The sequence below is a fragment of the Alteromonas sp. AWQ4_252 genome (genome assembly GCF_056158205.1).
The window spans coordinates 2,940,563-3,055,905 of sequence record NZ_JBSWSV010000001.1 but is presented as its reverse complement, the minus strand read 5'-3'; the positions used below and the strand labels follow the sequence as shown (position 1 = coordinate 3,055,905).

The window sequence follows — 115,343 nt, the reverse complement described above, 5'->3', positions numbered from 1 at the left end:
GCAATGCTTGCTGAGGTCGTTACGCAGCAAATCAACAATCATAAGATTTTCAGCACGGTCCTTTTCTGCAGATAGCAGCGTATTGGCACTATTTTCGTCATCCCGTTTATCGGCGTACCGTGGCCGGGTCCCTTTAATCGGTTTGGTCTCTACGACACCGTTTCTCACCGACAAAAAGCGCTCGGGAGAAATACTCATCACGGTGGCTTCGGGAAAGTGCATAAATGCAGAAAAAGGGGCGCGATTTGCCTCACGCAAGTCTAGGTAAATTGAAAATTCAGAGCCTTCATATGCTGCGGTAAACCGTTGCGCAAGATTAACCTGGTAGCAATCTCCCGCTTGTAAATAGTGCTGAATGCGCGCCAGTGAAGACAGATAATTCTGCTGACTCAAATTCGATTGCCAGGGACTGAGTAAACGAAAAGCTCCGGCGTCCTTATCTATTTCAGGTATTTGTACAGCCGGTAGATGAGTAAGGCGGCAGGCGTAAATCACGCCGGTTTTATTATCTTCAATAAGTGATTGTTCAAATATGCCCACGGCAAAGTCCGGGCATTGATATTCATTGTGCGCTTTGCTTGGTAACGTTTCGTAATAGCGTCCGGTATCATAGCCGGCAAGACCAGCAGCTCCGATGAGAAACGGCAACCCATCTATCGTTTCTTGTGGTAGCGAATGATCTATCTCTATTTCACCAAACTGAGTAGCGACCTGCTGATCTACTGCAGCGAACGGATCTGTTTTAACTTCATTGACTTCACCTGATGCGCACTGGGTAATTGTCACATTACCGTGTTTTGCTTGAATCACAGTTACGGGGTTCCATACGGCGATGCTGAAACGTCCAGCCTCTGACCCGGCAGAATCAAAAAGCGTTGCATAAGGTTGCGATGACAGACGGGAAAATATATCTGCCAGGGATAAGGTCGTTGGCAATACTGTTATTTCGAGTATCGCTGAACGGGATAAGGGCATAAACTAACTCTGATTTAGCTAAAATTTTTCACTGGGCGCACCACCATAGTCGCAGTTTGAAATCGTGGTGTGCGATGCAAAGATGCGCTAGTATACGCTTTTTCCATTCCCTAACACCACAAAGGCTATAAGAAAAGAGGACGCCATGACCGTTATCCGTCAACAAGATTTCATTGATAGCATTGAAGATGCTTTGCAATTCATTTCTTACTATCACCCGCTAGACTATGTTAAAGCGGTTGAACAAGCTTATTTGAAAGAGCAAAGTCAGGCTGCAAAAGACGCGATGGCACAAATTCTGATTAATTCCAGAATGTCCGCCGAAGGTAAACGGCCCTTGTGTCAGGACACGGGAATTGTCACTTGTTTTGTGAAAATTGGTATGGGGGTATCCTGGGATAAAACAGATCTCACTGTTCAACAAATGGTCGATGAAGGTACCCGTCGCGCATACACCAACCCTGATAATCCGTTGCGGGCATCGATTGTGGCTGACCCAGCCGGAGCGAGAAAGAACACTAAAGACAATACCCCATCGGTTGTGCATATTGATATGGTACCTGGTGATAAAATCGAAGTGATGATCGCAGCTAAGGGCGGCGGCTCTGAAAATAAATCAAAAATGGTTATGCTTAATCCTTCTGACGACATCGTTGAGTGGGTTGTGAAAACCTTGCCAACTATGGGCGCGGGTTGGTGCCCGCCAGGTATGTTGGGTCTCGGTATCGGCGGTACAGCGGAGAAAGCCGCAGTACTTGCCAAAGAGAGCTTGATGGACCCGGTAGATATTCAGGAGTTGATTGAGCGTGGCCCGCAAACCACAGATGAAAAACTTCGCCTGGATATTTTCAATGCAGTTAACAAACTCGGTATTGGTGCACAAGGCTTGGGTGGGCTGACAACTGTTGTTGACGTTAAAATTAAGTCTGTTGCCACCCATGCGGCGTCTAAACCTGTGGCAATGATCCCCAACTGTGCTGCTACCCGTCACGCCCACTTCTATCTGGATGGTTCAGGCCCTGCAGATCTAAAAGCGCCAAAATTAGAAGAATGGCCGGAAGTTACCTGGGAAGTTGGTGAGAATACCCGCCGAGTGAACATGGATGAGGTAACAGCAGAAGAAATTCAAACGTGGAAAGTGGGCGAAACCGTTTTGTTGTCAGGTAAGATGCTTACCGGTCGTGATGCTGCGCACAAGCGTATTCAAACCATGCTTGAAAACGGAGAAGGTTTACCGGAGGGCGTCGACCTTTCTGGTAAATTTATTTACTACGTTGGTCCTGTTGATGCAGTAGGTGACGAAGTGGTAGGTCCGGCTGGCCCAACAACTGCTACGCGTATGGATAAGTTTACTGACATGATGCTCGAAAAGACGGGTATTGCTGGCATGATTGGTAAAGCAGAGCGCGGCCCTGCTACGGTTGAATCTATTGCCAAACACAAGTCTGTTTATCTGATGGCTGTGGGTGGAGCGGCTTACCTCGTTTCAAAAGCAATTAAAAAGGCCAGGGTTGTGGCTTTCGAAGACTTGGGAATGGAAGCAATTTACGAATTTGAAGTTGAAGATATGCCGGTCACCGTGGCTGTAGATAGCACAGGGGCAAATGCGCATAAAACTGGTCCTGCGATTTGGAAAGCCAAAATAGCCGAGTTAGACGCTGAATTGTCTAAATAATGGTAGTTTAAACCGCTAATCGTGAAAAACGGGTACATAACAGTACCCGTTTTTTTATGCCTTTGGCACAATGGGTTTATAACTACAAAGAGATGAATCCATGACGGCGCTTTTTTCTTCCCCCATTGGCTTAGGGCTATTAGCCACTGCATTATTTTCAATGATAAGTGCTTTACTCTGCTTCTTTAAATACAAACAACTTAACGATCAGAATACCTTCATCCGTGAACAGCACGATTTGGCAATACAAAACAGTCACCGAGATTTATCAGCGGCTCGGGATGAACTTGAAGATTACCGTCAAAGGTTGCTACACAATCAAGGACAGTTAGGAGAGCTAAGTCAAAAAGCAAACCAGTTAAATTATTTGCAGCGCGATTACAATGAGTTAAAGCAGGAGCTTCGAGAGCAACAACTCGCTTATTCTGCTCTCATGGCGAATCACGAAGCGCTGAATGTTCAGCTCAGTGAAGTTACAAAAGCCAGTGAAGAAAAAATCTCACTGCTAGAAGACGCTGAAAAACGCCTGCAAGAACAATTTGAGAATTTAGCTAACCGAATCTTCGAGCAAAAAAGCGAAACGTTCAATAAACTGAACCAGAGCGGAATGTCTGCCGTGCTAGAGCCGCTCAAATTGCAAATCGACACCTTCAGAAAGCAGATCAGTGAACAGCACAGCAGAGAAGGCCAGGAGAGGGCGTCTCTAAAAACTGAAATATTGTCGCTAAAAGAACTCAATAAGCAAATCACGGAGGAAGCTGCAGCCCTAACCCGAGCCCTGAAGGGGGATAATAAGCAGCAAGGAAATTGGGGTGAAGTTGTCTTAGACCGTATTTTACAGCAATCGGGTTTACGGGAAGGACATGAATACGACACCCAGACTGCAGTGAAGGACGATAACGGTAAACGTCAAATGCCAGACGTTGTTGTTCATTTGCCTAACAATAAGGACGTGATCATAGACGCCAAGGTGAGTTTGCGTGCCTATGAGCAATTTTTTAACACCGCGGATGATAGCGAACGGGAACGATTGCTTAAAGAGCATGTCTTATCTCTTAAGCAGCATATAAAAGGCCTTGGACAAAAGCGCTATCAGGATTTAAAAGACTTACAAACCCTTGATTATGTTTTAATGTTTGTGCCCGTTGAACCTGCATTTTTGTTAGCAGTACAAGAAGCGCCAGAATTGGTTTCGTTAGCTCTGGACAATAATATCATGCTGGTAAGTCCAACGAATCTATTGGTGGCTTTAAAAACTATCAATAATATATGGCAATATGAATACCAACACCAAAATGCCCAGCATATTGCTGAACACGCTGCAAAGTTATACGATAAGTTTGTCGGATTCGTAACCGATTTAGATAAGGTAGGCAAGAGTTTAACGTCTACACAAAAACAATACGATCAGGCAATGAATAAACTCACTGCCGGCCGTGGGAACCTGGTTCGACAGGTAGAGCACTTTAAAACCCTGGGCGTACAACCTGGGAAAAAAATGCCAGTTAATGTCAACGAAAACCTTTCTGATGAAAGCGATGAGAATGTCTGAGTTAGCGTCAGAAAATGGTAATAGTATCAATGATTTTCACGAAGGTAGGATATCAATGAGCAATATCAATAAAAGTAAATTCTATTTAGCGACAGCTTTAGTGTTATTAGGCTTGGGGTTAACTGGCTGTACTTCCCATTATGAGCCAGGCGAAAGAGAACAACTTGTGGGGCGTTGTATTGGTGTGCTTTCTCCCCAGCAAAAATGTGAGAACGAAGCTTTGTTTTTCCCGGGACATCGCACCAATGACGAATTTGCTCAACAACTGTTACCCCTTGAGCAACGGGAATCGATGTTGCGTACGGAACGTGAAGATAACCAATAATAAAAAACAAATTTATGTCTATCTATTTATGCTCTCCTAATCGTAAACGCCGTATAGACTAAAGTATAATTTTTGCAGAAAGTGTCACAATATTGACATATATTACTGGCCTTTTCGTAAAGCCCTCATTATTATGCCCGCCCAGTCTGATAAGCCGTATACATGACGCGCACAATGAAGGCTGGTTACATGTTTTTAAGCACATTTCGTTGAATTTACCTACAAATTGCCGTATTTATTCATAGTGCTTTCACATTAAAATTCCCAGGCTTCTTTTACGTTCATTATACAAATTATCGTAATCTTCATATTAAAACGTACAAAGAGGTGACTCATGCCTATGTCGGCAATCGATCTTAAACCATTCTCCAAAATGTTTTCGCCTGTTGCACTTGCTGTTTCGCTGGGATGCACGCTTTCTGCTGCTGCTCAACAAGTCGATAGCGAGGAGATGTCACCGGATGACGCAAAATTTGAAGCTATTACGGTCACCGCAACTAAGCGTCCCCAGGTGATTTACGAAGTACCTATGGCCCTTAGTGCATTTGATGGAGACAAGCTGGCGGCTCAAGGGATTACTGACCTTACAGATGTGGGTAAATTCGTTCCCAACCTGAATATCACCGGATTCTCTGCAGGTCACACATCTTCAGTTAACCCATTCATTCGCGGTATCGGTTTACAGGATCACCTTATTACCACAGATCCCGGTGTGAGTATTTACGTGGATGGCGTCTACCTAGGGCGCCAGGTCGGCCAAAACTGGAGCCTGAATAATATCAAGCGTATTGAGGTGTTAAGAGGGCCACAGGGAACCTTATATGGACGCAACTCTATCGGTGGCGCCATTAATATCATTACAAAAGAACCGGATGAAATTGACGTTACCAAAGTTAACCTTGAAGCCGGATCCCGTGGCAGACTAAAAGCAGATGTTTTCGTCAATCACGGGCTTTCCGATAAGCTGGCATTCAACATGAACATTGCTTTTAATACCCGTGACGGATTAGGTGAATTTATTAATGTGCCAGATGCCGAGTATGATGTTGGCGAAACAGAAGATCTCTCTGGCCGATTGTCAGTAAAGTTCACGCCTTCTGACGATTTTCGAATGGTTTTAACGGCCGACGCCAACAATGGTGACGGTGGTTTGCGTCCCTATACAGTATTGATTGACGAAGTGCCAAACGGACGTTTGTCTTCTGGTGTAGGTAGCGGCCTGGACTTCGGACTCACCAATGCAGATGTGACTCCCGAAGGCTATGATATTTATGATAATGCCACAGGCACAGCTGCTGTGACCAGTGTATCAAATAAGGCTCGTGGCGTGTCATTAACCACTGAATGGGACGTAAGTGACGATTACACGCTTAAGGTTGTTGCCAGCACCCGCTCATCTGAGTATAAGGCCGGCCTCGATGACGACGGTACAGTTTATTCTCTTGATCAATATCCTGAGCGTGGTGAAGCTGATCAACAATCCATTGAGTTTCAGCTCAATGGTTACGTAGGTGACAATACTGATTTTGTCACAGGCTTATACTACTTCAATGAAGAAGGTAAAAACCGTCAGGGTGATGATTCTAACTACAACGGTGGTCCAAATTTATTGCAACTCGACCAGGAAACCACCAGTAAAGCTGCGTACGTGAATGTGCGTCATAACCTGACCGACGATTTGACCATCTCCGGTGGCTTGCGGTATACACAGGATGAGAAAAACGCATCAGCCAATGTTTTCGACGCCTTGGGCACAATTTACGCTAGCAATGACTGGAACGAGCTCACGTGGGAATTTGCTACCAATTACACTTTCGAAAATGGTATGACTGGATATGCCACTGTTCAATCCGGATATCAGTCTGGTCAATATCCGGCACGCCCCTTTTGTTTAATCGGCGAGTTCTTTACCGCAGGTGGTTTTGACGATATTGAAGCGGCTCAGCGCAGTGTTCGCAACAGTAATTGCTTTGTCGCGTCAGATAATATTACCGCGGTAAACTATGAGGTGGGAATTAAAGGTCGTATCAATAACTATGTTGATATGAGTGTGGCGGTATTTAATACGGAGTTTGAAGACTTACCGTACCAGGTAAGTAAAGTTGGTGTTGGCGGATTTGAAACGGCAAATCTGGTGGTTGAGCAAACTTCTCGCGGGATTGAGCTGGATACAACGTTCAATTATGGCAACTTCACAATGATGACCAGCGTCGGCTATATGGATGTGGATGTAGAAGAACAGGATGGCTTCAGCCCTGTAGCGCCCCTTACGCCTGATCTTACATTGGCGATTGGTCCCCAGTATACCTTTGAGCTAGGCAGCGGTGACGAGATCCGGGTACGAGCTGATTATTCCTACCGCTCTGAAATGTACGGTGAGCCGACTTCGGTATCTGAAAGAATGACTTCTCTTGACAGTCGTCAACTGGTGAATATGGATATTGCGTACACGCCTTCGGATGAAGCTTATACCGTAGCTCTGTACGGCAGAAACATTTTTGACGAGCGCTATGATAACGCAAGGTTGTACACAGGAGATTATATCCTTCAAATTCTTAGCAATGACGCCAGTGAGTTTGGTGTGAGATTTTCTACCGAGTTTTAACTTGTTTTGTGAGCCCCCAAAAGTGAAATTATCAACTATTGGGGGCTCACACTTAGCGCAAGAAAATTTATCTTTACACTAACCACTTCCAGTAAATAAACACACCGAGAAAACCAAACAAGTAGACCAGCCCAAAATAACTTAGCAGTTTGAGAATCGGGCTTGGGGAAAAGGTATCTTGTAGCCTAACCGTATTGACCAGCTTGTGATTTAGAAAAGCAAACACCGGGGTAGTCACAAAGGCAAGGGTCATGGCAAAGGCCAGCATAGCCAGTAAAGCGGTTTTAAAGAATAAAACTATAATAAAGCTGGTGCAGGCGACAATGAGTAAAGTGAAAACGAAAAGTTTTTCAGGTACGTCGCGACGCCCCTTAAGTAACATCAACGCTTCCGCTATTGCGCGCGAATAGCCATCGTAAACGGTTAGTGCAGAACCAAAAATACACAAAAAAGCAATAACAGCAATAAGCCAACGGGCCCACTCGCCAATGGTACTGGCATACATATTAACCAGTTGCTTTGAAAAGCCGATACCGCCAGATGCAAGTGCTTCCCCATTGCCATGTAACACCAATGCGCCCAAAGCTAAAAATACTAATGCCAGAAACAGGGTGACAAAATAGCCCAGATTAAAATCAAATAAGGCGGATTGGGTTGTTACGAGTTTTTCTTCCCGTTGCTGTTTTAACCAAAGTGATGTTATTCCTGAAATTTCGATGGGAGCGGGCATCCAGCCCATGGTAACCACTAAAAAGCCTACGGTTGCCATTGTCCACGGAGAAGGAGAAACATAATTTTGTGGCGCAACGGCACCGTTTTGCCACGCCACGAAAACCGCTGAAACTGTGGCTAAGACTAACGTTGCCATTATAACTTTGGCAACTTTATCAAGGGCAGTGTAGTGACCTGCAATAATAATAAATAAAATTGCTCCTAATACTAGGGTGCTTAATACAGGAATGGCCAGTTGAAATGGGAAAAAATATCCAAGCAGACTGGCAGCAAACATCAGCAGCGCCGCTGCGTTAACCACAGACGCTAGCATATTGAGTACCAGTGCTAACAGAAGATAACCTTTTCCCAGTTGAAGATAACCATGCTGTAGCGTTTCTCCAGTGCTCATAGTGTAGGAAACACCTGCACGGAAAAATGGATACTTCAAAATGTTAACCAGGAAAACGAGAAGTACGAGTTGCCAACCAAATTGTGCGCCTGCTTGGGTAGATGCGACGAGGTGGCTCCCGCCGATAGCCGCAGTCGCCATCAGTATTCCCGGGCCAAGTTTTTTAAGTAATGTACGAAGAGAGGCTTCTTTTATGGACAAATCCGACGTCAATTTTTTTCCAAAATACAGGTGTGTTTTAACAATGGAAGACAAGTTAACATTATTCTGGCTATGAGCACAGTGACTGCGATAAAAAGCACACCGCGAACTAGCAGTCGTTACCCAGCGTTGCAAAAGGTAACGACCACCAAAGCTAACATTTAGTTTTTCAATCGTCTTAGCCATATCGCGGGTACAAGCAATAGTATATATAACCCCATGCTACCACCGCCACCACCAGAACTGCTTGCGGCAGGCGCAGTAACCGATACTGAAACTGTGTCGGTTACTGTGTTTATGCCGTCCGTTACTGATACATCAAATGACACATTACTTCCCGCACTAACGCTTTGTGCCTGAGTGCTATATATAGAACCGGCAACACCATTAATTGTAAAGCTAAGTGTATCACCGTCAGGGTCTGTTGCTGATGCCCGTATTGTTATCGTATTGCCTGCTACTACAGATGCAGGAGAGGATACCGTCAACGTAGGAGGTTGGTTCTCAGCCAGCGTTATTACCACGTCCGCTGAATCCGTATTCCCCCCAGGGTCTGATACGGTAACAGTCACAGTGGCTTGTGTACCGGCAGAACCGGAAGGCGCAGTAATAACTACGGTTTGAGTTTGCGCGTTCACAAGACTTAAATTATTCCCGCCACTCTGCGACCATTGATAAGTAACATTGTCATTGTTAGGGTCTTCTACCTCAGCAGTGATAGAAATTCGCCCACCTAGTGCCAGAGTCGCTGTGGCTGATTTTGTGCCGGCAATGGTCACCGTGGGCGCACCATCTACTTCAACACCAGTAAATACTGTACTGAATTCTTCCCGTGAGCCAGGAATATTGGTGACATCACTGGCAGCCTGTAAAACCAATGGACCCACACTGGCAGAATCTTCCACGATAGCGCTAAATGATACAATAGTATCGGCGTCTGGGCTTGCATCCACGGTATCCTGATTAGGTACTTCTATCTGCCATGTAATAGTATTCCCTTGTAACGTACCACCATTGGTAATTGAACTGGCTAAAACGGATAGTGTATCGGGAACAGGCAGGGTGATGTCGTAAATTCTATCTTCACCGGTAAGGTTATCGATTATATTCACTTCAAACGTATGACTTTCACCCTTGTTCACCCGGGCACTTCCCGGTGACGACAAATAAACATCGTTGTCTTCTCTGGTTATAATCACGTGGGTTACCCCAATGTTATTATCAGATGAAGCATCACTACCTAGTGCAAAGGCGCCAAAGAAGCGTTCGCCTTCATTGGCAGATCCTAAATCCCATATAACACGCAGGTCATAGGCCGTCATCGCATCACTGCTTTGTGGCCCATCAACAAAAAGATTACCTTCATCGTCTTCATCCACAACAACATATTCAAGTGTATAGTTGTCGGCTGACGTTGCTGACCCCTCGAAGTTATGTACGATAACAAACCATGTTCCGGCCAGTGGCTCGAGTTGATCGACTTCTTCATCGGCATAAACTGATATGCTTTCCTGACGTATCTCGCTTTCCTGAGGCACGCCATCACCATTAGTATCATAAGCAAGATAAAGGTCGATATCGTCTGCTTCCGAAAGACTGGTCTGCGCATACAATCGCAAGGCATTATCCGGAACTTCTATAGTCGTGATTGCCAGGGCTGACAAATTATCAAACACATCATTTGGTGTGCTATCAGCCAAAAGAGAAGGGCGCACCACCGTTGATTTTGTCAGACCATAGGATGCGTAGTTAAAGGCTTCAATTTCCACCGATAGTAAATCTTTAAGCAAGCGACTGTCACCGTCACGGTGTGCGTCGAATTCTACAAATTGTGGAATCGTTCCGTTGGAGGCATAAACGGCGATAGGTATGTGCAAATCAGGAGAACTCGCACTTGTTAGATGTGCATCACCATAGGCCCATTGATAATTTTGTAACCCAGAAACATCCAGGGTAAAGGTAAGTTGCTGTGATTGTCCTTCTGAGAGGGAAAATCTCGAAGGCGACACAGTAATACCCAGGTTTGCTGTTATCGCAGCAGAAGAAACGTCCCAGGTTCCGGATTTAGTGGCGGTGACGGTTCTAGTCCATGAACAGGAGCGCATACAGTTTTCATCAACAACAGCTGGAATATTTAAGTCTCTCGGTTCGCCACCGTTTCGTGGGTTGGCAGCTTCGTAATTTGCATAAGACTCATCCATTACAAGCCCGGATTGCGTGGCCAGATTAACCTGGATCCTGCCGGCTCCCATGTCAAACCAGTTCGCATCTGTCTGTCCATCGTCCAGTTGCACATCTGTAACAGCCGTCATCATTAAGGCTGATCGAATGTTGTCAGGTGTCCAGCTTGGGTGATCTTGTTTTAAAAGTAAGGCCGCTCCCGCCACATGAGGGCTAGCCATAGATGTGCCAGAAGAGTAGGCATAATCAGCGGGTGCAGGGCCGGTTTCATCATGGCCGTAATGTTCATCTGCCCATGCTGAATAGATATCAACGCCCGGTGCAGAAAGCATAGGACTAAGTGTACTTATTGACGCATTTGGACCTCGGGATGAAAAATCAGCCACGTTGTCAGCTTGTTCCTCATCAATTTCCACTAACAACGTGCCAGCAGATATAGTTGCAGTATGGTTACTTCCCTCACTTAACCATTGCTTAAGTGTGTCGCCGTCGTCAGCACTAATATGGATGCCCGGAACAACATAGGCATCATTTGCAAGAAAAGTTTCCCCACTCTGAACGTTGGCCAGAATATAACCACCTGCACCACCTTCAGCTACATTTACGGCCTTTTGGATGCGCGCGATGTCACCACGGTCACAAAGCACAATTTCGCCGCGAAATGTGTTAGCAGGAAAAGGCTCTAAGCACTGACCAGGATCTCCATTAGGGTCGTTGCTGTTTACATAATCACCCGCGTATACAACAGGCGCAGAAATTGCTCCGGAATTACTGTTTCCATTGATGACTGAGGGGGTAAAGGTACCGCCTGAAAAACCGCTTATAGATTTCTCATAAACAATATTTGTACCATGAGTAGTGGCTGCTACTGATGTTAACCAAGGCGCATGTTTGTCCGTTGTGCCCTCTGTGGGGCCATCGTTTCCTGCAGAATGGGCAAGTAAAATGCCCGCATTATGAGCATTCAGCCAAGCCCGGTTCAATGCTGTATCCCAGGGGAAGTCACCACCAGAGATAGAAAAGTTCACCACATCAACGATATTCGAGTCGATAATGTCTTCCACAGCCTGAAGCATTACTGATTCGAGACATCCGCTATAGGTGTCCTCGTCTTCCCCTGGCTGACAGACCTGATAACTGATGATGTTTGCATGGGGCGCAACGCCAGAAAACTCTTCGAAGATGTAACCAGTTTCTACGCCATCGCTAACTGTTTCATCGTAATCAGGAATAACTTCGGCGACATTATATAACACGTTACCTGCTGCCGTGGCGGCAACATGGGAGCCATGACCATTGTAGTCCTCGCCGTTTCTTGGCAGATCTGCAGGGAATATATCAGTATCTGAATAAGCACTTAGAATGGCCGGATAACTGTATACGCCAATGAGCTTATCATTGCATAATTCGGCGAAGCCGCTTGCACAATCTCCTAAATAGCGACCAGTACCCAACGGATTGGTATGGTCATAGCCATCATCACCTACATCAGCAAACGAAGGGTGGTCAGTATTAATACCCGTATCAAGAACGGCAATAACCGTGCCTTCCCCCTGTATTTGACTACCAGTGCTCGATTCACTGCCATTCCAAACAAACGGTGCTCCTACTGTAGCTGGCCCTACATAGGTATCAAGGTAATAACGTTTATCTCTTTTAACTGCTTTGACACCTTCGGTAGTAAGCAGGGATTTTGCCTGCTCAGTAGATAATTTTACTGCGAAGCCGTTAAATGCAAGTTGGTAGTCTGCAATAGGCTGGTCTATGGGTTCGCCAGTCACGTTGTCACGTACCCATTGCTGACGCGTGCGAAGATAATCGCGATATTTCACAACAGCAGGACTCTTTGTATTCAGACGCTTTTTGCTGTTTGACGACATGGTTTCAACGTACCCGGTAATGTCGCCGCGATAGTTAGCTACAGGTTGTTCCTCAAGTTCAACGATATACACATCAGTAGTGTTATCAGAAAACTTTGTATCGTCGGCGGCGTTTGCGGGGGCAAAGGGTGTTGCTGTGGTTAATACACTCAGGCCAAGCGCACAAGAAATCGCAAAGGCGATTGCTTTTTTCATTCTATTCTCCCGTTCATGTGCGAGGTCGCGTCAATCAATAGCTTATATCAAATTGTGAGATGGACAGCGAACACTTACCACCTTTTTATCGTAGTGGGTTTTATTCTCCAGTATAGAATATGCAGCTGAATAGATTGTGAACGTCACAAATTCCCCACATGTCTAATCAGACCTCAAGACCCCAAAGAAACTTTCAAATTTACACAAAGTAAATTTTAGGATTAATTAACTTTAATATAATGTTAAATACCAGTGATAAAAGTTTCGCTAAACGTAAAATATTGTAATAACTGTCCTCTTCAATCGCATCCCGGTGTCGTATTAAGCAAGGTCTTTTCGAGTGGAAAGCTATAGCATGGATTTAACATTTATCGCGTCTGTGGTTACGACCACTGAGGGTTAAAACGTGAAAGACAGAAATCACCTGGCACAAGTGAGCGTGACTCATACAACTAATATCATTGAGAATGGGCTTATCGACATACCCATGTTGCAAATCCTTTCACCGGAAGGCGTAGTCCACGGAGACAGTACCGTGCCTGATCTTGATAAAGAGAAGGCAGTTCGCATCCTTGAGGTAATGCATTTTACCCGAGTTCTTGATGAGCGCATGGTGGCAGCACAGCGCCAAGGGCGCATTAGTTTCTATCTGGCCTCTACAGGAGAGGAGGCTGCTACTGTAGCCAGTGCCGCTGCGTTATCTGAACAAGATATGATCATGTCCCAATACAGGGAACAAGGTGCATTAGCGTGGCGAGGATATAGCACTGAGCAATTTATGAATCAAATGTTCAGTAACAAGCTTGATCCAAACAAGGGGCGGCAGATGCCCATTCACTATGGTGATAAAACGCTGCGTTTTATGACAATTTCATCGCCTTTGGGCACACAAATTCCCCAGGCAGCCGGGTTTGCTTACGGACAAAAAATGGCCAACGAACCTGCCGTTACCATGTGCTATTTTGGTGAAGGCGCAGCGTCTGAAGGCGATTTTCATGCAGGGCTAAATATGGCTGCAGTCCTTTCTTGCCCGGTCATATTCTTTTGCCGCAACAATGGCTACGCTATATCTACCCCTGCAGAAGAGCAGTTTGCTGGAGATGGGATCGCCTCACGAGGGATCGGCTATGGTGTTAAGACCATTCGCGTAGATGGAAACGATCCACTTGCTGTATACGCAGCAACAGAGAAAGCCAGAGAACTTGCCCTTGAAAGTGCCCAGCCAGTATTAATCGAAGCTATGACCTACAGGCTTGCTGCTCACTCAACGTCAGATGATCCCAGTGGATACCGTTCCAAAAAAGAAGAAGAAACATGGCAACAACGGGATCCCATTGTACGTTTCACCCGTTGGCTGGATAGCAAGGGGTGGTTAGACAAACAAAGTCTTGCGAAGATGCAGCAGAACATGCGCGAGAGTGTGCTTGCGTCATTGAAGGCGGCAGAAAAAGTAGACATAAACCCTGTAGATGACTTAGTTACCGACGTATTTGACCACGTACCCTGGCACCTCAAAGAGCAACTTGACAGTCTTAAACAACATATTAAGAAGTACCCAAAGACATACCCCAAAACATCAGGGAGCATAAAGTAATGGCAAAAATGAACCTACTTCAAGCCGTGAATAATGCTTTAGTCACCGCTATGACAGACAACGAAAGAGTAATGGTGATGGGTGAAGATGTTGGTCACTTTGGCGGTGTATTTCGGGCAACTAGTCATTTACAAGAAAAGTTTGGTAAAGGCCGGTGTTTCAATACGCCTCTGACAGAACAAGGGATAATAGGTTTTGCCAATGGCCTTGCTGCTCAAGGGGCGGTGCCTGTGGCAGAAATCCAATTTGCCGATTACATTTTTCCTGCATTTGACCAAATCGTCAACGAAACAGCTAAATTTCGCTATCGCTCCGGGGGGCAGTTTAGTTGTGGCACTTTAACAATTCGCACTCCTTACGGCGGTGGAATTGCTGGTGGTCATTACCACAGTCAATCACCCGAGGCCTTCTTCGCACACTGCCCAGGCCTTCGCATAGTAGTACCGCGTAACCCTTATCAGGCTAAAGGTTTGTTGCTAGCGTCTATAAGGGATGATAACCCAGTGTTGTTTATGGAACCTAAACGCTTGTACCGCGCCTCAGTGTGCGATGTGCCAGAAGACGACTATGAACTACCTCTCGGCAAGGCTGACATCGTGCAGGAAGGCAACGACATAACCTTGGTTGGCTGGGGCGCGCAAGTAGAAATTCTCCAACGGGCCTCTGAGCGCGCCCTGGAAGATGGAATAACCTGTGAAATTATTGATTTGCGAAGCATTGCCCCCTGGGATGCACAAACTGTCGTTAATTCTGTTGTGAAAACAAACAGATTGCTGATAAATCACGAAGCGCCCCTTACTGGTGGGTTTGCGTCCGAAATCGCCACGACTATTCAGGACAAGTGCTTTTTGTACCTCGAAGCTCCTATCGCCAGAGTCTGTGGTCTTGATACGCCGTTTCCACTGTCTCATGAAAAAGAATACATGCCAGATGAAACCAAAACCTATGAAGCGATAGTTCGCACAATGCATTATTAAGGGAAAGGTTATGAGCACAGATTTTATTTTACCCGATATTGGCGAAGGCATTGTTGAGTGCGAGCTCTTAGAATGGCTCGTTGATGAAGGCGAGCATATAGAAGAAGATCAGCCCGTTGCAGAAGTGATGACTGATAAAGCGACGGTACAAATACCGGCAATGCACAGTGGTGTAGTTAAAAAGCTGTATTACCGACCTGGCGATATCGCGAAGGTCCATGCACCACTTTTTGCGGTTGAGTTACCTTCTTTGAACGCGCATTCAGAGGAACAACTGGCAGATGGTGGAGATAATCAAGTCGACCATATCGACACACCAAATGAAAATGCCCCCCGTGATGAGATGTCCAAAGGCGAAGATTTTCTGCTACCCGACATTGGTGAAGGCATTGTTGAGTGTGAAATTGTCAAATGGCACGTAAACGAGGGTGATCAGATAGAAGAAGATGCAGTCGTTGTGGAAGTCATGACAGATAAAGCGGTGGTTGAAATACCCGCAAAACACGCAGGTACTGTGGTAAAGCGATATTACCAGCAAGGTGAAATTGCTAAAGTTCATCAGCCTTTATTTTCAATTCGTGATGATGTGAGCAACAACTGTGTTGCTGAAGTAAATCAAACAAAAAATGACGTTCAAGGTTTAGACCGAACGTTAGAAGATTCAAATTCCGTTGATTTTGCAAGAGAAAATCACGAAGGGCATTTTGATCCTGTGTATATAAATCCCGATAAAGTCATGGCAAGTCCTGCCGTTCGCAGGATGGCCAGGGAGAGAGGACTCTCGTTATCTGATATATCGGGAACCGGAAAAAAAGGCCGGGTTCTAAAAGAGGACATTAATGCAGTGCTGCAATCAAAGGTTGAATGTGACGCTAATGAGAGTGCTAATAATAGCAGACAACACAATCGACCTAACGATCAACAGCGGGTTGAGGGCGCAATTCGGACTGAAAAAGTGAAAGGTATTCAAGCTGCTATGGCTCGCCAAATGGTAGCTTCCGTGAGTACTATTCCTCATTTTACCGTGAGCGATGAGTTGCAGATGGATGCGCTGATTAAACTACGGGAAAAGTTAAAGCCACAATGTGAACAGCGCAATGTAAAACTTAGCTTTATGCCGTTTTTTATTAAATCCCTCTCTCTTGCCTTAAGTGAATTTCCCATTCTCAATGCCCAGCTTAGCGAGGATGGCAGTGAACTACATTACTATGAAGATCACAACATTGGTGTTGCTGTTGACAGTAAATTAGGTTTGCTCGTACCCAACATAAAACGTGTACAAGCGTTATCAATTTTTGAAATCGCCAACGAACTGCAGACAATAATTGATTTGGCCCGAGCAGGGCAGTTAACAGGAGACAGGTTAAAGAGGGGAACCATTTCCATTTCGAATATTGGTGTATTGGGCGGTATAACAGCTACACCGGTTATAAACAAACCTGAGGCAGCAATTGTCGCTTTGGGTAAAACCCAAAAGCTTCCCCGTTTTGATGATAACGGAAATGTCATCGGCCAACACATCATGCAAGTAAACTGGTCTGCTGATCATCGTTTTATCGACGGGGCCACCATGGTGAAGTTTAATAATTTGTGGTGTGACTACCTGCAAGATCCAGAAAAAATGCTGCTATTTCTGAAATAACCACGGGGTAGAGGTTTCTCCGCCTCTGTTCGTTATCTTGCTATCACGTTACAATGACATCATAAATCTTTCTTTTCACGAGGTTTGTGTGCTCAGTTATCAACACGGGTTTCACGCAGGAAATCATGCCGATGTTATTAAACATTTATGTTGGCTTGGTGTTATTAATTATCTGAAGAAAAAGGAAAAACCCTTTACTCTTTACGATACCCATGGCGGTTCAGGCTGTTATCCGCTTACGGGAGAAGAAATGCAGAAGAACCGGGAGTTTGAAACGGGTTTTGTTCTCCTGGCTGGTATCACAGCGCAGTCACCTCTTCTCAGTGCTTACCTTAGCGCGATGACCCCACACTGGGAAAACTTGCAATACGCAGGGTCTCCGCTTCTGGCCGCTAACGCGCTGCGCGCTCAGGACACGGCGCATTTTATGGAGCTTCACCCTGGTGAATGTGAAACGCTCACTCACGTTATACGTGGGGTGGGAAAAGGAAACGCACACGTTCATTACAGGGATGGTTTGGAAGGGATTGTTGCTCTTACGCCACCTAGCCCAAATCGAGGCGCAATTTTAATAGACCCTCCTTATGAAAGACTCGAAGAGTACACGGCAATTCCCGAAACCATTCGAAAAGTGCTGCAGCGATGGAGCGGGGCGCAAATTGTGTTGTGGTACCCGTTACTTTCAGAGCGAGCAGGGAGTAAAGCCGGGGCGAGTGAAGTGATGATTGATGGCTTGTCAGAAATAGGCAAAGCGTCGTTTACCGCAGAGTTACGTGTATCGGATAAGGCCCTTGATAATGGCATGTATGGCTCAGGCGTTATGGTTATAAATCCTCCATGGCAACTTGATGAGCACTTGCGTAGCACTCTTGATGAAGTGTGTAACTATCTGGGCAAGGATGTAAACAGCACAGTCAATTGGGTTAAGCAAGAGCAAGGGTGATGAGCAATCCCAGCGGGTTACAGCATTTTTATATACCTGATGACCAGTCGGTATATTTGCTTTCACATAGCGATGCTCAAAAGCTGCGAGACTGGGTAGAATTATGTCAAAGACAACTTGAATCACTTGGTTTTAGTGCCATTACGCTTATAGGAAAAGGTGCTTTTGGCTTTGTTTTTGGTGGTGTTTCACCGCAAAATGAACCCCTGGTTTTCAAATTTTCCCGCGCGAATTTACCTCAACACGTTCAGGACCGGCTTGAAGATGAAGCCTATATGCTTTCTCAGGTTCGTCATCCTTTTGTTCCTGGACTGCAAGAATTCCAACGGGTGGGAAAGCAAGCTATTTTAGTTATGAAACGGGCCAGAGGTAAGGATCTCGAGCAAGTCAGTCTTGATAGCGGCCCCTTATCACCCAGGGTAATTGTTAAAATAGCTGTACAGGTTGGTGAGATTTTACTGAGTTTACGCCGACAGGAGGGGGGGCAAAGTAAGCCTGTTGTTCACGGTGACATAAAACCTTCGAATCTCGTCTGGGATCCCGCCTTGGAGCAAGTTGCACTCATTGATTGGGGGTCTTCGGTTTTTGCGCAGCTAGATTGCCAAGGTCAGAGTGTTGAAAATAACGTGATGGACTTGATGTCCGGTGATATGCAACAGACTAATGCACGGCTTGGCGATGTGTATTTCATTGGGGACGAGCAACTTAACGGTGCATTGTCATCCCCGCGCTTTGACGAGCAGGGTCTGGCAAGCACCCTTTATGCACTCGCTTCAGGCCAGTCCAGCCGATTTGGCAGGAAAGTCATTACGCCGTTCTCCCTCGGTTTACCGAAGATGCTTGCCAGTATACTTTCCTATATGCTGGATGATGATCCATCACGACAGCGCATGGGAGGGGATTATTTTTTCAATCACCTTCACGTACTTAAACAAATGGTTTTCACGCCAGACCAACCCCCTCGTTATACCGCGATGATCCCTACATGGGTAGCCAGTGAAGCAAAAGATATTGAAACGGTGGTTTACAGTTCCAGAAAGTCCTTTTTAAGGGAAATATCTACACAAGCGCTAGCTGCACTTAAGTATGTCAACGACGCCCAGTTCGATCGCTACTATAAGAATTTTCTTCAGGGAATGGGGGAGACAGAAAAGGGGTTTATCGCAGCAGTTTCACGATTGGGCAAGTACCCGGTTGTCGGCGGTATCGCTATTCGCTGGATGCCAGATGGAATCTATGTTGACTCCAGTCTAAACTTGCACGACAAATCAAAAAAAATCGCTTTCGAACAGGCGGTGAATAATGTCATCAACCTTGCAAGAGCCATTCATCGCAAAGGTGTATTTAAGTGCTGCTTGTTCAATGCTAAAGATACTTTGCATCTGGAAAGGCATGATCCTGACGCACCTTTTGTTCCTTCGGCGAGTTGTACTATCCCTTTTGAATTGTCCAAGCTGCCTTTATCGTCTGAAAGTAGCCGCTTACACTCTTATTTTGAGGATGGTGATGATCCCGATGAGCTATTAAAGCTACCAGGCAATATAATGGCTATTCTGGAGCAACTAAACACAATCCATCACACAGGTTGTGTTATTTTCGAAGCCTTGCCTCATCATCTGAAAATTCATAGCTACTATAAGTTGTTAGATCACGAAAAAGAGGGTGAATTCGAAGCACTGCTGGCAGAACTTGTTGCAGCCGTGCCAACCATCGAGGGGCTGGGTATTTCCGGGTTTATGAAATTGCCCTATAAAGATACTCGTTATTTTGAACACCGTGCACATCTTCCGGAAAAATATTATCCTCGCAACCCTAAACTAGCATTATTGGAGTCGACAAACGAATTATGAGTGAAGTTAAACTTGCCTCACTGATGGAACTTGAAACCATCGAACACGGGATTTATCGCGCCCAGAGCTGGGATCTGGGCTTTCGCGCACTATTTGGTGGCCAGGTCTTGGGGCAGGCATTGTCAGCCGCATATAAAACGGTCGAACCTGAGCTTTTCGCCCATTCGTTCCATTCGTATTTTTTATTGCCTGGAAATGCGAAAAAACCGGTTGTTTACGATGTTGAGGTGGTGCGGGACGGCAAGAGTTTTTGTACTCGTCGCATTAAAGCCGTACAGGATGGCCGTACCATTTTCTATATGACCGCATCCTTTCAACGGGAAGAGCGGGGTATGGAACATCAATTTGCAACCATGCCTGATGTATTACCGCCGGAGAAAGTTACGTCTGATATTGAGTTCTACGAAGCAAATTATGAAAAACTAGCTCGGCCTATGCGGGAAGCACTCAGTTACCACAGACCTATAGATATAAGAACTATCGATGCAGTGAATGCCTTTTCGGCGAAAAAGCGGGATCCACAGCGTTATATTTGGTTACAAGCCCGAGAGGTAATGACCGGTAGCGAAAGGTTGAACCAGGCAGCGCTTGCTTATGCATCTGATTACCACTTCCTTAGCACATCCTTGCAACCACACGGTGTGTCGGTGGCAGATAAAGATTTGAGAATTGCCACCATCGACCATGCGATGTGGTTTCACCGACCAGTGAATTTTAATGAATGGCTATTGTATGTCACGGAAAGCCCGTTTAGTGGTAATGCCAGGGGCATTGTAAAAGGGCAGCTTTTCAACCAGCAGGGTCAATTGGTAGCATCAACCATGCAAGAAGGTCTAATGCGAAAAGTTTAAATTAAAAACCGAGTAGCCAATAAAAAATGCCCAGAACTTTCGTTCCGGGCTTAGGGGAATGGCTCATTGCTGAGCCGTGCGCTAACTTTTACAAGGGAGAGGTTACCTGTGAATTTTTTCACCGGGATTGTAACTATAGATCAAAACCGCTCACTTTATAAACAAATTTTGCAAGAAAATTTGTATTTCTTCCAAATAGAGCGTTATTTTACCACCCCATAGTAAAATTCATAGGGTTAATTCTATTCAAAAAGTGGGTTGTTATCCGTCGCTTATAAACTTAATGATTTATGCTTAGGCATTTGTTCATTCATGTTATTTATACTTATCATGGCGGATTGTGCCCATTGATCCAGAATGTCACAATGCATTTACCGTAAATTGGTAGACAGGAACCCAATATGACATTACCCACTTCTTTCATTCCCCCTGAGCGCACCCTAATGGGCCCTGGACCTTCAGATGTTTCACCACGGGTGCTTAATGCTTTGGGACGCTCCACCTTAGGGCATCTTGATCCATTATTCATAGACCTTATGGATGAAACCAAATCTCTTCTTCAATACGCATTTAAAACCGACAATCCTCTAACAATGCCGGTGTCTGCCCCGGGTTCTGCGGGAATGGAGGCCTGCTTTGTAAATCTCATTGAGCCGGGTGACAAGGTCGTGGTGTGCATCAATGGCGTATTTGGTCAGCGAATGGTTGAAAATGTGAACCGTTGTGGCGGTCAGGCCTTGGTGGTGGAGAATGCATGGGGAACGCAAACTGACCTCAACGCGGTTGAAGATGTCTTGAAAGCGAATCCTGATGCGAAAATTCTTGCATTTGTTCATGCCGAAACATCTACCGGCGTTCGCAATGATGCGGCTTCATTATGCGCTCTTGCTAAACAATTTGACTGTCTTACCATCGTGGATGCTGTCACATCACTTGGTGGCATAGAGGTTGATGTTGATGGTTGGGGAGTTGATGCAATTTATTCTGGCTCGCAAAAATGCTTGAGCTGTGTTCCCGGGTTGTCTCCCGTCTCATTTAGTGAGCGGGCAGTATCTGTCATTCAGAACCGAACGCACCCTGTTCAGAGCTGGTTTCTTGATATGAACCTGATAGTGGGGTACTGGGGCAAAGGCGGTAAACGAGCGTATCACCACACCGCTCCTGTAAACAGTATTTATGCCTTGCATGAATCGCTGGTTATGCTCAAAGAAGAGGGACTGGAAAATGCCTGGCAACGTCACCAAGCTGGTCATGAAAAGTTGCGCGATGGGCTAGGTTCATTAGGTCTCGAAATGGCTGTAGATGCAGCTTATCGCCTGCCTCAATTAAATTCGGTGCTCATCCCTGAAGGTGTGGATGACGCCCATGTTCGCTCCCAGTTATTGCGTGATTTCAACCTTGAAATCGGTGCTGGCCTAGGTGCGCTTGCTGGAAAAGTGTGGCGTATTGGTTTGATGGGTTACGCCTGTAAAGACCGGAATATTGATCATTGTCTTGCCAGTTTGGCAAAGGTACTCGGGTAACTACCATTCATCTGAATAACCGGTGGGCCAGCAATAGCTGGCCTTTATTTATTTATGGATATGATAAGCCAGCCTACCACTAGTGCACTGGCAAAACTCATTAGCGTGCCTAACATCATATATTCCGTCAACCTCATGTCCTTTTGCCGCGATAAATCGCCTACCCTGAATACTGTTTTCGTGGCTACAAGAAAACCTAAACCTGTGTATTCGTCTACTAAAATAAAAGACAGTGCGAGTAACCGCTCAACATAGCCGATGTAACGTCCGGCTTTTCCAAGGCTTTCGTTATCTGCCGCTTTTAATTGTGCGGTGTGCTGAGAGAGCAGTTGCGCTATGAGTATGCTGGCAGGTCGAAAAATAATGAGATAACCAACTAAGTAAAGTAAGTGCTCATGGGTGATGCTGTTTTTATAGGACTGTAGAAGTTGCCATATTGATTCAGTCTGAAAAGACAAGGATACGAACACGATCACGACGATATGGGCGCATTGATCGACAACAAATGCCAGAGGGCTGTGCTTACCCGCTTTGGCCCAGTCGATAAGTAAATGGGTTGCTGTTATCACCCCTGCTGCAGCCAAGCCATGAAATAATCCTGCGCCCGCTAACCACAGTGCAATAATAGCCAGGATACTATGAACTCCCGCATGTAGGAACAGGGCGGGTGACTGGATACCGTTTGCGTGTCGGCACGTTACCCATTTAGCCGGTTGAAGGTAAAAATCGCCGACAAAATGCGCAGCCAATAACAGCAAGAATAACGTCATTGTTGTGTTTCATCCTTCTGGTTCAATTGTGCATTTGTATAATTTATAAAGGGTTGCAGTAAGTCGCCACCAGCTGCCTTTAATCGTTCACTGATGTTTTGTCGTGAAGTACCGGCCCAAATAGCCAGTGCTTTGTGTGCTGGAAATCCCTCTTTTATATAGTGGTATAGCAATCCTGCTTGCTTCACACTTAATTTATTCAGTACATAGCTCATTTGTTGACATATTAAGTCAGTCGCTGGCTGTAACAGTGGTAAATGACTCATAATGCGCACCTCGCCAGGTCTGGTTTTTTCAAGGCCTCGGCCTGAAGTTACAAACACACCACCGCTGGAGCGGCCGGGTTTGCCCACATTATAGTTCCCCGAACCATAAGCTAAGCACTGCGTACAATCTATTGCGTGCCCGTTTATCTGGCTGTTCAGGAAAAGCTTTGTCTGAAGCAACACGGTAACGGCAAGTTCAGCTTTGGTGAATACGAGCTGAAATCCATCTCCCCGAAATATTTCATAGTCTACACCGTGCTGCTGATGCAGGGCTTCAAAATACTCTTCCAGTACCGTTACAACCAGGCTGTATGTCTTTGCATCCAGTTTAGTAGAGTGCACTAGATCGCCTGTGAGAACTGCAAGCATTATTTCTCCTTTACACATATATAATGCACTTTAGGCAAGCTTAAAAGCTTGCTTATGTAAATGCAAGCCTTGGGGCTTGCTTTTTATTTTGCAGGCACTGAACCTTGCAAAAAGATTTCTTAGCAATTTGATGGAAACCAGCAACAAAAAACAGGAATTAATGTACACTGCATCCATCACTAATTAGAAATAAAGTATTATGCTTCATCGAATTTGGCTCTCTTTTATTGTATTCGCATTTTTTGCAACTGTATGGCAAGGTTTTTTTGGCGATAATCCTGGCGGTTTCCAATCAGTAATGCAATCTGTCACTAGTATGGCTCAACTAAGTGTGGATATTGCTATAGGGTTAATTGGTGTGCTGGCGTTCTGGCTAGGCATCTTTGAAGTCGCTGAAAAATCTGGGTTAATCGAAAAATTTTCTAAAGTACTCGCACCGTTTTTATGTCGGATAATGCCTGATATCCCACGCAATCATCCTGCACTGGGCAGCATAACAATGAACATGTCAGCAAACGTGCTGGGCCTTGATAATGCCGCTACGCCCTTCGGTATAAAAGCGATGCAAGATATGCAAAGTCTGGCACCAAAGAAAGATACGCTAACCAACAGCCAGATTTTGTTTCTGGTTATGAACACGTCGTCAGTTACTCTATTTCCCATCGCTGTATTTTTATATCGTGCGGAACAGGGCGCTGCCCAGCCTACAGATGTTTTTATTCCTATTCTCCTCGCAACAAGTGCATCTACGCTGGCGGGATTGCTTATCACTTGCTTGGTACAAAAAGTAAACCTGTTAAATCGCGTAGTGGTGTTTTACCTGGTCGGTATATTTAGCTTGCTAGGGGCTGTAATAGTTTATTTTTCATCTCTGGCAGCCAACGAACTGGCGGCACAGTCAGCCATAGTGGCAAACTTTTTGTTGTTCTTGTTTATCGTGGTGGTACTGGTAACCGGATGGCGTAAACACTTAAATACGTACGAACTATTCATTGATGGTGCTAAAAAAGGCTTTGACGTAGCGATCTCACTAATTCCTTTCCTGCTTGCTATGCTTATTGCCATCGGTATGCTCAGAGCGAGCGGCATTCTCGATATGGTCGTCAACGGCATCGCCTATCTAGTTACAGCATTAGGTGGCGACCCTCGCTTTGTAGAAGGGTTGCCAACAGCAATAATGAAGCCTTTAAGCGGAAGCGGTGCTCGCGCACTAATGATAGAAACCATGCAGCATCATGGCGCCGATTCGTTTGCTGGTAGACTGGCATCTGTGCTGCAAGGATCAACTGAGACAACGTTTTATGTCTTGGCTGTCTATCTGGGAGCTGTTGGGATAAAACATTCGCGATACGCCGTAGCTTGTTGCCTGGCGGCTGATCTCGCTGGTATTGTGGCAGCTATTCTGGTGAGTTATTGGTTCTTTGGGTGAAACTTTATCTGAGTAGTTGAAGTGCTGAACGCATGTTCGTTAAGTCAATATTCATCTTTGATTCAGACAGTTCATGCACAATCAAACGCTGATAACACATATGGGTATCTCAATAAATTGTAAGAGACCGGTACCCACCACAAGGAGATATCATGATAAAACGTTTTTCCACCGCCATACTTCTCTTTAGCGTTCTGGCAATAAGCCATGTTGAAGCAGCGGAGCCAGCAATTCAGGTTTCAGGTGAGGGACACATTGCCGTCGTGCCTGATGCCTATACAATGACGTTCGTACTTGAAGAACGGGGGGAGTTAGTTGCTAAACTAAACGGCCAGCTGCAAAGAGATATGTCAGCTATTCTAAAGTTTTTATTAAAAAATGGCATTGAAGAAAAGAACGTTCAGTCCATGCAAATAAATTTGAACCCTTATTACGAATCAACTCCGCAAGGAAGAAAACAAAATGGATTTATTCTGAGTCGTGAAGTACGAATTACCGATACTAATATCGACAACTATGATGACATCATTGACGGTGCCTTGTCTCGAGGAGTCGATCGGGTACAAAACTTCAGCTTTATTGCCAGTGGCCAACAAAACGCTTATCAAAAAGCCTTGATAAACGCGGTTAAAGACGCCAGATTACGAGCAACACTGCTGGCAGAAGAACTGGGCGTTTCTTTGGGTAATGTATTATCAGTATCTGAAAACAGCCAGGGCTATCCAATGCCTGTGATGCGTATGGAAATGGCGAAAGCAGACAGTTTCTCTACCGCCATGCCTGGAGAACAGCAAGTGAGTGCTCGGGTTAACGTAACCTTTGCCATCAATAATTAGCAACAGAGGTTTTTTTGAAAAGTACATTTTATGCTGAGATTTTAGCTCAGGCCAAAGGGCTCATGAGCGGTGAAACCGACCTAATCGCGAATATGGCTAACTTGAGTGCGGTTATGTTTAACAGTATGGAAAGGGTGAATTGGGCTGGATTTTACTTATATAAAGAAAATCAATTAGTCCTCGGCCCCTTTCAGGGCAAACCTGCATGCATTCGAATTCCAATGGGGAAGGGGGTGTGCGGCACTGCAGCTGAAAAACAAGAGACGCTGGTCGTAGAAGATGTACACGCCTTTTCCGGGCATATCGCCTGTGATGCTGCATCAAATTCAGAAATAGTGGTTCCCTTGGTCCACGAGGGAACCCTGATAGGCGTGCTGGATATAGACAGCCCGGATATTGCTCGCTTCGACGCTGACGATAAGATTGGCGTGGAAGCACTTGCTCAGGCCCTGATGGATACCCTCTGATGAAGGAATATGTAGATATTCATGTGGTGCTGGCAACCCCCCAAGACATGGAAGATAAGTTTGAAGAGCCAGAAGAGGCTGCTGAGCGTATAAATTTTATTCTTCACTGTATCTATGACAGGGCAGATGAAGACGTTGAAACCATATGGCTTGAGCGTTTATTGCACTACACTTGGGAAACATGGCATCAAACTGACAATTTATTAGACATTGATGACGATGAATTGCTTGATTGGGTTGACCACACGCTGGCAACTTGGGATGATGAGAGCAATGAAGAAGATTATTAACCTGCACGTAAAAAATTAATGGAACAACCAGAGAAGTTTTCAAACAGTAAAGAAGTCATCGCGTTTTTAGCTGAATCGTTTCCGAACTGTTTCTCCACAGAAGGCGACGCCCGTCCTTTAAAAATAGGTATTTTTCAGGATTTGGCAGCTCGTTTGGAGCAAGAACCGCGCGTAAGTAAAACCTTATTGCGTTCCACACTCAGACACTACACCAACAGCTGGCGATATTTGCACAGCATTAAGGAAGGCGCATATCGTGTCGACCTCGATGGCAATCAGGATGCTCAAATTGAAAAAGAGCACGCTGACCATGCAAAACAACAGTTAGACGAAAGCAAAGCTAAAGCCGCTGAAAAGCGCAAAGCTAAGCAAAAGGCTTCAGGTGAAAAGCGTCAGCCTCCCAGAAAACCACGACAAAACAGCGCCGATGGTGCGGAAGGTCGTGCTAAAAAGGGAACTAAATCCAAATCTGACAGACCAAGTAAGACACCGCCGGCTAAACTCACAGACGCTGATATGAAGTCAGGTACCTCGGTAACAGTAAAGTTGGGCAAAGCACCTATGCATGCCGTAATTACTGAAGTTGCCAAAGATGGTATTCATGTTCAGCTTGACTCCGGCATGGTTGTTAAAGTCAACGCTGATGCCTTACGTTTGGCACATCCCAAGAGGTCGTAATATGAAAGAACTCCTTCGCATTTCCATTGCCAGTGCTTTTTTATCCGTCAGTATTGGCGCCGGAGCAACGACAGCAACTGACTCGGAAGAGCTATTGCCCTTACTGCAACAGGAAACTCAACACAGTGTCGCGGCTAAGCGTGTCAGTGCTTTGTTTACCCGGGCGCACTACAAGGAAATTGCGTTGGATGACGAGTTGTCTGAGAAAATTTATGACCGTTTTTTGCGGTCGCTGGACAACAATAAACAAGTCTTGCTGAAATCTGACGTAGCAGATTTTAATCAGTTTAAAGATGCATTCGACGATGCGTTGAGTCGCGGAAATTTAAAAGTCGCGTATGACATGTATAACAAAAGTGCTCAGCGCCGTGTTGAACGCTATGAATACGCCTTAACGCTTTTAGACAAGCCCTTCGATTTTGAGAAGGCAGAGGATAAATTCTACTACGATCGGGAAGACGCTGCCTGGCCTGAAACTGAAGCAGAATTAAATGAACTTTGGCGTCAGCGCGTTAAATACGATGCGCTAAACCTCATTTTGGCAGATAAAACCTGGGAAGAAGCTAAAGAGTTGCTGACCAAGCGCTACACCCGGGCAATAAAACGTTTGAAACAAGCCGAAAGCGAAGATGTATTTCAAACCGTTATGAACTCCTTTGCCCGAAGTGTTGAAGCGCACACCAGTTATCTTTCTCCACGCAATGCAGATCGCTTTCAGATGGAAATGAATCTCTCATTTGAAGGAATTGGCGCGGTATTGCAAAGTGAAGATGACTTTACTGTTATAAAAAGTGTGGTACCAGGCGGTCCTGCCGACAAATCAAAGGCACTCAAGCCAGAAGATAAAATTATTGGTGTTGCTCAGGACGACGAAGAATTTGTCGACGTTGTGGGTTGGCGGCTAGATGAGGTCGTAGATCTCATCAAAGGTCCGAAAGGCAGTACTGTTCGCTTACAGGTGCAAAAAGGGACATCCGATAGTAAAGCCATGTCAGTGGTAAGTTTGACCCGTGATAAAATCAAACTTGAAGACCGGGCCGCAAAATCTGAAGTTTATGAGCCAAAAACAGGTCCTCACGCAGGAGAAAAATTAGGGGTCATTACTATCCCCAGTTTTTACAATAACCTGCATGCTGATGTGAAAAAAGAGCTTGATGCGCTCAATGCCCAGGACGTGAAAGGTATTATTGTTGATCTTCGTGGTAACGGTGGTGGTTCGCTAACAGAAGCGACCATGTTGACGGGCCTATTCATTGAAAAAGGGCCTGTTGTTCAAATTCGTTACGGTGAAGGTAAAGTCAGTGTCAATCGCGATACGGATGGTCAGGTAACCTACAATGGCCCACTTACCGTGCTCGTTGACCGTTACAGTGCATCAGCATCTGAGATTTTTGCTGCTGCCATGCAAGATTACAGTCGCGCGCTAATCGTTGGCGAGCAGACTTTTGGCAAGGGAACAGTGCAACAACACAGAGGGTTAGGGCGGATTTACGATCTGTACGACAATCCGCTGGGCAGTGTTCAATTTACAATTGCAAAATTTTATCGAATCGACGGGGGTAGTACCCAGCACAAGGGCGTAGTACCAGACATTAAATATCCTTCTCCCATCGACCCCGCTGACTGGGGAGAGAGCCAGGAAGAAAATGCTTTACCCTGGGACAGTATTGACCGGGCAAATTACACTACTTTTGGTGACAGCCAGAGTGCCCTGGATGTATTGGCCGCGAAGCACAACGCCAGGGTATTGAAAGATCCTGAATTTATTTATCTCGGTGAAGATATTATCGAATATCAGAAAAACAAAGACAGAGATTTCATCTCTCTGGTTAAATCAGAACGTGAAGCCAAGAAGAAAGAGGCATTAGATAATGACTTAGCGCGTGCGAATGAGCGCTTGGCACGACTGGGCAAAGAGCCGGTAGAGTCACTTGACGATTTACCTGAAGAATTAGAAGAGTTAGATCCATTCCTGGACGAAGCTGCAAATATTACATACGACATGCTGGATACTGGGAAATACGCAATTAACCATCATTAGCGTTACACATACAGGGGCTGGTACCAACGCCAGCCCCTTTTTTGTGTCTACTAAAAAATAAAATAAAACAATAATAAAGGACGACATCTATGGCAATGCGAGGTGAATTTTCATCCCGGATTGGTTTTATTCTCGCCGCAGCGGGTTCTGCTGTAGGCCTGGGTAATATCTGGGGGTTTCCAACACAAGTCGCGACCAACGGCGGCGCAGCATTTGTACTTGTTTATCTACTACTCGCTTTCGTGCTGGCTTACCCGGTACTCATGGCGGAACTAATTATCGGCCGAGCCAATCGGGCTAATATGGTAGATGCACTCAGTCAAATTTCAGGGAGCAAGCTCGGTGTTGCTACGGGGTTGTGGGGCTGTGTAACGGTTTCCATGATCCTCGCTTTTTACGGCATTGTCGGTGGTTGGATGCTGGCCTATTTTTCAGAATCTGTCACTACAGTTGCCGGTTTAGACGAGGCGTCAGCCTGGTTGTTAGGCTTTTCCGGCAGCAGAAATTTATTGTTTACCGCTATATTTATGGCGCTTACGGCGAGCATCGTGCTAGGTGGAGTTAAGTCCGGAATTGAGAAATGGTCGGTCAGATTAATGCCGACACTGGTAATAATTATTTTGGCTCTGATCGTATACGTCGGTTTTCAACCTGGTGCAATTGAAGGGTGGGCGGCATTCCTGGTTCCGGATTTTTACCGGATCCTGGACCCAGATTTACTTATTAGTGCTATGGGACAAGCCTTTTTCTCTATGTCTCTTGGTGTCGGTACTATGCTGGTTTACGGTTCTTATCTTTCTAAGCATGAGAATTTACCGTCTATTGGTGCTTCTGTCGCACTGGTTGATATTGGCGTTGCTATCATTGCTGGTATGCTGATCATTCCCGCCATGTACGTCGCATTGAATAACGGCGTAGAAATCTTCACGGAAACCGGGGCGCTTATCGAAGGCGATCAGTTAATCTTTAATGTGCTACCAGCGCTCTTCGATTCAATTGAAGGAATCGGCGTATACATTGCTGTTGCATTCTTCGCGCTCATGGTGATAGCCGCAGTAACCTCGTCAATTTCTATGCTGGAAGTACCCGTCGCATTTCTGGTCGAGAATAAAAAGCAAAAACGCACCCATGCTGTCTGGATTATGGCAACGGTGATTTTTTGCTGTAGTGCAGTGATTATTTTCAATTTTGAAATGCTGTTCGGCCTGGTGATTGCGGCTACTACTCAATACAGTCAGCCTTTGTTGGGTCTTGCTCTTTGTATTTTTGCCGGATGGGTATGGCGTCGTGATAACATATTAAAAGAGCTTAAATCTGGTTATGAAGGCGCTGAACATGGCCTTTTCTGGAAAATATGGCCGTGGTATGTCAGGTTTGTTTGTCCAGTCATCATTCTTATCATGTTTATTCGTTCAGTATTCTAAGAGAAATAACAATAATGAAAAAAACTATTAGAGAACCCTCACTAGCAGATGCGCTTATTCCGATCATCGCACTTATTGTCATGATGAGTGGCGCGGTATATCTATTTTCCGATAACTCGTCTTTTGGTCCTAATCAAATCGCGTTACTCATCGGTACTGGTCTCGCCGCAATCATCGGCATGAAAAATGGCCATCGCTGGAAGGAAATTGAAGCGGGTATTGTTAAAGGCATTTCCATGTCTTTAGGGGCGTGTTTAATATTACTCGCTGTGGGCTCGTTAATTGGAACCTGGATGCTGTCCGGTACTGTTCCCACTCTCATCTACTATGGGCTTGAGCTGTTAAATCCTTCTTTTTTCTATGCGGCAACCTGTTTGATTTGCGCTGTCGTGGCCATGAGTATCGGTAGTTCCTGGACTACTGCTGCAACTGTAGGTGTTGCCCTTATGGGTGTTGCATCTGGCATGGATATGTCCGCTGCTATTACGGCAGGTGCTGTAGTGTCAGGGGCTTACTTCGGTGATAAAATTTCTCCGTTGTCAGAAACCACAAATCTTGCTCCCGCTGTAGCCGGAACAGACCTTTTTGAGCACATCCGCTATATGCTGTGGACAACCATTCCCAGTTTTGTCATTGCAATTATTTTGTTCATCATTTTGGGTTTCAGTGAGTCCAACGTTGCATCGCTACAACGCATTGAAGACATGCAAAATTTATTAGGCTCATCATTTACGCTGGGTTGGCATCTACTGGTTCCACTGGTTGTGTTATTAACCCTGGCAGTGAAAAAAATGCCAGCGTTTCCCGCCGTTTCAATAGGAGCATTACTTGGGGGGCTCTGGGCTGTGCTTTTCCAGGGCGATGTCGTGACATCTATGGCAAATCCCGACGACAGCTCAGCAATTGGTACATTGAAAGTAGTCTGGACCGCGTTATTTGATGGTGTGAGTTTTTCTACACCGGATGAAAATCTCAATGCATTACTTAGCCGCGGTGGCATGTCTTCCATGCTGAACACCATTTGGTTAATCATTTGTGCTATGTCCTTTGGCGCTGTGTTAGAACGTGTTGGCTTACTCAAACGTGCTGTTAGTGCCATTCTATACGGAGCAAAGTCCGCCGGAGACATGGTAAGTCGTACTATTTTAACCTGTATCGGTACCAATCTTGTCACTGCAGATCAATACATGGCTATAGTGATGCCTGGAAGGATGTACAAGGAAGAGTTTGAAAAACGTGGGTTAGACCAATTAAACCTATCCAGAAGTTTGGAAGACGGCGGAACACTCTCGTCGCCGCTTATTCCTTGGAACACGTGTGGCGCATACATGCAGGGCGTGTTAATGGTGCATCCTTTTGAGTATATCTTCTATACTTTTTTCAACCTTATCAACCCGATCCTCGCCGTCATTTACGCTTATCTGGGGATCAAAATCTTGCGGTTAACGCCACCTTTCAGTCAGGACGAGCAGGAAGAGCGCACCTAGTATCATTTTTGGGGGATATCATGAGCATTGTTGCTAAACGCCGTTTGGACTATCTACCACCGGCCTTCACCATCTCGTCAGTTGAAATGAATCTGGTGCTGCATCCATCCAGCAGCATCGTTACCGTTATTACTGAAGTAGAGCGCCAGGGCAGTCACAATGAAGCATTACATCTTGATGGAGATAAACTAATTCTGAGGCGGGTTGTTATTGACGGTAAGCCTTTTGATAATTATCAGGTCGAAAACAATACGCTTATCCTCAGTGAGGTTCCAGACCGCTTTCAATTAACAATAGAAACCGAAATTGATCCACAGGGCAATCAGGCTCTGGAGGGTTTGTATTTATCAAACGGCGTGTACTGTACCCAATGTGAAGCTGAGGGTTTTCGTCGCATTACCTATTTCCTGGACCGCCCGGATGTACTAGCGACGTATTTAGTCACCATAACAGGTGATAAAAAGTCTCTGCCCACTTTACTTGCAAACGGCAATAAAGTGGATTCAGGTGAAAACAAAGATGGTACCCACTGGGTACGATGGGAAGATCCCCATCCAAAACCTTGCTATTTATTTGCGCTTGTAGCTGGTGATTTTGACCTTCTTACCGACCGCTATACCACCACAAGTGGAAAAGACGTTGCCCTTGAATTGTATGTCGATAAAGGTAAAAGGGATAAAGGTCAGTTTGCGTTGGAAAGTTTAAAGCGTGCCATGCAGTGGGATGAAGAAACCTTTGGGTTAGAATACGACCTCGATATTTATATGATTGTCGCGGTGGATTTTTTCAACATGGGCGCTATGGAGAACAAAGGTCTGAACATTTTTAACAGTAAATTTGTTCTTGCCGACCAAAACAGCGCAACAGATGAAGATTTCTTCAATGTAGAGTCTGTGATAGCCCACGAGTATTTTCACAACTGGACAGGCAATCGGGTAACGTGCAGAGATTGGTTTCAGCTTAGCTTGAAGGAAGGACTCACGGTATTTCGTGATCAGCAGTTCAGTGCAGATATGACATCACCATTGAGCAATCGTATTAAGCACGTAAGGGTTATGCGCGAACACCAGTTTGCAGAAGACGCCAGTGCCATGAGTCATCCAATCAGGCCTGATGAAGTAATAGAAATGAATAATTTCTATACTGTCACTGTCTATGACAAAGGCGCAGAAATAATTCGCATGTTTCATACTTTGCTTGGCGCTGATGGCTTTCGCAAAGGCATGGACGAATACTTCCGCCGACATGATGGCCAGGCTGTTACGTGCGACGATTTTATTGCTGCAATGCAAAGTGCCACAGAACGTGATTTATCTCATTTTGCACGTTGGTACAGTCAGTCAGGTACACCAGTGATTGGCGTTGAGCGCGTTTACGACAAACAACACCGTACATTGCATGTTACTTTGTCACAGCACACGCCCGTCACTGCTGATCAATCTGATAAACAACCTTTGTATATCCCAGTGGCTTTTGAGTGTATTGATAATTCCGGTGGCCACTACGATGACGATCAAGGCCTCATTGCAGACGGTCTTGTTATTCTTGATAAGCCATCAGTTTCATTAACATTTACAGATGTACCAGAATCTTGTTTACCCGTTGTTTTAGGTAACTTTTCTGCGCCAGTAAAGGTCGACAACAGTTTGTCGGCCTCTGAGTTGTTACAAGTGTTTAATTATGCCCGTGATGCGTTCAATCGATGGGACGCGGTACAATGTCTGTATGACCATTGTATTCAATCCATGGAAAAACAAGAGCCGGTCCCAGATTCGCTCTGGCAACAACTCGAAAGTGCTCTGGTTAAGGAGTTGGATAACACCGAATTACTCGGCGAATGCCTGGTTATTCCGAGTTTTGAAACCCTCTGCCAAACCAGACATCAGGTAGATGTATTTGCGTTAAATGAAGCTCGAACGAATTTTTGTAAGCTATTCGCTGATAAGCTTGGCAATGTGTTGAAACAGGTACTCGCTCGTCATCCATCGAAAACCTATCACTATGCACAAAATGACGTGCAAATCAGACGTTGTAGAAATGCAGTTTTACGTTTACTTGCCTACAGTGACGACAGTGATAACCTGATAAAAGAGCAATTCGACTCCGCCGATAATATGACGGACACGCTGGGCGCGTTAAAAGCGGCGCAAACTCGTGGTGGTGCCTTGTTCGAATCACTTATGGCGTCATTTGAGCAAAGCTGGAAGCATGATCCGCTGGTGCTCGACAAGTGGTTTGCCCTGCACGCGACCACACAACGACAAGACATTCTGTCACACTTAACTTTACTTCAATCCCATCCTCAGTTTGCAATGGGTAATCCCAACCGGGTAAGAGCGCTAATAGGCAGTTTTGCCTTTTACAATCCTACTGAGTTCCACCGCAAAGATGGAGAAGGGTACAAGTATGTAACTGATTATCTCATTGCATTAGACAAACAAAATCCTCAAGTTGCTGCGCGCATTGTCACCCCTCTTACCCAGTGGCAAAATTACGGGCCGGAATATCAAACTCGTATGAAAGCACAGCTTAATCGTTTGCTCGGTCAGGAAGGGTTGAGTAACGATGTCTTTGAGAAAGTCAGTAAGAGCCTGGCTTATGAGCAACATAACCAATAGCGACAAAATTTACTTTTTCTCACTCTCTATTTCGTACCTCGAATGCCAGACTTTGTATCGCAGAGTCGGGCATTCCGCTGTACTTATTGCTGAGTCAGGACAAAAAGTACAGGTACCTGCATCCCGTTTAAAAGCTTTTATCGATAGCAGAGGCATATCCGGCAGGTTTCGGCTGATAGTTACTGCTCAAAATAGAATCAAATCCTTCGAAAGACTGCGTTAATTTACCTGGATAATTCCATCATACTCAACTATTGATTAATAACTGTTTGAAAGAAAATATGTTATTACTGTTGTTAACTGGTACGATTAGTTCTTGCGAAACATCGAAAATGATGTAATCATTTTGTTAACTACGTTGGTTGGTCACTTGTCTGCGCAATGCAATGTCGCACTGTTGCGTGACTCAGGAGTATAATAACGATGACAAAAAGGCAAAGCACATTTAAAAGAACACCGGTAGCCGCTGGTATTTTGGCCTTACTTAGTGCAGCGTCTCCGGCTTTAGCCGCGAACTGGCAGTTTGGCGATGTTAATGTTTCTCTCGATTCTACGTTTACACTGGCCACCAGTATTCGCGCAGAAGACCGAGACTACAAATTGATTGGTAACAGCAACCATCCACAATTTGATTGGACGGGATATAACGCAGCTACCAATGTTATTTATCAACCCGCTGATGTTTGGGCGCTGGCCGATGGTGATTATTCTGCAAACAATGATTTGGGCAATCTGGCACACGACCCTGGCAAAGCATTTTCCACGCAAATATCAGGAAATCACGACCTCGATATTAATTTCGGGGAATGGGGTTTCTTCACTCGCGCATTCTGGTTTTATGATTTTGAACAAAGTGAAGGGACGCCTGCTGCCGATAACCCAATTACAGGCAGTACAGTCAACCTGTGCGAATCGCCTGGGGCAGAAGAGTTATTATGTAAAGATTTCCGTATCCTTGACGCCTATTTCTATGGCGATTTCTGGATAGACGACAAGCCATTCTCTGTTCGCGTAGGTGATCAGGTTATCAGTTGGGGTGAAAGCACATTTATCCAACACGGTATCAATACGACAAACCCTGTGGATGTGAACCGTGCCCGAGCTCCTGGCGCTGAACTAAAAGAAGTATTTATTCCTGTGGGAATGGTGTACGCGTCACTTGGTCTCACCGATACAGTAAGTGTATCGGCATATTACCAATACCGCTGGGAACGGAGTTGGTTACCTGTAGCTGGTAGCTATTTTGCAACCAATGATTTTGCAGGTGAGGGTGGCCAGGCGAACAATATTCAACTTGGCTTTACCGGTAACCCGGATATCGATTTAGATTTCCTATTGTCTTCATTAAATGGGTTGGGCGATGCACTGCGTTCAGGTGCTGATTCTACAACAATTAGCTCTGCCTATTTGGCTTACCCTACAAAGGTAGCAGTGCGTGATTATTCAGACGCGGCTCACGAAGACGCAGACGATCAGGGTCAGTATGGTATTCGACTGACCTGGTTCTCCGAATTACTCAACGACAGTGAGCTGAGTTTCTATCACATTAACTATCACAGTCAGCGACCATTGATTTCAGGTGTGACGTCTGATTTTACTCAGGCTGGCATTGCCCAAGATCTTGCATTCATGGCACAGAATGAAATTACCCGGGATAACATTGCGCAGTTAGATGCATTTACAGAAGCCCGTTTCTTCTACCCTGAAGATATCAAGTTGTACGGCTTCAGCTTTAATACCAATATTAAAAGCTGGGCGTTGGCTGGTGAATTTGCTTATCGCGTAGATGAACCTTTGCAAATTGACGATGTAGAGCTGTTGTATATGGGGATGCCTGAACAGCTGGCAAACATCGGTGCTCGTCCGGATTTAGCCGGTATTTCCCAGTTGAATAATATTGGTCGTGATGTAGGACCGGGTGAAACTGCAGATGGGTTTGTCTTTTCAGATACCTGGCAAGCCCAGTTTACGCTTTCGCAGGTATTTGGCCCAATGTTGGGTACTGACAATCTCGTTTTCTTAGGCGAAGTAGGCTACGTTAACATCGTTGATTTCCCTGATCCAAGCGAGCTGCGTTTGAACGCGCCAGGCACTGGACGCACACCATCTCTTGAACCCACAGCAGATGGTAATCCAAGAACAGGCTTACACACTGGCTTGTCAAATGGGCCTGAGACAAATCCATTTACCACCGAAGATGCATGGGGCTATCGCTTATTGGCATTAGCCGATTTCAACAACGTATTTTCAGGTGTAAATTTACAAACCCGTGCCACCTTTTCACACGATGTAAAAGGTACCACACCAGATCCATTGTACGTATTTTTAGAAGACACAAAATCCGCCAGTATTTCGTTTACATTTAACTATCTTAGCAGTTGGTCCGCTACTGCTTCATACAGTTCATTCTGGGGTGGTGTAGGTACAACTAATCAGTTAGCCGATCGCGATTTCGTGTCATTCAACCTCAAGTATTCGATTTAAGGAGTATCGTATGATCAAAAAAGCAAGCATTATCGCTGCTGCATTGACAATAGCGCTGTCATCTACGGCTTCACTGGCAAAAGTATCCCAGGAAGAAGCCGATCAGCTGGGTAATACACTTACTCCTCTGGGCGGCTTAGCTGCTGCTAACGCTGATGGCAGTATTCCAGCATACACCGGGGGCATTACCAGTGCACCAGAAGGCTTCTCTGTCGGTGACCATCATCCTAATCCATTCCCTGAAGATGAAGTAATGTTTGAAATTACCTCGTCAAACTATAAAGAATACAGCGAATATTTATCTGATGGTCAGATGAAACTGTTTGAAACATATCCTGATACATACAGAATGCCTGTGTACCAATCTAGACGTTCTGCATCCAACCCTCAGTTTATTTATGATGCAACGAAGGCAAATGCCACTCGTGCGGAGTTAATAACATCAGGTAATGGTGTTCGCGGTGCTGCAACGGGCATTCCTTTCCCGATCCCGAAAAATGGACTGGAGGCTATCTGGAATCACGTTCTCCGTTATCGCGGTGAAGCGATCCAGCGCTTTGGAGGTCAAGCAGCGGTGACCTCGTCTGGTGATTACACCCTTATTGGTTTTGATGAAAAACTTCTTATTAAGTATTCAAATGAAAATGCCAAGCCAGAAGAGCTAGAGGAAGACAATATTCTGTTTTATTTTAAACAGAAGATCACTGAGCCAGCTCGTTTGGCCGGTGATATCCTTTTGGTTAAAGAAACGGTCGATCAGGTTAAGGAGCCACGGGAAGCATGGAAGTACAACACTGGTCGCAAACGTTTAAACCGCGTTCCACAAATTGCCTATGACACACCTGGAACTGAATCTGACGGTTTGAGAACTACCGATGATTTCGACATGTTTAATGGTTCACCTGACCGTTACAACTGGGAATTGAAGGGTAAAAAAGAAATGTTCGTAGCGTATAACAATTACGCACTTCACAGTGATGAGGTAAGCTACGAAGATATTTTAAAGCCGAACCATATCAATCCGGAACTGACCCGTTGGGAAAAACACCGTGTTTGGGTGGTGGAAGCCACTTTAAAAGAAGGGCTACGCCATATTTATCAAAAACGGGTTTTCTTCCTTGATGAAGACAGCTGGCAGATCCAAGAAGCAGATATGTACGATAAGAATGGTGAGTTGTACCGCGTTGGTGTAGCTTACGGCGTGAATTACTATGATGTACCCACGCAGTGGTCTACACTTGATGTTTATCATGATTTAAACTCCCGCCGTTATTTGGCAATCGGTTTAGATAATGAAACTAAGATGTACGATTTCACTATTAAACCCCGTGAAGCAGAGTTCACCTCACAGGCTTTGCGAAGGGAAGGCCGCTAGTTTTAACTAAAAAACGGTTGGCATTGCCAGCCGTTTTTGTTTAATCACCTTATTTTTTCAGGGATATTATTTGATGAAAAAAGCGCTGACGGTGATCGCCGCGTTAACTGCAATGATGCCTGTTCAAGCACAGGACGCCTTTATGGCGCCTTTGGTAGAAAAATCTTTGTTGTTAGGTATCGACAGCACAGACACGCTAATTGTAGTAGGAGAGCGAGGTCACATTCTCACGTCTTCTGATGGTACAAAATATACACAGCAGTCCGTACCAACGATAGCGACACTGACTGCCGTAACTATTCAGAACAATCACGCATGGGCAGTGGGTCATGATGCCACTATTTTGCACTCCTCTGACAAAGGCCAAAGTTGGAATATACAATTCCAGGATCCCGGTTTAGAGAAACCGTTTCTCGATGTACTGTTTTTTGATGAGATGCACGGTATAGCTATTGGCGCATACGGTCTTTTCTATCGTACTCGTGACGGCGGTAATTCTTGGCAGCGTGAATTGCATGCTACCTTGCTCAACCCCTATGACCAAGAGTATCTGCAAGAGGTACAACGGGATACGCCTGAGTATTACGAAGAAGAACTGAGTGCCATTTTACCTCACCTGAATCGGGTTCAGTTAGTTGATGATACCTTGTATCTGGTGGGTGAAGCAGGACTGGTTGCCAAAAGTGTCGATGAAGGTAAAAACTGGCAACGCATGGAAACCGGTTATGAAGGCTCATTCCAGGACGTTCAATTTATTGGCAACGATACAATGATGATCGCGGGGCTCAGAGGGCATGTTTTCATTCAGCAAGGCAATACAGAATGGGAATATGTGCCAACGTGTTTATCGGGTTCACTGAACGCCATATTGCCTGCAGAGGACAACAAACTCGCTTTGTTTGGTAATAATGGGGTAATTGTTCAATTGCCCGGCAAGCCTGAGACTGCTGAATTTGACCCTTATGGCTCACGAAATGATTGTGTGGCTACATCTGGAATGACGTCAAAGCAACTGAACGATAAAGCCAGCGTTGTTAATATTACCCGCTTTGATGGAAACATTATTGCTGTTACAGCCAATGGTATAAAGAAACTAGATTTGGAATAACTCACTGACATGTCCATGCTTACCACGTTTTTAGAAAGATTAATTTTTGGTTACCGGAAAATCGTTGTTGGTTTGTTTTTACTCGCTACGGTTTATTTAGGTTTTCAGGCATCAATGATGCACCTGGATGCAGGTTTTGAAAAAAATGTGCCGCTCAACCATCCCTATATGCAAACCTATATGAAGCACCGTAAGGACTTTGGCGGCGCTAACAGTGTGCTTGTTTCAGTCTGCGATGCCAGTGGCAACATTTATAACCAGACATTTATGGATACTCTCCAACAGGTCCACGATGCATTGTTTTTTGTCAACGGTGTGGATCGTTCACTGGTCGTGAGCTTGTTTGCCCCGTCAACGCGCTTTACCGAAATCGTCGAAGGGGGCTTTTCAGGCGGGCCAGTCATACCCGCGGATTTCGATTCATCCAGACCCGAAGCCCTCAAGCAGGTTGCAGTAAATGTAGAGAAAGCCAAAATCGTCGGACGACAGGTATCTAACGATTACAGCTGTGCCATGGTGACCACCCAGTTACTCGATTTTGACCCGAAAACCGGTGAACCACTGAACATGCTTGCCATTGCCGATGCGCTTGAGCAGGATGTCAGGCAGCAATTTGAATCCGATGATATCTCCATACACATTATCGGTTTTTCTAAAATGATTGGCGACGTTGCTAATGGTGCAAAAGACGTGGTGTTGTTTTTTGCAATCGCATTAGCGATTACCGCTGTTATGGTCTATTTCTTCTCCAGAAATATTATGATGACGATCTTGCCGCTGGCGTGCTCTATTGTTGCTGTTGTATGGCAATTGGGTTTGTTAACGGTACTGGGGTTCGGTCTTGATCCCATGTCTATCCTGGTTCCGTTTTTAGTATTCGCTATTGGTGTAAGTCACGGCGTGCAAATGATTAACGCTGTTGAGAAAAAAGCAGTAGCAGGAATGGGAGCGCAACACGCAGCCATGAGTGCATTTCGCGCTTTATTGGTACCTGGCGGTATCGCACTGTTATCAGATACTGTGGGCTTCATGACATTGCTTGTTATTGATATCGGTATCATTCGGGAACTAGCAATTACTGCAAGTATGGGTGTGGCAGTCATCATTCTCACTAACCTTATTTTGCTCCCCGTTTTAATGAGCTTTCTTAAACTCGATGAAAATTATGTCAAACAGTTTAATAAGAAAGAGCAAAGTACCACTGCATTTTGGCGAGCCATTGCTGCCTGCACCCATAAAAAACCAGCCATGGTGATCATGGCAGTGACAATCGCACTATTTGTGTTTGGTTTGATTCAGTCGCAGCAGATGAAAATTGGCGATCTTCACGCCGGCGCTCCCTCGTTGCAAGAAAGCTCCCGTTACAATCAGGACACCTTCCTTATCACTGATAAATACGCGGTGACTGTTGATTATCTCTCTGTGGTTGTGGAAACCACACCTGAAGCATGTACTTCCTACGGCGTAATGAAAGCCATGGACGATTTTCAGTGGAAAATGGAGAACATAAAAGGAGTGCAATCAGCTGTCTCGTTGGCGTCGGTAGCGAAAAATGTCAATGCAGGATATAACGAAGGTAATGTTAAGTGGCAGGTTTTGCCCAGAAATCAACAAACACTGGCTCAGGATATTTCACTGGTACCAACATCTTCAGGGTTGTTAAACGGAGATTGTTCTGTCATGCCTATAATCTTATTTATGGAAGATCACAAAGCTGAAACCATCTCCCATATTGTTGATGCTGTTAAAAACTACCGCGTAGATTACGAAACCGACGATGTAAAATTCAGTCTTGCCTCAGGGCCGGTTGGCGTAATGGCGGCGACCAACGAAGCCGTGGCTGATGCTCAAACACCAATGATGGTTTATGTATTTGGTGCGGTTATCCTGCTTTGTTTGTTGAGTTTCCGTTCTCTTCGCTCAACCCTATCGGTGGTATTACCCCTCTATGTTGTGTCTATCTTGGCTCAGGCACTGATGACATACTTGCAGATTGGGCTTACCGTGTCTACGCTACCAGTAATCGCACTTGGTGTGGGCATTGGTGTAGATTATGGTATCTACATACTGTCTACAATGAGTCACAAGTTAAAATCCGGAGAAACGGTACAACAGGCTTACCTTGATGCGCTAAAAGAGCGGGGCAGTGCGGTGCTGTTTACTGGTATCACGTTAGCTGTTGGCGTTAGTACGTGGGTTTTCTCCACCCTCAAGTTCCAGATGGACATGGGAATATTGCTTACCTTTATGTTCCTGGTGAACATGTTAGGGGCAATTATCGTATTACCTGCTTTAGCAAGATTCCTCTGGTGGAATAAAAATGACCCCAACGTGTAATTATTTTTGCATAGTTACTTAGTTAAAAGGGCCATTAGGCCCTTTTTTTTATGCCTTTTTTGCATAGTTATCTATGCTGTTAATAAAGCGTTAAAAAAGCACTTTTAATATGGTGTGACTTTAGCGAAAATAGGTAAGAATTCTGTGCACTTACGACTAATTAAGGTTAAACCATGACAGTCACCTCTCAGCGGCAGTCGGTGCTGCTTGATAATGTATTCTCTCTGATCGAAAAGAAAGTAGACGCGAAACACAATGCGTTAGTCAAACAATTCGGACAACATTTGTTCCAGGCGATTTCAAATGAGGATTTAGAAGATCGCAATGACAGTGACCTTTACGGTGCCACATTGAGTTTGTGGAACGTGTTTTCTAATTTTGATTCATCAATGCCTTATATCCGGGTGTTCAATCCGGAAATTGCGAAACACGGCTGGCACTCCAGCCATACGATTGTTGAGATTATTGTCAGGGATATGCCTTTTTTGGTTGACTCTGTGAGGATGGCCCTCAACCGGCTAAACATTACTTCACACCTGATGCTGCACAGTCCAATTTCGCTCAAACGAGGTCAGGACAACGTCGTCGAGGCCTTCGTTGACAGTACAAAGAAATCAAAATCATCACAAAAAGAAACGGTGCTTTTAATTGAAATTGACCGCCAAACAACGAAATCAGACATAGAAGCACTGACCAAGGAATTGCGCTCTGTGGTTGATGAGGTTTCCCTTGCTGTGGAAGACTGGCAAGCAATGGCAGGAACGCTGAATACCGTTATCGAAAATGCGGACGCCCTTAACTGGCCTGTCAGCGATGAGAAGAAGACGCAGACGCTACAATTTCTATCCTGGTTGTCTGATCACAATTTCACCATGATGGGCTATCGATTCTACGAAGCTAAAGCAATTGAAGGTGATTATCGCTGGATCCCTGATGATGAAAGCAGTCTTGGGTTAATGAAAAAATCTGTCACCAAACGGGAGCGGCTTATTTCTAACCAGGCGCCATCAGCGAGAGTTGAAGCATTAAGTGGCAACCCTTTGATGCTCACCAAAACCAATTCCAGGTCGCGGGTACACCGTCCTGCACACATGGACTATGTTGGCGTAAAAGCCTTTAACAGTGACGGCCAGGTTATAGGTGAGCACCGTTTCCTCGGTTTGTTCAGCGCATCGTTCTACAATTCAAGTGCTACTGAAGTACCGGTGCTGGCTAGTCGCATTAAAGAGATTTGCCGTTTGTCTGGTTACGAGCAGGGAACCCATGCTTATAAAGCGTTTGTAAATATCATAGAAACCTACCCCAGAGATGAGCTCCTGCAGACACCTGCTGAGGAAATGACCCAAATCATTATGGGCATTTTTCAGATGCAAGAGCGGGGTATCACCCGTTTATTTGTGCGAAAGGATGTTTTTGGTCGTTTTATCTCTTGTATGGTATTCGTTCCCAGAGAGCGCTATAACACGCAACTGCGCAAAGATACCCAAGCGCTTTTACAGCGGTCTTTCGGTACAGAGGAGGAAGTAGAATTTACCACGTTCTTCTCAGAATCTGTGTACGCCAGAACACATTACATTGCCAGAGTAAAAAATAACAACGTGGAATACGATGTGAAGGAAATAGAGCAAAATATTATTGAGCTTACTAAAACCTGGAACGATCGCCTCGCATCGTCAATTAAAGCGGCGCACGGCGAAGCCACAGGCAAAGCCCTGGAACGCAAGTATAACAATGCGTTCTCCCGGAGTTATATGGAGCAAAATCTCCCCAGTGCAGCACTCATCGACATTGAAAAGTTAGAGCAACTAAACGATGAGCATACTCTGGACATGTTGTTTTATCGCCCACAGGAAGAAACCGCAAACCGCGAAATCGTGAAGTTAAAGTTATTCCACCGCGCTGAGCCTATCCACCTTTCCGACGTGTTACCCATGTTGGAAAATTTTGGCTTACGTGTAATTGATGAAAGTCCGTACAAGGTAACGTGTTCTAATAACCTACTTAACTGGGTGATGGATTTCACCATGTTGCACAAATCCGGCAAGGATTTTGACATGGAAAAGGCCCAGACTTTGTTCCAGGACGCCTTTGCCAAAGTATGGGCAAATACGTTAGAAGACGATGCGTTTAATCGTCTTATTTTGGGTGCAGGAATGACCGGCCGCAGAGTTACCATCCTGCGCGCTTATGCTAAATATATGCGACAAACTGGCAGTTCGTTCAGTCGTGATTACATCGCGAATACCTTGTCTGCCTACCCGAATATTGCTAAAAATCTGGTAGATTTTTTTGAATTGCGATTCAATCCTGCATTGAAACGCAGCACCAAGAAAGAAAACGTACTACTCGAACGTATTAAAGACCAGTTGGATAATGTAAGTAACCTGGATGATGACCGAATTATTCGCCGTTATCTGGATATGATGCTGGCCACGCTGCGTACAAATTTTTACCAGGCTGATGATAGCGGCAACGAAAAACCTTACGTCTCCTTTAAACTGTTACCAGAGCTTATTCCGGAAATGCCGTTGCCGTTGCCCAAGTTTGAGATTTTTGTGTACAGTCCCCGGGTTGAAGGTGTGCATCTTCGCGGCGGAAAGGTCGCTCGGGGAGGTTTGCGCTGGTCAGACAGACAAGAAGATTTCAGAACGGAAATACTTGGTCTGGTTAAAGCGCAGCAGGTAAAAAACACCGTTATTGTACCTGTAGGCGCTAAAGGTGGTTTTGTCTGCAAGCAATTGCCGACTGAAGGCGGAAGGGCAGCTTTCCAAGCCGAAGGACAAGCGTGCTATCGCACCTTCATTCGCAGTTTGCTGGATATCACTGACAATATCGTAAATGGTGAGATTATTCCGCCCAAAGATGTTGTTCGTTTAGATGAAGACGACCCCTATCTCGTGGTAGCCGCTGACAAGGGAACGGCCACTTTCTCAGACATCGCCAACGGTATTTCTGAAGAGTATAACTTCTGGCTTGGCGACGCTTTCGCTTCTGGTGGAAGTGTGGGCTATGATCACAAGAAAATGGGGATCACTGCCCGCGGTGCCTGGGAATCAGTAAAGCGCCATTTCCGTGAAATAGGCATCGATTGCCAAACTACCGATTTTACCACTGTGGCTGTGGGTGACATGGCTGGTGATGTATTTGGTAATGGCATGTTGTTATCTAAACACACCCGGCTTGTTTCAGCGTTTAACCACTTACATATTTTCTTCGACCCAAATCCCGATGCGAAAAGCAGTTATGAAGAACGCAAGCGTCTTTTTGAAAACCCCAGTTTAAGTTGGGAAGACTACGACAGCACACTTCTTTCAAAAGGTGGTGGTGTCTTTAGCCGAGCCAGCAAATCTATTAAATTAACCGCAGAAATGAAGAAGTGGCTGGGTACCAGACAAGCGTCTATGACGCCAAATGAACTTATCCACAATATTCTTAAAATGCCAGTGGACCTTATTTGGAACGGTGGTATCGGCACGTATATTAAGAGTAAGAAAGAATCTCATACAGATGTAGGTGACCGCGCCAACGATGACGTGCGGGTAAACGGTTGCGACGTTCGAGCAAAAATTGTAGGAGAAGGTGGTAACCTGGGTCTGACCCAGCTCGGCCGAGTGGAATATGCCGCTAATGGTGGACGGGTCAATACCGACTTCATCGACAACGTTGGTGGCGTGGATTGTTCAGACAACGAAGTCAATATTAAGATCCTATTAAACAGCCTTGTGAGCAATGGAGATTTAACGGTCAAACAGCGTAACAAACTGCTGTACGACATGACCGATGACGTAGCCAAAATCGTTATTCAGGACTGTTACAGACAAACTCAGTCTATTTCGATTACTGAGCGTGCCGGTGTGTCACAGTTGAAAGAACAACTGCGGTTCATACACGGTCTTGAGCGCGATGGGGCGTTAAATCGTGAGTTGGAATTTATTCCCTCGGACGATGAAATCTCTGACAGAGTTGCTTCTGACAGAGGATTAACCAGGCCAGAATTGAGCGTGCTTATCGCTTATGGAAAGATGGTCTTAAAAGACGCCTTTAATATTCCTGAAATCACAGAAAACCCATACCATGGCAAGCTGCTGGTAAATGCTTTCCCGCCTGTACTCAGAGATAAGTATAGTGAACAGATGGAACAGCACCCACTGCGTGCAGAAATCATTGCCACCAAATTGACCAATAATATCGTCAATGATATGGGGTTGAACTTTGTGTCCCGTATGCAAGAAGAAACTGGCGCCACAGTTGATGAAATTGCAGATGCGTATGCAGTAGTAAAAGGGATCTTCAATATTGAGCCATTGTGGAAAGAAGTAGAATCGCTGGATAACGTCATCAATGCTGATTTGCAGTTAAAAATACTTGAAAGTGCACGTCGTATTATGCGCCGGACTGCCCGCTGGTATATTCGACATGGCAATAAGTCTCTTGGTATTCACTCTGCCATTGAAGCCTATCGCAATACATTTAATAATTTGCAGCAAAATATGCAGGATTATTTGGTTGAAAGCGAATATGCGGCTCTGGAAAGTGCGACCAGTGAACTGGTTAAGCAAGGCGTGCCCCAGGCGCTTGCTTATAAAGTTGCCAGTTTCTCTAATTTGTTCTCAAGTTTGGATTTGGCTCAAATCGATGATATTGATAACCACGAGACCTCAGTGATTGCCAAACTCTATTTCCAACTCGGTGCCAAGTTAGAGTTACATTGGTTCCTTGAGCAAATTACGAATCAAAACGTGAGCAACCATTGGCAGGCTCTCGCCAGGGCGTCTTACCGGGAAGAGTTGGACTGGCAGCAACGGGCAATCACTCTAAACTTATTGCAATCTCGCCCAGATAGCAGTGATGCTGACGAAATTCTGAACACCTGGGTAGACAATAACCAGGCACTCTTACAACGCTGGTATCATATGATGTCAGAGTTTAAGACCAGTTCAACACACGAATTTGCGAAATTTTCTGTCGCTTTACGTGAATTGATGCTTTTAAGCGCCAAGTCTAGCCATTAGAATACACACATGACGAAATGATGAAGCCCTGTTTCCACAGGGCTTTTTGTTAGAGACAAGCCATGCAATCCATTGCTCAAAAACTATTGCTAAAATGCGAACCTGAGAAAAGTCACAATTTTGCTATTAAGTGGCTACATCGCACCCAGCACACGCCATTAAAATGGCTGTACAGTCAATCTACAGTGCAAAAACCGGTAAAGGTCGCCGGGATTTCATTTCCCAATCCGGTAGGGCTTGCAGCAGGTCTGGACAAAAACGGTGAGTGTATAGACGCATTTGGCAGTATGGGTTTTGGTTTTGTTGAAGTCGGCACGGTAACACCGGTAGGACAGCCTGGAAACACTAAACCCAGAATATTTCGTCTGCCTGAAAAGCGAGCCATAATTAATCGAATGGGATTTAATAATTACGGTGTTGACCATCTTGTAAATCAAGTAAAGACATCGACGTTTTCTGGCCCTGTTGGTATCAATATCGGGAAAAATAAGGACACGCCAGAGGAAAAGGCGCTTGACGATTATCTGTTATGCTTAAACAAGGTGTATCCTTACGCCAGTTACATCACGGTAAATATTTCTTCCCCAAACACGCCAGGGTTACGAAACCTACAGTACGGGGAAGCACTGGATAAGTTATTAGCCGGGCTTAAGCAGGCTCAAGACAGCTTATGTCAAACACATGGAAAATACGTTCCGTTGTTTATTAAAATAGCGCCCGATCTCAGTGACTCTGAAATTGATAGTATCGCCCGTTCTCTGGTGAATGCTAAAATGGATGGCGTCATTGCGACAAATACAACGTTGAGCCGGGATGCGGTTAAAGGGTTACCTCATAGCGAGGAAGCCGGCGGCTTAAGCGGTGATGTGCTAACTGAGATGAGCCTGGAAGTCACTCGAAAACTCGCCAGTTCTTTGGATAGGGCCATGCCAATTATCGGTGTAGGCGGTATTCACGATGCACAAACTGCCAAAGATAGACTGGCAGCAGGTGCCTCGTTAATTCAGGTGTACTCCGCTTTTATTTATCAGGGGCCCGATTTAGTTCGCTCAATAGCAGAAGCGCTGTAATCCTGCCTACCATTTTTTTATGCAATACGACATGTGCTGCATTTGTAGAGATCTATGAATCGAATAATTGTGACTACCAGCCGAGGGTTGGACGAACTACTTAAAACTGAAGTAGAAACACTTTGTGAAGGCGCTCAGTGCAGAACGTCTCCTGGCACTGTATATTTTGATGGCACTTTAGAACAAGCTTATACTTTGTGTCTCTGGTCCAGGCTAGCAAATCGCGTCATTTGGGTATTGGCAGAAGGCAGGTGTGATTCAGCAGAAGCACTTTATGACACGGCTATGTCTGTAGACTGGCCATTGCACATGAAAGCCAGCCACACATTATCTGTACAATTTTCTGGTACAAATCGGGCAATTAAAAACACACAATTTGGTGCTGTTAGAATTAAAGATGCCATTGTTGACCAATTCCTGGAAGAGCAAAATCAGCGCCCGTCAGTTGAAAAGCGTCTCGCCGATGTTCCAGTGTGGGCTCGTTGTCACCGTGATCAGGTTACCATCGGTCTTGATATGTCTGGAAATAGTCTTCATCAACGGGCTTATCGCACCCAAACCGGTGAAGCACCGCTTAAAGAGCATGTGGCCTGTGCAATGTTAATGCGCTCTGGTTGGGTTGATGATCAGAAAAAACCACTTTATGACCTATTCTGTGGTTCTGGTACGCTGGCCATTGAAGCAGCATACATCGCTAGAAATATCGCACCGGGTATAAAGCGCAGCTACTGGGGTTTTACCCGTTGGCTTCAACACAATACCGCGTTGTGGGAATCAATGCAGGATGCTGCTCTGCAAGGACAGCAGCCTAGTGAATCCACTATAGTTGCTTCGGATATTGACCGTAAACTCATTGCAGTTGCGAAGAAAAACGCAGATCAGGCCGGCGTGTTTAACGATATCGAATTTAAAGTAGAAGACGCCGTCAATGGGACTCCGGAAAATATCGACCCGGGCTTTCTCGTATTTAACCCACCATACGGTGAAAGGTTAGGAGAGCTAACCGATCTAATTCCCCTGTTTTCACAGTTAGGGAAACACCTTAAGCAGCACTGGGGCGGTTGGCGTGTATCCTTACTCAGCAGTAATCGAGACTTACTCAGAGTTATGAAATTGCGTTCATCTAAAGAGTATGCCATGAACAATGGTAAGCTTGAATGTCGCCTTGTGAATTACATACTCGATGAAGAGAATCTTAAGCAATATGGCGGTGACGGTGACAACCATGAGTTTGCCAATCGACTGCGTAAAAATCTTAAAAAAACCAAAAGCTGGTTAAAGAAACAGGACACTAACTGTTACCGGATTTACGATGGCGATCTACCAGACTACAACGTAGCAGTAGATGTTTATGATGATTGGCTGGTTGTGCAAGAATATGCGCCACCCAAAACCGTGTCAGAAGAAAAAGCCAAACGGCGCTTGCAGGAAGTGTTATTACACTTGCCAGCGGTAACAGGTGTTGATCCAAAGAAAATTGTGCTTAAAGTCCGCAGTCAACAAAAAGGGCGCAACCAATATGAGAAAATGGCGCAAAAAGGTGAACGACTCACCGTTTATGAAAATGGCGCACAATTATTAGTGAACCTGACTGACTATCTTGATACCGGTTTATTTTTGGATCACAGGGTCACTCGACAACAGGTTGCACAATTATCTGCTGATAAAGATGTTTTGAATTTATTTTCATATACAGGGAGTGTTTCGGTTCACGCCGCACTTGGTGGCGCTCGGTCAGTAACAACAGTCGATATGTCGAAAACCTATCTCGACTGGGCTAAAGATAATATGCATTTGAACAAAGTAAAATGCGCCACGTCCTTCATTCAAGCAGATTGCACAACCTGGTTAAAAACACACCCTGGCAAATATGATGTCATTTTTATCGACCCACCTTCATTTTCAAATTCAAAACGCATGCAAGATACCTTCGACGTGCAACGTGACCACGTGGCGTTGTTATCAGATGCGCTAAAATGCCTGAACAGAAATGGAACGGTTATATTTTCGAATAATCGTCGAGGCTTTAGGTTAGATGCAGAAGCCTTGGAACAAGCTGGTTATAGTCATATTGATGATATTTCGAAGCGTACCATTCCAGAGGATTTTGCCCGCCACAGTAATATTCACAAGTGCTGGGTACTCACTCGATGAAACTGGCATTTTATACCGGGCCAGAGTGCCACTTATGTGAGTCAGCCGAGCAGGTGCTGGCCCAAACAAATGACGCTGCGGGTTTGGCAATTACAAAATTTAACATCCGTGAAGACGCAAATCTGTATCATCTTTATGCAGTTCGCATTCCGGTCATTAAACGACTAGATACTGGCGAAGAACTTGGCTGGCCGTTTGATGTTGAACAGGCAAATAAATTTTTATCATGAGTGTTATTCAGTTAAAAAACATTACGGTTATTTATGGTAGTCCGCCACTATTGGACGGCGTGGATCTTGTGGTTCAACCTAAAGAGCGGGTGTGTCTTGTGGGCCGCAATGGCAGTGGAAAATCAACCTTAATGAAAGTCGTCGCAGGGGATATTATCGCCGATGACGGTCAGCGTATTATCGATGGCAAAACCGTTGTCGCACGACTAGAGCAAGACCCTCCTCAAACGGTAGATATTTCCTTATTTGATTACGTAGCCGAAGGTCTTGCTGATGTTGGCGATATTCTCAAACAGTATTTCCATCAAACTCGTTTGGTAGCCGATGACCCCAGTGAAGCTAACCTTTACAAGCTCCAGAGCCTTCAGGAAGCGTTGGACACCCGTGATGCCTGGCATTTCGAACAACAAATTGAGCAAACACTGACAATGCTCAAGCTTGAGCCAAATATGTCATTGTCTACTTTATCAGGCGGTTGGCGTCGCAAGGCAGCTCTTGCTCGAGCGCTGGTTCGACAACCGGATCTTTTATTACTCGACGAACCTACCAACCACCTTGATATTGAAATGATACGTTGGCTGGAACAGAGCTTAAAAGGCTTCCAGGGAGCGATTGTTTTTATCAGTCACGACCGTGCATTTATTCGTAATATGGCAACGAGGATCGTTGACTTAGATCGAGGCACCCTCACGAGTTACCCTGGCAACTACCCAACATACCTGGAAAAAAAACAGCAGGATCTTGAAATTGAAGCTGCACAGAATGCAGAGTTTGACAAAAAACTTGCCCAGGAAGAGGTGTGGATAAGGCAAGGAATCAAAGCCCGCCGAACTCGGAATGAAGGTAGGGTCAGAGCGCTCAAAAAACTTCGTGAGACTCGTCGTGCCCGCCGCGAAACCCAAGGCAACGCAGTTGTAGCACAGCATGCTTCGGCACGCTCGGGTAAAATGGTATTTGAAGTTAACGATATAAGTTATGGTTTTGAGAACAAGCCGATTGTACATCACCTTAACCTCAATGTGCTGCGAGGAGACAAACTCGCGCTTATAGGGCCGAATGGGTGTGGAAAATCCACGCTTATAAAACTGTTGTTAGGGGAAATATCTCCACAGTCGGGTTCGGTGCGCCAAGGTGTAAATCTCGATGTCGCCTATTTTGACCAGCATCGTCAGGGGTTAGATTTAGAAAAAACCGTTATCGATACTGTTGGCGATGGAAAACGGGACCTCGTTGTTAATGGAAATCCCCGTCACGTTATCAGTTATTTACAAGATTATTTGTTCACACCAGAGCGGGTAAATGCGCCCGTTAAATCGCTGTCAGGTGGAGAAAAAAATCGCCTGATGCTGGCGAAGCTTATGCTGAAACCCAGTAATGTTTTGGTACTCGATGAGCCAACAAATGACCTGGATGTGGAAACCCTTGAAATGCTCGAAACCTTGCTCAATGACTACGAAGGTACTGTGTTGTTAGTGAGCCACGATAGAGAATTTGTCGATAATGTTGCAAACAGCTGCCTGGTTTTCGAAGGTAACGGTTCTTTGAAAGAGTTTATAGGTGGCTTTTCGGACGTGGAAAGCTGGTACAAAGAACACGGCCAGGCAAATAAAAGTCAGCAAAATGTAAAAGATGAAACTAAACAAATTTCTGAGAGTCCTAAGGCAAAGCCTTCAGTCCAGAAAGCGAAAAAGTTATCATATAAAGATCAACGGGAACTGGATACACTGCCAGCAGAAATTGAAAGCCTTGAAGAAAAACTCGAGAGCATGCAGGAAGTGGTAAATGACCCTGACTTTTTCAAAAAACAAGCCGATGAAACAGCAAAAACTCTTGCTGAACTCGCGGAAATAGAAGACACGCTATCCCAGAAATATGCGCGCTGGGATGAATTGGAAAGCATGCTGGAAGAAACTCAGCAGTAAATAGGATAATAAATGAAATTAACACAGCTTGCCGCTGCAATGGCTTTGACCAGTGCGTCTATCAGTGCCACAGCCGCTACCTATTCAGTTACGCCACTACCAGTTACCGATATCAGTATCAATAACTTTGCCCAGTCTATTGATGATAGTGGTTATATGTTAACGATGACTTCTTCTGAGTTTAATCCTCCCGTTGATGTAGATTTCCTTGAAGAATCTGGCTTTATTGATGTCTTCGCGACATCATTTGAAAGTGAAGAAGATGTTCGACAGGGAATATTTTCGGACGCTGACTACACAACAATTGTAAATGGCCTACTGTCTCATAGCGGTACTTCATTTAATGCCTACGCTTATCAGCATTTGGCAATTTATCGTTCTTACCTGACAGATACTACAGAAGCTGAACTCGTTCCAGGGCTTGACGAATATTCAGAAACCTTCGACGACTATGCACAAGAAGTTGTGACGTTTGCCAGAGACAGCTTGAATGGTGACTTTATCGTAGGTACTACCGAAGGTGCTTATTACAATCTTGATTACGAGGACGAAGAGGGCAATGAACTGACCTTCGTGTTAAACGATTTGGAAGAATCCGCCTTCATAAGCGCCAATGGTGTGACTAAACTACTGCCCGGCGAAGACGACACTCTTGGTGGTTTAAGTCAGGCGTTTGCCATTAACAGCAATTTACAGGTAGTAGGGAATAGTGCTATCGATTTTGTCGACAGTATTGATACTGCAATTGAAAACTGTGAAGACGATGAAACCCGAGGTGATTTACCACTTGAATATTGCTATCGCAACATCCAAGTGGATGCGACATCAGATACCGTAAGCTACGGCTTTCGGATTCCGGAAATTGGTGATCGCGCCACACCTGGTGCCTATGTCAGAGCTACAATCTGGCAATTGGATGCTGATGGCGACGTCATTTCAACAGATACTTATCCACTTGTATTTGAGCCAGATCCAGATGATGAAGCGGCTTATTGGTCTCTAGCCAGAGATATTAATGACCAAGGTATCGCGGTTGGTGCATCCTCAATTGATGAGATTATTTCGATAAACCGCCCAACGGGGTTTGTTTTCGAACGCCGTAATGTGGCGGTGAGTTATTCAGAAGGTGAAACCACCGAAATGCTGCCAAGAGATGAGAACATCATTTCTGAAGCCGTAGCCATTAATAACGATAACTGGGTTACAGGCTACGTATTGCGGGCGCCAAACGATACAGCGAGGAACCGAATTTTTGTACACAGTCTGGACACCGGTGAAACCATATATCCTTCAGGGTTCTTCATCAACGCAGGTGCAGAAGGTAAAGCGATTAACAATAATGACATTGTAGTGGGTTCATCAGAGTTTGACCCAACTGTAGATACTAACCGCGAAACCCATGGTTTTATGTATACCATCGGCGACGATGAAATTGTTGACCTAAATGATCTACTGCCGTGTGACAGTGAATACACAATTGTTGATGCTATTGATATTAATGACAATAATGAAATTATTGCTAACGCCCGTTTTCGCACACCAACTCGCTATGTAACCGGTGAAGAGGTCATCAATAGCGAAGGTGAAACCATTATTGATGATACGATTATCGCAGTTAAGCTATCTCCAGTTGCCAATGGTGTGATTGAGGAATGTGAGATTCCTGATGATCAAATCGACGACGTTGCTTATGAGAGAAAAGGTGCCTCAGTTTCTCCTTGGTGGCTGATGTTACTGGGTGGGCTTGTGCCATTCAGACGCCGAAAATAGTTATATATATTGTTAAAAAACCGCTATATAGCGGTTTTTTTGTGCATATATGTTGACGTTTTAAAATTCGTCATATTTATGCAAAAAAATTGTAATAATAAATAAAACTTAATTTCAGCAGCTTACTAATTGTCAATAGGGATTGGCAATAAAATGTATTGAACCATAAGGCATTGTGCACTATCTATTATATTGTGCTTGATGATTGTGAAGGCTCCATCGACCGAAATGATAATGGAGAGCCGAACCAAACATTAGTGGCACATTAACCACAATATGAGGCTTATCAATGAAACGACAAAAAAGAGATAAATTGACGCGTGCACACGCAAAAGGGTATCAAGCTGGTATCAGCGGTCGTTCTAAAGAGAACTGTCCTTTCCAGGCTAACGATGCCAAGTCACAATGGCTAGGAGGTTGGAGAGAGGCTGTTGAAGACAGACAACTAGGATTTAACGTGCGTTGAGGTTCTCTTTAAAGTGTAAGCAAGCCCCGAATTCGGGGCTTTTTTATGTACACTGGCTTCAAAATATTAAAACTTAGACGTATCTTGAAAAAGTCCTACTTTTAAATCTTTTGCGGTATAAATCACCCGACCATCAACTTCAACTTGTCCGTCAGCCAGCCCCATGAATAATTTGCGTTTCACGACTCGTTTCATGGTAATCCGGTAAGTGACTTTTTTCGCCGTTGGCAAAATTTGACCGGTAAATTTTACTTCTCCTACCCCCAGAGCACGCCCTTTACCAGGGCCATCACACCAGCCCAGGAAAAAGCCTACTAATTGCCACATGGCATCTAAGCCGAGACATCCAGGCATTACTGGGTCTCCAGGGAAGTGGCAATCAAAAAACCAGAGATCTGGTGAAATATCTAATTCGGCGATAATCTCGCCTTTTCCGTGTTCACCACCTTCTTCAGTGATTTGTGTGATTCTATCCATCATTAACATATTTGGAGCAGGTAACTGGCTGTTTCCTGGGCCAAACATCTCTCCACGACTACAAGCTAATAAATCATCGCGGCTAAAACTGTGTTGCTTATCGGACATGCGATCCCTTTGTTGTTAGTTTTCAACTTGCTAATTTAGCGAACACTTGTACGCTAAACAACTCTGAACAGTCATTTATTGATAAAATATCCATGCTAAACTATTAACATCACAGAGAAATGACAATGTTATGACCGACAAAATCAAAGCCAAACGCAATGCCAATGCCGAAAAACAAAAGCGCTTCCGCGAAAGACAAAAAGCAGCGGGCAAAAAAATGGTGCGGGGTTACGTAAGTCCTGAGGCCATGAAGTGCTACAAGGAAATTTGTGAAAAAACAGGGTGGAATGACAGTGATGTGCTGTCGAATTCGTTACGCATAACCTATGCCGCTTACAAATGTGGACAAATTCGTCTTTTAAATCAATGGCTAAAAGATCACAACCACTGAATATTCAATCAAGTTGATAAGAGTATATTAAAACCACATAAACGCCTTACAACCAACGCTTAATAAACTCATGCTCAGGGTCATACATGCGCGTTTGTTTGTCGAGGTCGAAGCGCCGATGGCCCCGTGGATCATGCCCAACGCCGGCTAAATAGAGCCAGTTTCCCCAATTGCTTCCAACGTCGTAATCAATGAGGTAATGTTCAAACCAGGCTGCGCCATATTGCCAATTTTGTGCAAGCTCATGCACAAGGCAACTCGCAACTAATTGTCGACCCCGATTTGACATATAACCCGTTTCCTTTAATTGCCTCATACATGCATCGACAATGGGGTAGCCGGTTTCTCCTTGTTGCCATTGGTGGAGTTTTTGTTCTGAAAAAGAACTGGAAGGTGAGGTTCCGCGAATGCCTGCTTTGTGAAACCATTGCCAGTGATAGTTTCGCTGACTCCATGCAAAAAACTCCCGCCAAAGCAATTCAAAATACACCCAATAGGTTGAAGAGTTTTTCACATACTCAGTTTCAAATTGTAAAATCTGTTGATATATCCAACGCCCGGACAAGCAGCCATTGGCGAGCCAGGGAGAAAACTTTGTACTTGAATTGAAATCATCCAGTGCATTTCGTGTTTCTTTGTAAGTTGACACACTCTGAGTATTGAAAAAATAATCGCGCACGCGTGCTTTCCCAGCTCTTTCTCCACCGCTAAACTGCATTTTGGAATTTACTCCGTTGGCGGGCGAGGCACCTGTAGTCGCAAACGACACTGGCATAGGCGGGAAAGAGTAAACCTCATCTTCCGGAAGATTAGGCACGATAGATTTCTCTACCTCTTTTCGAAATGCGGTAAATTGCTCAGGCATTTCAGAAACGGCAAAGGGAAGGGCGCTCTCATCAAAAAGCGTATTAGCATCTCGTTCGATGAACGTCACATAGTCAAGAGCTTTTCTAACCGCATCCAGTTCTCGGCGTTCATACAACCCCTGGTGAGTATGAACGCCAATATGTGTGATACCGTGAGACCTGGCAATTTCGGGGAGCATAGTTTCAGGCTTTGCGCGAACCCGCACAACATACTGCCCTTTTTCTTCCAATTGATTTTGTAAATCGGATAAAGATTCGTCAATGAACTGCTGTCGAAAAAGACCTAAGCGGTTGACGCCGTATTTAGTTTCGTTTTTGAGGCGTGGATCATCGAAGTACATTAACACCAACTCACTGACCTCGTGACAAAGTGCACTTAGCGCAGGCATATCTGTTAGCCGTAAATCGCTTCTAAACCAAAAAATCCCACGTTTTATTGACGGCTGTGTATACATTAAAAAACCTTAATTTTTAACTAGAAGCAACCAGTTTTGAATAAACTACGTATTACACTGATAATTCGTTTTATTAAGAAAAAGGATGCAATTGTGACGGTACCCGTCAGTTTAGTCTGGTTTAGACAAGATCTGCGCGTAAAAGACAACCCAGCACTTAACGCCGCTTGCGACAGAGGGAAGATAGTTCCCATTTACATTCATGACTCCTCGCTGCCAGAAAACAGACACCCAGGTAGTGTAACTAAATGGTGGCTTCATCATTCATTAAACTCTCTTAATGAAAGATTAAATGGTCACCTTCAAGTTTATGCAGGAGACCCGGAAAGCGTCATCACGTCACTGATGAAGCAGCACAATATCGATGCTATATTTTGGAACCGTTGTTATGAACCCTGGCATGTAAAACGGGATAAACAAATAAAGAAAACAGTGAAAGAAAACGGCAACGATGCTCATAGCTACAATGGAAGTTTATTGTGGGAACCCTGGGATATTGCCAATAAATCCGGTGATCCGTACAAAGTATTTACCCCGTTTTATCGCAAAGGTTGCTTACAGGCAGCGCCACCTCGCTATCCAAAAGCGCCGCCAGCCAGGATCACATACGGAGATGCGCTGTCCGGTGATGTTGACATTGATAGCTTAGTATTGCTGCCGAAAATAAAATGGGATGAAGGCATCGCCGACACCTGGACGCCCGGAGAAGATGGCGCTGCAGACCGCCTGGCGGATTTCATTGACGAGGCCGCATCGAACTATAAAACCCAAAGAGATTTCCCCGCAGTACGGGGTACGTCCATGTTGTCTGCACATCTTCACTTTGGAGAAATGTCACCTAACCAAGTTTGGTACGCCATTAAAGACAAGTTTGGAGACAACGAAAATAAAGACATTGATACCTTTTTAAGTGAATTAGGCTGGCGCGAATTTGCTCATCATCTGATTTATCACTATCCGGATTTTCCCGAAAAGAACTTTAACGCCAAGTTCGACCATTTTTCATGGCGAAAAAGCGACAACGATTTACAAGCCTGGCAACGCGGCAAAACCGGCATCCCCATTGTTGATGCGGGCATGCGAGAACTCTGGCATACTGGCTACATGCATAATAGAGTGAGAATGATTGTCGGATCCTTTTTGGTTAAGAATCTACTCATCGATTGGCGAGAAGGCGAAGCCTGGTTTTGGGATTGCCTGGCTGACGCAGACGGTGCAAATAATAGTGCCGGCTGGCAATGGGTCGCTGGCTCCGGCGCAGACGCCGCGCCGTATTTCCGGGTATTCAATCCGGTCCTGCAAGGCGAGAAGTTTGATAAGCAAGGCGAATATGTGAGGACATGGTGTCCAGAACTTAAAGGCTTACCAAATAAATTTATTCATAAACCCTGGGAAGCAGACAAAGGTACTCTCCATAATGCAAATATTACTTTGGGTAAAGAATATCCAGAACCGCTTGTAGATCTGAAAGCATCACGAGAACGTGCGTTAAACGCATTTAATGATATAAAAGGGAAGTAGGGCACTGCGATGAAAAAATCTAACCTGCCTGAAAAAATCTGCCTCGTATGCGAACGACCATTCAAATGGCGGAAAAAATGGGAGAGAGACTGGCACAACGTCAAGTACTGTTCAAAACGCTGTGCCGGGGATCGGAAATAAAAAACGCGCCAAACAAGGTGGCGCGCTTTAACGTTTCTTGACCCTAAAAAGCAATTAGAACATCCAGGAACCTGGATCCGGGTGTGCCTCATTTGCTTCCAAAGCTTTCATGCCTTTAACGCAACGAATGATTAGCCATACTACCCAAAACAGTAGGATGAACCAGCCGATAAGGACAAGAGACAGCAATGAGCCTACAAACATGAATAAAAAGCCAATCCAAAAGGTTCTTATTTGGAAACGATAATGACTTTGTAGCCATTCAGGGGCATCCGACTTATTAATATAAGCCATTACCACGCCTACAATACCTGTGATACCAAACACGATACCTACGAGATACAGTATATAAATTACTTTTGCAGTGGACGTTGACACTGGTGTAGTTGTCGCCGGCGCTTCGTTCATCTTATTCTCCTTGAGATGATTTAGTTTTTGTTAATGTTATTTGCGTAAATCCGGCCGCACAGAAGATGCTAAGCATTGAAGGCTGTTTCTAAAAAGCGCTGTTCCTTCAGAACGCATTATTTAACCGCTGTTATTTCAAACAAGTCAAAACAACGATGAAATAGTGCAATTTTTATCTCCTAAAAGCAATCTCAGGGAGCCAAAAAAACATGAAAAAATATAAGTTTAAAGGATACTAATACATTATAAGGTGTGAAATTTCATTTCTAACAGCGATCCTTAACGTCTTCAAAAATTTCGCGGGTTATGACAAAGAACTGTTTGCAACTACAGCATAAGTTAACTATGTTCAAAAAATAAAAAGTTTGGCAACAAGGACTGCAGTCAGCCAGAACAATATGAAACCATCAGATCCATATCAACTTGCTCGTCAATTGTCCGAAGATTCAAGCTTTATGCGGATGGTACTCGATCAGTTGCCAAACCAGGTGTTCTGGAAAGACAGAAACCTCACCTACATAGGCTGCAATAAAGCATTTGCTAATGTAGTTGGCCTTAAAGATCCTTCAGAAGTAACCGGTAAAACTGATTTTGACTTTAATCGAGACCCGGCAATGACAGAGCTTTATCGCGCAGATGATAGTGCTGTTATGGTAACGGGTACACCAATCTATAATCGCGTAGAAGCTTATGATACAGCAGATGGAAGAAAGGGAAGTGTCAGCACAAGCAAAGTACCAATAAAGAACGAAAACGGTGATGTTGTCGGCATATTAGGAGTTTGTGTAGATATAACTGTAGAGGAGCAAACCAAAGTCGAGCTCAATTATCTAGCGCATCACGATTCATTAACAAGTTTGGCTAATCGCGCACTGTTTAAAGAAATTGCCAGGAAAAGTATTGTTAACGCTAATAGATATAATAAAAATATCGCCATCTTGTTTATCGATCTAGACAGATTTAAGCATGTAAATGACAGCTTTGGGCACGCTACCGGTGATGAGCTTCTTGTTAAAGTGGCAAACAAGCTGAACTCAACACTGAGACAAGAGGATGTTATAGCAAGGTTGGGCGGCGATGAATTCGTTTTGTTGATAAATGATGTTGATGAAACTGCGAGTGTGGCCAGAATAGCAGAAAAAATCATGCAAACTCTGAAGTCACCCATTACGCTAGCAGGTCACGAAGTTACCATTGGTGCCAGCGTGGGCATAAGTTTGTATCCAGATGACGGCCAAGAAATAGATGAGTTGCTCAAGCATGCTGATACTGCGATGTATCAAGCTAAAAGGAGAGGGCGCAATAATTTCCAGTTTTATTCACCATCCCTGACTGAGGAATCGTTAAAAAAATTACTTCTCGAAAACGACTTGCGCAATGCTATAAAAAATAATGAATTGCGGCTGCATTACCAGCCACAGGTAACAATTAATGACGGAAAAATTGAAAGTTGTGAAGCGTTAATCAGGTGGCAGCACGCTAAGTACGGACTTCTTTTACCATCAGAATTCATTCCTTTAGCCGGGGAAACAGGTTTAATTGTAGACATTGGCCAATGGGTTTTAAATACCGCATGTAACGATATGCAGTACATGCTAAATTCTGACGCGTCGATTTTACGGGTTGCCGTGAATGTGGCAGCTATTCAGTTAAAACGTGGTAACTTGGTTGAGGATGTGCAAATGGCACTTGAATCAAGTGGACTTAATCCTGCGCATTTAGAATTGGAAATTACAGAAGATTTCATCATGCAGGAAGCACAAAGCGCCATTGAGACGCTCAATAATTTACGAGAATTAGGCGTCGTACTTTCTATTGATGATTTCGGCACTGGCTACTCGTCACTAAATTACCTGAAACATCTTCCCATCGATAAATTAAAAATCGATAAATCTTTCATCCAGGACATTCCGCATGAGCCGGATGACATGGCCATCACAAAAGCTATCATAGCTATGGGTAGCAGTTTACATATCAATGTTATTGCTGAGGGCGTAGAAACTAAAGCCCAAGCACATTTCCTTTCCAAGGAGGGTTGTGACCACGCCCAAGGTTTCTTGTACAGCAAGCCAGTCTCATTAAAAACACTGCTCAGAATAGTTCAACTTGAACAAAAATAGATATCACTTAAGAAGTTACAGTCTTCGCAATATATCTCAAGAAACTGCATTAGGATTTAACCGCAAACTCATAACGGAGTCTTGTGTATGCTAACGCAGTGACGAGCAATCGATATTCGTGACTAAGGACAATAGAGTCGTCACAAGTCTTCACACGTAAATATCTGGAATAAATCGCACCCATATTGTCATTATAGTTAATTTCGCATAATGTATATTATGTTAAATTAGATATGAAAATGTATTTATAGAACAATGGGCTTGTGTAATTACTCTCTCGAGTTCTCAAAATTAAACTAAAATTCCGGACTACTCGCTACCTTTAGATGGTTTTCATTTAAACCCACTCAATATCGCCTGGCAACTGATAGCTACTGTATTCCATATGCAAGACTCGGCGTGAAGATGGAGTCTCGGCTTTGCTCGAGGCATGAATCAACAATGGATGCATCAGCATAGCATCACCACTTTTCAGCTCACAGGCTACTTGGTTCTGTTTTTTGATCGTTGACGTTAAGTCACTTTGCGATTGCACACCGAGAAAATGACTTTTGGGTATGACTCTTAGACAACCGTTGTTTTTGTCTGAGTCGTCAATGTGGAGTCTAACCGTTATCATTTTATCGAATACATCACTGGGCGGTTGTGCATGAAGTATCCCGTTTTTTTCACTACAATTTGTCCAAGTCGAACACTGTATTTTGTCAGTTACCGCCGTTGTCTTGTCCTGATGCCACGAAACTAACCAGTTTTTATCAGCTGTCTTATTGAAATAAATAGCTCTTAAAAGCGAAGGTGTCCCGCCAATATATTTCTTTACCAGTGTTAGCATTTTTTCTGACTGAGTAAACTGTTCGATAACCTCTGATATTGCCTCTACGTTTCTTAAACTTCCGCTATTATTACTATGGGCTGTAACTTTCGACAATGCACTGGCTATAGATTCGATTTCTTCCTTTGTCGCAAAGTTATTGATTATTTGAAAACCATTTTCAGTAAACATGTTTACCGCCCGTAGTTAAAATATATTTCCTTTATAACTTTTACTGTATGTTTACACAGTACTTGTTTTGCTGTATTTTTCATTTACAAATGCGCTTAATTTCACGCATGATAATTACAGTTATCATGCGTGAAATCAATAAGATAGACAGTTACCAGCTCATGAAAAACACCGCATCTTTAACCATTACAACTCAGCTTAACGAAAGCGAAAATCTCGTTAACAGATATTTTAAAGATATTTTCACCAGGTTACCCAAAAATACCCAGCGCGCTTATATTAGTGACTTTAACGAGTTTGCTCTTTTCTGCAAGCAATACGGCTACCCAGGATTCACACCGTCTTTTGACAGCAATGAGCAGTGTATAAAATCCTACGTAGAAGTATTATGTCAAAGCCCCCTTGCCTACAGAACCATAAAGCGACGGCTTAGTGCTCTCAGCAAATTTCTAAAGATTGCTCAATTTCCCAATCCTATTGTGCAAAGTAGCTATCTAAAGGATTTCGTAAGGCTCTCATTGATTGAAAATCAAAAGCTTCAATACAGTCATCATCAGGCGCAGCCTCTTACGTTGGATTTGCTTGAGGCCATTAATGAGCGGGTTATTCCAGATACCTTATTGGAAATGCGAGATCTGGCTATCATCAATCTTATGTTTGACGCTTTACTTAGAGCTGATGAAGTTGTTCGAGTTTGTCTGGAACACATTCATCGGCGTAATAATGCACTTTTCGTGTTGACGTCAAAATCTGACCAAACGGGCAAGGGAGATTATCGTTTTATTTCCTCTAGTACCATATCGATGATTGACGAATATATTGCTGAGTCAAATACCATTCCTGAAACAAGGGCCGATAGAGATAAAGCAGACCCCAGGCGATTGAACAGTGGCATATTGTTTCGTCGAATAGCAAACCGAGGCCATGCACTTTTGCCCTATAATGAAGATGCCATTGGCAGCCAAATGAGTGTTCTCAATTATTCAAGTATTTATAGAATATGGCAGCGTATTTGTTTGCGTGCAGATATCTCTCAAAAGCTTACTCCCCATAGCGGCCGTGTTGGCGGCGCAGTTTCGCTAGCCGAAGACGGTGCCAGTTTACCAGAATTGCAATTAGCGGGCGGATGGCGTTCGCCTGATATGCCTGGACACTACAGCCGCCAGGCTCAAATTGGTAGAGGCGGTATGGCGAAACTCGCCAAACGCCACAAAAGATAGTCTCAATGTTCACCTTTTAGTTACGCGTAACGGAAAACTGTTTAATCCGCCCTATTATTGACAGTCTTCTGGCTTAACCGCATTATATCGCCCCTTCAAATTACTAACGAATGACTGATGATTAAACGTTTCTTACTAGCTTCTTCGCTGATATTGCTTGCCTGTACTCCAGAAAATAATATGGCAGGATTAGACCGGGTTTATGTAAAGCCTGTATCTCTGGATTGTGTTGCGGATGCAGTCACCTCGCTACCCTTTGTTTCAGGTTTTTCATCTCAAAGCGATGTGTTTATTTTTGAGATGGAGGGATACAGAACCAGAATGCTAAACAAAGCCATCGATATGAAATTGTCAGGCTACGCCATGACGATTGATGGCATGCATAAGGGAGATGAACCCAATGCTTTCTATAAAAAAGTTAAGGCGATGGAAACGCAGCTGTTTGAAACTGTAACACATTCGTGCTATTGAAGATTCGGGTAACTTGTAGTCACCCCACTTTTTAAACGACCAAGGAATTAATATGAAAAAAGGGATCCTAATCGCAGTAGGTGTTATTGCCGTCGCCGCTGGAGGGATGTGGTATACGCAAAAAGCTTATGATGATGCAATAACAAATAGCCTGGCAAAAAACGCAGAAGTATATAATGAAGTGGGAATTGCTGTTACAAGAACTGCCCTATCCTCTTCCTTTACAGCGGTTCAAGACCGCTTCCAGTTTACGGTTTCAGACACATTTTTCAAAACCCTTGGCGTACCTGATTACAGTGGCCAAACGTTTTCCGTTTATATTGATAACGACTGTAGCGTGTATCCGTTTTATATGAGCTGCAACAATACAGTCGATATATCTGAATTAGAGATTCCCGCAGAAATTAAAGAAGCGTTCAAAGATTACACTTACAGAGCTGGCTGGACACTAAGCCCACTTACCAACTCGATTAAGAGCTCATTTAGTTCCGATGCATTTATCATTCAAAGTGATGAAGGCAACGTGGATGTTAAAAGTATGGCGCTTACTTCAGTAAGCGATCTTGCTATAGAAGATATGACATTAGATTTTGCGTGGGGCGGATTGTCTGTCGTGTCAGAAGAGGCTGAAGTTGACATTGGCGAAATCAGCATGACTGGAGATATGACGTATTTATCAGGTATGACGTACTTGGGTGAAACAGCAGTAGAACTCAATTCCATTACTATTGATTCTGCTACTAGCGAGTCATTCGCAGCAAAAGACATACAAATAAAAACAGTCACCAGTGAGTATGAAGAAGGCAAGTTTGATGTTAACTACATCGTGTCGTCTCCCACCGTTAAATTAACGGGTGGCCAAATGCCCATTGACGTATCAAATATGGTTGCTGATATCCGTTTGTATGGTTTGTCAGAAAAAGCACTTACCATGATGAATTCATTGCAAACTACGAATGACGATCAGGTAGAAATGATGATGGAGTTACTGGATGAAGTTGGAAGCAACTCACCAGGCTTAGCCATAAACGACATCAGCCTTAACTACAATGCAGTGCCTATCAAATTGGATGGCGATATGTCGTTTTCCAGTTTTACATCACAAGACATTGAATCAGGTGAAATAGCAGCAAAAGCCAACGCAGAACTGTCTGCATATATTGGCAAAGACGTAGAGACAGCCCTGCCCCAATTCGCGCCTTTATTAGAACAATATATGCAAGCTGGCTTTATTGTAAAAGATGAAGAACTGAACTATGTGTCGGAGATCAGAGTTAAAGACCGCACCCTCTCCGCCAACGGCAATACAATACAACAATTTTAAGATTTAATTATCGCCATAAAAAAACCGCCAATTTGAAAATTGGCGGTTTTTTATTGTCTAAAAATAACTTAGAACTGCATGATCAGAGACAACTGTAATCGTCTTGGATTGTAGTAATTACGAGGCTCACCGAAGCTATCAGCGGTCACGTATGGGTTGTAGTTATAACCGGTTTGCTTATCAAACACGTTAAACAAGTCCGCACGGAACTTAACTGTGTAATCGCTTATCACCCAGTCTTGGGTGTAGTTCAAATCAAGCTGCCAGTGGCTCGCGCCTCGTCTGCTACCCGCTGGTTCGGCAAAACGACTGGTACTGGAAGAATATCCATACAGAGAACCATCCCAGGCGTTCCATGCTTCGCCTGATTGGAAGATGAAGTAAGCACCAATGTTGGCTTCCCAATCTGTCGTGTAGTAACCAAATACCTTCACTTTATGGGGCTTATCAGCTGCCAATTTACCGTAACGGAAATCCCATGGCATACGACCACGTCCATCACCATAGAATGAAGAACCGATAAAGTTGTTGGCATCATTGGTTGCTGTGGTGTTGTCCTGGTCGAAGTTACCATAGTAGTGACTCCATGTGTAAGACGCGTTCAGGTATGTACGCTCACCGAACCACTCAAGCTCTGAGCTCCATTCCCAGTACTTAGTCTGTCCACCGTCAACCTCTGCAATTACGTAAGATGAACCGCCAACTTCAGCGCGCAACTCATCTAAGTTATCGATGTACAAGCCTTTCGCTGCAATGTCCGCAGGTACTGAGCCACCTTCGTAATCACCATACAAGCGCGCACCATTGGGCATATCTTCCCAGAAGTGGCTCCCGTAACGGAAACGAACATGTGAACGAAGCATCAAGCTGTTACTCAGTGCCCGTGTTGTACCCAAAGTGTATTCATCGATACGGCGCGGACGCATATTATCGGCGAAGAACTTACCTGATGAACCTGGTTTCGCCCCTGAAGCCAGATAATTTCCATCTTCATCAAATTGAACCTCTATAGCCGCTCGTGAGTTCCTGTCCCAGCTTGCGGCACGGGCTAACGATGTAGCGTTAGGGTTGTAACTGGCATAGTTAGCAAACACTGTGCTTTCATCATCGTATTCCCACGTCACACCCAAGCGAGGCTGGATCATGTCTTTCCAGTCGGTAGAATACATTTCATACTTGTGACCCGGCGCACTTTCGTAGCCAGATACGTTGCTGCTGTTCTCACGTAACCCTTGTCCGTAAAGGGTATCTTTTGAAATCAGAACACCGATATTGTAGGTGAAGTCACCGTGTTCAATGGTGTCGTTTATTTCAAAGTTTATGGTTTCTGAAGATGACACAATTGACGGTGTTTCTGCGCCATCAACGCTCAAACTCATTTGCTGAACGTCTGCTACGTAATAAGCGCCTGGGAATTCGTCGCTCACTCCGCCAACGTAACTTATCACCCCCCAACCATTTGAGAGTCTGGCTAAATCTTCTGAGATTTCCTCCCACTTTGCAGCAACGTGGATGGTGTGATACATATCACCAATCGCTTTCTCTGTGTCAAAAGCAAGCTCGAAACTTTCACGTTCAAACGATTGTCTGTTGTACGTTGAATAGGCACCTACACCACCGCCGCCAGCAGGTTGGCCATCGTCACCAATATAACCATATTCATTGATAAGGGGCAAAGCACCGGTGTTGAACTGAATATCTTCGTCAGTAAGATCGCCGTCACGTAATCCCGGTACATTAAAATAACCCATCTCGTCTAAGCGAGTGACATCAAGGCTTCCACCAATTGAAGGCGTCACGCTAAGTTCAACATCTGGCGTGTCGATAAAGTCTTCTTCGTACTTGCCGTATTTAAACGACAGGCTTGATTCATCTAGTAACCAGGAACCATCAACAGAGTAAATACTAAGATTAGATTCAGACCCCACTGACACTGAATCCGCTTCAAATGCGCCAATTGAAGCACCTGATACCGTACGCTCAGAATCACGTATGCTGGCATTGAGTAAAATATCGTCAGTAGGTGCCCAGGTTAATTTACCGAAATATTCGTTTCTTTCGCTGTCGTAATCTTTGGTTGGTCCATAAGCTGTTTCTTTGCTGCTTCCGTCTACTTCCGGGCGATAGAAAGAACCGTAGAAGAAAAGTTCATCTTCAATAAGAGGGCCACTTACCGAGGCTATGATCCAGCTTTGATCAGTATCTTGAATCACACCACTTTTCGGTGTGGCAGAAAAAGATGAAGGCTGGATACGATACTCCAAGCTACCGTGAAATTCGTTTGTACCTGATTTGGATACTGAGTTAACGGCAAAACCACCAGAACGGTTAAAACCAATGGCTTTCGCGCCACCGCGATCAACCGAAACACTAGCTATATCATGGGTAGATGGTTCAGAAGAAAGGTTACCGAACATAGGCATAGACAAATCTACACCATCAAAACCGTAACTGTTGTCAGCCCCAGATCCACCCGCTGATGGTCCGAGAGTACCGTTCTCAGAATATTCCACACCAGGTAAAATTTTCAGCATATCCCGATAGGTTTGTCCCACTGGCAAGGATTGAATCACTTCTGCGCCAAAGGAATTTGTTAACGAAGAATCGCCTGTGGTAACAAATGGGCTGCCGGTAATAGTAATCACTTCCGTATTGTCTGGCGAATAGACAAAATTAATAGAAGAAGCTTGTTCCAGGAGCACACGGGTTTCAAATTCTTTGGTTTGACCATTGGGTAGTTTAAATGAAACTGTATATTCACCCGGCAAAAGAAACGGCATTGTGAAGGTTCCGTCTTCTCTGGTGGTCGCTGAACGTGGCTTAGGCATAACTGAACTGGATGCTGTTACTTCAATGCCAGCTACACTGGTTGTTGAATCACCCGCTTCAACCTGCCCTCTGATACTTCCCGTTTGTTGTTGCGCCATAGCTGGAGTTGAAAGCACAGCGGTTGCTAAACAAAGCGGGGCGATTACATTTATGGGTTTCCAAGACTGACGAATTTGCTTGCTCAAATAGCGTGCAGCAAAACGTGCTTTTTCCTTCTTCATAGTGTCACCTGTTGTTGTGTTCTATTTTTATCTGCAATGTTACGTTTTTATTATGTTTGAACATTTAACCGCCAGTAGCGGCCTTCGTCAAGAATAGTTTGTTCTTCAGGAATTCTTTATTTGTAATATTTTATATTTACCGGGTGATGTATTTGTTATTTTAAATTGTGATGAACGCAGCAGTGAAGACAAGCTGAATCATTGACGCAGTAGTGTTTGTAACGTTTATTTACGGGAATAAATATGGGCAAAAATAGAGCGACTGCTTATTTTATCTATAGCCGGGAGTTATAGAGTTTGGAATGAAAGGAATGATTGAATATCTAAGGCACAAAGTTTAGATTTTTTATTCAACAATCTGATATCAAATTGAATTAAACATAACTGCCAGCCATAAACTATTTTCATGTTTCTTCCGTAAGAACCGCAACAACGGAGGAATGTACTATGCCTTGTGAAATGAAAACACAACACGCAAAGTTGCTAGCGCAAATCGTAACTCAATCATCCCACTGGTCTTTGCAACCAGAAAAAAAATCACCGTTCAAATCACTGGACGATGCATTCGAGTATTTTGACTCTCACAATGAGCCTCTCTATATTCGTGTTCCTGTTACTGACAATAATGACGATGTATTGGTGAGAGTTTGCAGTGAAGGTGATGATGTATGCTTTGAAACAATCAGTTTCGAAAATGCCAAACAGGCTAAAGTTCATCATTCACATTTAAAGCTTATAGAAAGCACGGTAACAGAACTGGTAAACGAACAGCTACCAGAGGGAAGCAAAGCAGCTTCTTTTTAACCCGGAAAAGTTTATTTTCTGGGTTAAGGCGTCGCTTTGGCTTTTCAGTCTATCAACACCATAACCCAGGATACAATTGCCAGAAGAATGGCAACAAATACGGCAGATGATGCAATATCTTTGGTTTTTCGAATAAGTTCGTGAAATTCAAGACTTACTTTGTCTGCCAGCGCTTCTATAGCACTATTAAGTAGTTCAGTTATAAGGATCAGTACCACGCTGCTTATCAATATCAACCGTTCAGCTGTGACTGGCGTTACAAAAAAAGCAGCGGGTATGAGAAAAAGCATAGCCGTAAGCTCCTGGCGAACTGCAGCTTCACTGCACCACGACGCTTTTAACCCACTCATTGAATACAAAGTAGCGTGGTATATTCGTTTAAATCCCTTTTGCTTTTTTATCATACCGCTCTATTCACCCAGGCACAGACCATACGTAAAGTGCAAAAAGGTTACCTTAACGTGGGAATGTTACACCTTTACGGCAAGCACATCGGTTTTTACACCGTGTAAAACCGCATTTGCTGTGGACCCCAACAATAACCGCATACCGCTTCTTCCATGCGTACCTATAACAATAAGATCAGCATTTAATCGCTCGGCAGCTTCGTGGATTTCCTCTGCTGCTGCGCCAACAACTACATGGGTGTGCGTATGGGGGATATTGTGATGATCTGCTATGGACGTCAGTTTTCTCTTTGCCTGTTGGCAAATTTCATCAGAATAATCCGTCTCTAAGAATAACCCATAGGGTTCAATACTGGTTTGCGGATATACAACATAAAGTAAATTGATTTTTACTGTACTGCCCGCTACTTGCACTGCCCGTTGAATGACCTGCTCGTAATCAGAATATATATCGATGGCTACCAGAATTGCATTGTAAGTTTGCATTATTCTTTCTCCTTAATGATTAAAAGGGCCAGTTCACCTTATGCGTTTCTTTTTGCAACAAAGGCTACCGCTCTAATCAACTAAAATCGACGACTCATTACTGCACAATAAAAATGATAGAGTAAACAGATCATCACAGTATTGATTAACATCAAGTTTACACTGCTTTTGTTTCTTCCTCGATTGTCGATAGCAGACTTTTAGGAATAAAGCTACCAATGCAAGCCTCTTCGATGTGTAAAGCAAAGCGCTGGGGAATATCATCAGATAAAAAAGCCCCTCGCTTAACATGCGGGAATATCTCGTCGTATCTGAGCACATCCTGTTCGTTAACCCTACGGAATATATGTGTCCTATTGAGGGCTGCGTGGTCGCCGTGGCCTGTAGAAGATAAAATATCAAGAAATGCGTGAATGGTTTTTTTATGGAAGCGGAAAACCCGTTCAAACTTGTCTTCAACCACAAGGCCCCGGGCAAGTTCCGGGTTTTGTGTTGCCACACCGGTAGGACACGCATTTGTATTACAGGATAAACTCTGTACACAGCCAAGGGCGAGCATCATGCCCCTTGCACTATTACATAAATCAGCCCCCAGACTTATATTCTTGACCACATCAAACGCCGTTATAATTTTTCCGGACGCAATAATCTTAATGTGTTTACGCAAATCGTACCCGGTTAAACAGTCATCAACAAAAGCAAGGGCTTCACGGAGAGGAAAACCAATGGAATTTGTATATTCTAACGGTGCTGCACCTGTACCCCCTTCCCCACCATCAACAGTAATGAAGTCGGGCATGATGCCGGTTTCAACCATTGCTTTGCATATAGCAATAAATTCACTCTTTCTGCCAAGTGATAACTTAAAACCTACTGGTTTGCCACCACATAGCTCCCTCAGTTTTGCAATGTAATCCATCATTTCCAGTGGTGTGGAAAAGGCGGTATGCCTGGGCGGAGAATCTACCTGAGTGTGTGGTTCAACGCCTCTCACCCGGGCAATTTCGGGGGTGTTTTTATGGGCAGGTAAGATCCCACCGTGACCGGGTTTAGCCCCTTGGCTCAACTTGATTTCTATCATCTTGACGTTCTCGTGACGGGCTTTTTCACTAAACGCATTAGCATCAAAGTTGCCACCCTTGTCCCTGCACCCGAAATACCCCGTTCCTATTTGCCAGACAATATCGCCCCCGTGTTTCAGGTGGTAAGGGGTCAAGCCTCCTTCCCCGGTGTTGTGGTAAAAATCACCTTTTGCAGCGCCTTTGTTTAATGCCTCAACTGCATTACTACTCAGCGCACCGAAACTCATCGCTGAAATATTCAAAATGCTGGCATGGTATGGCTTTAAACAAGCCGGCCCGCCAATTTTCACTTTAGGGTGTTCTCCCATTTCATCCATGTCCATGGCAGAAAGCGAATGGCCTATCCATTCATAACCGGGCTGGTAGGTATCGAGTTGAGTGCCATATGGCGACGAATCCAGCGCATCTTTTGCACGCTGATAGACTATACTTCTATGCATACGGCTAATGGGCTTTCCATCTGTGTCTGACTCGAGAACGTACTGTTGTATAAATGGCCGAAGTGCTTCAATTGCCCATCGAGCGCGACCAATAAGTGGGTAATTTTTTAAAATTGCATGACGGCTTTGGAACACGTCATACAGTGCGATAAAAAACATGGTTCCGGTAATAACTAACAACCATATTAAACCTTGCCAGAATAAAGCGATGACAACATTCAACGTAAATAATAGAAAAAGAACAGTTAAAATAGATTTGTGCATTCCAGGCAGGCCCCCGATAAACGATAAAGAGTGCTATGACTTTGGCATACATTAGGATCAGTCTTGTATCCCACGAACCAATCACTCTGATGGCATTTTATTGCATCATTACCTGCCAAGCTTCAATTTACAAACGAATAAATCTAACGCATCCTAAATGCATTGTTGTTTCTGATTAAAAATTTGAGCTCGTTGTACATGGAATATCTTTTTCTTCTTTTTGCCTTTGTCTGTGGTCTGTCTGTAAAAATGGCGAGGGTACCGCCTCTGGTCGGCTACTTGATTGCGGGTTTTGTACTAAACGCCATGGGATATAGCATGACGGATCAGTTACAATCTATCGCGGATCTCGGCATAACAATTATGCTCTTCACTATTGGGCTTAAATTAAACATTAAAGACTTAAGCAAACCTGAAATTTGGTTTGGGAGTGTAAGTCATACGCTGATATGGGTTGGCGTTATCGCTGGCCTTTTGTATGGGTTAGCGTTTCTCTTCTCTACATTTTTCGGACAACTTTCTATAGAAAGTGCATTGCTCATTGCCTTTGCTCTTAGTTTTAGTAGCACGGTATGTGTTATTAAAGTTTTAGAAGAAAGCGGGGAAAGTAAAACCCGTCACGGCAAACTTGCTATCGGTATTCTGGTGATGCAAGACATCTTCGCAGTGCTGTTTTTGGTTGTTGCAACCGGTAAACTACCATCTGTATGGGCTTTATGCTTATTGGCTGCATTTCCCCTGTTACCTCTGCTAAACCGTATGATAGACCAATCCGGGCACGGAGAATTGCTTCCGCTCACCGGTTTTGTGCTTGCCCTCGGGGGCTATCAGGCATTTGACTTAGTCAACATTAAAGGCGATCTGGGGGCGCTGCTCATTGGCGTATTACTCGCCAAGCACCCCAAAGCAACCGAACTATCTAAATCATTGCTGTCTTTTAAAGATTTATTTTTAATTGGCTTCTTTCTCTCCATCGGCCTCACCGCTTTGCCAGATTTTACGATGATTGTCACTGCCATCGTATTGTGCGGTTTTCTCTTTATTAAATTTGCGCTGTTTTTCACGTTATTTACAAGGCTTAAACTTCGAGCCCGCACTAGCTATCTCACCTCCCTGGTATTGAGTAACTACAGTGAGTTTGGCTTAATTGTTGGTGCGCTTGCTGTGAGTTTAGGAATGCTTGAACAAAACTGGTTAGTCGTACTGGCTTTGGCTGTTTCTTTGTCGTTCGTTATCACCAGCTTGCTATATCGCCATAGCCACAACCACTATTTGAAGATTAAACAAGATTTACAAAAATTCGAAAAATCTGAGCGCTTAAAGGAAGATGTTTACCCGGTAATAAAGCAAGCTGAATTTTTAGTGATAGGCATGGGACGGGTTGGTACCGGCGCATTCCACTCGCTACACAAATTGGCTGACAACGCTGTGTGGGGTATGGATGCTGACAGAGTGAAAGTTAAGAATCTGCAAAAGGAAGGACTTAAAGTAATTTGCGGTGACGGTGAAGACGTTGATTTGTGGGAAAATCTGGACGTGTCACAGGTAAAGCTTGTACTGCTAGCCTTACCTTCCATAGATGATGCCGTGAATATTACCCGCCAGCTTAAATTTTCTGGTTATCAGGGAAAAATTGCAGCTATTGCCAGATATGAAGATGAAGTTGAACGCTTGCTTGAACGTGGAGTAGACAAAGTATTTAACTTCTTTACAGAAGCTGGGTTAGGTTTCGCAGAAGAATCACTGTCTTATGTCAACGAAGAAACTCAACGAGTCGCTGAATAATAAAAGAGGTGGGACTGGGAATTGTTATCATTACTATCCAGTTGTTTTATAAGAACTTTTTTGACAACTCATCAGTAAGCGACTATACTCTGCTGAAATTTAATAAGGGTGCCGGCTATGAAGGGCGACAAGCAAGTCATTGTAAAGCTGAACGAGATTCTGACCGTTGAGCTCACTTCCATAAATCAGTATTTTTTGCATGCTCGCATGTTTAAGAATTGGGGGTTTGGTGAACTTAATGAGAAGAATTACAAAAAATCCATCAAGGACATGAAACAGGCGGACGAACTCATTGAGCGCATTCTGTTTTTAGAAGGGCTTCCTAATCTACAAGCACTGGGAAAACTCTATATTGGCGAAGATACCGCTGAAATGTTGCAGTGCGATAAGCGTTTTCAAACAGAACAGTTGCCTGTACTTCGCGAAGGTATAAAACTTTGTGAAGAGAAACAGGATTATGTTAGCCGGGATATGCTTGAATCCATTCTGGAATACGAAGAAGAGCATCTTGACTGGCTTGAAACTCAAGAATATCAAATTGACACCATGGGCATGCAAAACTACCTGTTAAAGCAGATAGAAGGAGAAGACTAAGATGAAGGGTAATCAATCTGTCATCAATGCGCTTAATACGTTACTGTCTTATGAGCTCGCTGCCATGGATCAGTATTTCATTCATTCTCAAATGTATCTCGATTGGGGTCTTAACAAATTATACGAACGTATCAATCACGAATTTGATGATGAGCGAGGCCATGCCACCAAGTTAATTGAGCGAATACTATTTCTTGAAGGCGAACCTGACATGGTTACCAGGACGGGCTACCAAAAGGGAGACGACGTACCAGCAATGCTCGAAAGTGACTTACGGGTAGAGTATGAAGTTGATGCAAAACTCAAAGAAGTCATTGCGTTATGTGAATCGGAAAAAGATTACGTGACCAGAGATATGCTGGTGGAATTACTCGACGACACTGAAATGGACCATGCCCACTGGTTAGAGCAGCAACTTGGTCTCATCAAGCGGTTAGGCCTGCCTCTTTATATGAACAGCCAACTATAAAATTAATGCCCTGCTTGTCAGGGCATTTTTGTATCAAAATAGAATAATAGTGGTTCGTTACTGTTCTTCAGATACATTATCATTTTCCAGCGCATCACAGGTTCACTGCAAGCCCCTAACATAAACCAGCCTGACCAATTCCCAGGCTCTGTTTCCTCAACCAAAACAGGCACTTTTCCCATGTACATATTCACACCTTCAATCCAGACACTGTCTATTTCAAGGTAATCGGGTAAAGAAAAGTTAACTGTAATAGACATTTCTGGTTCAGGTATACTAGAAAATGTTGATAAAACAACGTTATTATTGTGGTTTATGCGACAATGGGAATTGACAAACTCACAATGGTTATCTAAACCCATGGAGGGAGGGTTATCTGTCACGCCGCCACGCAGCGCGAAAAAAACAATTAAAACGAAGAGAAACAGCGCAAAAGCAATGTAACCCTGATTTTTTATTGGTATCATATTTGTTAATAAACAGTTGTAACTTAAAAAAATTTTTGCGAAGTTTGATGGAGATCAAATGCAACTAGTTTACGATATCTTTTTTGTAGTAAAGAACTTATTATCCGTTAATCAATTTGCTGGTACAACATAACTATATCACCGCTGAATGTGTTTAGCGCAATTGCTAGCAAACATCAATAGTGTCGCAAATTGAAAGCCCATTTATCTTAGAAGTGGAATAACTATCAAATGAGTGAAATAAGCCAAGCACAACCTGACTACAATTACAAAGTAGTCAGGCAATTTACCATCATGACTATTGTCTGGGGTATTATTGGAATGGGGTTGGGGGTATTTATTGCTGCGCAATTATTTGCTCCCGCTCTCAATTTCGATACTCCATGGCTCACCTTTTCAAGGCTGCGACCATTGCATACCAATGCGGTAATATTTGCATTCGGTGGATGCGCGTTGTTTGCTACCTCATATTATATCGTACAACGTACCTGCCAGGTCCGTCTCTTCAGTGATAAGCTCGCCGCTTTCACTTTTTGGGGGTGGCAAGCAGTTATTGTACTCGCTGTGGTCACCTTACCGTTTGGTTTAACCAGCACGAAGGAATACGCCGAATTAGAATGGCCCATTGATATTCTTATCGCCTTAGTATGGATAGCCTACATCATTAACTTTTTCGGCACCTTAGTGATTCGAAAGGTATCACACATTTATGTCGCGAATTGGTTTTTAGGTGCATTTATGCTTACCGTTGCAGTGCTGCACATTGGTAACAGCATGGCTATTCCCGTTTCTTTCACTAAATCTTATTCGCTGTACGCTGGTGCAGTAGATGCAATGATGCAGTGGTGGTACGGGCACAACGCAGTTGGCTTTTTCCTTACTGCGGGCTTCCTGGGAATGATGTACTACTTTGTTCCTAAGCAAGCAGGACGACCTGTGTATTCCTATCGCTTATCAATCATTCACTTCTGGGCTCTGATCTCGCTTTATATATGGGCAGGCCCTCACCACCTACACTACACAGCATTGCCTGACTGGACCCAATCCTTGGGTATGGTCATGTCGGTCATTCTCTTTGTACCATCCTGGGGAGGTATGATTAACGGTATCATGACCTTATCAGGTGCCTGGCATAAATTGAGAACTGACCCTGTTTTGCGTTTCTTAATTGTATCCTTGTCATTTTACGGTATGTCTACCTTCGAAGGTCCCATGATGGCAATTAAAACCGTTAACGCCCTGTCCCACTACACAGACTGGACAATCGGTCACGTTCACTCAGGAGCTTTAGGATGGGTTGCCATGGTTTCCATCGGTTCTGTTTACCACCTTATCCCTGTGTTGTTCGGACAACGGGCCATGTACTCCACAACCTTAGTAAATGTTCATTTCTGGTTAGCGACTATCGGTGTTGTACTTTATATTGTCGCCATGTGGATATCAGGTGTTCTGCAAGGTTTGATGTGGCGTGCGGTTAATGCTGACGGTACCTTAACCTATAGCTTTGTTGAGTCATTGGAAGCGTCCAAACCATTTTATGTCGTACGCTTTATCGGCGGTGTGTTCGTGGTTGTTGGCATGCTGGTGATGGCATACAACACATGGAAAACCGTCCGTGCCCCTAAAGGCAGTATCGCAGCTGAGCCAGCGGCTCAGGCAGCATAAGGAGCACAGAATATGAAAAATCCACATGAAATAATTGAGAAAAATGTCGGACTGTTAACTGTCCTTATCTTGATCGCCATCAGCCTTGGAGCACTGGTTCAAATTTTACCACTTATGTTTCAGCAGCAAGTCATGGAGCCGGTGGAAGGTTTAGAACCCTATACCGCTCTTCAGCTTGAAGGGCGTGACATATATATGCGTGAAGGCTGCGTTGGCTGTCACAGCCAGATGATTCGCCCTTTCCGCGCTGAAACCGAACGTTATGGTCACTATTCTGTTGCCGGCGAATCAGTATGGGAACATCCCTTCCTCTGGGGTTCTAAAAGAACCGGTCCTGACCTTGCCCGTGTAGGTGGCAGATACAGTGATGAATGGCACCGAGTGCACCTTATTAATCCGCGCAATGTAGTGCCTGAATCTAATATGCCTGGCTTCCCGTGGTTAGCAGAAAATACGCTTACCGGCGAATACACTGCTAAGAAGATGGAAGTCTTCCGCGGGTTTGGCGTTCCTTACACTGATGAAGACATTGCTGGTGCTAAAGCGGCAGTAGAAGGCAAAACAGAAATGGAAGCGCTGATTGCTTATCTGCAGTCCCTTGGGACGTATTTAAAATGAATATGGATCAAGGCCTGGTAGGCAGCATTTTTACTGTTGTTGTGTTTATAAGCTTTGTTGGCATTGTATGGTGGGCGTTTAGCAGTCGGAATAAACAAAGATTCGACGAAGCCGCTAACCTTCCTTTTGCCGATGAAGCAGAAGAAAAAAATATAAAAGATAAGCAGGAGTCTTAAACTGATGAGCACGTTTTGGACAATCTGGATTTCAGTGATCACACTGGGAACCATTATAGGCTGCTTCGTATTGTTGCGCTGGGCACTGGCCAACAAGACCGGAGTGGAAGAAGGCGAAGGCATGGGGCATGTTTTCGATGGCATTGAAGAAATCAACAATCAATTGCCCCGCTGGTGGACGATTCTTTTTTACGTTTGTATCGTTTGGAGCTTTTTATATCTTGCGCTATATCCTGGCTTAGGGTCATTTCAGGGGCTATGGGGCTGGAAGAGCTCTAACCAGAACGTGCAATCTCTGGAAGAATCTGCCCAGGCTCGCATAGCTGCAAAAGAAGCCGGAATGTTAGTTGCGTATGATCGGGAACTGGATAATGCGGATGAAACCTACGACCCGATTTTTAAAGCATACGCAGAAGTTCCTGTTGAGGACTTAGCAAAAGATCCGGAAGCGTTAAAAGTTGGTCAACGTTTGTTTATGCAAAACTGCTCGCAGTGTCATGGCTCTGATGCCCGCGGTGCAAATGTTGGCTTCCCTAACCTAACTGACGATGACTGGTTATACGGTGGTAGTGGTGCAAAAATTGTCGAAACCCTCACGCTTGGTCGCCAGGGTGCCATGCCAGCCTGGCTCGGTGCATTGGGTGAACAAGGTATTAAGGAAACCGTTGCCTACGTATTAAGCCTCAGTGGCCGGGAACAACCAGAGGAAATGACTGCTCTCATCGATGAAGGTAAAGCACGATTTGCTACCGTCTGTGTGGCTTGTCATGGCGTTGATGGTAAAGGAAACCAAATGTTGGGTGCGCCTAATCTCACTGACAATATCTGGCTTTACGGCTCAACCGAAGAATCTGTGACGGAATCTTTGTACTACGGCAGAAATGGCGTAATGCCATCGTTTAAGAAAACACTGGGCGATGACAAAATACACGTCGTTGCCGCTTATGTTTATAGTTTGTCGAATTAAACCTAGTTAAACCGTCAAAAGCCCCGTGTTTACGGGGCTTTTTTATGGGAAAATAACCTAATGAAGACTCCAATTGATTGAAATCATGTTGGTTTTATTAAGGTTCATTAAATTTAACTTCTGATGTTATTTACCAACCGTAAATGAGAAAGCACAAATGAAACATAGTCCCTGGTACAAGCAGTTCTGGCCCTGGTTTTTAATAACTGTGCCCATAGTTACAGTGTTCATGAGTGTTTTTTTGGTATATCTCGCCTCTTCAACACAAGACAGTCTTGTTATTGATGACTACTACAAGGAAGGTAAAGCCATTAATGCCGCTTTAAATAAAGAGGCCCGAGCTCGTGATCAAAATATATCTACTACGCTTTTAGTAACAGGTGATCGGATTGCACTTACCTTCCATTCGGGTAGTCCGGAAGATGGCACGGCCCTCAAACTGCGTTTCTTTCACGTAACGTTAAGTGAGAGAGACACTGAGGTATTGCTAACCCGTGATGCGGGCGGTATTTATCGCGGTTTAACATCACAGCCACTTAACGGTAAATGGCGAGTGAGCTTATCGCCACTTGATGAGCAGTGGAAAATTCAAAACACTGTTTTACTTCCACAATCAGATCCCATTGTTTTTAATCCGTGAACGATTCTGTGACTGAACCAGAGAGTTGTTACCATTGCGGTGAACCCACGAACCCCGCACAACCACTCACGGCTGTCGTACTCAATGAAACCAGGCCAATGTGTTGTCCTGGGTGTAAAGCGGTAGCTGAAACAATCGTCGAGAATGGGCTTGAAGATTATTATCAGTTTCGAACTGAGCCCGCTGTGAAAGGCGAGAATCCGCCTGAAGACGCTTTTGCAAAGCTCAATGTATTTGACGAACCAGCGTTACAGGAAGAGTTTGTTTTTGATGAAGGCAAACACAAACAAATCGAGTTAACACTGGAAGGGATAACCTGTGCTGCATGTGCGTGGCTCATAGAGAAGCAACTGTCGAAAGTAGCGGGCGTGAAACAAATTGCCGTTAATGTGGCGCAACGACGGGCCATTGTCAGTTGGGATCCACTACAAATACCCCTTAGTAAAATCATGGCTGTTCTACAGAAAATTGGCTATCCGGCATTACCGTTTCACGCCGACCAACACGAAGAAAGTTATAAAAAAGAAGACAAACAGTTCCTAAAGAAGCTGGGACTCGCCGGGCTAATGACTATGCAAGTAATGATGCTGGCTGCAGCGCTTTACTTCGACTTGCTAGACAGTATGGATTCGACAACAAAAGAATATTTCCATTGGATAGCGCTGGTGCTCACAACACCGGTAGTGGTGTATTCCGGGAGTACGTTTTACATCGGAGCGCTCAAAGCTTTGTCGGCAAGAACGGTAAATATGGATGTGCCTGTTACCATCGCTATTTTTGCGACCTATTTAGCGGGTATCAAAGCCACCTTTTTACAACAGGGCGATGTCTATTTTGAGTCCATCTGTATGTTCATTTTTCTGCTTTCACTTAGCCGTTTTCTTGAACATCGAAGTCGACACAAAGCCGCTCAACTATCAGCCAACCTCATGCAGTACATTCCAATTACGGCTTCAACTCTTTCCTCTGATGGTGGGATCAGAGAGGTTTTAGCTAAAACCCTGACTGTGGGAGAAACGGTAGTTGTAAAAGCAGGCGAAACCATTCCCATTGACGGGATCATAGTTGAAGGTGAATCATCTGTAGATGAATCAATGCTTACCGGTGAATTTGAGCCGGTACGTAAAAATGTGAGCGACACTGTCTACGGTGGCACGATAAATCAGGTGGGTGTGTTAAAAGTTAAGGTAACGCAAACATTAAAGCACGCTCTGGTTAATCAAATCATTAGACTGCAAAGTCAGGCATTTGCCAGTAAACCCCGCATTGCACAGATGGCCGATACGTTTTCTAGCTACTTTGTTTTTGCTGTGCTCGTGATAGCGTGCGCCACTTACATATTCTGGTGGCTAAAGGGCAGCGATGATGGGTTCTGGATAACAATTTCAGTGCTGGTAGCAACCTGCCCTTGTGCTCTCGGCCTTGCTACACCATCAGCCCTAACCTGCGCTATGGCGGCGCTAAATAAACAAGGAATACTAGTAAAGCGTGCCGATGCACTGGAGCAGGTAAACAAAATTGATACCCTGGTAATGGACAAAACAGGTACGCTTACCGAAGGAAAATTTAGCGTTGCTACACGATGGTACCAAGAAGGTAGTCTGGACGTATGGCTTATCGCTGCATCGCTGGAAGCCCTATCCGAGCATCCTCTTGCACGAGCATTCACCTGTGAAAACGTGCTGCCGGTAACACAGTTTGAAGTCGTCCCTGGCCATGGTATTTCTGGCGTTATTGGCGCTAAGCACTACAAAATGGGGTCTGCTGCCTTTACTGGTATTAGCCCACAATCGGTTCCTATCACCGCAAACGTATTTCTGGTCTCAGGCACACAATGCCTCGCTGCGTTTGATGTTACAGACAGCATTAAACCCGACGCTTTCAACGCCCTTTCCCACCTTCGTGAGAAGGAACTCATATTATTAAGTGGTGATATACAGGAAAATGTAGACAGAGTAGCCAGTGCTATGGCTATTCCTAACGCTATGGGTGAGAAGACGCCCCAAGCTAAATACGATACAGTATTGTCAATGCAGCAAAGTGGCAAGGGGGTCATGATGCTGGGAGATGGCATCAATGATTCGCCTGTTCTTGCAGCAGCCGATGTATCAGTTGCAGTGGGTAATGCCAGTGATGTTGCTAAAAACGCAGCAGATATTCTGCTAATAAACGACAAACTGAATAGCCTGCCTAAGTTGTTTGAAATGGCGCGGCGGGTTACCCGGACAATAAAACAAAATATGGCATGGGCACTAGGCTACAACATGATTGTGCTGCCTTTTGCGATGTCTGGTGTATTAACCCCGTGGATGGCAGTGATTGGCATGAGTTTAAGTAGTATCATTGTCGTTACAAATTCAACGCGCTTATTGAAGTAATCATTATGAGCATTATCTATGTCCTCATTCCTTTAGCGATAATTTTAGTTGCATTGGCCATTGCAATTTTCTTTTGGGCAGTTAAATCTAATCAGTTTGAGGATTTAGATCGACAAGGATATAGTATTTTGTTTGACGACGACCTGCCTCCAGAAGAAAAAAAACTGGCCGAAGAGCGTAAAAAGCTGAATGAATGAACTGGGTTTTCTTTCCTCTCTTCTAATCGGTCTGGCCGGAGGTATTCATTGTATCGGCATGTGCGGTGGTGTCAGTTTGGCAATGAATGCAGCAATACATGCAAGGCGTAACAAATTATTATATACACTCGCGTATAACGCCGGCCGAATATTCAGTTACGTTATTGCCGGAATATTAACTGGCGCATTTGGCCAAATCGCTACACACTACGTGCCTTTATCAGGCCCAATTTTACTCGTTATAAGCTGTATTATGTTAATCGCTATGGCGGCTTACCTGGGAAATTGGTGGCGAGGGCTAACCTATATTGAGCAAGCAGGTTCAATCATCTGGCGCTACTTACAACCACTATCAAAACGCTTTATTCCGTTCAAAACGCCGTTTCATGCTGTTCCCTATGGAATGATTTGGGGCTGGCTACCATGCGGCCTGGTCTACTCAACGCTTACCTGGGCTTTAGCATCGGGAAGTGCTCTGGACGGTGGCCTGATAATGGCTGGGTTTGGTTTAGGTACACTGCCTACTTTAATTGCAACTGCGCTTGGGGCACAATGGCTTTCGAGGCAGCTAAAACAATTTTGGGTCCGTCAAGTTATCGCTTGTAGTTTATTGTGTTACGCGCTCTTGTTGATTGTACGAGTATTCGATACTATACATTAGATTTTTCGCATTTATGGTGAGTTTATGCAACGCCGAACAGATTTTTCTATTCATTGTCAAAATTGTAGCTTTAGTCATCTATGTCTGCCTGTTGCGTTAAACAAGACAGAGGTTGAGTCACTCGACGACATCATCGAAAGAAAAAAGCCTCTGCACAAGCAAGATATTCTCGTAGAAGCGGGTGATAAGTTCACCTCTCTTTACGCTGTGAGAGCAGGCTCGTTTAAGAGTTTTGTAACTGATAAAGAAGGTGAAGAACAAATTATAAGCTTTCATTTTCCCGGTGATATTATTGGCTTCGACGGTCTTCGGGATGAAACTTATCAGAGCTATACACAAGCCCTCGAAACCGCTATGGTCTGCGAGCTACCGTATGCGACACTGGATAAAATAGCTGAACAATTCCCCAAATTACGCCACCAGATCATGCGCTTTATGAGTGCAGAAATAAAACAGGATCACGAAATGATGATGCTGTTAAACAAACGCACTGCTGAAGAACGACTCATTTATTTTATCGCCCATCTATCCGGTCGCTTTGAAGAGCGTGGCTTTTCTCATCGCCAGTTTAATTTGAGTATGACCCGCAATGATATCGGCAACTATTTGGGGCTTACGGTAGAAACTATCAGTCGTTTACTCACCCGCTTTCAAAAGGAAGCTATCCTCAAAGTTGACGGGAAGCTAATTACTATTCTCGATTTTGACGCCATGGATAAAAAGCTCCATTCAATGGACATTCCCACCAACTGTATCGAATAAAATTCAGGCCATCAAAAGACACAGGAGGCCTATCACTTTTGCAACCACGTTTTTTCGCCTGTGCCTTTCTGCGTTATTCTAATTGGCGGCATCGGTTTACTCGGCGTATAATGCACCTTTTGTTTTGACCAACTGTTTTGAATTGCCATGAATCACACTGCCTCTTCTCCACTTACTGAACCGAGCCACAGCGCACAAAGTAAGCAAAAATATAACTTTAACAAACTTCAGAAGCGTCTGAGAAGACACGTGGGTAAAGCAATTGACGACTACAAGATGATCACAGATGGCGACAAAGTCATGGTGTGTTTATCTGGTGGTAAAGACAGCTATACCATGTTGGATATACTGCTTTTCCTGCGCAACATAGCGCCTATACATTTTGATATCGTGGCGGTTAATCTCGACCAAAAGCAGCCCGGGTTTCCAGAGCACATTTTACCTGAATATCTGGCCAGTATTGACGTAGAGTACAAGATAGTCCAGGAAGACACCTACTCTATTGTTAAGGATAAAATTCCTGAAGGTAAAACAACTTGCTCACTGTGCTCGCGGCTTCGGCGCGGGATCCTCTACCGCACAGCCAAGGAAATCGGCGCAACAAAAATTGCATTAGGCCATCATCGTGATGATATGCTCGAGACCCTTTTTCTAAATATGTTCCACGGTGGAAAATTGAAGTCTATGCCACCAAAACTGGTGAGCGACAACGGTGAACATATCGTCATACGCCCATTGGCATACTGCAGTGAAAAAGACATTCAAAAGTACTCTGATGCTGCTTCGTTTCCGATCATACCTTGCAATTTATGCGGCTCTCAGGAAAATCTTCAACGACAGAATATTAAGATGATGCTTCAGGATTGGAATAAACGGTTTCCAGGTCGAATAGAATCCATGTTTCGTGCTATTCAAAACGTCGCGCCTTCGCACTTGGCAGACAAAAATCTCTACAATTTTGCCGACATCACTACAACAGGCTCGCCAGTTGCAGACGGTGACACGGCATTCGATGCTCCCGCTTTTCCTGATGATGATCAAGAGTCATCAACAGCTGCTTCGGTAAATATAGTTAACTTAACGGAATAATAATGAAAATAGGATTAGCTTTAGGCGCTGGTGCAGCTCGCGGCTGGACTCACATTGGCATTATTCAGGCACTTGAAAAATTGGGCGTGCACATTGACATTGTGGCGGGCTGTTCCATTGGTGCTTATGTAGGTGCTGCTTATTCAAGCGGTAAACTCGAGCCTTTAAAAACTTGGGCGTCTTCCCTTACCGAGTGGCAAATATTGTCACTTATGGGTGTAGGCTTACGTAAAGGCGGTATTGCTAGTGGGCAAAAAGTCTTTACCAAGTTGGCAGAGGAATTTTGCGCTGAGACCTTTGAAGAGATGGAGAAGCCCTTCGCAGTTGTCGCCACTGATTTGTATTCTGGTCGTGAAGTTATGTTTAACAATGGGCCAGTAGGTAGTTGTATCCAGGCCTCTTGCGCCATACCGGCATTATTCAGCCCGGTTGCCCATGAAGGCCGCTGGCTGGTCGATGGAGCTGTGGTAAACCCTGTCCCGGTAAACTTATGCCGGCAGCTTGGCGCAGATTTTGTTATCGCGGTAAATCTTAACGCAGACTTTAAACCTCAACGACTGGAAAAACCCACCGTTGAACATGAAAAAATCCAACGCAAAACCGATGACTTCTTTTCTAAAAGTTCAAACCTTGTCAGACAGTGGTTTTCTCCAGAAGACAAAAGTGAAAAACTGAATCCTCCGGGGATCTTAAGTGTAATGAGTAGCTCGCTGGAGATCTTACAAGCCCGAGTCACCCGCTCCAGGCTGGCTGGCGATCCACCCGACGTGTTAATTGAACCCCATTTGTCTGATGTTGGATTAATGGAATTTCACCGCGCAGCAGAACTCTGTGAAGTGGGGGAAAAAACCGTTAATCGTCTTGCTGAAGAAATTCGCTATCAACTTGTTATAGATAGTACAGACTAATTTTGAAAGTTGAGGGCCGGCTGTTACTTAATCGCTTTTGCCGTGATCCGTAAAGGCGCTTCTGGTAACGTAAGGGAATCATGCTCATCGATATAGGATTGGGTTAAAACCAGCATTCCCATGGTGATAGCGGGCCGGTTTCTGTCTGCGGGCATACTAATGTCTTCGTCTTCAAACTGCACAACCAAGCCTTCCACCGTCGGCATCATAAACGACAAAAAACTGCCCATGGCATTGAAAAATGACCGGTATTGCTCTAGCAAAAACTGCAGTTCTTTTTGTGAATATTGGGTTTTCAAAAATGTGGGTTTAGTTTCTAGCTGAACAGACATGTCACACACGTTTGCACGTTCTTCAAAAGCCACTTCAACCTTAGCATCAGCTAATTTGAGGGCTTTTTCAGATGGCAGGGTAAAACGGTTTTCTGGTGACACCACAACAGGGATCACTTGTTTATCTGTGACAATATTCGCCGACGTAATGCCACAGAGGCGCCCTTCCCCGACGCGCAAAAAGCCAAATGCAAATTGCAGCGCTTGCGTATCTTCATGCTCTAGCTTTTTAATGTGGCTATAAAACCGGCTGTATTCTACCTGGATAGTTTCAGCATAAGACGTCGTGCACATGAGTGCTATCAGTAAGACACCTAATTTTACCACGGTTACATATACTCCCTGTTATATCGAATCATTGCCTGAAGCTCTTCAACATAAGCGATACCCCGTTCAGAATAATTCATCAGGCCTTCCGCTAAAGCCACACCGTTGACGGGAAGTTGATTGGCCCTTAGCGTACTGCGAATATTGCGCAATTCTTTGTACGCATTATGACGATTAATATTTCTCATGTAGGTGTATGTAGCTTTTGACAAATTAGGAAAACGTGCCACTTCGTGCTCCAAGCCAGGTGATCGTCGTGACGGGACAAATCCACACCCTTTTCTAAAACACCATAACCCAAAAAAATTGTAGCCTTCTCTGGCAAAACGACTGGTACCCCACGCAGATTCGTTGGCAGCTTGCGCCAGCACCAGAGAAACAGGCAAAATATCTATCCGCCTTAACAGTGTTGCCATTTGTTTTTCGATGTCTGCGTTTTTGTCTACCTGATATTCATTCACTAACCAACTAATTCGTTCATTGTCTTCATCAGAGAGGGTTTCCCCCGTAGACAACTTTCGTTGTAGCGTTTGTATATAATGGCGCAACGACAACAAATATTCGTTTTGCTTTTCCACTTCCGGCTTGAGGTAACTAAAGAAAGCTTCTTTTTTCTCCTGAATATTCTCTATGCTCTTAAAATCAGGTACCGGCTTTCTGGCTTGTTCGGTCATGGGCACGTCCAGTATATCCGGCTCATCAGACGACATAATCCATGCATTAATAACAATAACCAGCAAAATGGCTACCGTAATCAAAACAATTTTCATGGTCTCCCGTTTATGCATCGAACGTTAACTCCTGTTTGTCTAAAGACATATCAGACGGATTTTCTTCGTCAAAAAGCACTACGTAAATTACACCTAAGGTTACAAAGTACAAAGGCATAACAAACAACAAGGCGAACCCAAAAGTCAAAAGGCTCAACAAGAACAATACGAAAAATACAGAGAAAAGAACAATGAACGATAGTATAAATTTATTCACCATTTTACAGGATTGTAAAATAGCATCGAAAATCCCCAGCTTCTTATCGGCAATTAACGGTAATACAAACGTTGTAGCCAGTAACAGGTAAATGCCAGGAACCAGAAGTAGAATGAGGCCAATCTGAACGAGAATAGAAATCAGAAGTTGTGCCAATGCAAGCACAATGACTAACGGTATGTAATTGAAAATATCCAGGGCTCTGACCTGCTGAAATCGAGCTGCAGTTACACCCATCACAGCAATGCCGGCCGTCAGTGGCGCGACGACTAAAATTAAAGCAATATCTATAATACCCTGCTGAGATGGCGAAAGCTGGCTCATCTCCTCTATTGAAAAAAAGTAAGAGAGGAGCACACCACTGGCAATGACAGAAACTAACAGCACAAGGCACCCCTGTAACATGGCACTAAACTGCTTTTTGAGAATTTCCACCGATGTTTTGGCCAGCCAACTGAAATGAAATTGACCATTTGTCTTGATAAGCGCAGATTTGCTCAAAGGGATTTTGTTTAGATCTGACACAGTATTAATTACGTTTGTTCACAGACCTTCATTATAACTGATTAACATCAACAACCCCACGAAATGCTTTGTAATAAAGCGTATTCACATCAGTACAAGCTTTATTGCCAAACCAACCAACAACACGCCCATTGTCCTATCTAGCCAATAGCCCTTTTCCCCAATAAGTTTGGCAACTTTACTTGTACTGAGTAAATAGGAAAGAAAACAAAACCATACCGCTGTAGCAACAGCAAGATAAACACCGTATCCCAGTTTGATAGTAAAGGGTGTGTCAGCACTGATAATGGCGGTAAATAGAGAAAGGAAGAATAAGGTTGCTTTTGGATTAAGGCCGTTAGTCAGAAACCCAATACCAAATGCTTTAGAAAATGAAATAGTGTATTGACCGTTATCGCCTGTTCCTTCTTTGTTACTGTCTTTTTGTGGACCACTTCTTAGCGCGCCATAAGCCAGGTACAACAAATATGCTGCAGCGGCATAACTAAACGCAGTGTACAACCAGGGTGTGGTTTTTATCAAAACGCTTAACCCTACCAAAGAATAAGTCACGTGTAACAGGATCGCCGCTCCAATCCCAAGACTGGTGATAATTGCGATTGTACGCCCATACCTCACGCTGTGTCTGACAACTACTGCGAAATCAGGGCCCGGACTTACCACCGCAACAAGGTGGACTATTGCAATAGTCAGAAATTCTTGTAAATACATGAGTGAAAGAAACTATTATTGGGTGGTTAACGCATATTCGTCAATCAGACTATGCACGAATTGAGGCACAATTTCAGAGGCTCTGCCATGGTAGGATTCATCAAACAACGCGTATCTATCGCTGGGTTGTAAATTGAGTTCCACCGTGCGTGCACCACTGTCTTTGGCTACCTGAACAAAACCAGCAGCAGGATACACCTGACCAGATGTACCGATGGAAATGAAAATATCCGCTTTGGTTAACGCAAGGATGATTTCTTCCATCTGTAGTGGCATTTCACCGAACCAGACAATATCAGGGCGCATAGCGGCAGAGGGCTTACAACAAGGACAAGGAGTAGATGCATCAAACGATTTGTGCCAAGTGTGGCTAATAGCACTTTTTGTACATCGTGATGACAACAATTCACCATGCATGTGAATAATATTTCGAGACCCTGCCCGCTCGTGAAGATTATCCACATTCTGTGTGACGAGAAGTACATTGTTGCCGAATGCGCTTTCCAGCGACGCTAAAGCCTCGTGAGCGCGATTTGGGGTTACGTCGGGAAGTTGTAATTGTGCCCGACGGTCATTATAAAACCGGTAGACTAACTCAGGATTTGCCGCAAAGGCTTCTGGTGTAGCCACGTCTTCCACTTTGTGATTTTCCCACAAGCCATTGCTATCTCGAAAGGTCTTTAATCCGGACTCAGCGGATATTCCAGCCCCTGTGAGTATGACAACCTTGGGAAAATTATCCATATTAAACCTCAATAGGAAGAGTTGTTGATGCGCCCCATTCAGACCAGGCGCCATCATAAACTTTGACATCTTCAGCACCACATAGACGGGCAGCGACACCGACTACACATGCCGTAACACCTGAACCACAGGAGAAAACTAACGGTTTGTCCAGCGAAACGCCAATTGACGCAAAAAGTGTACGCAGGGATTTAACGGATTTAAAACGACCATTTTCTAATACTTGTGCGAAAGGCAAATTAAACGCCCCTGGGATATGACCCCGCCGCAAACCAACTCTGGGTTCATCGACTCTTCCATAGAATCGATCTGCACTTCTTACATCTACAATCTGTACATCAGTGCCAAGCGTATCAACCACGTAATTTGCATCCACAAACCATTCACCCGATGTATCAGACGACTGGTATAAGGTGTTATTGGGGCTATTAGGTTGCGACTGAGGTGAATTTGGAAAGAGTCGGTTCCACTCCGGCCAACCACCGTCAAGAATAAGCGCATGACGATGACCAACTGACTTGAGCATCCACCATAGTCTTGATGCGGAAAATTGCCCTCTGTTATCGTAAACAACAACTTCTGTATTTGCCGTTATCCCTTTATTTCCCAGAATGACTGCAAGATCGGATGGAGACAACATGGTATGTGGAACAGCGCTTTTATGATCACTGCCTTCGCCGTCAATATCAAAGTCAACAGCATTGGCAATGACGCCGGTAGTTGTGTTGTCTGCAGTGCCATTGACGGGGTCTGCCATAAGAGCACGAAGTAGTACTACTCGCTGATTTAATAGCTTCTCATGTAACTGCTCTGCTGAGATCAGGAAATGGCTCATAAATCAGGATGTCCCCCTATACGAATAGTCTATAGAATCACTATCATACGAGTGTTCTGAAACAAAATACAGTTGAATTACAATTTTGTGTAAGTGGGAGAAAAATGGTGCCCGGGGCCGGACTTGAACCGGCACGCTGTTACCAGCGAGGGATTTTAAATCCCTTGTGTCTACCAATTTCACCACCCGGGCTGGGTTGTCTTTCGACTGGTACAGGTTGGAGCCTGTTACTGCGTTTAACAGTGTAATGGAGGCGGAACCCGGAGTCGAACCGAGATCCACGGATTTGCAATCCGCTGCATAGCCATTCTGCCATTCCGCCAATTTGGAGCGGGAAACGAGATTCGAACTCGCGACCCCGACCTTGGCAAGGTCGTGCTCTACCAACTGAGCTATTCCCGCTTTGTTTGCAGATATAGAGAAGGTAAACATATTTCTTCGTCACCTTGCCAAGATTGGCAATCACTTCGTGACGAGGTACATGCTCTACCAACTGAGCTATTCCCGCTAACTAAACGTTTTTCGGTGCTCCGTAAAACGTGGGGTGCATTCTACCTTTACCGATAAAACTGTCAACTGCAAAAAGCAGTAATTTCCCCCTAAATTACTCTTTTTGTGATTGTTTGCAGCATTTTTATTCACATTGATCGAATGTCAATCAGTTTTGTTGTTTTGAACGCCCCGCCAGATGCTTCCAGGCAGCACCGGTATAAACCAGCATAGACCAAATAGAAAGCACTGCTGCAATATATAACAGCACATGACCCAATGTTACCCAATAAATCGGAATACCCATGAAGCTTTCAAGTCCACTTAGTAACCCAATTAGCGCTAGCATCTGAACCATGGTTTTTGCTTTGCCAATAAAGCTCACTTTCACTGAGTCACTATAACCCCGTTGTGCCATCCATTCCCGCAGCGCTGAAATATAGATTTCCCGTACCATTAGTATAATAGCTGGCAAAGTGATCCAAAGACTGCCGTATGTGTGGGTGATCATTATCAGAGCCGTGGCAACAATGAGCTTATCTGCCACTGGGTCTAGGAATGCACCAAATGGTGTGCTTTGTTTTAGTTTTCTGGCCAAATAGCCATCGAACCAATCCGTGATAGCTGCCAGCCAAAAAATAAAGGCGCCAACTTCTTTAGCCCAACGCCAATCAAGAAAATAAACCCCGACAAATACGGGAATAAGGATAACCCGAAACAATGTAATTAAATTGGGTACCGTCCACATAACGCTTTTTTTACTACCTTTTGAAGTCTTTCATGCTGTTAAAAATAAAAACGTCCCTGCCTGTTCAACATGGTTACAGATGCAGATGGTCATAAATAATGTCTGCTAACTCAGGACTAATTCCCGGAACATTAGCTATATCGTCTTTGCTCGCCTTTTTCACACCTTGCAATCCACCGAGAAATTTAAGCAGGCTTTGCCTTCTCTTAGCACCAATACCCGGGATATCTTCAAGGGTTGACGACGTTTTGGCTTTCTGTCGACGAGCCCGGTGGCCAGTAATCGCAAACCGGTGTGATTCATCTCTAATGTGTTGAATTAAATGTAATGCCGGCGCATGCCCCGGCATAGGGATAGTCTCGTGGGAATCAGCTAATATTAACGTTTCCAAACCAGGTTTCCTGGTCGTCCCTTTTGCAACACCTATTAGTAAAGGTTTCGTGTCGTCAGGCCAATCTGCAAAAAAAGCTTCCGCCTGAGCAAGTTGCCCTTTACCACCATCGATAAACAGTATGTCGGGAATTTTACTCGCTTCCTGTACACTTTTATACCTGCGTTTTAATGCTTGTGCCATAGCCGCATAATCATCACCTGGGGTTATCCCTTCAATATTGTAACGCCGGTAATCGCTCTTCAGGGGCCCTTCCCGGTTAAATACAACACAGGATGCTACTGTTTGCTGGCCAGATGTATGACTGATATCAAAACACTCCATACGGGCTACAGGTTGATCAAGATCGAGAATATCTTCAAGATCCATATACCGGGCGTGTACTGACTTTTGTTGACTGTATTGCGCATCCAACGCATTTTCCGCGTTACTTTGCGCTAGTTTTAAATAGCGGCGCTTTTCCTCGCGGGCACCTTTAAAGATTTTAACTTTCCGTTTTGCTTCTTCACTTAGCACCTCAACGATACTATCTTCTTCGCTTAGAGGCCTTGGAATAACAATTTGCTTGGGAATAATTTTATTTCCAGACAAGTAAAACTGCAGGAAAAAAGACTCAAAAATCTCATCTTCACTGGATGCAGCGGGAACCTTGGGGAAATAAGATTTACTGCCAAGGAGTTGACTGTCCCGAATAAACATAACCTGGATACACGCCATATTCCCTCTTACCGCGAAGCCGAAAATATCCATTTCATCCTGGGTTCCGGCGACCCATTGGCGTTCCTGCACTTTCCTCAAAACATTAATTTGATCGCGATACCGTGCTGCAGCTTCAAAATTGAGACGCTCGCTGGCGTCTTCCATTTTTTCAACCAGTGTCCCAATGACCTGCTGGTTTTTACCGTTAAGAAATAAGCGTGCTAAGTCAACCTGTTCTTTATACTCGTCATCTGAAACGTAACCTTCTACACAGGGCGCGCTACAACGCTTCATTTGATATTGCAAACAAGGGCGACTCCTTGCTCTGTAGTAACTGTCTTCACACTGTCGAACGGGAAAAATCTTCTGCATGGTCCGCAAACTTTCTCTCACTGCCCATGCGCTGGGATACGGCCCGAAGTACTCACCTTTCTTCTTTTGCGGCCCGCGATGGAATGAAAGCCGGGGATGTGTATGAGACGATAAGAAGATAAACGGGTAAGACTTGTCATCCCGCATAACCACGTTGTATCTGGGCTTATACTTCTTTATGAAGTTATTTTCGAGGAGGAAGGCTTCTGTCTCACTGTTAACAACTGTGATATCCATGTTGGCAATACTGGCAACAAGGGAACGGGTCTTGGCGTTGTCTAGTTGTTTTCTGAAATAACTGCTAACCCGCTTTTTCAGGTTTTTCGCCTTGCCCACATAGATAACGTCACCCTGGTCATTGTACATACGGTAAACGCCAGGCTGACTGGTGAGGGTACGCAGAAACGCGGTGTGATCAAATTGAGTCATTCAAACCTTACAACATATTTGGTTCGATAAGCTTGTGTCTCAACGCCAAATGGGTGAGTTCTACATCAGTTTCTACATCGAGCTTCTCAAACATTCTGTACCGATACGTATTTACGGTTTTTGCACTTATATTAAGCTCGCTGGCAATTTCAGGTACTTTTTGTCCTTTGGTAAGCCGCATTGCAATATTCAACTCACGGGTAGAAAGCGTATCAAAAGGATTATCCGATTCTGGAACAACCCTTTTTATCGCAATCATTTGAGCGATATCCTGAGGTAAATATTTTTGCCCTGCGTGTACTTTGTAAATCGCTCGAATCATTTCTTCCGGTTCTGCATCTTTTGTAAGAAAGCCGAAAGCACCGATTTGCATAACCTGCGAAGGAATTGGATGCTCTTTATGCATAGATAAACAGATAACACGAGTGTTCTCAGACATACGAACTATTTTTTTAGTCGCTTCAAGGCCGCCCATGCCAGGCATGTTTACGTCCATCAACACAATGTCAGGCGCATTGTGACGGCACAGCTTTACCGCATCTTCACCGTTTTTCGCTTCGGCCACAACCGAAAATTCTTTTTCATCGTCCAAGATACGCCTGATCCCTGTTCTGACCAATTCATGGTCGTCTGCCAGGATAATTTTTATCACGTTTGCGCTCACTAAATCGTCGTTATTATAATGAATGTCGCCTATGGGGCACAATTTATAATACCATTTTCACCGCTGCTGTGAAATGTGGCAATCGTGAATATTTATTCTGGAGTAATCATCTAGATTTCCAGTTTATTTGAGAAAATCTAGATAACGGGTAAATCGAACCAAAGCGCTTCCACACTCCCCTGTGCATCAAGTGTAATCGCATCCTGTTGATATAGCCCCAAGCCATCACCTGCGTTAAGTTCAACGAACTCGTTTTGCAACGTGCCTCGAATTAGGTGGAGATAACCCATTCGTTGCCTCGTTGAAAGGGAAAGCGGCTTGCCGTCTTCAGGTAAAACCCGGTAGATACTTGCATCCTGATTTATTCGTACACTTCCCTGAGTACCCGTTGGCGTTACAAGGGGCGTCATAACGCCTATTTGCTTTATCGTTCTTTGCTCGTATTCGGGTTGAATACCAGCTTGGTTGGGAATGATCCATATTTGCAAAAATTTGACGGCTTCAGTGGCAGAAGCGTTATATTCAGAGTGCATAATACCCCTACCAGCACTCATTCGCTGAACATCGCCAGCAGGAATTGTATGAACGTTGCCAGTGCTGTCTTTGTGCTCAAGCGCCCCTTCAGTGACATAAGATATAATTTCCATATCCCGATGACCGTGCGTATCAAAGCCACGCCCTGGTGCTACAGAGTCATCATTTAAAACCCGTAACACAGACATACCCATGTGATTGGGGTCGTAATATCGACCAAATGAAAACGTATGGAAAGACTGAAGCCAACCAAAGTCGGCCGTACCTCGCTCTGAAGCGCGTCGTATATATCTCATGGGTCACTCCTAATGATTAAGTGCCCCATGATAATCCTGCTAATTGTTTTTAAAATGGCAAAAATACGAGACTATCGTTCTATTTTGCAGAATGAATGAGTGTTTCAATACGAGCCAGCGCTTCTTCAATTACTTCTTGACTGGTTGCCAGATTTAACCTCACAAACCCGGGTTGTCCGAAGGTGCTTCCTTCATTAGTTGCCAACCCCGTGGCTCGATACAGAGCATCGGCAACGTTACATTCTTTGGGAAAAATAGAGCTGAGATCCAACCAGAAAAAACAGGTGCTCCTGGGACACTCGCTAACGAGAGGAGTTTTTTTCAAAGCATCAAAAAACAGTAGCCTGTTTTTATTCACTGTGGATATTACTTTACTTAGCCAAGGGTCATTATCTTCGTGATAGGCAGCTGCTAATGCCGCGCACGCCAGGTCGCCGGCATATAAATGTTGACCGAGTAGACGATCGTCAACCCATTTAGCCCATTGGAGATTATTTATTACCAAATAGGAAGCAGCAGGTAGATGTGCAAGGTTATAAGCTTTGTTGGGTGACTGCGCTACCACCACACATTCTCTCAGAGGTGCAGGTAATGACAACGCTGAAACAAACCTGGAACCTGTGTGAATAAATTCGCTGTGTACCTCGTCAACAAGTAGCGGGACGCGTCTGTCTGTACAAAACTGCGCGAGGTCTGACAAATCTTTAGCGCTCATTACGTGACCGGTAGGATTATTCGGGTTGCACAGGATCACCATGTTAATATCTGAAGGAAGTTCACCGGAGTCGACTACATTTTCTATCGAGGGGTTTCCATCCATAGATACAGTCACAAGTGTTCTATCGTTGTCAGTAACCAGGGAAAAAAGTGGGCCGTAGCTGGGGCTAAATACGGCAATCCTGTCACCAGGTGACGATAGCGTTTGAATACTATTCGCTATACCCGCTAAAATTGAAGCACAACTGATTATCGAACTTTCCCTGACTATAATTCCCCTTCGTGCATACCAGTTTGAAACTGACTCATTTATAGTACCTTGCTGATAACCAAAGCGCTGTTGTAGGTAAGCGTTAAGATGGGACGCCACCGAGTCTGGAGGCGGGAAATCCATATCCGCCAGCCACATGGGTAACACGGTTTTATCTGAATCGCCAAACCGTTCAGCGACACCGTCATATTTAAGTGAACCAGTGCCTTTCCTATTTGGCAATAACATTATTTAACTCGTTTGAACACACTAAACTCAGATAGAGAATGTTGGTGCTTACGTTTAGTCTCTCTTATGACAAAGGGAATATCATGAGGTAACGCTACCCGTTCGAAACTGTCCTGGAGTACCCTCTCCAGTGCGTCCGTTGACGACAAGGTTTCCCCGGTAGTTTCTTTGTAGCCACCCAACCATTTATCTCTTTTTGTGTATTCTTCAAGCCAGGTAAACGGCGAGCCAACAACTAACAAACCGCCCGGTTTAAGCCTCTCAGCGACACTATGAAGCATCTTTTCTGGCTCCGGTACACGGTCGAGGAGATTGCTCATGAAGATCAGGTCGTAACCGGTATACTGGGGTTTGAGATTGGCAGCGTCACCCTGAGCAAAATGAACCCGATCTTTAACAGAATCGAGATCAACATCAGACAATCTGCGTACATGGAAACTGGTAAGCTCCCCTTCGTCAATTAGATCATAACGAATTTCACCAGCACTCTGCATTGCACAGGCGGTTTTAATGAAACGAGCAGAAAAGTCTATACCATCAACATGCTCAAAATACCGGGCTAATTCAAACGAAGCCCGACCAACTGCACACCCTAAGTCCAGCGCTTTATGTTTAGTGGTGTCTTTTGCGAACTGCATTGCATAAGCCACTGCTGCGGCAGCAAAATTTGGCACATTAAAATATGTATTACCATAATGAAATTCACTGTATTGAGATACTTGAGTATCACTTTCGTAATCAAAATCATTCACTTTGATAGCGGCCTCAGATTCAACATAGCGAAACCCGGCATGTTGAAAAAAGTGTCGGCGAAAAGCGTAGCGACTCGCTCGCGCAGCTTCGTTGCCAGTGGAAATCCAGGATCCACCTTTAATCAAATTATGTTTATTATCAAATGTTGGCGTGGTGAAATCATCGTACAAGGGGTGTACTTTAAAGCCTTCAAAAGGATAAATAGGCGTTTCTGTCCACTGCCAGACATTGCCCACAACATCGAAAATGCCGTTGCGCTCATGCAATGTCACCGGCACAGCAGACGCCGGACCAGAAAGAGCAATTTGCCAATCATCTGCGTAACGCTCTTCGGTAACACCAGCCTGATCCCGTAGCCTGAACCATTCGTCTTCACTTGGCAGTCTAATGAGGCGACCAGATGTTTCTGTTAACCAGTTACAAAAAGCTTTGGCTTCGTGGTAATTAACGTCAACAGGCCAGTCCATGGGGAGTGGCATTTCCTCCGTTAAGGTTCGATAAAGGTATTTCCCTTCCTCTAATCGCCAGAATACCGGGTGAGTTGTTTGGGTATATTCAAGCCATTGCCTGCCTTCTTCTTCCCACAGTGACTTCATCTGGTAGCCTCCAGCTTCTACAAAGCGCAGATATTCACCATTGCTGACCACATATTTAGATGCTTTGAAGGCTTTCACGCTAGCGTGATGAACACCGTATTCATTATCCCACCCGTAAAAATCGTCGTCATGGGATTTACCTACGCAAATATCACCTGCTGCAATAGCAACAAGCTCATTAACTGGTGCAGGCCCTGCTTCTCGGTGAGGTGGCCAATCTGACTGGGGAGACACGTAATTTAACGGCAGTTGACGAATGAGTACCGAAGAGGTTTCCAGGTGAATTCTTTCGTGTTCCATACCCATAACAATTGGCCAGACAGGACTTTCCCAGTTTATAGGCAGCGCTATGTCTACGGTGGAAATCAAATCAGACACCAACCTTCTTACCTGTTGTCTGTATGCCCTGACGTCATCGACGGTCGGCCAGTTGTAATTCTCTTCGTTAAGGTCATCCCAGCTCATTTCATCAACGCCAATGGCGAATAGCGATTCAAAATGCGGGTTTATTCTGTCGTTGATTTGCTTGGCCAGAACGAGCTTATTGATGTAAAACGTCGCTGTATGCCCAAAATAAAAAATAAGCGGATGCCTGAGCTTTTCCGGACGCTGATAAAACGCATCATCGCTGGCTAGGTTTGAAAATAAGCTTTCATAGGTGTCGAACGAATGATGAAAATACGCAAGTAAACTTTTTCGAACTGCGTCTGAATCACCATTCTGTAAAGAAGGGGTGTGTAAAACGGTCATTTGCTTCCTCTGAATAATGCTACCGTTGCACCGTAACAATTATGCTGCATGCTAGTTTTAACGTTAGCACAAAAAACAATAGTGATGTGCACATCAGGCGCGAACTTTTCACGCTAATGCAAGGGTTGTAATTATGTTATTTAACTACGTGACCGGAAAAGCGAAGATCAAATTACAGCAATTTAATAAAAACGATTTCTTGAGATAAGCTTTTGAAAGAAATAAAAAAACCGCCGTGAGGCGGTTTTTTTTGAATGTGGCGGAGAGAGAGGGATTCGAACCCCCGGAAGGTTTGACCCTTCGCCTGATTTCAAGTCAGGTGCATTCAGCCGGACTCTGCCATCTCTCCGAGAAGTGATGCGTATCTTAATGATATTTTTGAGGCTGTAAAGCCTTAATTTTAAAAAAATGTCTAACCGCACAGCTTTTAAACAAAGCGGCTATTTTTCGTTCTCCCAGGGTTGTCTTTTTAATCACTTACACTCTTTGCCTATTAATCCTTGTTAAATAACTTGAAAAAGTGAACCAAAACCCATACAAATGACCTAAGATAGAGGCAACCAACCTATTTGGTTTTTAATTATCCTTCTGGAGGAAACAATGGATCAACGTTCGATGTATGCAGGTGCATCTCAACAATCGGTATTACAAACTAACAAGGTGTTGCGTAATACTTATATGTTGTTAGCAATGACACTGGCTTTCAGTGCGGTTTGTGCCGGAGTTGCTATGGCCGTAGGCATCTCACCAATGATGTCTCTGGGTATGACCATCGGCGCGTTAATTACTCTTTTTGTTGTTCAGCGCAAAGCAGAGTCAGCTTCAGGTATTTACTGGGTATTTCTGTTTACCGGGTTGATGGGCGCATCCTTGGGTTATACGCTCAATTTTTATCTCGGTGTCGCTGGGCCAGGCTTAATTATGCAAGCGCTGGGTGCAACAGCTTTGGTGTTTTTTGCACTATCAGGCTATGCGTTGACTACGAAGAAAGATTTCTCTTTCTTGGGGGGCTTTTTAATTGTTGGTTTACTCGTTGCTATTGTAGCGGGCATCGCAAACATTTTCTTTATGGTCCCGGCGGTTTCACTGGCAATTAATGCTGCTATCGTATTCATCATGTCAGGCTTTATCTTGTTTGATACGAGCAGAATTGTAAACGGTGGCGAAACTAACTATATACGTGCAACTGTGTCATTGTATTTGAATATATACAATCTGTTCACTTCCATTTTGCACCTGTTAGGCGCATTTGGCGGCGACGACTAACGTTTAACCGAGCGTGGAGAAAACACCCCGTTAACGGGGTGTTTTTGTTTTTATGTCATCATATTCTATTCTTGTAACATCTTCCCCTTACGACAGCTGCAGAAGTCTTGATGCCGTTCGTTTTTGCCAGCAGTTAATCAAACAAGAACGGAAAATAGATCAAATTTTTTTCTACCAGGCCGGTGTCTATAACGCCATGTCTACGATGGTGCCAACAAATGGTGAAATTAATTTGTTTGAAGCGTGGAAGGCAATCCACTGTGAAAGCGGTGCGGCACTGCGAGTGTGTGTTACAGCCGGAGAAAAAAGAGGTGTAACATCCCAGGTATGCTCAGCACCATTTGATCAAACCGGATTAGCAGAGTTTTTTACCTCGCTTCACGACAGCGACAAACTGGTGCAGTTTTGATGTCCACACTTCTCATACGGATGACAAGCCCTCCCTACTCAACCAGCTCGGCATCTGACGGACTGGACTTCGCCCTAAGTGCGACTAATTACGGTCATGAAGTCATCATGGTTTTCGAAGGTGAAGGGATCTTGCAATTAGTTAAGCAACAAATGCCTGTTACAAAGGGTACGCGAAATCACAGTAAACGAATTAACGCACTACCGCTTTTCGATGTAGAGACTTGTTATTATGTGGAAGAGGACCTGTCGCCATATGGCGTAACAGAACAACAGCTTAACGATGTTGCACAACCATGTAATCACGAAACCCTCAAAACGTTACTGGTTCAGTGTGAACACGTGGTGACCTTTTAATGCTAATCATAGTTACCAATGCCAGTAATAACACTATTCAACAGCGCTATGTTGAAAGATTGACTAATGATGACGTGCTACTGCTTAAAGAGGGAGGCGTCTATCAGTATACACAACTGCAACACCTGGCAGTTAAAGTATTAGATGAAGATGCCAAAGCGCGAGGGGTTGCGGTTGACGAGAAGCATCGTTTATCGATGTCCCAATGGGTAGCGCTTCACAATGAACATCAACATTGGCTTATTTTATGACTGAACTACATACAATAACCTGGAACGGCCAAACTGTTTCTGTGGATAAAAATGGCTATTTAATTGACTACACTCAGTGGAGTGAAGACATGGTACCCATGCTTGCCGAAAGTGAAGGCATCGAACTCACAGAGGCGCACTGGGAAGTAGTCCGCTTCGTTAGAAACTTCTATGAAGAATATGAAACCAGCCCGGCAATTCGGGCCTTAGTTAAAGCAATGGCAATGAAATACGGCCCTGAGAAAGGGAATAGCCGCTATTTACAACGGTTGTTCAAAAAAGGGCCAGCCAAACAAGCCACTAAGCTAGCAGGCTTACCAAAGCCTGCTAAGTGTTTGTAAAGATCTAAGGGAGAGAACATCTCCCCTCCAAATAATTAGCCTGCTTTTATTTGGGCAACACCACCCATATAGCTTACAAGGGCCTCTGGTACAATAATGCTGCCATCAGCCTGCTGATAGTTCTCCAGTACTGCAACTAATGTTCTGCCTACAGCAAGACCTGAGCCATTAAGTGTGTGCAATAATTCCGGTTTGTTTGTTTCTGGGTTGCGATAACGCGCTTGCATCCGTCGTGCCTGGAAATCCAGCATGTTCGAACATGAAGAAATTTCCCGGTATGTATTCTGAGCAGGCAACCACACTTCGAGGTCGTAAGTTTTACATGCGCCAAACCCCATATCGCCTGTACAAAGAAGCATTTTGCGATACGGCAAATTTAACTTCTGCAAGATACTTTCAGCATGGTTCGTTAACGCTTCCAGCGCATCAAAAGAGGCTTCGGGGCTAACAAGTTGAACAAGTTCTACCTTTTCGAATTGATGCTGACGGATAAGTCCACGGGTATCACGACCATAAGAACCAGCCTCACTGCGAAAACAAGGAGTATGCGCAGTCATTTTGATCGGCAATTGCTTGGCGTCAAAAATTTCATCACGGGCAATATTGGTTAACGGTACTTCCGCAGTTGGAATAAGAGAAAGGCCCTGACCTTCTTCAGTAGCGGGTTGAGTATGAAATAAATCTTCACCAAATTTTGGCAACTGCCCGGTACCGTACAAACTGTCGTGGTTGACCAGGTATGGAACATACATTTCCTGGTAATCATGTTCATTGGTATGCACGTCGAGCATAAACTGAGCAAGGGCTCGGTGCAGCTTGGCTACTTGACCTTTCATGACCACAAAACGGCTACCAGTGAGTTTAGACGCCAGCTCAAAGTCAGCGCCTTTATCAAGCCCTTCAGCAAGGTCGACATGATCTTTTACTTCAAAGTCAAAAGCAGGCGGTGTACCCCAGCGACTAATTTCTTCGTTATCATCCTCATTTGCTCCTACCGGAACAGATCCATGGGGAAGGTTTGGGATACCCTGAGTAAAAGTGTTGATTTCTTCCAGCAACACAGATAACTCGGCCTTGGCCGCGTCCAGGTCGTCGCCTAATTGCCCAACTTCGGCTAACAAGGGTGCTATGTCTTGCCCCTGTGCTTTCGCTTTACCGATAGCCTTACTGCGAACATTGCGCTCGTTTTGTAAATCCTGGGTCTTAGTTTGAAGTACCTTGCGCTTTTCTTCTAAAGCGTTAAATGCTTCTACGTCCAGTGTAAAGCCGCGTTCAGCCAGTTTTCTGGCTGTATTTTCTATGTCTGACCGAAGTAACTTTGGATCTAACATACCGTTCTATTTATCCTTTCATCAAGACAATGGCTGCCCAGCCCGCTAATAGGCAGGCGCAAACATTGAGTAACACATTGGCGACAGCCTTCACAATAAGGCCATTCTCCAGCAGTGTGAGTGTTTCAATTGAAAATGTTGAAAAAGTGGTAAAGGCACCCAGTAAACCTACGCCTATTAACGCACGATAGGGTGATTCCATTAAATCGTGTCGCTCAATCAAACCATAAAGCAACGCGAGGGAAAAAGAGCCTACAACATTGACGGTAAGTGTACCAAAGGGCAGCGCTTTTCCAAACCAGGAATCAATATTTGACGTAACAAAATAACGTAAGCAAGCCCCCATCGCGCCACCCAAGGCTAAATAAAAATACAAGACGATACCCGTTGGCATAGCTAATCCCTTTTGTTTGTACTGTTTTCGTTCAACCTGTCGAGATAGTCCCGTTTTGCTTTCAGTTGCTTTTCTAAACCTCTGTCGGTGGGATGGTAAAATCTTGCCCCACCCAATTCCGGAGGTAAATAGCTTTCGCCAGCGGCAAAAGCACCTGGCTCGTTATGTGCGTAGCGGTATTCTTTTCCGTAACCCATCTCTTTCATCAGTGCTGTGGGTGCATTGCGAAGATGATTTGGGACTGGGTAATCCACAGATGCAGTGACCACGCGCTTAGCGTCTGAAAAAGCCATGTATACCGCATTGCTTTTCGCTGCCAGCGCGCAATAGACTGCGGCTTGAGCGATAGCGCGCTCACCTTCAGCAGGCCCTACCCGGTGATAACAATCCCAGGCATTAACACAAAGCTGCATAGCCCTGGGATCTGCATTACCAATATCTTCTGATGCGATAGCTAGAAGTCTGCGGGCCACGTAGAGCGCGTCTCCCCCACCTTGTAAGATTCGAGCATACCAATAAAGAGCAGCGTCAGGGTCAGAACCACGCACCGATTTGTGAAACGCCGATATTAAATCATAAAAGGCATCACCTTGCTTGTCATAGGCGGCCACCTTTTCACCCACGGCTTCTTCAATATCCCGCAATGAGATATTGCCGTCGTCACAAAAATCACCAGCCAGCTCAAGATAAGTCAGTAATCGCCTTCCGTCTCCCCCGCTTAAACCGATGAGCGCTGCTTTAGCGTCTTCGTTTATGTGAAGACCTCTATGACCCAGCCCCTTTTTGTCATCAAGCAGTGCACGAGTCATCAAAGCTGCTAATGCAGGCTCATCTAGTGCTTTAAGTACATAAACCCGAACCCGTGACAGTAAGGCGTTGTTAAGTTCGAATGAAGGGTTTTCTGTGGTTGCACCAATAAAAGTCACCGTACCTGACTCTACAAACGGCAAAAAAGCATCTTGTTGGCTCTTGTTAAACCGGTGAACCTCATCAACAAACAACAGGGTTTTCTGACCGTGTCTTGCGTCGATCTCAGCCTTTTCCATAGCGGCTCGAACGTCTTTTACGCCAGCAGTTACCGCAGACAAACGCACAACTTTAGCTTGCGTATACGTAGCAATCATCTCTGCCAGCGTGGTTTTTCCTGTTCCAGGCGGGCCCCACAGCACCATAGAATGGCACTGACCCGCTTCAAGCATTTTTCGCAACGGCTTTCCGGTACCCAATAAATGCTGTTGCCCAGCGTACTCTTCAATAGACGTAGGCCGCATTCTCGCCGCTAAGGGTGCGAAATCATTCTGAAGCAGATCGTTCATCGCTGGTCATCAACAATGTAGTTATCATTTACATCCGGTTGAAAAAGGCTTGCCTTAGGAGGTGTTTCAGAATTGATGTCTGAAAACGACAAATCGCTGGTCTGCCCTTGGGCGTCTTTGACGCTAAGGCGATGCAGAGCATTATCGGTGAAAGAAAATGTCAGTGCACGAATTTGTCCTTCGGGCGTTTTTGGTTCCACAGTAAAAAGAGCTGGATGTTGAGGGTCAATAGTAACAATAAACTTTTCCCACACACTGTCGTCAGAGGAAATAAGCAACATAAAAGGGTTATCTTTTATCGCCGATTTTTGATCTAAGATAGTAACCTGCTCTACAAATGGGTCGATATTCCACACCGACTCCCCATCGGCTATGAGTAAGCTATCATCCGGAAACTGGGTTTCCCATCTCAGCTTATCTGGCCGCGTTAGGTACAACTTACCTTGCGCTTCATGCACGATGTCTTTGTTCTCATCAAGAACAACTTGCATAAAGGATGCACTAAAATAGTGTAGTTCGCTAAGATGACGTTTCAGCAGTGCTTCTGGCTGTTCATCAGCATTAACAGACAAAGACATCACTAAGCCTGATATCATAAAACACACGAATTTAAACCACGGTTTCATCTACTACTCCTTCGGGGCTGGAGGTGCTAAAACCTCTCTGTTCCCATTGTGACCTGGTGATGATACGACACCGTTTGCTTCCATTTGTTCGACCAGTCTGGCCGCTCGATTGTAACCAATTCTAAATTTACGTTGCACTGAAGACACACTGGCACGGCGGGTTTCAGTAACAAACGCCACCGCCTCGTCGAAGAATGCGTCGTACTCTTCATCCGCATTCTCGGCTTGTTCTCCTGGTAAAAGTACTTCAGCGGAAGTTTCACCGTTGAGAATTTCATCGATATAGTCGGGTTTACCCCGCTTTTTCCAATCGTTTACGACGGCATGAACTTCGTGGTCATCAACAAAGGCCCCGTGGACACGGGTGGGAACTGGACTTCCTGGCGGCAGATACAACATGTCACCCATTCCTAATAAGGCCTCTGCGCCCTGCTGATCTAAAATGGTTCTGGAATCTATCTTACTTGACACCTGAAAGGCTATCCGAGTTGGAATATTAGCTTTGATCAGACCGGTGATAACATCAACGGATGGTCGCTGGGTCGCTAATACCAAATGAATTCCCGCTGCCCTTGCCTTTTGTGCAATACGGGCAATGAGTTCTTCAACTTTCTTGCCCACGATCATCATCATGTCTGCAAATTCGTCAACCACAACGACAATAGCAGGCAACTTGCCAAGTTCTGGGGCTTCCTGTTCCATGTTGTCCTCAGTTCGCCACAGGGGGTCTTTTATCGGCTCGCCATCCTCAATAGCTTGCATCACTTTCGCATTGTAACCCTTGAGGTTTCTTACACCTAGTGCTGACATGAGTTTGTATCGCCGCTCCATTTCTCCAACGCACCAACGCAAAGCATTCGCAGCTTCTTTCATATCAGTGACGACTTCAGCAAGTAGATGAGGGATCCCTTCGTAAACTGACAGTTCGAGCATTTTCGGATCGATCATGATCATCCGTACGTCTTCTGGTGTCGATTTGTAAAGCAAACTCAAAATCATCACGTTTACACCAACCGACTTACCCGCCCCCGTGGTACCGGCCACCAAAAGGTGGGGCATTTTAGCGAGATCAACCACAACAGGTTTACCGCTGATATCAGCCCCAAGTACCATGGTCAAAGGCGACTTGTTACTCTGGAAGGCTTCACAGCTAATGACCTCACTGAGCCTTACCATTTCCCGCTTCTTATTGGGTAACTCTAGGCCAATTACGGATTTTCCAGGAATAACCTCAACGACTCGTACAGAAATAGCGGACATGGCACGGGCCAAATCTTTCGACAGCCCGGTGATTTTACTCACTTTCACTCCCGGCGCGAGATCAAGTTCAAAACGGGTAATCACCGGCCCGGGAAATACACCGACAACATTTGCTTCAATGTTAAAGTCTGCAAGTTTGTCTTCTACAAGCCTTGAAACCATTTCCATTTCTTCTGGCGTAATGGGGTTTTCCTTGCGATCAGGCCGCTCCAGTAGTTCAAAAGACGGCATAGGGCCTAACGCAGCTAACTCGGCCTTTTCTTCCTCTTTAGCCGCAATGGCTTCAGCGAGGGTGGTAGGTTTGTCTTTCTTTTTCGATGGCGTGGGTTGTCGGCCTTCAGCAGCATTGTCATCTGAAGTTTGCGTCTGAACCATCAGTTGGTCATCGCTGGCGCTGGGAGAAACAGGTTCCTCAGCCTGTTTTTTAGCTGTAAATTTCTCTTTGATCTGACCTAAAGAAAAACGCGACTCCGACTCTTTGGATGCTTCTGGTGAAGGCGTTGCTGAATCATTAACCGAGATTTTATGGTCGTCGACAATAAATGGCGGCTCGTCTTCAGCAGCAAATATTTCCTCTGGAATTCCAAAACTCGGCTCGTTTCGTACAACGTCACGAGGTGTATTCTGTGGGTCCTCTGCTGGGGGCTCCGCTCGTAACGAAGTGACGTCCAGCGAAGCGCCTTTCCCCTCCCCTGCTGGTTCATTTGCAGAAGTCAGGGCCAATCTCGGCATATCCATACCAATGAGTTGCTGCGGTAATTTAACCGTTTTCTTACCAAACCAAATGGTTGCACTACCTAGCGCATCAACAATATCTAGCCAGCTGATACCTGTTAGCAGTGTAAATCCTGTACAGAAAAAACAAAGCAAAAGCAAAATAGTTCCGGCCTTGTTGAAGTAAGGAATGAGCGCAGAACTAATAACATCTCCAACAAAACCGCCAGCAGAAAAATTAAATAGATCGTTAAAATTAATACTGGCTATGCCGGTGACGCCAAGGGCAATCAGAAGCCCACCTATGATACGCAGGCCTATAGTTAAATAGTCAAATTCATCTAAGTCTTTGACGTGTTGGAATAAGAACCAACCGAGAAAGGCGAAACAAAAAGGCAATAAATACGCCAGCCAGCCAAAACTGAATAGCAGTAAATCCGCAACCCAGGCACCTGTGGCACCCACCCAGTTGTGGACATCAAGTTGTAACCCTGCCTGACTCCAACCCGGATCTCCCGGATGGAAAGAAGCCAGAGCCAAAAGAATAAAAAAAGCGAAGACACAAGCAATGATCATGCATGCCTCAAGAATTCGCTGTACACCAGTTAAACGCGCCATAAACCCTAAATCACCTGTCGTCTGTCTGTGCTGTTATCTCTTACACACGGAAAAAACAAACGTACTTATTAAAAACATTATTATTATGTCTCAACTACTTGGTCGCAAAATGTTCATATTTACACAATTGCATTACCGGTCAAACAGACTACCACAAAGTAAATGGTAAAACTGCAATGCCAGCATCTGTATTACTTTACATTGATTCTCAAAGCAGTGGTACTCTTGACCTCTTCCATCACAACATATGTACGTGATTCACTGACGCCGGGAAGACGTAAAAGTGTATCACCCAATAATTTTCGGTAACTCGACATATCTGCCACCCTCGCTTTTAATAAAAAATCAAAATCGCCGGATACAAGGTGGCACTCCTGTATATCTTCATGCTCCTGCACTGCCGCAGAAAATTCTGCAAAAATATCCACTGAAGTTTTTGTTAATGTGATTTCAACAAACACTAACATCGCCGCACCGAGCTTTTCCGGTTCTAACGTTGCATGATAGCCCCGAATATATCCCTGAGCCTCTAAGCGCTTTACTCTTTCGAGACAAGGGCTGGCGCTGAGCCCAACCTGTTTCGCCAGTTCAACATTTGAAATTCTGCCATTTAATTGCAGTGCGTGTAGAATGTTTCTGTCTATTCTATCGAGGTGTTTAGGCGTTTTTACCAGCATAGTAAATTTTTCTAAATGACATTTTATTAGTATATTATACTGTCAAATTAAAATCTTCAGTCAATAGTCCTTTTTCTTATCACGTATACTGCTGTTCGATTGTTAACCCTTTCTAAAGCGAGAGTATAAATGCTGGTTGGTGTACCTAAAGAAATAAAAAATCATGAATATCGTGTTGGCCTGACCCCTGCTGCAGTTAAAGAGTTTGTAACGCACGGTCACAATGTATTAGTAGAAACTCAAGCTGGGGCCGCTATCGGGTTCACAGATGATCTTTACGAAGCTGCTGGCGCAACTATTGCTGAAACGGCACAACAAGTTTTTGCTGAAGCAGAAATGATCGTAAAAGTAAAAGAGCCTCAGCCAAATGAGTGCAAGATGCTACGTAAAGGGCAAACTCTGTACACGTATTTACACCTCGCTCCAGATCCAGTTCAAACTGAGTTACTGATAGAATCCGGTGCAACCTGTATTGCTTATGAGACAGTTACGGATGATCGCGGCGGCCTACCATTATTGGCGCCAATGAGTGAAGTAGCGGGTAGAATGTCTGTTCAGGCCGGAGCCCATTACTTAGAGAAAGCCCACGGGGGCAGTGGCACACTGTTAGGCGGTGTACCCGGTGTTGCACCCGGTAAGGTACTTGTTGTCGGTGGTGGTGTAGTCGGTATTAATGCCGCCAAAATGGCATTGGGCCTCGGTGCCGATGTGACTATTTTAGACCGTTCCTTGCCGCGTTTACGTCAATTAGACGACATTTTCAATGGCCAGGTTAAAACGGTTTACTCAACAGTTGACGCTATTGAGCACTACTCTTCGAAGGCCGATTTGGTGGTTGGAGCCGTGTTAATACCAGGTGCTGCAGCGCCAAAACTTATCAATGAAGACCACATTAAAGCCATGAAGCCAGGATCTGTAGTCGTCGACGTCGCTATTGACCAGGGGGGCTGTTTTGCAACGTCTAAAGCAACAACCCATCAAGACCCGGTTTACGTAGTAGATGACGTTGTACATTACTGTGTAGCTAACATGCCAGGTGGCGTAGCCAGAACATCTACCATGGCTCTAAACAATGCCACGTTACCATTTGGCCTTGCCCTTGCCAATAAAGGCCCCAAGCGAGCCATGCTGGAAGACAGGCACCTGTTGAATGGTTTGAATGTTCACGAAGGTAAAGTGACGTATAAAGCAGTAGTGGATGCTCTTGGAGAAAAGCTCGGTTTAACCTACACCCCAGCTGAAGAAGCGCTGCGATAGTAAAAATATGGACGTATACTAAAAAAGCCCCTGCTGGGGCTTTTTTAGTTTAGTGAGTCATTGACTTCTTTAAGTACTTTTACGGGGGCTTGCGCCTGCGTTATAGGCCTTCCCATGACTAAATAGCTTACGCCTGCTCTGATGGCGCTCTCAGGTGTCATCACTCTTTTTTGATCGCCCTTATCACTTCCTTCTGGTCTAATACCAGGTGTCACAAGTAAGAAGTCACTGTTGTAGTGTTTTCTTAACATCACTGCTTCCTGCGCTGAACACACCACACCATCCAAACCTGCCGCATAGGTTAGCGCTGCCAGCTTCTCGACCTGCTGCGCAGGTGTTACAGAAGGAACAACATCGGATAACTGAGCCTGATCCATGCTGGTGAGTACCGTAACAGCAATAAGCTTAGTGTCTGGCTTACTACTTTGTGAAATGGCTTTTTTAGCTGCTTTCATCATTTCCAGACCACCGGAAGCATGGACGTTTACCATCCACACGCCTAATTCGGCAGCCGCCTTACAAGCTTTAGCCACGGTATTAGGGATATCGTGAAATTTGAGATCCAGAAATACATCAAAGCCCATGCTAACTAATTTTTTAACAAACTCAGGCCCAAATAAGGTAAACATTTCCTTGCCAACCTTAAGCCGGCAAAGCGAAGGCTCTAAATCTGTAACAAACGCCAGTGCGCTTTCTGCGTTAGCGTAATCAAGGGCGACAATTACTTTGGGGTCTTGCATGTAAATTTATTCTCCGTCGAGACCTTTAATAGGTTTAACCACATTCCACTTCTTACACGACGGACACAACCAATAAAGTTTGCGGCCTGAGAAACCACAGCTTACGCAACGGTACTTTGGACGTTGTTTAATTTGGTCTTCCACCAGTGCTTTAAGCATTTTTAAGCTATCTGCCGATGCTTTGTCTTCCAGTTGATCGATATACAAGCCCATTAGGGTTTTAAAACCCTTCATGGTTGGGCGTTTACGAATTTGTTCTAACAGGTATTCACTCGCTTCCTGGGTTTTGCCCTGAGCAATTTTAATATCTACCATAGCGAGATAGGAAGTAGCACAATCTTGCCAATGGGTCGACAATGCCTCTTCAAATCGCGTCCAGTCACCGGTTTGCTCAGCTATCTTCTCCAAGCTTGGTACCGCCTCACTAAACCAATTTAAATCATGCTCTGCAACCTGAACAAAATAGCCAATCGCGTCGTCAAAACGCTGCTGTTTAAGGGCAATATGCCCTAACATTAACCATGGTCTGACCGCGTGCTCATCAGCATTAACCGCCTTTTGCAAAAGAATAAGGGCATCACCGCTATTGTCGGCATTAATTTCGATTTCAGCCTGCTCACAATAAAAATGAGCAAGTCTTTCGCTCACGTCATCCGAATCGCCATGACAGTCGACCATGCGTTCCGCCAGTTCGATAGCCCGATTCCATTCTTTTGTTGTCTGATAGATACTAAATAACTGTTGCTGTGCAACCAGGTAATGTTTGTCACTGTTCAGCAATTGCAGGTATGCGTTTTCAGCTCGTTCAAGAAAGCCCGCTTGCATGTAGTCACGACCAAGTTCCTTAAGGGCCGTTTCCTGCTGACTACCTTGGATCTCTTCTCGTGAAACCAGATTTTGGTGCACTTTTATAGCGCGGTCAATTTCCCCTCGATGACGGAAGAAATTTCCCATGGCAATGTGAGTTTCAACGGTATCGCTGTTGAGGTTGATCATTTTAATCAGGGTATCAACGGCTTTGTCGGGTTGATCCGACAACAAAAAGTTAAGCCCTTTGTAATAGTGGCGGGATAAAATACTCGATTGTTTACGCTGGGCTTGCCGAACACTGTTTCTGCCCATAATCCAACCGTAACCAGCAGCAACTGGTAGTAAAAGAAACAGCAATTCAAGCATAGATTATTCTTTCGTGAGCTTTTTAATGCGACTTCGAGCAGCAAGCAGTTGCATACGCAAACCGAGCCAACTCACCAACATGATGAGTAAACCGACAATAATTCCAATGCTCACGGCAATCGCAATCAGAGTGGATAACCGGATATCAGCTTGTGCAATGAGATAATTAACTGTGATAACTGCTTCGTTTTGCGAACCAATTGCAAATGCCAGCGCCAATAAAACGATGACAAGTAGGAGTGAAACTATGCCCTTCAAAGCAAAAACCCTTGATCTTTTAACTATTAATGAGGATAGCAAATTGACGCAAACATGACACCACATTCATGAAAAATGATTGTGAATTAGCAGCTGTTCGACAGAAGATATTCAGAGCGGGTTGAACTTTCAGGTACTTTTTTGCAGCGAAGTGGAACACGCTCTAGGCATTTTCCTTCTCCACAGACGTTGCCTTCTGCTTCACTGGCCGCAATGCAGCTTTCATTAACGCGGTATGCAGAACAGATTCACTAGTGAGATAAATCACGTGGGTGTAGGAAGACTGCATCACAGTAAACCTGTCGTACATTGGCTTATCGATACGGGAAAGTTGCGCTAGTCGTTTTTTACTCATTGGCGTCGTTGGGGTTAAGCAGCGGCTAACATCAATTTTGGTTACGCATAACTCTACCTGATCTTCATCAATATACTTTTGAACCACCTTTCGTGTGTTGCCAAACAGATAATCCTGCTCGGGAACAAAAACGAGCTTTTTGTCCGATCTACGCACGCAATGGACAACATTAATGTCTGTAACACTGCCTCTGAACATGTCCGTGAGCATTTTAGACTTCGGCTTCTGCGCTTCCCGGTCTGCGAAAAAACCGTGCATAGGCACAACATTTTGAATTTGCGAGAAGGGGTAAAGGTCATCACAGTTCACCGACTGATAAACCGTTTTAAGTCGGTTCAATAAGTAACGGTTTGTGGTACAAAGGATACTGGCTGACGGGTGATGCCGCATGGCCAATTCCCATACAAACCTGTGAGTATTGCGCTGAATTAGTGATAGATCTTTATGCTTAAAAATAGCAGAGTGGTTTTTCAAAAATTGAGTTATCACCCCAGTAACCGATTCCCGCTTTGACGGTAAACACAATCTGGCTTCACCAGATGAAGGTTGATAAAACACGACTTTGTACTTCTGATTTTTAACTTTTAGTTCGGGAACAGACACCCGAATTTCTTTATCAATTTTTTCAGGTTTATCTACATAACAAAGTCGCATACCTTGGGCTGATACATCGAGGATCTTCACTGGCACAGACGTTAATAACCCGGTTTTAACCGACCCCTCTTTGTCCAGTAAGTAGCGGGCTTCGGCACGCCTGTCCAACTCGTCTTCCATAATAATGCTTAATGGATAAGCTTGTTGATCATCAACTAAAGTCTCAGGTATTTCCGGCAGCATTCTTTTTTCGGTTAATGCTAACCCCATCAAAGAATCAGTGATATTTTTACAATAAATAATATGAGAGTACGTATCGAGCTGTGGATAATCTTGTTTAATGAGGTCGTGAATGGCAAAGGCTTTCGTTTTATCATCCTGATGTACTGGCGCCAACCGACATTGAATGCACTGCAAAGACTCATTCTTGTTCAACAGGTGGATAAGAGGAGAAAGTAAATCCAGCGACTCAATTTCCCGTAGCGTAGCATTAATTGGAATGGATATTTTTTTAGTTTCAAGCACCCCACTAATAACAAACGCTTCGTTATATTGTGATAACTCCCGGATAAGCCGCGGAAACAGTTTAATGCGCATGGCCGTTTGAATAGCAGAAAGCCCGCCACTTTGAGCCTGATTCACTTTAGTGAACAACAATGCAGTTGGTTTATAACCTTCATTATCTTTTTGTAAATATACTGGCACCCAAGGACTGTGCTCCAGAACCCTGTCTCTTTCTAAATCTTGCATAGCCCTTTCAGCTTCCAATTCTCGTTGTAGGGGCTGCTGGAATGAAGACATATCAATGTATTTAGCAAGGAGCTGTTTGATTTTGGGCTGTGTAGAAGGATGAAGCTTAAAATGGGTTTCATACTTTTCTGTTTGTGAATTGAATTTAACCGAAGAAACTACATAGTTAATGGCCAGCCCTTTTGGTAACCCCGGTACCTCTGGAAATTGAAACTGGAAAGTATCCCGGGCACTTACTTTTGGAGGTCTTTTACTTTCCAGTGACATTTTTTTGTAGCCCAAAGAAGACACAGTACAGTTCTTCCCTTTCTCGAATTCTGGGCTTGAAACAGGGAAGTTTGGGGTTATTGCAATGTCATCTCCAAAGTGAATGTCGTCAAGAGATTGTGTTTCCACGGTAAAGGCATCGACAATTTTTTTGTGATTTTCCTTGCGTATATGTTGCTGATAAAAATCCGAATTAGTGATGGTTTCGAAAACACCCACGGTGTACCGATCACTGTAAATTTCTGATTCTTTTTGAAGAATGCTGGCGCCCACTTTATCAAGGCGCATTTCAACGCCAAAGTGGGAGAATTTAAAAACGGGAAACTGAGCAAAGGCAGAGTTATCAGCAGGCGCATCAGTTAAGCACGTAAGTCGTATAACTTCGTCCTTAATGATTTTTCTGACATGACTAGGAACCCTTCCCGTGAACTTGTTCAAACCTTCCAACAGACGGTTATCTTGTTCGTAGGGAATAAGTGCTCGTACCAATGGCTGGTACTGTTTAATTATTTGTTCTTCGTTAGAGGCTGACATATACAGCTATAATAATTTTTATTTAACGAATGTCTAATATAACCATAATAAATATGTGGTCAACAGATAATCTAAGAAATTGAATTTCAAGCGCATGAGCCCTCTGTCTGTTTAGATAAACAAACAAATGTTCAGATACAAAAAAACCGCACTCTGTGCGGTCTTTTTTAACTAACTGCGCTATCTACCCGTTCTCTTAACTCTTTTCCGGGTTTGAAATGTGGAACGTATTTTCCGTCCAATTTCACAGTATCACCTGTTTTGGGGTTTCTCCCAACACGTGGTGCCCGATAGTGTAAAGAAAAACTACCAAAACCTCGAATTTCAATACGCTCACCTTTTTGCAGGGTTTGCGCCATCTGTTCCAAGATTTCTTTTATCGCCAGCTCCAAATCTTTCGCCGGGATATGTCGCGCTTGATCCGCGAGCCGTTCAATTAGTTCCGACTTGGTCATTTAAAACCTCTCTCGTAAAACATTGTAATAACAGCTACTGCGGACAGGGTGTGAAAGTTCACACCCACTTAGCATATTATTCGCCTTTAGCGGCTTTAAATGCTTCTGCCATCGCATTCGCGAAGCCAGCGTCTTCCTGCTGGTTAACTTTGTCGAGAGCTTCTTTTTCGTCAGCCTGGTCTTTCGCTTTAACAGACAGGTTAACAGTGCGATTTTTACGGTCAACGCCCATAAATTTCGCTTCGATGCTTTCACCAACATTAACAACTTCAGAAGCGTCTTCTACACGGTCGCGAGACAAGTCCGCAACTCGGATGTAGCCTTCAACTTCTTCGGCCAGGTCAACAGTAACACCTTTCGCGTCAACAGCAGTAACTGTACCATTAACGATAGCACCTTTCTTGTTGTCTGTCAGATACTTGTTGAAAGGATCTTCTTCGATTTGTTTAACACCAAGAGAAATACGCTCGCGCTCAGGGTCGACTTGCAGAACAACAGCAGAGATTTCGTCGCCTTTCTTGTATTCACGTACTGCATCTTCGCCAGTTTTATTCCAGCTGATGTCAGACAAGTGAACAAGACCGTCGATACCACCGTCAAGACCGATAAAGATACCGAAGTCAGTGATTGACTTGATCTTACCTGATACTTTGTCGCCTTTTTCGTGTGATTCTGCAAATGTTTCCCAAGGATTAGCAATGCACTGCTTCAGACCCAGAGAAATACGGCGACGTTCTTCGTCGATTTCAAGGACCATAACTTCAACAGTATCACCTAAGCTAACCACTTTAGATGGGTGAATGTTTTTGTTAGTCCAATCCATTTCAGAAACGTGTACCAGACCTTCAACGCCGTCTTCGATTTCAACGAAACAGCCGTAGTCTGTCAGGTTCGTTACCTGACCAGAAATCTTAGTACCTTCTGGGTAACGACCAGAGATATCATGCCATGGATCGTTGCCCATTTGCTTCATACCAAGAGAAACACGTTGCTTATCTTTGTCGAATTTAAGGACTTTAACGTTGATTTCATCACCAACGTTTACGATTTCACTTGGATGCTTAACACGCTTCCAAGCCATGTCAGTGATGTGTAACAGACCGTCTACACCACCTAAATCTACGAATGCACCGTAATCAGTCAGGTTCTTAACGATACCTTTGATTTCGTGACCTTCTTCAAGGTTGGCAAGCAAAGATTCGCGCTCTGCGCTGCTTTCTGCTTCAATTACTGCGCGACGAGATACAACAACGTTGTTGCGCTTGGCATCCAGCTTGATTACTTTGAACTCAAGCTCTTTACCTTCCAGGTGAGTGGTGTCACGTACAGGGCGTACGTCAACCAAAGAACCTGGCAAGAATGCGCGAACACTGTTTACTTCAACAGTGAAACCGCCTTTAACCTTACCGTTGATAACGCCTTTAATAGTGACTTTATCTTCGTAAGCTTTTTCCAGCTCAACCCACGCTTCATGACGCTTCGCTTTTTCGCGAGACAGGATAGTTTCACCGAAACCGTCTTCTACCGCGTCAAGGGCTACATCTACTTGATCGCCAACAGCGATTTCTAACTCGCCTTCAGCGTTTTTAAATTGGTCTGCTGGGATAGCACTTTCTGATTTCAAGCCTGCATCAACAAGGACAATGTCTTTGTCGATAGAAACTACGGTACCTTTTACAATTGAACCAGGGCGAGTTTCCAGTTCCTGTAAGCTTTCTTCAAAAAGTTGTGCAAAATTTTCAGTCATAAGTTCAGTTAATTTAAGTTGACAACCACATTTCAGTCCGGATAACGTGGGGTTACTAGCAAAAGTCAACACTTCCTGTGTCGACAAACAAAATGGAAAAAGTAAAACAAAGGTGGCATTAAGCCATTTTGGTTTTTACAACTT

The 115,343-nt window shown here is 44.5% G+C and carries 99 protein-coding genes and 4 tRNA genes (2 of these 103 running past the window's edge); 60 read left to right on the top strand and 43 right to left on the bottom strand.

The genetic code is table 11. The features are described 5' to 3' along the window. Positions 1–975, bottom strand: partial view of an aminodeoxychorismate synthase component I gene (gene pabB, locus ACXACM_RS13480; protein ID WP_474822342.1) — the 5' portion only. 417 nt of this gene lie to the left of the window's left edge; the window shows 975 of its 1,392 coding nt (coding positions 1–975); it begins with the start codon at positions 973–975; its stop codon lies beyond the left edge, outside the window. A 145-nt stretch (positions 976–1,120) separates the two neighbouring features. Here pabB and ACXACM_RS13475 point away from each other — a divergent pair, with 145 nt between their 5' ends. From ACXACM_RS13475 to ACXACM_RS13460, 4 genes are all read left to right on the top strand, one after another. Next, positions 1,121–2,650 carry a fumarate hydratase gene (locus ACXACM_RS13475; RefSeq protein ID WP_474822340.1) on the top strand — a complete coding sequence of 510 codons (1,530 nt, stop codon included), beginning with the start codon at positions 1,121–1,123 and terminating at the stop codon, positions 2,648–2,650. Between the two features lie 100 nt (positions 2,651–2,750). After that, positions 2,751–4,202 carry a DNA recombination protein RmuC gene (rmuC, locus tag ACXACM_RS13470; protein ID WP_474822338.1) on the top strand — a complete coding sequence of 484 codons (1,452 nt, stop codon included), beginning with the start codon at positions 2,751–2,753 and terminating at the stop codon, positions 4,200–4,202. After that, a complete protein-coding gene (locus ACXACM_RS13465) occupies positions 4,195–4,527 on the top strand; it encodes a hypothetical protein (protein WP_474822337.1) in 333 nt (110 codons plus the stop codon). The genes rmuC and ACXACM_RS13465 overlap by 8 nt, the downstream gene beginning before the upstream one ends. A gap of 340 nt (positions 4,528–4,867) precedes the next feature. Beyond that, positions 4,868–7,132, top strand: a complete 2,265-nt coding sequence (locus tag ACXACM_RS13460; RefSeq protein WP_474822336.1) for a TonB-dependent receptor — start codon at positions 4,868–4,870, stop codon at positions 7,130–7,132. Between the two features lie 73 nt (positions 7,133–7,205). Here ACXACM_RS13460 and ACXACM_RS13455 read toward each other — a convergent pair whose 3' ends face one another. Further along, on the bottom strand, positions 7,206–8,396 hold the full coding sequence (locus ACXACM_RS13455) for an NRAMP family divalent metal transporter (protein WP_474824354.1): 1,191 nt from the start codon (positions 8,394–8,396) through the stop codon (positions 7,206–7,208). A gap of 221 nt (positions 8,397–8,617) precedes the next feature. Continuing rightward, positions 8,618–12,712, bottom strand: a complete 4,095-nt coding sequence (locus ACXACM_RS13450; RefSeq protein ID WP_474822334.1) for a S8 family serine peptidase — start codon at positions 12,710–12,712, stop codon at positions 8,618–8,620. Positions 12,713–13,118: 406 nt separating this feature from the next. Here ACXACM_RS13450 and ACXACM_RS13445 point away from each other — a divergent pair, with 406 nt between their 5' ends. The 7 genes from ACXACM_RS13445 to ACXACM_RS13415 all read left to right on the top strand — a co-directional run bounded on the left by ACXACM_RS13445 (position 13,119) and on the right by ACXACM_RS13415 (position 22,092). Next, positions 13,119–14,306, top strand: coding sequence for a thiamine pyrophosphate-dependent dehydrogenase E1 component subunit alpha (locus ACXACM_RS13445; RefSeq protein ID WP_474822333.1), 1,188 nt, complete (start codon positions 13,119–13,121; stop codon positions 14,304–14,306). Next, positions 14,306–15,283 carry an alpha-ketoacid dehydrogenase subunit beta gene (locus tag ACXACM_RS13440; protein ID WP_474822332.1) on the top strand — a complete coding sequence of 326 codons (978 nt, stop codon included), beginning with the start codon at positions 14,306–14,308 and terminating at the stop codon, positions 15,281–15,283. The genes ACXACM_RS13445 and ACXACM_RS13440 overlap by 1 nt, the downstream gene beginning before the upstream one ends. 10 nt (positions 15,284–15,293) lie before the next feature. Continuing rightward, positions 15,294–16,925 carry a dihydrolipoyllysine-residue acetyltransferase gene (locus ACXACM_RS13435; protein WP_474822330.1) on the top strand — a complete coding sequence of 544 codons (1,632 nt, stop codon included), beginning with the start codon at positions 15,294–15,296 and terminating at the stop codon, positions 16,923–16,925. An 88-nt stretch (positions 16,926–17,013) separates the two neighbouring features. After that, positions 17,014–17,868, top strand: a complete 855-nt coding sequence (locus tag ACXACM_RS13430; RefSeq protein ID WP_474822329.1) for a 23S rRNA (adenine(2030)-N(6))-methyltransferase RlmJ — start codon at positions 17,014–17,016, stop codon at positions 17,866–17,868. Beyond that, positions 17,868–19,718, top strand: coding sequence for a protein kinase domain-containing protein (locus ACXACM_RS13425; RefSeq protein ID WP_474822328.1), 1,851 nt, complete (start codon positions 17,868–17,870; stop codon positions 19,716–19,718). Before ACXACM_RS13430 ends, ACXACM_RS13425 begins: the two co-directional genes overlap by 1 nt. Beyond that, positions 19,715–20,569: an acyl-CoA thioesterase II gene (gene tesB, locus ACXACM_RS13420; RefSeq protein WP_474822326.1), complete on the top strand. Its 855-nt coding sequence runs from the start codon at positions 19,715–19,717 to the stop codon at positions 20,567–20,569. Before ACXACM_RS13425 ends, tesB begins: the two co-directional genes overlap by 4 nt. 443 nt (positions 20,570–21,012) lie before the next feature. Beyond that, on the top strand, positions 21,013–22,092 hold the full coding sequence (locus tag ACXACM_RS13415) for a pyridoxal-phosphate-dependent aminotransferase family protein (RefSeq protein ID WP_474824352.1): 1,080 nt from the start codon (positions 21,013–21,015) through the stop codon (positions 22,090–22,092). A gap of 44 nt (positions 22,093–22,136) precedes the next feature. Here the strand turns inward: ACXACM_RS13415 and ACXACM_RS13410 are convergent, their stop codons facing one another. Next, positions 22,137–22,862, bottom strand: a complete 726-nt coding sequence (locus ACXACM_RS13410) for a DUF3307 domain-containing protein (RefSeq protein ID WP_474822325.1) — start codon at positions 22,860–22,862, stop codon at positions 22,137–22,139. After that, positions 22,859–23,497 carry a hypothetical protein gene (locus ACXACM_RS13405; RefSeq protein ID WP_474822324.1) on the bottom strand — a complete coding sequence of 213 codons (639 nt, stop codon included), beginning with the start codon at positions 23,495–23,497 and terminating at the stop codon, positions 22,859–22,861. The genes ACXACM_RS13410 and ACXACM_RS13405 overlap by 4 nt, the downstream gene beginning before the upstream one ends. A 199-nt stretch (positions 23,498–23,696) precedes the next feature. Between ACXACM_RS13405 and ACXACM_RS13400 the strand changes: the two genes are divergently transcribed. From ACXACM_RS13400 to rmf, 21 genes are all read left to right on the top strand, one after another. Further along, entirely contained in the window at positions 23,697–24,926 is a 1,230-nt protein-coding gene (locus ACXACM_RS13400; RefSeq protein WP_474822323.1) for a nucleoside recognition domain-containing protein, read from the top strand. A 152-nt stretch (positions 24,927–25,078) separates the two neighbouring features. Next, on the top strand, positions 25,079–25,762 hold the full coding sequence (locus tag ACXACM_RS13395) for an SIMPL domain-containing protein (protein WP_474822321.1): 684 nt from the start codon (positions 25,079–25,081) through the stop codon (positions 25,760–25,762). A 62-nt stretch (positions 25,763–25,824) separates the two neighbouring features. Continuing rightward, positions 25,825–26,229 (top strand): GAF domain-containing protein, encoded by a 405-nt coding sequence (locus ACXACM_RS13390; protein WP_474824350.1) that lies wholly within the window; start codon positions 25,825–25,827, stop codon positions 26,227–26,229. Beyond that, entirely contained in the window at positions 26,229–26,519 is a 291-nt protein-coding gene (locus ACXACM_RS13385) for a hypothetical protein (RefSeq protein WP_474822320.1), read from the top strand. Before ACXACM_RS13390 ends, ACXACM_RS13385 begins: the two co-directional genes overlap by 1 nt. An 18-nt stretch (positions 26,520–26,537) precedes the next feature. Next, a complete protein-coding gene (gene proQ / locus ACXACM_RS13380) occupies positions 26,538–27,197 on the top strand; it encodes an RNA chaperone ProQ (RefSeq protein ID WP_474822319.1) in 660 nt (219 codons plus the stop codon). A 1-nt stretch (position 27,198) separates the two neighbouring features. Next, on the top strand, positions 27,199–29,238 hold the full coding sequence (prc, locus tag ACXACM_RS13375; RefSeq protein WP_474822317.1) for a carboxy terminal-processing peptidase: 2,040 nt from the start codon (positions 27,199–27,201) through the stop codon (positions 29,236–29,238). 89 nt (positions 29,239–29,327) lie between these two features. Next, entirely contained in the window at positions 29,328–30,662 is a 1,335-nt protein-coding gene (locus ACXACM_RS13370) for a sodium-dependent transporter (protein WP_474822316.1), read from the top strand. A 14-nt stretch (positions 30,663–30,676) separates the two neighbouring features. Beyond that, positions 30,677–32,149 carry a Na+/H+ antiporter NhaC gene (nhaC, locus tag ACXACM_RS13365; protein WP_474822315.1) on the top strand — a complete coding sequence of 491 codons (1,473 nt, stop codon included), beginning with the start codon at positions 30,677–30,679 and terminating at the stop codon, positions 32,147–32,149. A gap of 20 nt (positions 32,150–32,169) precedes the next feature. After that, positions 32,170–34,767 (top strand): aminopeptidase N, encoded by a 2,598-nt coding sequence (gene pepN, locus ACXACM_RS13360; RefSeq protein ID WP_474822313.1) that lies wholly within the window; start codon positions 32,170–32,172, stop codon positions 34,765–34,767. Next, on the top strand, positions 34,748–34,990 hold the full coding sequence (locus ACXACM_RS13355; protein WP_474822312.1) for a DUF2835 family protein: 243 nt from the start codon (positions 34,748–34,750) through the stop codon (positions 34,988–34,990). Before pepN ends, ACXACM_RS13355 begins: the two co-directional genes overlap by 20 nt. 200 nt (positions 34,991–35,190) lie before the next feature. After that, entirely contained in the window at positions 35,191–37,251 is a 2,061-nt protein-coding gene (locus ACXACM_RS13350) for a DUF1302 domain-containing protein (RefSeq protein WP_474822310.1), read from the top strand. Between the two features lie 10 nt (positions 37,252–37,261). Next, the gene (locus ACXACM_RS13345) at positions 37,262–38,626 is read left to right on the top strand and encodes a DUF1329 domain-containing protein (protein ID WP_474822309.1); all 1,365 of its coding nucleotides are present in this window, start codon (positions 37,262–37,264) and stop codon (positions 38,624–38,626) included. Between the two features lie 73 nt (positions 38,627–38,699). Beyond that, positions 38,700–39,734, top strand: coding sequence for a WD40/YVTN/BNR-like repeat-containing protein (locus ACXACM_RS13340; protein WP_474822308.1), 1,035 nt, complete (start codon positions 38,700–38,702; stop codon positions 39,732–39,734). A gap of 9 nt (positions 39,735–39,743) precedes the next feature. Further along, positions 39,744–42,071 (top strand): efflux RND transporter permease subunit, encoded by a 2,328-nt coding sequence (locus ACXACM_RS13335; protein ID WP_474822306.1) that lies wholly within the window; start codon positions 39,744–39,746, stop codon positions 42,069–42,071. Positions 42,072–42,244: 173 nt separating this feature from the next. Continuing rightward, positions 42,245–47,083, top strand: coding sequence for an NAD-glutamate dehydrogenase (locus tag ACXACM_RS13330; RefSeq protein WP_474822304.1), 4,839 nt, complete (start codon positions 42,245–42,247; stop codon positions 47,081–47,083). Between the two features lie 62 nt (positions 47,084–47,145). After that, positions 47,146–48,153, top strand: a complete 1,008-nt coding sequence (gene pyrD / locus ACXACM_RS13325; protein WP_474822303.1) for a quinone-dependent dihydroorotate dehydrogenase — start codon at positions 47,146–47,148, stop codon at positions 48,151–48,153. 54 nt (positions 48,154–48,207) lie between these two features. Next, positions 48,208–50,307, top strand: a complete 2,100-nt coding sequence (gene rlmKL, locus ACXACM_RS13320) for a bifunctional 23S rRNA (guanine(2069)-N(7))-methyltransferase RlmK/23S rRNA (guanine(2445)-N(2))-methyltransferase RlmL (RefSeq protein ID WP_474822302.1) — start codon at positions 48,208–48,210, stop codon at positions 50,305–50,307. Next, complete coding sequence (locus ACXACM_RS13315; protein ID WP_474822300.1) at positions 50,304–50,537, top strand: glutaredoxin family protein; 234 nt, start codon at positions 50,304–50,306, stop codon at positions 50,535–50,537. Before rlmKL ends, ACXACM_RS13315 begins: the two co-directional genes overlap by 4 nt. Beyond that, positions 50,534–52,459, top strand: coding sequence for an ATP-binding cassette ATPase Uup (gene uup / locus ACXACM_RS13310; protein ID WP_474822298.1), 1,926 nt, complete (start codon positions 50,534–50,536; stop codon positions 52,457–52,459). The genes ACXACM_RS13315 and uup overlap by 4 nt, the downstream gene beginning before the upstream one ends. Before the next feature lie 12 nt (positions 52,460–52,471). Further along, the gene (locus ACXACM_RS13305) at positions 52,472–54,229 is read left to right on the top strand and encodes a DUF3466 family protein (RefSeq protein WP_474822296.1); all 1,758 of its coding nucleotides are present in this window, start codon (positions 52,472–52,474) and stop codon (positions 54,227–54,229) included. Positions 54,230–54,518: 289 nt separating this feature from the next. Next, a complete protein-coding gene (rmf, locus tag ACXACM_RS13300; RefSeq protein ID WP_474822295.1) occupies positions 54,519–54,695 on the top strand; it encodes a ribosome modulation factor in 177 nt (58 codons plus the stop codon). A gap of 66 nt (positions 54,696–54,761) precedes the next feature. On the opposite strand, the gene fabA is transcribed toward rmf, so the two are convergent. Then, positions 54,762–55,280: a bifunctional 3-hydroxydecanoyl-ACP dehydratase/trans-2-decenoyl-ACP isomerase gene (gene fabA / locus ACXACM_RS13295; protein WP_474822294.1), complete on the bottom strand. Its 519-nt coding sequence runs from the start codon at positions 55,278–55,280 to the stop codon at positions 54,762–54,764. 130 nt (positions 55,281–55,410) lie between these two features. On the opposite strand from fabA, the gene ACXACM_RS13290 reads away from it, so the two are divergent. Further along, entirely contained in the window at positions 55,411–55,671 is a 261-nt protein-coding gene (locus ACXACM_RS13290; protein ID WP_474822293.1) for a hypothetical protein, read from the top strand. A gap of 46 nt (positions 55,672–55,717) precedes the next feature. Here the strand turns inward: ACXACM_RS13290 and ACXACM_RS13285 are convergent, their stop codons facing one another. Further along, the gene (locus ACXACM_RS13285; RefSeq protein WP_474822292.1) at positions 55,718–56,992 is read right to left on the bottom strand and encodes a DASH family cryptochrome; all 1,275 of its coding nucleotides are present in this window, start codon (positions 56,990–56,992) and stop codon (positions 55,718–55,720) included. Positions 56,993–57,085: 93 nt separating this feature from the next. Between ACXACM_RS13285 and ACXACM_RS13280 the strand changes: the two genes are divergently transcribed. Together ACXACM_RS13280 and ACXACM_RS13275 are read left to right on the top strand one after the other, a co-directional pair. After that, positions 57,086–58,513, top strand: a complete 1,428-nt coding sequence (locus ACXACM_RS13280; protein ID WP_474822290.1) for a cryptochrome/photolyase family protein — start codon at positions 57,086–57,088, stop codon at positions 58,511–58,513. A 9-nt stretch (positions 58,514–58,522) separates the two neighbouring features. Beyond that, positions 58,523–58,654: a DUF2256 domain-containing protein gene (locus ACXACM_RS13275; RefSeq protein WP_474822289.1), complete on the top strand. Its 132-nt coding sequence runs from the start codon at positions 58,523–58,525 to the stop codon at positions 58,652–58,654. A gap of 54 nt (positions 58,655–58,708) precedes the next feature. Here ACXACM_RS13275 and ACXACM_RS13270 read toward each other — a convergent pair whose 3' ends face one another. Continuing rightward, complete coding sequence (locus ACXACM_RS13270) at positions 58,709–59,062, bottom strand: DUF4870 family protein (protein ID WP_474822288.1); 354 nt, start codon at positions 59,060–59,062, stop codon at positions 58,709–58,711. A gap of 398 nt (positions 59,063–59,460) precedes the next feature. On the opposite strand from ACXACM_RS13270, the gene ACXACM_RS13265 reads away from it, so the two are divergent. Next, positions 59,461–61,182, top strand: a complete 1,722-nt coding sequence (locus ACXACM_RS13265; RefSeq protein ID WP_474822287.1) for a sensor domain-containing protein — start codon at positions 59,461–59,463, stop codon at positions 61,180–61,182. Positions 61,183–61,519: 337 nt separating this feature from the next. Here ACXACM_RS13265 and ACXACM_RS13260 read toward each other — a convergent pair whose 3' ends face one another. Continuing rightward, positions 61,520–62,185, bottom strand: coding sequence for a phytanoyl-CoA dioxygenase family protein (locus ACXACM_RS13260; protein WP_474822285.1), 666 nt, complete (start codon positions 62,183–62,185; stop codon positions 61,520–61,522). A gap of 161 nt (positions 62,186–62,346) precedes the next feature. Here ACXACM_RS13260 and ACXACM_RS13255 point away from each other — a divergent pair, with 161 nt between their 5' ends. The 3 genes from ACXACM_RS13255 (at position 62,347) to ACXACM_RS13245 (ending at position 65,200) form a co-directional block, all read left to right on the top strand. Next, positions 62,347–63,405: a tyrosine-type recombinase/integrase gene (locus ACXACM_RS13255; RefSeq protein WP_474824348.1), complete on the top strand. Its 1,059-nt coding sequence runs from the start codon at positions 62,347–62,349 to the stop codon at positions 63,403–63,405. Positions 63,406–63,522: 117 nt separating this feature from the next. Then, positions 63,523–63,876, top strand: coding sequence for a hypothetical protein (locus tag ACXACM_RS13250; RefSeq protein WP_474822284.1), 354 nt, complete (start codon positions 63,523–63,525; stop codon positions 63,874–63,876). A gap of 52 nt (positions 63,877–63,928) precedes the next feature. After that, positions 63,929–65,200, top strand: a complete 1,272-nt coding sequence (locus ACXACM_RS13245) for a DUF945 family protein (protein ID WP_474822282.1) — start codon at positions 63,929–63,931, stop codon at positions 65,198–65,200. Positions 65,201–65,268: 68 nt separating this feature from the next. Here the strand turns inward: ACXACM_RS13245 and ACXACM_RS13240 are convergent, their stop codons facing one another. Further along, on the bottom strand, positions 65,269–68,250 hold the full coding sequence (locus ACXACM_RS13240; protein ID WP_474822281.1) for a carboxypeptidase regulatory-like domain-containing protein: 2,982 nt from the start codon (positions 68,248–68,250) through the stop codon (positions 65,269–65,271). A gap of 447 nt (positions 68,251–68,697) precedes the next feature. On the opposite strand from ACXACM_RS13240, the gene ACXACM_RS13235 reads away from it, so the two are divergent. Next, positions 68,698–69,054: a hypothetical protein gene (locus tag ACXACM_RS13235; RefSeq protein ID WP_474822280.1), complete on the top strand. Its 357-nt coding sequence runs from the start codon at positions 68,698–68,700 to the stop codon at positions 69,052–69,054. 44 nt (positions 69,055–69,098) lie between these two features. Here ACXACM_RS13235 and ACXACM_RS13230 read toward each other — a convergent pair whose 3' ends face one another. From ACXACM_RS13230 to ACXACM_RS13220, 3 genes are all read right to left on the bottom strand, one after another. Further along, entirely contained in the window at positions 69,099–69,458 is a 360-nt protein-coding gene (locus ACXACM_RS13230) for a diacylglycerol kinase (RefSeq protein WP_474822279.1), read from the bottom strand. Between the two features lie 66 nt (positions 69,459–69,524). After that, on the bottom strand, positions 69,525–69,947 hold the full coding sequence (locus tag ACXACM_RS13225) for a universal stress protein (RefSeq protein ID WP_474822277.1): 423 nt from the start codon (positions 69,945–69,947) through the stop codon (positions 69,525–69,527). 157 nt (positions 69,948–70,104) lie between these two features. Next, a complete protein-coding gene (locus ACXACM_RS13220) occupies positions 70,105–71,733 on the bottom strand; it encodes an FMN-binding glutamate synthase family protein (protein ID WP_474822276.1) in 1,629 nt (542 codons plus the stop codon). Between the two features lie 198 nt (positions 71,734–71,931). Here ACXACM_RS13220 and ACXACM_RS13215 point away from each other — a divergent pair, with 198 nt between their 5' ends. The 3 genes from ACXACM_RS13215 (at position 71,932) to bfr (ACXACM_RS13205) (ending at position 74,581) form a co-directional block, all read left to right on the top strand. Then, positions 71,932–73,518: a cation:proton antiporter domain-containing protein gene (locus ACXACM_RS13215; protein ID WP_474822275.1), complete on the top strand. Its 1,587-nt coding sequence runs from the start codon at positions 71,932–71,934 to the stop codon at positions 73,516–73,518. A 117-nt stretch (positions 73,519–73,635) separates the two neighbouring features. Then, positions 73,636–74,112 (top strand): bacterioferritin, encoded by a 477-nt coding sequence (gene bfr / locus ACXACM_RS13210; RefSeq protein WP_474822273.1) that lies wholly within the window; start codon positions 73,636–73,638, stop codon positions 74,110–74,112. A 1-nt stretch (position 74,113) separates the two neighbouring features. Beyond that, positions 74,114–74,581, top strand: coding sequence for a bacterioferritin (gene bfr, locus ACXACM_RS13205; protein WP_474822272.1), 468 nt, complete (start codon positions 74,114–74,116; stop codon positions 74,579–74,581). Positions 74,582–74,598: 17 nt separating this feature from the next. Here bfr (ACXACM_RS13205) and ACXACM_RS13200 read toward each other — a convergent pair whose 3' ends face one another. After that, a complete protein-coding gene (locus ACXACM_RS13200) occupies positions 74,599–75,048 on the bottom strand; it encodes a hypothetical protein (protein WP_474822271.1) in 450 nt (149 codons plus the stop codon). Between the two features lie 231 nt (positions 75,049–75,279). Here ACXACM_RS13200 and ccoN point away from each other — a divergent pair, with 231 nt between their 5' ends. The 11 genes from ccoN to rssA all read left to right on the top strand — a co-directional run bounded on the left by ccoN (position 75,280) and on the right by rssA (position 85,109). Continuing rightward, on the top strand, positions 75,280–76,713 hold the full coding sequence (gene ccoN, locus ACXACM_RS13195) for a cytochrome-c oxidase, cbb3-type subunit I (RefSeq protein WP_474822270.1): 1,434 nt from the start codon (positions 75,280–75,282) through the stop codon (positions 76,711–76,713). A 12-nt stretch (positions 76,714–76,725) separates the two neighbouring features. Further along, positions 76,726–77,331, top strand: coding sequence for a cytochrome-c oxidase, cbb3-type subunit II (ccoO, locus tag ACXACM_RS13190; protein ID WP_474822269.1), 606 nt, complete (start codon positions 76,726–76,728; stop codon positions 77,329–77,331). A gap of 2 nt (positions 77,332–77,333) precedes the next feature. Next, positions 77,334–77,507 carry a cbb3-type cytochrome oxidase subunit 3 gene (locus ACXACM_RS13185; RefSeq protein WP_474824346.1) on the top strand — a complete coding sequence of 58 codons (174 nt, stop codon included), beginning with the start codon at positions 77,334–77,336 and terminating at the stop codon, positions 77,505–77,507. 4 nt (positions 77,508–77,511) lie between these two features. Next, entirely contained in the window at positions 77,512–78,474 is a 963-nt protein-coding gene (gene ccoP, locus ACXACM_RS13180; RefSeq protein ID WP_474822267.1) for a cytochrome-c oxidase, cbb3-type subunit III, read from the top strand. Between the two features lie 157 nt (positions 78,475–78,631). Beyond that, entirely contained in the window at positions 78,632–79,114 is a 483-nt protein-coding gene (locus ACXACM_RS13175) for a FixH family protein (RefSeq protein WP_474822266.1), read from the top strand. 8 nt (positions 79,115–79,122) lie between these two features. Then, on the top strand, positions 79,123–81,492 hold the full coding sequence (locus tag ACXACM_RS13170) for a heavy metal translocating P-type ATPase (RefSeq protein ID WP_474822264.1): 2,370 nt from the start codon (positions 79,123–79,125) through the stop codon (positions 81,490–81,492). 5 nt (positions 81,493–81,497) lie between these two features. Then, complete coding sequence (ccoS, locus tag ACXACM_RS13165) at positions 81,498–81,689, top strand: cbb3-type cytochrome oxidase assembly protein CcoS (RefSeq protein WP_474822263.1); 192 nt, start codon at positions 81,498–81,500, stop codon at positions 81,687–81,689. Next, a complete protein-coding gene (locus tag ACXACM_RS13160) occupies positions 81,682–82,350 on the top strand; it encodes a sulfite exporter TauE/SafE family protein (protein WP_474822262.1) in 669 nt (222 codons plus the stop codon). The genes ccoS and ACXACM_RS13160 overlap by 8 nt, the downstream gene beginning before the upstream one ends. 24 nt (positions 82,351–82,374) lie before the next feature. Continuing rightward, complete coding sequence (fnr, locus tag ACXACM_RS13155; RefSeq protein ID WP_474822260.1) at positions 82,375–83,112, top strand: fumarate/nitrate reduction transcriptional regulator Fnr; 738 nt, start codon at positions 82,375–82,377, stop codon at positions 83,110–83,112. A gap of 147 nt (positions 83,113–83,259) precedes the next feature. Beyond that, positions 83,260–84,201, top strand: a complete 942-nt coding sequence (ttcA, locus tag ACXACM_RS13150) for a tRNA 2-thiocytidine(32) synthetase TtcA (protein WP_474822259.1) — start codon at positions 83,260–83,262, stop codon at positions 84,199–84,201. Positions 84,202–84,203: 2 nt separating this feature from the next. Next, positions 84,204–85,109, top strand: a complete 906-nt coding sequence (gene rssA, locus ACXACM_RS13145) for a patatin-like phospholipase RssA (protein ID WP_474822258.1) — start codon at positions 84,204–84,206, stop codon at positions 85,107–85,109. A 23-nt stretch (positions 85,110–85,132) separates the two neighbouring features. Here rssA and ACXACM_RS13140 read toward each other — a convergent pair whose 3' ends face one another. The 16 genes from ACXACM_RS13140 to ACXACM_RS13065 all read right to left on the bottom strand — a co-directional run bounded on the left by ACXACM_RS13140 (position 85,133) and on the right by ACXACM_RS13065 (position 97,856). After that, a complete protein-coding gene (locus tag ACXACM_RS13140) occupies positions 85,133–85,768 on the bottom strand; it encodes a DUF2987 domain-containing protein (protein ID WP_474822256.1) in 636 nt (211 codons plus the stop codon). Between the two features lie 2 nt (positions 85,769–85,770). After that, complete coding sequence (locus tag ACXACM_RS13135; protein WP_474822255.1) at positions 85,771–86,556, bottom strand: glucosaminidase domain-containing protein; 786 nt, start codon at positions 86,554–86,556, stop codon at positions 85,771–85,773. Then, on the bottom strand, positions 86,549–87,256 hold the full coding sequence (locus tag ACXACM_RS13130) for a hypothetical protein (protein WP_474822253.1): 708 nt from the start codon (positions 87,254–87,256) through the stop codon (positions 86,549–86,551). Before ACXACM_RS13130 ends, ACXACM_RS13135 begins: the two co-directional genes overlap by 8 nt. 108 nt (positions 87,257–87,364) lie before the next feature. Beyond that, entirely contained in the window at positions 87,365–87,991 is a 627-nt protein-coding gene (locus tag ACXACM_RS13125; protein ID WP_474822252.1) for a LysE family translocator, read from the bottom strand. Between the two features lie 15 nt (positions 87,992–88,006). Further along, positions 88,007–88,735: a Sir2 family NAD+-dependent deacetylase gene (cobB, locus tag ACXACM_RS13120; protein WP_474822251.1), complete on the bottom strand. Its 729-nt coding sequence runs from the start codon at positions 88,733–88,735 to the stop codon at positions 88,007–88,009. Position 88,736: 1 nt separating this feature from the next. Next, the gene (locus tag ACXACM_RS13115; RefSeq protein WP_474822249.1) at positions 88,737–89,570 is read right to left on the bottom strand and encodes a sulfurtransferase; all 834 of its coding nucleotides are present in this window, start codon (positions 89,568–89,570) and stop codon (positions 88,737–88,739) included. A 105-nt stretch (positions 89,571–89,675) separates the two neighbouring features. Beyond that, positions 89,676–89,762, bottom strand: a tRNA-Leu gene (locus ACXACM_RS13110). A 56-nt stretch (positions 89,763–89,818) separates the two neighbouring features. Further along, positions 89,819–89,892, bottom strand: a tRNA-Cys gene (locus tag ACXACM_RS13105). A gap of 4 nt (positions 89,893–89,896) precedes the next feature. Then, positions 89,897–89,972: transfer RNA gene (locus ACXACM_RS13100), tRNA-Gly, on the bottom strand. 256 nt (positions 89,973–90,228) lie between these two features. Beyond that, a complete protein-coding gene (pgsA, locus tag ACXACM_RS13095; protein ID WP_474822248.1) occupies positions 90,229–90,807 on the bottom strand; it encodes a CDP-diacylglycerol--glycerol-3-phosphate 3-phosphatidyltransferase in 579 nt (192 codons plus the stop codon). A 73-nt stretch (positions 90,808–90,880) separates the two neighbouring features. Continuing rightward, positions 90,881–92,698: an excinuclease ABC subunit UvrC gene (gene uvrC / locus ACXACM_RS13090; protein ID WP_474822247.1), complete on the bottom strand. Its 1,818-nt coding sequence runs from the start codon at positions 92,696–92,698 to the stop codon at positions 90,881–90,883. Positions 92,699–92,705: 7 nt separating this feature from the next. Further along, positions 92,706–93,350 carry a UvrY/SirA/GacA family response regulator transcription factor gene (gene uvrY / locus ACXACM_RS13085; protein WP_474822246.1) on the bottom strand — a complete coding sequence of 215 codons (645 nt, stop codon included), beginning with the start codon at positions 93,348–93,350 and terminating at the stop codon, positions 92,706–92,708. A 149-nt stretch (positions 93,351–93,499) separates the two neighbouring features. Further along, positions 93,500–94,192 carry a pirin family protein gene (locus ACXACM_RS13080; protein ID WP_474822244.1) on the bottom strand — a complete coding sequence of 231 codons (693 nt, stop codon included), beginning with the start codon at positions 94,190–94,192 and terminating at the stop codon, positions 93,500–93,502. A gap of 79 nt (positions 94,193–94,271) precedes the next feature. Next, complete coding sequence (locus tag ACXACM_RS13075) at positions 94,272–95,408, bottom strand: aminotransferase class I/II-fold pyridoxal phosphate-dependent enzyme (protein WP_474822243.1); 1,137 nt, start codon at positions 95,406–95,408, stop codon at positions 94,272–94,274. Next, on the bottom strand, positions 95,408–97,507 hold the full coding sequence (ovoA, locus tag ACXACM_RS13070) for a 5-histidylcysteine sulfoxide synthase (protein WP_474822242.1): 2,100 nt from the start codon (positions 97,505–97,507) through the stop codon (positions 95,408–95,410). Before ovoA ends, ACXACM_RS13075 begins: the two co-directional genes overlap by 1 nt. Positions 97,508–97,764: 257 nt before the next feature. Further along, a tRNA-Ser gene (locus ACXACM_RS13065) sits at positions 97,765–97,856 on the bottom strand. 251 nt (positions 97,857–98,107) lie between these two features. On the opposite strand from ACXACM_RS13065, the gene ACXACM_RS13060 reads away from it, so the two are divergent. Genes ACXACM_RS13060 through ACXACM_RS13040 form a run of 5 tightly spaced genes read left to right on the top strand, consistent with a single transcriptional unit; the run spans position 98,108 to position 100,130 of the window. Beyond that, entirely contained in the window at positions 98,108–98,773 is a 666-nt protein-coding gene (locus ACXACM_RS13060) for a Bax inhibitor-1/YccA family protein (protein WP_474822241.1), read from the top strand. A 52-nt stretch (positions 98,774–98,825) separates the two neighbouring features. Further along, on the top strand, positions 98,826–99,182 hold the full coding sequence (gene tusD / locus ACXACM_RS13055) for a sulfurtransferase complex subunit TusD (RefSeq protein WP_474822239.1): 357 nt from the start codon (positions 98,826–98,828) through the stop codon (positions 99,180–99,182). Further along, entirely contained in the window at positions 99,182–99,538 is a 357-nt protein-coding gene (locus tag ACXACM_RS13050; protein ID WP_474822238.1) for a DsrE family protein, read from the top strand. Before tusD ends, ACXACM_RS13050 begins: the two co-directional genes overlap by 1 nt. Continuing rightward, positions 99,538–99,789 carry a DsrH/TusB family sulfur metabolism protein gene (locus ACXACM_RS13045; RefSeq protein ID WP_474822237.1) on the top strand — a complete coding sequence of 84 codons (252 nt, stop codon included), beginning with the start codon at positions 99,538–99,540 and terminating at the stop codon, positions 99,787–99,789. The genes ACXACM_RS13050 and ACXACM_RS13045 overlap by 1 nt, the downstream gene beginning before the upstream one ends. Continuing rightward, positions 99,786–100,130, top strand: coding sequence for a TusE/DsrC/DsvC family sulfur relay protein (locus ACXACM_RS13040; RefSeq protein ID WP_474822235.1), 345 nt, complete (start codon positions 99,786–99,788; stop codon positions 100,128–100,130). Before ACXACM_RS13045 ends, ACXACM_RS13040 begins: the two co-directional genes overlap by 4 nt. A 35-nt stretch (positions 100,131–100,165) precedes the next feature. Here the strand turns inward: ACXACM_RS13040 and serS are convergent, their stop codons facing one another. From serS to lrp, 6 genes are all read right to left on the bottom strand, one after another. Beyond that, positions 100,166–101,461, bottom strand: coding sequence for a serine--tRNA ligase (serS, locus tag ACXACM_RS13035; RefSeq protein WP_474822234.1), 1,296 nt, complete (start codon positions 101,459–101,461; stop codon positions 100,166–100,168). Between the two features lie 10 nt (positions 101,462–101,471). Beyond that, positions 101,472–101,855, bottom strand: a complete 384-nt coding sequence (crcB, locus tag ACXACM_RS13030) for a fluoride efflux transporter CrcB (protein WP_474822233.1) — start codon at positions 101,853–101,855, stop codon at positions 101,472–101,474. Between the two features lie 2 nt (positions 101,856–101,857). Further along, positions 101,858–103,171 (bottom strand): replication-associated recombination protein A, encoded by a 1,314-nt coding sequence (locus ACXACM_RS13025; protein ID WP_474822231.1) that lies wholly within the window; start codon positions 103,169–103,171, stop codon positions 101,858–101,860. Continuing rightward, positions 103,168–103,797, bottom strand: coding sequence for an outer membrane lipoprotein periplasmic chaperone LolA (gene lolA / locus ACXACM_RS13020; protein WP_474822230.1), 630 nt, complete (start codon positions 103,795–103,797; stop codon positions 103,168–103,170). Before lolA ends, ACXACM_RS13025 begins: the two co-directional genes overlap by 4 nt. Before the next feature lie 3 nt (positions 103,798–103,800). Further along, positions 103,801–106,389: a DNA translocase FtsK gene (locus ACXACM_RS13015; RefSeq protein ID WP_474822229.1), complete on the bottom strand. Its 2,589-nt coding sequence runs from the start codon at positions 106,387–106,389 to the stop codon at positions 103,801–103,803. A 191-nt stretch (positions 106,390–106,580) separates the two neighbouring features. Next, complete coding sequence (gene lrp / locus ACXACM_RS13010; protein ID WP_474822227.1) at positions 106,581–107,066, bottom strand: leucine-responsive transcriptional regulator Lrp; 486 nt, start codon at positions 107,064–107,066, stop codon at positions 106,581–106,583. Between the two features lie 129 nt (positions 107,067–107,195). Between lrp and ald the strand changes: the two genes are divergently transcribed. Continuing rightward, positions 107,196–108,323, top strand: coding sequence for an alanine dehydrogenase (gene ald, locus ACXACM_RS13005; RefSeq protein WP_474822226.1), 1,128 nt, complete (start codon positions 107,196–107,198; stop codon positions 108,321–108,323). A 44-nt stretch (positions 108,324–108,367) separates the two neighbouring features. Here the strand turns inward: ald and pyrF are convergent, their stop codons facing one another. From pyrF to cmk, 7 genes are all read right to left on the bottom strand, one after another. After that, positions 108,368–109,063, bottom strand: coding sequence for an orotidine-5'-phosphate decarboxylase (gene pyrF, locus ACXACM_RS13000; RefSeq protein ID WP_474822225.1), 696 nt, complete (start codon positions 109,061–109,063; stop codon positions 108,368–108,370). Between the two features lie 6 nt (positions 109,064–109,069). Beyond that, positions 109,070–110,239, bottom strand: coding sequence for a lipopolysaccharide assembly protein LapB (lapB, locus tag ACXACM_RS12995; RefSeq protein ID WP_474822224.1), 1,170 nt, complete (start codon positions 110,237–110,239; stop codon positions 109,070–109,072). A 3-nt stretch (positions 110,240–110,242) separates the two neighbouring features. After that, positions 110,243–110,497, bottom strand: a complete 255-nt coding sequence (locus ACXACM_RS12990; protein ID WP_474822223.1) for a LapA family protein — start codon at positions 110,495–110,497, stop codon at positions 110,243–110,245. Between the two features lie 163 nt (positions 110,498–110,660). Further along, a complete protein-coding gene (locus ACXACM_RS12985; RefSeq protein WP_474822222.1) occupies positions 110,661–112,997 on the bottom strand; it encodes a PilZ domain-containing protein in 2,337 nt (778 codons plus the stop codon). A gap of 167 nt (positions 112,998–113,164) precedes the next feature. Beyond that, on the bottom strand, positions 113,165–113,452 hold the full coding sequence (ihfB, locus tag ACXACM_RS12980; protein WP_216026326.1) for an integration host factor subunit beta: 288 nt from the start codon (positions 113,450–113,452) through the stop codon (positions 113,165–113,167). Between the two features lie 76 nt (positions 113,453–113,528). After that, positions 113,529–115,199, bottom strand: coding sequence for a 30S ribosomal protein S1 (gene rpsA, locus ACXACM_RS12975; protein ID WP_474822220.1), 1,671 nt, complete (start codon positions 115,197–115,199; stop codon positions 113,529–113,531). 118 nt (positions 115,200–115,317) lie between these two features. Then, on the bottom strand, positions 115,318–115,343 hold the 3' end of the coding sequence (gene cmk, locus ACXACM_RS12970; protein WP_474822219.1) for a (d)CMP kinase. 649 nt of this gene lie beyond the right edge of the window; 26 of the gene's 675 nt are visible here — the last part of the coding sequence; the start codon falls outside the window, past its right edge; it ends in the stop codon at positions 115,318–115,320.

What these genes read in the sequence shown, in the direction of transcription:
- ACXACM_RS13475 (WP_474822340.1), top strand. Translation starts at nt 1,121, where the DNA reads ATGACCGTTATCCGTCAACAAGATTTCATTGATAGCATTGAAGATGCT.
- rmuC (WP_474822338.1), top strand. Translation starts at nt 2,751, where the DNA reads ATGACGGCGCTTTTTTCTTCCCCCATTGGCTTAGGGCTATTAGCCACT.
- ACXACM_RS13465 (WP_474822337.1), top strand. Translation starts at nt 4,195, where the DNA reads ATGTCTGAGTTAGCGTCAGAAAATGGTAATAGTATCAATGATTTTCAC.
- ACXACM_RS13460 (WP_474822336.1), top strand. Translation starts at nt 4,868, where the DNA reads ATGTCGGCAATCGATCTTAAACCATTCTCCAAAATGTTTTCGCCTGTT.
- ACXACM_RS13455 (WP_474824354.1), bottom strand. Translation starts at nt 8,396, where the DNA reads ATGGCGACTGCGGCTATCGGCGGGAGCCACCTCGTCGCATCTACCCAA.
- ACXACM_RS13450 (WP_474822334.1), bottom strand. Translation starts at nt 12,712, where the DNA reads ATGAAAAAAGCAATCGCCTTTGCGATTTCTTGTGCGCTTGGCCTGAGT.
- ACXACM_RS13440 (WP_474822332.1), top strand. Translation starts at nt 14,306, where the DNA reads ATGGCAAAAATGAACCTACTTCAAGCCGTGAATAATGCTTTAGTCACC.
- ACXACM_RS13435 (WP_474822330.1), top strand. Translation starts at nt 15,294, where the DNA reads ATGAGCACAGATTTTATTTTACCCGATATTGGCGAAGGCATTGTTGAG.
- ACXACM_RS13425 (WP_474822328.1), top strand. Translation starts at nt 17,868, where the DNA reads ATGAGCAATCCCAGCGGGTTACAGCATTTTTATATACCTGATGACCAG.
- tesB (WP_474822326.1), top strand. Translation starts at nt 19,715, where the DNA reads ATGAGTGAAGTTAAACTTGCCTCACTGATGGAACTTGAAACCATCGAA.
- ACXACM_RS13415 (WP_474824352.1), top strand. Translation starts at nt 21,013, where the DNA reads ATGGGCCCTGGACCTTCAGATGTTTCACCACGGGTGCTTAATGCTTTG.
- ACXACM_RS13410 (WP_474822325.1), bottom strand. Translation starts at nt 22,862, where the DNA reads ATGACGTTATTCTTGCTGTTATTGGCTGCGCATTTTGTCGGCGATTTT.
- ACXACM_RS13405 (WP_474822324.1), bottom strand. Translation starts at nt 23,497, where the DNA reads ATGCTTGCAGTTCTCACAGGCGATCTAGTGCACTCTACTAAACTGGAT.
- ACXACM_RS13400 (WP_474822323.1), top strand. Translation starts at nt 23,697, where the DNA reads ATGCTTCATCGAATTTGGCTCTCTTTTATTGTATTCGCATTTTTTGCA.
- ACXACM_RS13395 (WP_474822321.1), top strand. Translation starts at nt 25,079, where the DNA reads ATGATAAAACGTTTTTCCACCGCCATACTTCTCTTTAGCGTTCTGGCA.
- ACXACM_RS13390 (WP_474824350.1), top strand. Translation starts at nt 25,825, where the DNA reads ATGAGCGGTGAAACCGACCTAATCGCGAATATGGCTAACTTGAGTGCG.
- ACXACM_RS13385 (WP_474822320.1), top strand. Translation starts at nt 26,229, where the DNA reads ATGAAGGAATATGTAGATATTCATGTGGTGCTGGCAACCCCCCAAGAC.
- proQ (WP_474822319.1), top strand. Translation starts at nt 26,538, where the DNA reads ATGGAACAACCAGAGAAGTTTTCAAACAGTAAAGAAGTCATCGCGTTT.
- prc (WP_474822317.1), top strand. Translation starts at nt 27,199, where the DNA reads ATGAAAGAACTCCTTCGCATTTCCATTGCCAGTGCTTTTTTATCCGTC.
- ACXACM_RS13370 (WP_474822316.1), top strand. Translation starts at nt 29,328, where the DNA reads ATGGCAATGCGAGGTGAATTTTCATCCCGGATTGGTTTTATTCTCGCC.
- nhaC (WP_474822315.1), top strand. Translation starts at nt 30,677, where the DNA reads ATGAAAAAAACTATTAGAGAACCCTCACTAGCAGATGCGCTTATTCCG.
- pepN (WP_474822313.1), top strand. Translation starts at nt 32,170, where the DNA reads ATGAGCATTGTTGCTAAACGCCGTTTGGACTATCTACCACCGGCCTTC.
- ACXACM_RS13355 (WP_474822312.1), top strand. Translation starts at nt 34,748, where the DNA reads ATGAGCAACATAACCAATAGCGACAAAATTTACTTTTTCTCACTCTCT.
- ACXACM_RS13350 (WP_474822310.1), top strand. Translation starts at nt 35,191, where the DNA reads ATGACAAAAAGGCAAAGCACATTTAAAAGAACACCGGTAGCCGCTGGT.
- ACXACM_RS13345 (WP_474822309.1), top strand. Translation starts at nt 37,262, where the DNA reads ATGATCAAAAAAGCAAGCATTATCGCTGCTGCATTGACAATAGCGCTG.
- ACXACM_RS13340 (WP_474822308.1), top strand. Translation starts at nt 38,700, where the DNA reads ATGAAAAAAGCGCTGACGGTGATCGCCGCGTTAACTGCAATGATGCCT.
- ACXACM_RS13335 (WP_474822306.1), top strand. Translation starts at nt 39,744, where the DNA reads ATGTCCATGCTTACCACGTTTTTAGAAAGATTAATTTTTGGTTACCGG.
- ACXACM_RS13330 (WP_474822304.1), top strand. Translation starts at nt 42,245, where the DNA reads ATGACAGTCACCTCTCAGCGGCAGTCGGTGCTGCTTGATAATGTATTC.
- pyrD (WP_474822303.1), top strand. Translation starts at nt 47,146, where the DNA reads ATGCAATCCATTGCTCAAAAACTATTGCTAAAATGCGAACCTGAGAAA.
- rlmKL (WP_474822302.1), top strand. Translation starts at nt 48,208, where the DNA reads ATGAATCGAATAATTGTGACTACCAGCCGAGGGTTGGACGAACTACTT.
- ACXACM_RS13315 (WP_474822300.1), top strand. Translation starts at nt 50,304, where the DNA reads ATGAAACTGGCATTTTATACCGGGCCAGAGTGCCACTTATGTGAGTCA.
- uup (WP_474822298.1), top strand. Translation starts at nt 50,534, where the DNA reads ATGAGTGTTATTCAGTTAAAAAACATTACGGTTATTTATGGTAGTCCG.
- ACXACM_RS13305 (WP_474822296.1), top strand. Translation starts at nt 52,472, where the DNA reads ATGAAATTAACACAGCTTGCCGCTGCAATGGCTTTGACCAGTGCGTCT.
- rmf (WP_474822295.1), top strand. Translation starts at nt 54,519, where the DNA reads ATGAAACGACAAAAAAGAGATAAATTGACGCGTGCACACGCAAAAGGG.
- fabA (WP_474822294.1), bottom strand. Translation starts at nt 55,280, where the DNA reads ATGTCCGATAAGCAACACAGTTTTAGCCGCGATGATTTATTAGCTTGT.
- ACXACM_RS13290 (WP_474822293.1), top strand. Translation starts at nt 55,411, where the DNA reads ATGACCGACAAAATCAAAGCCAAACGCAATGCCAATGCCGAAAAACAA.
- ACXACM_RS13285 (WP_474822292.1), bottom strand. Translation starts at nt 56,992, where the DNA reads ATGTATACACAGCCGTCAATAAAACGTGGGATTTTTTGGTTTAGAAGC.
- ACXACM_RS13275 (WP_474822289.1), top strand. Translation starts at nt 58,523, where the DNA reads ATGAAAAAATCTAACCTGCCTGAAAAAATCTGCCTCGTATGCGAACGA.
- ACXACM_RS13270 (WP_474822288.1), bottom strand. Translation starts at nt 59,062, where the DNA reads ATGAACGAAGCGCCGGCGACAACTACACCAGTGTCAACGTCCACTGCA.
- ACXACM_RS13265 (WP_474822287.1), top strand. Translation starts at nt 59,461, where the DNA reads ATGAAACCATCAGATCCATATCAACTTGCTCGTCAATTGTCCGAAGAT.
- ACXACM_RS13260 (WP_474822285.1), bottom strand. Translation starts at nt 62,185, where the DNA reads ATGTTTACTGAAAATGGTTTTCAAATAATCAATAACTTTGCGACAAAG.
- ACXACM_RS13255 (WP_474824348.1), top strand. Translation starts at nt 62,347, where the DNA reads ATGAAAAACACCGCATCTTTAACCATTACAACTCAGCTTAACGAAAGC.
- ACXACM_RS13250 (WP_474822284.1), top strand. Translation starts at nt 63,523, where the DNA reads ATGATTAAACGTTTCTTACTAGCTTCTTCGCTGATATTGCTTGCCTGT.
- ACXACM_RS13245 (WP_474822282.1), top strand. Translation starts at nt 63,929, where the DNA reads ATGAAAAAAGGGATCCTAATCGCAGTAGGTGTTATTGCCGTCGCCGCT.
- ACXACM_RS13240 (WP_474822281.1), bottom strand. Translation starts at nt 68,250, where the DNA reads ATGAAGAAGGAAAAAGCACGTTTTGCTGCACGCTATTTGAGCAAGCAA.
- ACXACM_RS13235 (WP_474822280.1), top strand. Translation starts at nt 68,698, where the DNA reads ATGCCTTGTGAAATGAAAACACAACACGCAAAGTTGCTAGCGCAAATC.
- ACXACM_RS13230 (WP_474822279.1), bottom strand. Translation starts at nt 69,458, where the DNA reads ATGATAAAAAAGCAAAAGGGATTTAAACGAATATACCACGCTACTTTG.
- ACXACM_RS13225 (WP_474822277.1), bottom strand. Translation starts at nt 69,947, where the DNA reads ATGCAAACTTACAATGCAATTCTGGTAGCCATCGATATATATTCTGAT.
- ACXACM_RS13220 (WP_474822276.1), bottom strand. Translation starts at nt 71,733, where the DNA reads ATGCACAAATCTATTTTAACTGTTCTTTTTCTATTATTTACGTTGAAT.
- ACXACM_RS13215 (WP_474822275.1), top strand. Translation starts at nt 71,932, where the DNA reads ATGGAATATCTTTTTCTTCTTTTTGCCTTTGTCTGTGGTCTGTCTGTA.
- bfr (WP_474822273.1), top strand. Translation starts at nt 73,636, where the DNA reads ATGAAGGGCGACAAGCAAGTCATTGTAAAGCTGAACGAGATTCTGACC.
- bfr (WP_474822272.1), top strand. Translation starts at nt 74,114, where the DNA reads ATGAAGGGTAATCAATCTGTCATCAATGCGCTTAATACGTTACTGTCT.
- ACXACM_RS13200 (WP_474822271.1), bottom strand. Translation starts at nt 75,048, where the DNA reads ATGATACCAATAAAAAATCAGGGTTACATTGCTTTTGCGCTGTTTCTC.
- ccoN (WP_474822270.1), top strand. Translation starts at nt 75,280, where the DNA reads ATGAGTGAAATAAGCCAAGCACAACCTGACTACAATTACAAAGTAGTC.
- ccoO (WP_474822269.1), top strand. Translation starts at nt 76,726, where the DNA reads ATGAAAAATCCACATGAAATAATTGAGAAAAATGTCGGACTGTTAACT.
- ACXACM_RS13185 (WP_474824346.1), top strand. Translation starts at nt 77,334, where the DNA reads ATGGATCAAGGCCTGGTAGGCAGCATTTTTACTGTTGTTGTGTTTATA.
- ccoP (WP_474822267.1), top strand. Translation starts at nt 77,512, where the DNA reads ATGAGCACGTTTTGGACAATCTGGATTTCAGTGATCACACTGGGAACC.
- ACXACM_RS13175 (WP_474822266.1), top strand. Translation starts at nt 78,632, where the DNA reads ATGAAACATAGTCCCTGGTACAAGCAGTTCTGGCCCTGGTTTTTAATA.
- ccoS (WP_474822263.1), top strand. Translation starts at nt 81,498, where the DNA reads ATGAGCATTATCTATGTCCTCATTCCTTTAGCGATAATTTTAGTTGCA.
- ACXACM_RS13160 (WP_474822262.1), top strand. Translation starts at nt 81,682, where the DNA reads ATGAATGAACTGGGTTTTCTTTCCTCTCTTCTAATCGGTCTGGCCGGA.
- fnr (WP_474822260.1), top strand. Translation starts at nt 82,375, where the DNA reads ATGCAACGCCGAACAGATTTTTCTATTCATTGTCAAAATTGTAGCTTT.
- ttcA (WP_474822259.1), top strand. Translation starts at nt 83,260, where the DNA reads ATGAATCACACTGCCTCTTCTCCACTTACTGAACCGAGCCACAGCGCA.
- rssA (WP_474822258.1), top strand. Translation starts at nt 84,204, where the DNA reads ATGAAAATAGGATTAGCTTTAGGCGCTGGTGCAGCTCGCGGCTGGACT.
- ACXACM_RS13135 (WP_474822255.1), bottom strand. Translation starts at nt 86,556, where the DNA reads ATGCATAAACGGGAGACCATGAAAATTGTTTTGATTACGGTAGCCATT.
- ACXACM_RS13125 (WP_474822252.1), bottom strand. Translation starts at nt 87,991, where the DNA reads ATGTATTTACAAGAATTTCTGACTATTGCAATAGTCCACCTTGTTGCG.
- cobB (WP_474822251.1), bottom strand. Translation starts at nt 88,735, where the DNA reads ATGGATAATTTTCCCAAGGTTGTCATACTCACAGGGGCTGGAATATCC.
- ACXACM_RS13115 (WP_474822249.1), bottom strand. Translation starts at nt 89,570, where the DNA reads ATGAGCCATTTCCTGATCTCAGCAGAGCAGTTACATGAGAAGCTATTA.
- pgsA (WP_474822248.1), bottom strand. Translation starts at nt 90,807, where the DNA reads ATGTGGACGGTACCCAATTTAATTACATTGTTTCGGGTTATCCTTATT.
- uvrC (WP_474822247.1), bottom strand. Translation starts at nt 92,698, where the DNA reads ATGACTCAATTTGATCACACCGCGTTTCTGCGTACCCTCACCAGTCAG.
- ACXACM_RS13080 (WP_474822244.1), bottom strand. Translation starts at nt 94,192, where the DNA reads ATGAGATATATACGACGCGCTTCAGAGCGAGGTACGGCCGACTTTGGT.
- ACXACM_RS13075 (WP_474822243.1), bottom strand. Translation starts at nt 95,408, where the DNA reads ATGTTATTGCCAAATAGGAAAGGCACTGGTTCACTTAAATATGACGGT.
- ovoA (WP_474822242.1), bottom strand. Translation starts at nt 97,507, where the DNA reads ATGACCGTTTTACACACCCCTTCTTTACAGAATGGTGATTCAGACGCA.
- ACXACM_RS13060 (WP_474822241.1), top strand. Translation starts at nt 98,108, where the DNA reads ATGGATCAACGTTCGATGTATGCAGGTGCATCTCAACAATCGGTATTA.
- tusD (WP_474822239.1), top strand. Translation starts at nt 98,826, where the DNA reads ATGTCATCATATTCTATTCTTGTAACATCTTCCCCTTACGACAGCTGC.
- ACXACM_RS13050 (WP_474822238.1), top strand. Translation starts at nt 99,182, where the DNA reads ATGTCCACACTTCTCATACGGATGACAAGCCCTCCCTACTCAACCAGC.
- ACXACM_RS13045 (WP_474822237.1), top strand. Translation starts at nt 99,538, where the DNA reads ATGCTAATCATAGTTACCAATGCCAGTAATAACACTATTCAACAGCGC.
- ACXACM_RS13040 (WP_474822235.1), top strand. Translation starts at nt 99,786, where the DNA reads ATGACTGAACTACATACAATAACCTGGAACGGCCAAACTGTTTCTGTG.
- serS (WP_474822234.1), bottom strand. Translation starts at nt 101,461, where the DNA reads ATGTTAGATCCAAAGTTACTTCGGTCAGACATAGAAAATACAGCCAGA.
- crcB (WP_474822233.1), bottom strand. Translation starts at nt 101,855, where the DNA reads ATGCCAACGGGTATCGTCTTGTATTTTTATTTAGCCTTGGGTGGCGCG.
- ACXACM_RS13025 (WP_474822231.1), bottom strand. Translation starts at nt 103,171, where the DNA reads ATGAACGATCTGCTTCAGAATGATTTCGCACCCTTAGCGGCGAGAATG.
- lolA (WP_474822230.1), bottom strand. Translation starts at nt 103,797, where the DNA reads ATGAAACCGTGGTTTAAATTCGTGTGTTTTATGATATCAGGCTTAGTG.
- ACXACM_RS13015 (WP_474822229.1), bottom strand. Translation starts at nt 106,389, where the DNA reads ATGGCGCGTTTAACTGGTGTACAGCGAATTCTTGAGGCATGCATGATC.
- lrp (WP_474822227.1), bottom strand. Translation starts at nt 107,066, where the DNA reads ATGCTGGTAAAAACGCCTAAACACCTCGATAGAATAGACAGAAACATT.
- ald (WP_474822226.1), top strand. Translation starts at nt 107,196, where the DNA reads ATGCTGGTTGGTGTACCTAAAGAAATAAAAAATCATGAATATCGTGTT.
- pyrF (WP_474822225.1), bottom strand. Translation starts at nt 109,063, where the DNA reads ATGCAAGACCCCAAAGTAATTGTCGCCCTTGATTACGCTAACGCAGAA.
- lapB (WP_474822224.1), bottom strand. Translation starts at nt 110,239, where the DNA reads ATGCTTGAATTGCTGTTTCTTTTACTACCAGTTGCTGCTGGTTACGGT.
- ACXACM_RS12985 (WP_474822222.1), bottom strand. Translation starts at nt 112,997, where the DNA reads ATGTCAGCCTCTAACGAAGAACAAATAATTAAACAGTACCAGCCATTG.
- ihfB (WP_216026326.1), bottom strand. Translation starts at nt 113,452, where the DNA reads ATGACCAAGTCGGAACTAATTGAACGGCTCGCGGATCAAGCGCGACAT.
- rpsA (WP_474822220.1), bottom strand. Translation starts at nt 115,199, where the DNA reads ATGACTGAAAATTTTGCACAACTTTTTGAAGAAAGCTTACAGGAACTG.